Raw genomic sequence first — 115,343 nt, forward strand, 5'->3', positions numbered from 1 at the left:
GCCACGAAGGCACAGAAAGCGGTGCAGGATGCTCGTCAGGGCGTCAATGAGCTGCGTGAAGAAGGCATGCGTCAGGTTCAGCCTGTCACACAGTAACGCTTCGCAGTTCAAGCATTGGCCATTGAGTTAAAGGACGAAAATATTATGCGTAAACAAGTACTTATTCCTGCCCTGCTGGCTCTGAGCGTTGGTCTGGCGGCGTGCTCGTCGCAGCCGAACGTGAACCTGGAACAAGCCCGCACCAACTATTCCGCGCTGCAAAGCAACCCTAAAGCCACTGAACTGGCTGCGCTGGAAACCAAAGACGCCAGCGAGTGGCTGGACAAGGCAGACGCCGCGTACCGCAACAACGATGACCAGAAGAAGGTCGATCAGCTGGCCTATCTGACCAACCAGCGCGTGGAGCTGGCCAAGCAGACCATCAACCTGAAGACCGCTGAAAACGATCTGAAAGGTGCTGCAGCCCAACGTGCACAGGCGCGTCTGGATGCTCGTGATGCTCAGATCAAGGCCTTGCAGAACAGCCTGAACGCCAAGCAGACCGAGCGCGGTACGCTGGTAACGTTCGGCGACGTCCTGTTTGACCTGAACAAGGCTGAGCTCAAGTCGTCCGGCCTGGTCAACGTCAACAAGCTGGCCCAGTTCCTATCCGAAAACCCTGATCGCAAGGTCATCGTTGAGGGCTACACCGACAGCACCGGTTCCGCTGCTTACAACGACTCGCTGTCCGAGCGCCGCGCCCAATCCGTGCGCATGGCACTGATCAAGATGGGCGTAGGCCCGGAGCGTATCGTTGCTCAGGGTTACGGCAAGGAATACCCGGTTGCTGACAATGCCAGCGCCTCGGGCCGTGCCATGAACCGTCGCGTGGAAGTGACCATCTCCAACGACAACCAGCCAGTTGCACCGCGCTCTTCGATGAAGTGATGCGGTTGTAGCGGCACATAAAGAGCCCCGCCTGTTGCGACACAGGCGGGGCTTTTTTGTGGCCGGCGTTTTTCTCCGGATGGGGTTGGGATGAGGTGCTTTTAGGGAGAACTGGTTGAGCCCCGTTTTTGAGGACTGCGCAAGAAGTTGCGCACTCGTTTGTTGGAAACGGGGTGGTTGATGGGCTAGAGGCCACGTGGTTTGTGGCGTGTAGGCGAGTGCGCAAGACATTGCGCAGGGGGTGCGCAACTTCTTGCGCACTTTTTCTTTGTTATCGGGTTTGGCGTTCGCTCAAACCTGCTGTTTGTCCTCTTAAGCTATTGATTTTGCTTACTTAGTTTATAGCTGGCACAGCCCTTGATATCTCCGTCCCCCCGGTTCGGCATTCACGCCTTCTCGGATGGTTATTTGAGCACGGAGAGCATTCTTGGCGACCCCCCTAAATCCGCCCGTTGGTGGCGAGAAACGCGGACCCCAAGTGGCGGTTGTTCCGCTTGACCTGATTCAAGTTGAAGACGTTGGTCTTGGTGCGGCCAATGTCGATGCCTGGCTGCAGGAGATCAGCGGCGGGGTCGTCACGCTCGAACGAATCAAGGCCGAGGCGGGCGGACTGCCGGTGGTGGGCAACATCATGGCGCTCGTCGATGCGCTGAATGACATCGTCCGGCTTTCTACAAGCTCGGAGCGCGATCCGCTGGACTGGGTCAGTTTGGGCATCAACCTGATCGGAGTGCTGCCACGCCCGCCGAAAATGGCAGCCGCACGGATGAGCCTGCGGCCAATGCTGTTTCTGGTGCGCCAGGAGATACGTCGGACCGGGAAATTGGTGGTGAGTGACGTGCTGATCGAGATTTTGATCGGGCACCTCAACGCCACCATTGTCGGGACCCTTGATGACTTTGTGCCACAGGCGCAGGCCAGGCTCCCCGGGATTCTGGACGACGCGGGGAAGCTCGGTGAAGAAGTGCTTCTTCAGATCGCCGCTGGCCTGGAGAAGCTGGTCGAACCGAAGCTGGACGCCAACGCTGATTTGCTGGAAGCGGAGCAGTTGGTTCAGGCCGCTGGGGATCTTTGGGCCTACGATCATCAGGCGGCCATCGGCAACATTTTTGCGGCCGCTGCGGATGTTTGCATGGCTGCGGGCAAGGGCGCTGTTAACGGTGCTGCCGAATATTTCGTACCCGAAGCGCTGAAAGAGCAGGTGCTCCGACATGCAGGTTCGTTGCGCGCAATGGGCCCGGAGCTTCGGGATCAGATTAATCGTCTGGCGGATCCTGGGCTTCAGAACTCGATTGGGTCGTTGCTGGAGACATTGGCAGGTGCGGTAGTCACATGGCGCTCGCGCAATGGGCATGGCCAGTCGTTCAACATCAAGCCAGGGGTGGTTAATCAGGCTAAACGCCAAGCGGGTGAGGGCAAGCTGGAGGCTGTTCAGTTCGAGAAGCCTGCCAAGGCCCTGCCCAATGAGCAGAAAAACTGTGCCTGTGCTGCTACGGGTAACAGCATCAGTTTTGCGGTGGGCTCGGAGTCGTTCAGTCATACCGATTTCAGCCTGCCGGGGCCGTTTCCGATTGAGTGGACGCGGACTTATTGCTCGAGTCTGGATGCTTACGATCAGGACATCATCGGCGCGCGTTGGATAACGCCGTTTACCACTCGGTTTGACCGCGTTGATGAGGGCTTGGTGTTTCATGACGCCGATGGGCGCAGTCATGAATTCCCTCTGCCCAAGGTCAAGCTGTTCCACTTCAACGCCATTGAAAACCTGACCGTCGTTCGCCTCAGTAAAGATCGGTTAGTGCTGATGCGGGGCCTGGAGCACAGGGAAACCTATGTTCGGCGGGGCAAGCGCTTTGTTCTGATCAACAAGATGCTGCCCAACGGCGCCGGGGTCATGCTGCATCATGAGCATCGGCACTGTGATCAGATGGTGCTCTCCGAATTGGTGACTTACTCGGAGAAAGATCTAAACAAAGTCCATCTGCGCCTGGGTACGTTGATTGATGATCAGGGGCGGTTGACCGGCCTTTGGGAAATACGTGACGGCGACGTCAAACGCCAACTGTGTGCCTATCAGTACGACGATTTCGGTGACCTTATTCTGGCGCAGGACGAGAACGGTTCGGCCTGGCGCTACCAGTATCAAAACCACCTGATCACTCGCTACACCGATCGCACCAATCGCGGTTTGAATCTGCAATGGCAGGGAACAGGTTCCGACGCCAAGGCTATTCGCGAATGGGCCGACGACGGCAGTTTTGACACGCGACTGGCATGGGATGAAAACATCCGCCTGACCTACGTCACTGACGCTTTGGGCCACGAAACCCGGCATTACTACGATAGCTTGGGTTACACGTACCGCATCTGCCATGCGGACGGCCGTTCCGAATGGTTCTTCCGTGACGCCGCGAAGAACATCATTCGCCACGTTCACACCGACGGCAGCACCGACCGTTATCGCTACGACAAACTGAGCAATCTGACCGAGCACATCCGCGCTGATCACAGCGTCATCAATTACGCGTACGACGATAAAAGTCATCTGATCAAGATCAGCGATGGCGAGGGTGGGCTGTGGAAACGGGACTATGACCTTCGCGGAAACTTGGTTGAGGCGATCGATCCGCTAGAGAACGTTACCGAATACGCCTACAACTCGTTTGGTCTTCCTACTGCGATCAAGGACGCCAACGGCAATACAAAAGCGTTGGCCTATAACGACGCCGGACAACTCGTTAAGTACACCGACTGCTCGGGCAAGGTCAGCGCTTGGGAATACGACGAACGCGGCCAGATGATGCGCTTCACCGACCCGGCCGGGCATAGCACCGCTTACGAATACAAATCCGGTCAGTTGGTCCTGATCAAGCATCCGGACAAAACCGAAGAACGCTTCAGCCGCGATGCAGAAGGTCGTTTGCTGGCCCACTCCGATGGCCTTGAACGCTGCACCACCTGGCGCTACACCGCTGCGGGATTCATCGCCGAACGCGTTGATGCCGCCGAACAAACCCTGCGTTACCGCTGGGACAAGCTTGGCCGGCTGGTGGCGCTGGAAAACGAAAACGAACGCCGCGCGCATTTTCACTACGATCCCGTCGGCCGGCTTGTGGAAGAGCGCGGTTTCGACGGGCGCTCGACTCGCTATCAGTACGATCCGGAAACAGGACGGCTTGCGGGGACCATCAACGACCAGCGCACCATCGCACTGACCTTCGACCCGATGGGCCGCCTGACTGAACGCCGTGCCACGCTTGGAGAGAAATCCCAAAGCGAAACCTTCGCCTACGACGGCAATGGCCATCTGATCATGGCGACCAACGCCGTGAGTCGTTTGCAATGGTTCCACGATCCGGCTGGCAACTTGCTGCGCGAGCACGAGCACTACACAAGCCTGATAGAACCGCTGGTTGCCGTTTGGCAGCACGAGTACGACGCGCTGAACAACCGGGTTGCGACCATTCGCCCCGATGGCCATCGCGTTAGCTGGCTGACCTACGGCAGCGGCCATCTGCTCGGCCTCAAGCTCGACGAGCACGAACTGCTGAGCTACGAACGCGATGACCTCCACCGCGAAGTCGCCCGCCATCAGGGCAACCAACTCCTGCAAACCCAAAGCTGGGACCCGGCGGGACGCCTCCAAGAACAACTGCTAGGACGAGCAGACGACAAATCCACGCTCATAAAACGCGCCTACACCTACGACGCCGCCGGCCAACTCACCGACATCGACGACAGCCGCCGTGGGGAGTTGAGCTACCGATACGATCCCGTCAGCCGACTAATCAATGCCACCAGCCGCCTGGGCGTGGAAACCTTCGCTTTCGACCCGGCCAGCAACCTGCTCAACGACAGCGACGCGCCAGTCCGCCGACCTTTAGATCCCGAGCCAGTCCGCCACAAGCTGATCGACAACCTGCTGCGCGACTACGCCGGCAGCCACTACGAATACGACGAACGCGGCAACCAGACAGAGCGTTGGACCAATGGATTGCGAAGCGAGCTGCACTGGGACCTCTTTGATCGTCTGGTGCATTTTCAAGATCCGCGCCTCACTGTCGACTTCGGCTACGACCCACTCGGACGTCGCCTCTACAAACTCTCAAAGGCTCACTACCGACCACGGCCAGAAGCCGGCACCGGCTGGAACGAAAACGAACACGCGCGAAAAGAGCGCGAACTCGGCTGCGGCTTCACCCTGTACGGCTGGGACGGCGACAACCTCGCCTGGGAAAGCAGTCCGCCGCCCTATGCCGGCGCGCTAGGCCGCACCGTCCACTACATCCACGAACCCGGCACTTTTGTCCCGGTGGCCCAGGCCATCCGCCATGAAACCATCCGTCTCGTAAGCCAGCCTACGTACGAAGGTCGCTACAACTTCAAAGAAGACCCGCTTTGGAACTACAAACCCGTCGCGCTGCCGATTGACGCACTCGCCTGGTACCAATGCGACCACCTCGGCACGCCCCAGGAAATCACCGACCAGACCGGCAACACCGCCTGGAGCGCCCAATACAAAGCGTGGGGAGAGGCAACCGAACAGCGCTCTGAATTCGCCCAACAGACTGGCCTAACCAACCCGATCCGTTTCCAGGGCCAGTACCACGACCACGAAACCGGCCTGCACTACAACCGGCATCGGTACTATGATCCAAGGGTCGGGCGCTTCATCAGCGAAGACCCGATTGGGTATCTGGGTGGACTGAACATCTACCAATACGGGCCCAACTCAATCAGTTGGGTCGATCCGTTAGGCCTGGCAAGTTCGACCGTCGGGCCGGGGCGGAAGCCTAAGTCCGATAAGCCAAATCAAAACTGTAAACGCGCGTGCAGAAAAAAATGGGAGGTCAATCGGTATGACCGGGTTTGCGAGGGTAATGTCAGTGGCGTGGGTTATGCGAAATACTTTTATGATCCGAGATGGAGCCAATGGTGGTCGATCGATAAAACAGGTCATGGAGAAAGCGCTTGGAAAGTTTACGATAAAACTGGTACGTGGGTCGCTGACGCGGACATCTATGGTGACCATATGAGCAAGCACAAAAGTGGCATCGGAAAGAACATCGATTTCAGGTCTTTGAAATGCAAGGATAATAAATGATTAATTCTGCTGAAGAATTTATCGCATTACGAAGTAGCGATTTAAAAAACGAGTATGATCGAGCTGCGATGGAAGAAGCTCCAATATCTGTCTGGCGCGAGATCATCATCAAGTACCCAAACTATAGGCGATGGGTTTCGCACAACAAAACCGTACCTCTGGAAATACTTGAAGAACTTTGTATTTTTGACAGCACTATCAGGCAGTCTGTCGCGAGAAAACGGAAATTATCCCTAGCGATGTTTGAAATGCTATCTAAAGACGTTAGCGATGTTGTGAGGGTGGCGATAGCCGCGAATAGAAAGACACCAATCGCTATTTTAGAGCGATTGCTAACAGATAAGGACGAAGATGTCGCAAGCGTAGCTAGGCTTAATCTTGATGAGAGAAAAATAAAGACTATAGGGAACGGTCTCGTTTAATATCGTATAAGCCTAATAGTGCATGGCTGGCCGATGCTCATATCTATGGCGACCACACAAGGAACTACAAAACCCAGGACTAGTGGGGACGGACCCCTTTAGTTCCGGGGGTGGATTATGCGAAATACAATCTTGACCCAAAAAAAGTAAAAATAGTGGACAGTAAATAAAACAGGCCACGGGGAAAACGCTTGAAAGTCTACGATGAATCTAGCGCGTGGCTCGTGAATACTGATATTTACGGAGGCCGTAAGAGTGAGCATAAAAGCGGAGTCAGAAAGAATATAAATTCAGATTTTTAAGTGCAAGGTTAAAAATGTTTACATCTGCTGAGGAGTTTGTAGCGCTACGGAGTAGCTCCATCAAAAGTGAATACGATAGAGCTGCAACTGAGGAGGCCCCGATTTCGGTATGGCGCGATGTAATAAAAAACACCCGAACTCCAGGCGATGGGATTCGCATAATAAAAGTGTCCCATTAGAGATCTTAGAAGAACTATGCCAGTTTGATAGCACCGTCCGGCAGTTCATTGCAGCAAAAAGAAAGATGTCACCGGCGCTCTTCGAAATTCTATCTTGGGATGAGAGTTATGTTGTACGCATAGCAGTGGCCGCCAACAAAGAAGCACCAATTACAATATTGGAAAGACTACTTAATGATCAAAACAAGCATGTTGCTCGCGCGGCAGAATACAATCTTGAAGAAACAAAAAAATAAAAATAAAAATAAAAATAAGAATAGAATTAGGGAGTAACGCCCTTTGAGTTCTTTCGCGTTAAGGCGGACAGCCTACAGTAGCTTATTGGGACGACCCCCTTGAACTAGCGTGAGGATAAGTAGAAAGGCACTGCCTTTTGAACAGCTAGCTCAACTACCGGGGACAGATTAATTTACGGTCAAGCGTTGTAAATAAATCAGCCCCCTTATGCACCCTTATGCACTCGGAAATAAATCAGTCCCCTTATGCATTATGAAGTGATGCGGTTGTAGCGGCACATAAAGAGCCCCGCCTGTTGCGACACAGGCGGGGCTTTTTTGTGGCGAGTTGAAGGCATTCGCACGGCTGCCAACGGCGCTAGATCAAGCGGGAGATTACCTGTCGTCCAGCCGCCAAGCTGCTGTCAAGCAAACGCCGCCCATGTGGGGGTGAGCTTGCTCACGAAGACTGCATACCAGCCGCTGGAGATTTAGCCGATGTGATTGTCCCTTCGTGAGCAAGCTCACTCCCACATGCACTGATCGCGCGGATTGTCACGCGTGGCGCTGCTCTGCTCACGGTTGAGGCGACGGTGCCGCCTTGCCTGCTTGAGGATCAGGATAATTCGGAATTTCCCCCAGCCTGCGCAGGCCGTCGAAATGCTGAGGATCGTCCAGATAGCGGACCATCACCTCGCGCCAGGTGGGGTCGCCGAAGGTCTGCACGTGAGGCCCGCGCGTGAGTTGCAGCACGCGCGGCGGTGGCGCGGCCTGATACAGGCTGATGCCGTTGCGCAGCGGCACTTGCGTGTCGTCCAGGCTCTGGAACAGCAGCATCGGCGTGCCCTTGAGCTGCGGCATGCCGTTGATGGCGCTGTCGGCGTCCGGGATCACCCACGACAGCGGCCGCTTGATGGGCCACGTCAGCCACGACGTGCTGAGGGTATAGCGGGCGACCTCACGATAGCTCGCCGGCACCCCATCGAGGACCAGCGCCTTGACCCGCGCGCGCTGCTGCGGATGCTCGGACAGGTAATGCACCGCCAGTGCCCCGCCGATGCTTTGGCCAAGGACCACCAGCGGTTTGCTCTGCACTTCAGGCGCCGCGTTCAGCCAGTCAAACGCCGCGTCGATGTCTTGATAAATGGCCGGCAGACTCGGCTCGCCTTCGGACCGGCCATAGCCGCGATAATCCACCAGCAGCACTTGATAGCCCTGCTCCGGCAACCACCAGCTCCCCGCCAGATGCCACGCCATGTTGCCGCCGTTGCCATGCAGGTGCAGCACCGTGCCCTTTACCGGTACGCCGGGCTTGGCTGGCAGAAACCACGCGTTGAGTTTGGTGCCGTCGGCCGCTGTAAGGGTGACATCGCGCCAGGCGAGGTGGGCCTTGTCCGGCGTCAGCGGCAAACCGCGTTCCGGGTAGAACAGCAATTCGCTGCAGCCACTGAGGGAAATGACCAGGAGCAAGGTAAGAAGAAGCTTCAAGCGATGTCCTTCAATTCTGGATGGGCGGACGACGGGAAACCTGACAAAGGCGCCGATGTATCAGCGCCCACAGACTCACAGACTCACAGACTCACAGACTCACAGAATATTCGAATAGTCCGCTTCGATCCGGTCCAGGCTCAGGTGATTGAGGAAGTTGGAGAAACACATCCACGCCGATAGCGCATTCATGTCACGGAACTGATCGGGCAGGTATTTGGGCGGCACCACCAAGCCTTCGTCCACCAACTGGCGCAACGTGCGCATGTCTTCCAGCGTGGTCTTGCCGCAGAACAGCAGCGGCACCTGCTCCAGCTTGCCCTTTCTCACGGCCAACTGGATGTAGTTGTAGACCATGATGAAGCCCTTGAGGTAGGACAGATCCTTGGTGAAGGGCAGCCCATTCGGTACCGAGCCCCGGAATACCCGACTGGCGTTGCCGTAGCTTTCCGACATGCCGAAGCCTTGCTCGCGATAGAACTCGAACACCTGCAAAAAGTCGGCGCCCTCCTCGGCCATGTGAATGGCACGGGTGCGATTGGTCAGCTTGCGCAGGCGGCTCGGGTAGGACGCGAAGCCGATGATCTCCATCAGAATCGCCAGGCCTTCCTGGGTCACTGTCGACGAGGGCGGGCCTTTGGACAGGAAGGTGCAGATCGGCTGATTCTGCCCATTGAGCGTGGTGCCGACGTGCACCAGGCCTTCATGGACTTCCAGCGCGCGCACGTCGCGTTCGTTGAACATCGCGTCGCTGCGGATCTTGATGTAATCGGCCCCGGCTGCCGCGTCCGCCACGATGCCGTCGGATTCGAACACCCGGATCGTCTCTTCAGCCTCACCGAACGTGCGATTGAGCCGGGTTTGCAGCATGGCGACGGCGTCTTTGGCCGTCAGGATTTTCGGCTCGTCCTTGAGATCGCCGCGGCCGGCAATGTTGTTCAGGTAATCGGAGAGCATCATGCCGAGGTCGGACAGGGTCGGGTCGCCGGCGTGGAAAGCATCGGACGCCGCGCCGTACAGCTCCTGAGAGATCAGGCCGAAGTCGGGGGTGCCGCGTGCTTCGAGCATGCGGATGACCATCCGGTACTCTTTGCACATGCGGCGCATGATCTGCCCGACCGGGTTGAACTGGCCCAGCTGCCGGGTGATGTCCCGCTCGATGTTCTGGAACTCCAGCTTCACCGCGCCGGAATCAAAGCCCAGCGGGCGATTCTCGTAGTAGGCGCGATCCACCTCCGGCAGGTTTTTGCCTTTGCCGTCGAGGAAGGTCTTGCGGATGTTGTCATCCCACTTCACGGCATCAAGGACGCGGATCGGCGTCTGCGCCACCACGATACGATCGGACAACGTGCGAATAGTCTGCTGGTATTCGTCCACCCGGTACCCCTTATTGAACCGTTTGCGCTATTTGGTCATGCGCTGATATTGAGCTGCCTTGAGAAAGACGTCGGAATTGGCCGGGTCGTCGAGGTAGGCAAAGACCTTGTCCATGGAACTTGAGATCAACATGCCGTCGCCCTTGACCGTATCGACCCGCTCCCCGTCCAGAAGCTTCTGCTCGACCAACTGCTGAAACCGCTCCAGGTCCAGGTCATAGACCACCAGTTCGTCGGCGCCGTTCTCGTTATCCATCAGGTCGAAACCGGCGATGACGTAATTGCCGCCGTATTTGTCAGGCAGCGCGGCGGACACGTACCAGCGACTGCCGTGCCGCGACACGGTGAAGGCGTACTCGTCACGGTTCTTACGATCGCCTTTGCGGTAGCTGACCGCTTTGTAACGGTCGGGGCCGGCGCGGCTGATTTCCAGTTCGAGCGGCTCGCCCCAGGCATTTTTGCTGCTCCAGGTGCCGAGCAATCTGGGCGGGGCGGTGTTGCTGACCGGAATCGGGTCCTTGAACGTCACCAGGCATCCGCTCAACAGCGCGAACGACAGGGCGAGCAATACGCGCCAGACTTTCATCAGGTTCTCCTTGAGGTATCAGCCAGCCATCGGCTTGGCAGTGCCCAGTACCAGATGCATCTGGCGAGTAAGAATAGCGAGCATTTCTTCGTCTGCGCCGGGGCGGGGCCCGTTGAGCAGCCCCTGATATTCCATCCGGCAGATGAGCCCCGTCAACACTTGGGCATCCAGCTGCGGCTGAACCGAGCCCATGACCTCAAGAAACTGGGCGCTGCCCTGCAACAGAATCTGCTGGTGGGCACTCACCAATGGTGCCAGACGCGGGTTGATCAGCGCTTCGAGATGAAAGGCGTGCTCGGCAATGAGCTGGTCACGACGGGTCAGCAGTTGATGGCGCACGTACTCCATGGTCATTCGTGCGATCTCATCGGCCAGCCGGGCGCGGGCATCGGCGCTGCCGTCATTGCGTGCGACCATCTCGCGCAGCAGCGCCTCGGTGTTGGTCCACAGCTTGGCCATGTACGCCGCGCTGCGTTCGACGTATTGCGCGAAGGCATCGGTGAGCAGGTCATCGATGTCCTTGAAGTAGTAGGTGGTGGCGGAGAGCGGCACTTGCGCTTCGGCAGCGATTGCGCGATGACGCACGGCCCGAACGCCGTCACGAATGAGGACGCGCATGGCCGCATCGAGGATCTGTTGCCTACGCTGTTCACTTCCCTGTCGACTCGCCTTGCGGCCCTGGTACTGAACACTCTGTGCGACTGCCGTGGCCAGGCCAGCGGCTCCCTTTTGAGCGATCGTGCGGTTCACAACTGGATTTCCTTTTCATTGAGTAGCAGGCGCGGTGTCTGCAGCAGCGTGGCCTGCGTGACTTTACAGACAAAAAAAAGCCGCCCTGCGCAGGCGGCTTGTTTTGACGCTTAGGCTTGCGGCCGCATGTGCGGGAACAGGATGACGTCTCGTATGGACGGCGAGTTGGTCAGCAGCATGACCAGACGGTCGATGCCGATGCCCTCGCCCGCTGTTGGCGGCATGCCGTATTCCAGCGCCCGGACGAAGTCTGCGTCGTAGTGCATGGCTTCATCATCGCCCGCGTCCTTGTCCGCCACCTGCGCCATGAAGCGCTCGGCCTGGTCTTCCGCGTCGTTCAACTCGGAATAGGCGTTGGCGATTTCACGGCCGCCAATGAACAGCTCGAAGCGGTCGGTGACGTTGGGGTTGTCATCGTTGCGACGGGCCAGCGGCGACACTTCGAACGGGTACTGGGTGATGAAGTGCGGCTGCTCCAGCTTGTGCTCGACCAGCTCTTCGAAAATCATCACCTGCAGCTTGCCCAGACCTTCGAAACCCAGCACCTTGGCGCCGGCTTTCTTGGCGATGGCGCGGGCCTTGTCGATGTCGTTCAGGTCATCGGCGGTCAGCTCGGGGTTGTACTTGAGGATCGAGTCGAACACCGACAGACGCGCAAACGGCTCGCCGAAGTGGAACACCTTGTCGCCGTACGGCACGTCGGTGCTACCGAGCACCAGTTGGGCCAGCTCGCGGAACAGCTCCTCGGTCAGGTCCATGTTGTCTTCGTAGTCCGCGTACGCCTGATAGAACTCAAGCATCGTGAACTCGGGGTTGTGACGGGTCGAGACGCCTTCGTTACGGAAGTTGCGATTGATCTCAAACACCTTCTCGAACCCGCCAACCACCAGACGCTTGAGGTACAGCTCAGGCGCGATACGCAGGAACATTTCCAGGTCCAGCGCGTTGTGGTGCGTCTCGAACGGCTTGGCCGCAGCGCCACCGGGAATGGTCTGCAGCATCGGCGTTTCGACTTCGAGGAAGTCGCGCTGCATCAGGAAGCTGCGGATGTGGGCAATGACTTTCGAGCGAACGCGGAAGGTTTCACGCACGTCATCGTTAACGATCAGGTCGACGTAACGCTGGCGATAACGCTGCTCGGTATCGACCAGGCCATGGTGCTTGTCGGGCAGCGGACGCAAGGATTTGGTCAGCAGCCGCACGTTCGTCATTTCGACATACAGGTCGCCCTTGCCGGAACGGGCCAGGGTGCCTTCGGCTGCGATGATGTCGCCCATGTCCCAGGTTTTCACCGAGGCTAGGGTTTCTTCCGGCAGGGTCTTGCGGTTGACATAGACCTGGATGCGACCGGTCATGTCCTGAATCACCATGAACGAGCCACGGTTGAGCATGATGCGCCCGGCAACCTTGACCGGAATCGCCGCTTCAGCCAGCTCTTCCTTGGTCTTGTCCGCGTACTGTTTCTGCAGGTCGTTGCAGTAGTTTTCGCGACGGAAGTCGTTCGGGAAGGCATTGCCCTTGGCGCGCTCGGCCGCAAGTTTTTCCTTGCGCAGGGCGATCAGGCTGTTTTCTTCCTGTTGCTGGGCTTGCGGGTCGAGTTGTTGGTCGCTCATGTCTTGATTATCCATCACAGGTTCGTGGCCCTTCGTCTGGCCGGGAAGCGCGACGAAGGATCGCGGGCGGCGACGTCATGATGACGCGCCCTACCCGCAACAGTGGTGTGGCGATTACAGGCCCTGTTTGAGGCTCGCGATCAGGTATTCGTCGATGTCGCCATCGAGCACCTTGTCGCAATCGCTGCGTTCGACGCTGGTGCGCAGGTCTTTGATGCGCGAGGCATCGAGTACGTACGAACGGATCTGGTGACCCCAGCCGATATCCGACTTGGTGTCTTCCAGCGCTTGCGAGGCCGCGTTGCGCTTCTGCACTTCCTGCTCGTACAAGCGCGCCCGCAGCATCTTCATCGCGGTGTCTTTGTTGGCATGCTGGGAACGTTCGTTCTGGCAACTGACCACGGTGTTGGTCGGCACGTGGGTAATCCGGACCGCCGAGTCGGTGGTGTTGACGTGCTGACCACCGGCGCCCGAGGAGCGGTAGGTGTCGATACGCAGGTCAGACGGGTTGATGTCGATTTCGATGTTGTCATCGATTTCCGGCGACACGAACACGGCCGAGAACGAGGTGTGACGGCGGTTGCCGGAATCGAACGGGCTTTTGCGGACCAGACGGTGGACGCCGATTTCGGTGCGCAGCCAGCCGAATGCGTACTCGCCCTTGATGTGCACCGTGGCGCCTTTGATACCGGCGACTTCACCGGCCGACAGCTCCATGATGGTCGCGTCGAAGCCGCGCTTGTCGGCCCAGCGCAGGTACATGCGCAACAGGATGTTCGCCCAGTCCTGGGCTTCGGTGCCGCCGGAACCGGCCTGGATGTCCAGGTAGGCGTTGTTCTGGTCCATCTCGCCGCTGAACATGCGACGGAATTCCAGTTTTTCCAGCGCCTCACGCAGGCGCTCGACTTCAGCGGCAACGTCGTCGACGGCGGCCTGGTCTTCTTCTTCGGCGGACATCAGCAACAGGTCCTTGGCGTCCACCAGGCCGGTGCTCATTTCGTCGAGGGTGTCGACGATCTGCGCCAGCAGCGAACGCTCGCGGCCCAGTTCCTGGGCGTACGACGGGTTGTTCCAGACGTTTGGATCTTCGAGCTCGCGGTTAACTTCGGTCAGACGATCATGTTTGTGATCGTAGTCAAAGATACCCCCGAATGGTTTCGGAGCGCTCGGACAGGTCCTTGATGCTGTTTAGGATCGGGTTGATTTCCATGGTAGGCAGCACTCGCAGGCGATTTTCACAAAGCCGGCGAGTATAACGCAGGCAAACCCGGGATGGCAGTCCGTTGGGCAGGGGTGCGCCGCGTTCGTTGTTGTTGCCAAGGACCCGACCCGGTTACGGCCAGAGCGCGCAGGAATGCGAATCCTCGCCCTACCCCACCGCCACCTGATTGCGACCATTGTGCTTAGCCGCATACAGCCCCTGATCCGCACTTTGAATCAACTGGCGACTGTGGCTGCCCACTTGCGGGACGACAGTGGCCAGACCAATGCTGACCGTCAGGCTGGAGCCCTGGGTCGGGGCGACGTGGGGGATGTTCATGCCGGCGATGGTCTGACGCAGTTTTTCAGCCAGCAAACGCGCGCCGCCCGGGGAGGTGCTGGGCAGCACCAGCGCAAATTCTTCGCCACCGTAACGCGCCGGCAGGTCGGAAGGACGGCTGGAGTTGGCGCGGATGGCTTTGGCGACCTGACGCAATGCCTCGTCACCTTCGAGATGGCCGAAGGCGTCGTTGTAAGCCTTGAAGTAATCGACGTCGATCATCAACAGCGAGATCTGGGTCTGCTCCCGGGTGGAACGGCGCCATTCCAGTTCCAGGTACTCGTCGAAGTGGCGCCGATTGGACAGGCCGGTCAAGCCGTCGGAGTTCATCAGCCGTTGCAGCACCAGGTTGGTGTCCAGCAGCTGTTGCTGACTGACCCGCAACGCACGATAGGCTTCGTCGCGCTGCAGCAGCGTCATGTAGGAGCGCGAGTGGTAGCGAATGCGCGCCACCAGTTCGATGTTGTCCGGCAGTTTGACGAGATAATCGTTGGCGCCAGCGGCAAAGGCGGCGCTTTTGATCAGCGGGTCTTCCTTGGTCGAGAGCACAATGATCGGAATGTCACGGGTCTTCGGATTGGCGCGGTACTCACGCACCAGTGTCAGGCCGTCCAGGCCGGGCATGACCAGGTCCTGAAGAATCACGGTCGGCTTGATGAGGATCGCTTGGGCTATCGCCTGATGCGGGTCTGCGCAGAAATGGAAGTCGATATTGTCTTCGTGCGCCAGCCCGCGGCGGACAGCCTCGCCGATCATGGCCTGATCGTCGACCAGCAGCACCATCGCAGCGTTTTCATCCGTGGCGTTCAGATCGTCCAGTTGCAAATCATGCATGCGGGGTCTCCTGGTCACAGGCGGGCTGTGAAATCACCTGGAAATTCATTGGGTGAATACCTCCTTCAAGCGAGGTGCGATCGAGTCCAGTGAGCGAATTTCCATGGCGGCGTCGATCGCCGCAGCCGCTTTAGGCATGCCGTACACCGCACAGCTTTCCTGATTCTGGGCGATGGTGAGAAAGCCTCGCTGACGCATCAGCTTGAGTCCCTGCGCACCATCACGGCCCATGCCGGTCAACAAAACACCCACTGCGTCACCATTCCAATAGCTGGCCACACTTTCGAAAAACACGTCGATGGAGGGCCTGTAAATTTCGTTAACCGGCTCTGCGGTGTACGCCAGCGTGCCGTTCCTGAGCAGACGAATATGGTGGTTGGTGCCCGCCAGCAGCACCGTGCCCACTTGCGGCGGCTCGCCATCGCGCGCCAGCCTGACCTCAAGCCCCGAAGAGCCGCTCAGCCATTGCGCCATCCCTTCGGCGAATACCTGATCCACGTGCTGCACCAGCACGATGGCGGCCGGAAAGTCATTCGGCAGCGCCTTGAGCAGTATTTCCAGCGCGGCGGGCCCGCCAGCCGATGAGCCGATCGCGATCAACCGCTGACGCTGTGCCGACTCGCGCAGCGGGGGCGGCACGGGGCGCACCCGCGTGTCCCGCTCGCCAATGAGCCAGCCTATATTAAGTATCTTGCGCAACAAAGGCGCGGCGGCATCCCTGGGGTTGCCGGCCCCCAGCGCAGGCGTGTCGACCACGTCCAGCGCGCCATGGCCCATGGCTTCGAACACCCGATGCACATTCTGCTCGCGATCCACGGTGACGATGACGATGGCACACGGCGTCGCCGCCATAATACGTCGAGTCGCCTCCACGCCGTCCATCACCGGCATGATCAGGTCCATCAGTATCAGATCGGGCTTTTGCTGGACGCAACGCTCGACAGCCTCGGCGCCGTTACTGGCCACCCAGACAATCTGGTGCGCCGGCTCGAAAGCCAGCGCGCGACGCAGCGCCTCCACCGCCATGGGCATGTCGTTGACGATGGCGATCTTCATCCCTGCGCATCTCCTATCAACTCAACGACCGCATCGAGCAACGCGTCGTCGTGGAAACTGGCCTTGGCCAGATAGTAATCGGCGCCGGCGTCCAGGCCGCGACGGCGATCTTCTTCACGGTCCTTGTACGACACCACCATCACCGGCAGCGATTGCAGGCGGCTGTCGCGACGCACCAGCGTCACCAGCTCGATGCCGTCCATACGCGGCATGTCAATGTCGGTGATGAGGAGGTCGAAATCCTCACCGCGCAGGGCGTTCCAGCCGTCCATGCCGTCCACGGCCACCGCCACTTCATAGCCACGACTGAGCAACAGTTTGCGTTCCAGTTCGCGCACGGTCAGGGAGTCATCGACCACCAGCACGCGCTTGCGCACCCGTGCGTCAGCCTGACGACTGCGCCGGTCGATGCGTTCCAGGCGTCCGGTATTGAGCAGTTTCTCCACCGAACGCAGCATGTCTTCAACGTCGATGATCAGCACCGCCGAGCCGTCGTCGAGCAACGCGCCGGCGGAGATGTCCTGAACCTTGCCCAGGCGCGGATCCAGCGGCAACACCACCAGGGTGCGTTCGCCGATGAAACGCTCCACGGCAACCCCATACACCGCATCGCGCTCGCGAATCACCACCACTTTGAGCACGTCTTCACTGTGCTGGCTGGCCGGACGGTTGAGCAGCTGAGTGGCGGCTACCAGCCCTACGTGGCGCTCTTCATGCCAGAAATGCTGACGCCCTTCCAGCTGCACGATTTCGTCGGCGCGCACGTCACGCATGCGCTCGATGTGCGCCAGCGGAAAGGCATACGCTTCGCCGCCGACGTCCACCACCAGACTGCGCACCACCGACAGGGTCAGCGGCACTTCGAGATGGAAACGGCTGCCCTTCCCCGCGCGCTGGTCCAGTTCGACGCCGCCACGCAGCTGCCGGACCATGTGCTGAACCGCATCCAGACCGACGCCTCGACCGGACACTTCAGTGACTTTGTCGCGCATGCTGAACCCGGGCAGGAACAGGAAGCTCAGCAGTTCCTCCTCGCTCAACTGCGCAGCGGTTTCGGCGGGCGAGAGTTTGCGATCGATGATGCTTTGGCGCAGACGCTCAAGATCCACCCCGGCGCCGTCGTCGATCAGCTCGACCACCAGCAAACCGGCCTGGTGAGAGGCCTTCAGCTTAATCAGCCCCTCGGCTGGCTTACCGATGGCGACGCGCTGCTCGGGCAGCTCGATGCCATGGTCGACGGCGTTGCGCAGCAAGTGGGTCAATGGCGCTTCAAGTTTTTCCAGCACGTCGCGATCGACCTGAGTCTTTTCGCCGTCGATCTCAAGCCGCACCTGCTTGCCCAGCGAGCGGCCCAGATCACGGACCATGCGCGCCTGCCCCGCCAGCACGTCGGCAAACGGTCGCATGCGGCAGGCCAGCGCCGTGTCGTAGAGCAGTTGCGCGCGTTGCGAGGCCTGCCAGCCGAACTCGTCGAGGTCCGCCGTTTGTTGAATCAGCAAATGCTGCGCTTCGCCGAGCAGCCGCCGCGCTTCGTCCAGCGCCTTCTGCGCGTCGGGATCGGTGTTGGCGCCGAGCAAGGCTTCGAGACTGTCCAGCGCTCGGGTCGCACCGGTCTGGGTGCGTTTGACCCGTTGCATCGCGGCCAGATACGGCTTCAGCCGTTGGGTCTCGACCAGCGACTTGCTCGACAGGTCCAGCAGGTTGTTCAAGCGTTCGGCGGTGACGCGCAGGACCCGTTCGCCGGTCTCGACCACACGTCGTTCACCGGGACCCTCCGTTTTGAGCGCAGGGTCCGGAACGGGTTCGACAGTGGAAGCTGCCAGCTCTTCAGCCGCCGAATCCTGCGCCGACTGAAGCGAGGTGACCAGCGACTGCGCGTTGGCCAGCAGGATGTCTTCGAGGGAAGGCAGCGCGGTCGGCACCAGCATGGCTTTCATCGCCGGATCGTCGCTGACCATGTTGTTCATCAGCGCCACATAGCCGTCGACATCTGCCTGAGGCACGGTGGCGCCAGGCGTGGCGATGCGCATCAGCAAATCGGTGCCCATCAGCAGAGCGTCGATGTGCTCGGGCAGTAGGTGCAATCGCCCTTCCTGGGCACTGACCAGGCAATCTTCCATGACGTGGGAAACGCTGACGCCGGCGTTGACCCCGACAATACGCGCCGCGCCTTTCAGCGAATGGGCCGCGCGCATGCACGCTTCCAGTTGATCGGCCTGGGTCGGATTGCGCTCAAGGGCCAACAGGCCTGCGCTCAACACGTGGGTCTGCGCTTCCGCCTCCAGGGTGAAGAGTTCGAACAGCGACGCATCGCGCATTTGATCGGGCGTCATGTCAGGCTCCGGTTCACAGCCGACAACAGGTGGTCTTCATCGAGCAGGCGCAAGCTGCGGTTTTTCCATTGCACGACCCCTCGGGTGAAGCGCGCGTTGCTGTTCTGCGTCGACGCCGAGGCACTGTCCAGCAGACGCGCCTCAATGGCATGAATGCCGTCGACTTCGTCCACCGGCACCACCACCGGACCGCCGTCTGCCGAAACGATCAGCATGCGCGGCAATGTTCGGGCGTCACCCACCGGCGCGACTGAAGGGTCCAGCCCGAGCAGTTCGACGAACGACAGGCACGCCACCAGGGCGCCGCGCACATTGGCAACCCCCAGCAAGGCGCGGGAACGCTGGTGCGGAAGGGAATGAATGGCTTGCACCGGCGACACTTCCACCAGACACCGGGTCGGCAGACCGAGCCACTCTTCGCCCAGACGAAACACCACGGTCGAGCGGGTTTCGACGTCGACGGCCAGCGCATCGGTGTGCATCGACACGCGCTGCTCCTGCGCCAGCGAATAGCGGTCGAGCAAGCGCGTGGCTGCGGCCGAGTAGACGGAGCAGTTACGGCAATGAATATGATCGGCAAGCAGCGGACAGGAGCGGTCGCCATGGATGCCAATGCGGTTCCAGCAGTCGTCGATCGCCTCGGCGTCGTCGCTGACCAGCTCTGTGTGTACGCGACTCATCCACTGTGTCCTTCTTTAGTGACACCCCGTGCCGCGCGCTCCTGCAGCCGCCGGGCCCCTGCGCTGTCGCCCTGGGCGGCGAGGAGCGCGGCCAGTTGCGCCAGGGTTTCCGGATGCTGTGGTTGCAGATACAACGCCTTGCGATAAAACCCTTGTGCCGCGCTCGTCTCCCCCGCCACTTCGCTGAGCAGGCCCAGCCAGTAAAACACCGGCGCCACGGGGTCGAAGCGCTTGAGGTACTGCTCGCACGCCACCTTCGCCTCGCCACTGCGGCCTTCGTTGGCAAGGACGGCGATGCTGCGCAGCAACTCGGCTGCTTCGCCGCTGCCAGCGCCCGGCGCCGCAGGCTTGATGTCCGGTCTGAGCGCAGCCCTGCGTTCTTCAGCCAGCGCAGGATCACCCAACAACCTCGGCGCAAAGGCCTGGGGTTTAAGGGTGCCGCGCGACGGGGCCGAGGCTGAGCGAGCAGACGTTGAGTAAGCAGGCAAAGCATCGTTTCGCGACGGCGGCATGGCTGGGGCAGTCAGCCCGCCGTGGGGTTCGGAAACGGCCTCGTCACGCCGACGAAAGGCAAAGGATTGGGGAATGCCGATCGACACCATGCCCATGCGCCCGAGCAGGCTGCCCTCGGCGGGGCCGATAAACAGCACGCCGTCGTCGCGGGTCATGCGTTTGAGCGCCTCGAAGCCCTGACGCTGAGTCTCGACGTCGAAGTAGATCAGCAGGTTGCGGCAGAACACGAAATCGTAGGCCGACTGCGCCACCGGCATGGCGGGATCGAGAAGGTTGCCGGACTGAAAGCGGACCTGATCACGTACGCGCATCTCCAGACGATAGCCCTCTTCGGCCGCGTTGAAGAAACGCTCCCGAAAACCCAGTTGATCCCCACGAAAGGAGTTCTTGCCATACACGCCCTGGCGCGCGCGCTGGATCGAAAGCGGGCTGATGTCCACCGCCTCGACGCTGAACTGCGGGCCTCGCAAACCGGCGTCGAACAGCGCCATGGCGATGGAATAAGGCTCCTCGCCGGTGGAGCACGGCAGGCTGAGAATCCGCAGCGGACGCACGCCATTGAGCTGCGCCAGTCGGGCATTGGCCAGCTTGCCGAGGGTGACGAAGGATTCCGGGTAACGGAAAAACCACGTTTCGGGGACGATCACCGCTTCGATCAGCGCCTGTTGCTCGTCCGCCGAAACCAGCAGCGTCTGCCAGTAATCGTCGTGGTCCCGCGCCTTGGACAGCGTGCAGCGCTGACGCACGGCGCGCTCGATGATCGCCTCGCCCACCGACGCGACGTCCAGCCCGATGCGGTCCTTTAGGAAAGCGAAGAAACGCGCATCGCTGCTCATGGCGTGGCCTCGAAGGCATCCAGGCTCATGGGCTGTTCGGGAAACAACAGTTCGCGCACAGCGTCGCTGAGCAAGTCTTCCACGCGTATCCACTGCAGCAGGCCGTGTTCGTCTTCGCGCACCGGCCCCAGATACGGCGCCTGGGCGTTGTCCAGGCCGTAGGCTTTGAATTCATGGGGCGAGCAGCGCAGCGTGTCGGTTGCCTGTTCGAGGATCAACCCCAGCTCACGCGGGGGACGATCACCGCCCAGGCGATAGTGCACCAGCACCAGCCGCGTGCTGGTGCGCAGCTGGGAGGGATGGCCGAAGGTCAGCGCGCTGAGGTCGATGACAGGGACGATTGCACCCCGGTGGGCGAATACACCGGCGACCCAGTGCGGCGCTTGCGCGATGGGCTTGAGCACCAGCCGTGGCAGCACTTCGGCGACTTCTGTCGCTTGCAGCGCATAACGTTCCGCACCGATACGGAACAGCAGAAACAGCTTGCTCTTCGGCAATACCGCAGCGCTGCGCTTGGCTGAATGCTCGATCATGGGCCTGACTCAGACCTTGAAACGCGAAACGCCGCTACGCAGCCCCACCGCCACCTGGCTCAGCTCATCGATGGCAAAGCTGGCCTGACGCAGGGATTCAACGGTCTGGCTGCTGGCATCACCCAACTGCACCAGCGCCTGGTTGATCTGTTCGGCGCCAGTGGCCTGGGCCTGCATGCCTTCGTTAACCATTAAGACACGCGGCGCGAGGGCCTGCACCTGATGAATGATCTGCGAAAGCTGCTCGCCGACCTGAGTCACTTCGTACATGCCGCGACGCACTTCTTCGGAGAATTTGTCCATGCCCATGACGCCCGCCGACACCGCCGACTGGATCTCCCGAACCATCTGCTCGATGTCGTAGGTGGCCACGGCGGTCTGGTCGGCCAGACGCCGGACCTCGGTCGCCACCACGGCGAAACCACGGCCATATTCGCCGGCTTTTTCGGCTTCGATGGCGGCGTTGAGCGACAGCAGGTTGGTCTGGTCGGCGACTTTGACGATGGTCACCACCACCTGATTGATGTTGCCGGCCTTCTCATTGAGGATCGCCAGCTTGGAGTTGACCAGATCGGCCGCGCCCATGACCGAGTGCATGGTTTCTTCCATGCGTGCCAGGCCTTGCTGACCGGAGCCCGCCAGGACCGAAGCCTGATCCGCAGCCGAGGTCACTTCCGTCATGGTGCGCACCAGATCCCGGGACGTCGCGGCAATCTCGCGGGACGTGGCGCCGATTTCCGTAGTGGTAGCGGCGGTCTCGGTGGCCGTGGCTTGTTGCTGTTTGGAGGTCGCGGCGATCTCGGTCACCGAGGTGGTCACTTGAATCGACGAGCGCTGGGCCTGGGACACCAGTGCGGCGAGCTCGGCGACCATGTCGTTAAAGCCGGTTTGCACCGATCCGAACTCATCGTTGCGGTCCAGTGCCAGCCGCGTGCTCAGGTCGCCAGTGCGCATGATGTCGAGGATCTGCACGATGCGGTTCATCGGCGCCAGAATTGCGCGCATCAGCAACAGGCCGCACGCAGCTGCTGCCAGCAGAGCGATGATCAGCGAGATGCCGAGGGTGATCTTGGCGCTGGAAACCGCGGCCTGGATGGCGTCGGACGCCTTGTCGGCGACCACCTTGTTCTTGGCGCCGAGTGCATTGAGTTCCTTGCGACCCTCAAACCAGGCGGGCGTGAGTTGCTCGGCAAACATCCGTTGGGACAGCGCATAGTTATCGCCCTGATAGGCCGCTAGCACACCGTTGAGCACTAGCTGATAGCGCTCGCGCAACTGCAGAAACTGGGCGAAGTCATTGCGATCGGATTCGTCGAAGATGCTTTTCTGGTAATTGACGATCTGCGCCTGCAGGCGGTCTTCGAAGTCTTTGTACTGGTCTTCTTCAGCGCTGGTGAGGTCGCGTCCGGCGCCCTCACTGAGTAAATGCTGAGTGGCTACATAGCTTTCAACCCAGGCGCCGCGCACGGTGCTGCTGTAAAAAACGCCGGGCAGCGCGTCCAGCCGTACGGCATCGCCACTGCTCTCGATCACCAGCAAGCGATTGAATGCCGCAACCACCATCAACAGCATGATGGCGATGATGACAGCGAAGCTCGCCAAAATCCGTTGACGCAACGTCCAGTTCTTCACAGTCAGCCCTCAAGGGTTCAACGCCGGCATGACCGGGTTAAGAAGCGGACCGACAGACGGTCCAAAGCGAGCGGGAGTATAGCCTAGTGCCTTACCGACACTCGGGGTGTTTCTGACGAGGAAAACGCCATAACACACAGCCATATCGGAAATGTCTTACACGCTATCGGCTTGATGTGGCGTTGCTTGATGGTACGAATGCGCCGCGGGCGGATGTCTGGGTGGGACTTTCGTAGCGAGGAATAAGAATGCGGGTCAGGCCCCAGTGATTGTGGGGCCTGACCCAACAGGTTTGCGGCTATTGGCCGTCGTATCCGTGCCGGATCGCAGGGCGGACAGACGGTTTACGGCTGGGCCTGACGCACCTGCTGCTCAAGCTCGGTCTTCAACGCCGGGTCGAGTTTCAGTTGCTTGGCGAGTTCGTCCAGGTAAGCGCGCTCCATGAAGTGCTCTTCGTCGACCATCATTACGCTGGCCAGGTACATCTCGGCAGCGATTTCCGGGGTTTGCGCCGCACGGGCGACATCGACAGGGTCCAGTGGTTTGTTCAGCTCGGCGTGGAGCCACTGCTGCAGTTCATTGTCGCCGGTGATGCGGGTGAACTCGCCTTCGATGAGTTCGCGTTCACGGTCGTCGACGTGGCCGTCAGCCTTGGCCGCGGCCACCAGCGCCCGCAGGATGGCCTCGCTGTGCTGTTCAACCTGGGCCGGTGGCACGCGGTCAACGGTTTGCGGCTCAACCGGTTGCGCCACCCCCTGACTCGCCTGCCAGTTGCCATAGGCCTTGTACGCCAGCACGCCCAACGCTGCGAGCCCGCCGTAGGTCAGCGCTTTGCCGCCCATTTTGCGTGCGCCTTTGTTGCCCATCAGCAAGCCCATCGCGCCCGCCGCCAACGCACCGCCGCCAGCACCGGAGAGCAGCCCGCCAAGGCTGCCGCCCAGCTTGCCTCCCAGACCGCTGCCGCCGACCTTGCCAAGCAGATCGCCAAGCCCGCCCTGCCCGTTTTGCCCGCTTTTGCCGCTCTTGTCGTGAGCGCCGGCCTTGTTTTGCAGCAGGTCCTGACCGGATTTCAACAATTGATCAAGTAAACCGCGCGTGTTCATGACTTCACCTTCAGAAATGGGGACAGACGATTCGACCCGCAGGTTAAGGCGAAGGCACCGACGCACGTCGGGCGGGTTTGCTTCTGAATGTTGCGGCGACTGAGCGTCCAGAGTCCGGACGGGTTTTCACTCAATCGCATCCGCCTGCAGGAATGGGCTCGGTATTTGCTGCGTGAAGTTTGTCGGGGATCGAACGGGGCACTACGCTCTGCACCACCGATCTCTGCCCAAACCACCACCATGAGGCAAACCCACCATGTCCGTGCACAAGACCGCGATTCTGAGCGCCGTGATTACCGCACTATTCACCAGCGGCGCGGTGCAGGCCGCTGAAGCACTCACGGCGGTGGGCGATGGCGAGGGGCAGCTGGATATGGTGGCGTGGCCGGGTTACATCGAGCGAGGCGAAAGCGACAAGGCCTACGACTGGGTGACCGGCTTCGAGCAGGAGACCGGCTGCAAGGTCAACGTCAAGACCGCTGCAACCTCCGACGAGATGGTCAGCCTGATGAACAAGGGCGGCTATGACCTGGTCACCGCGTCGGGCGACGCGTCGTTGCGGCTGATCGCCGGCAAGCGCGTGCAGCCCATCGATCCCACGCTGATCCCGAACTGGAAAACCCTCGACCCGCGCCTGAAAGATGGTCCGTGGTACACGGTTGAAAACAAAACGTACGGCACGCCGTACCAGTGGGGCCCGAACGTGCTGATGTACAACACCAACGTGTTCAAGACGCCGCCGGTGAGCTGGAGCGTGGTGTTCGAGCCGCAGGATTTGCCCGACGGCAAACCGAACAAGGGCCGGGTCCAGGCCTACGACGGGCCGATCTACATCGCCGACGCCGCGCTGTATTTGAAGACGGCCAAGCCGGAACTGAACATCGTCGATCCCTATCAGCTCACCGAGACCCAGTACAAGGCCGTGCTCGATCTGCTACGCGCCCAGCAGCCGCTGGTTCATCGCTACTGGCATGACGCGACGGTGCAGATGAGCGACGTGAAAAACGAAGGCGTGGCGGCGTCGAGTTCGTGGGGCTACATGGTCAACGGGCTGGTTGCCGACAAACAACCCGTGGCCTCGACCATCCCCCAGGAAGGCGCCACTGGCTGGGCCGACACGACGATGTTGCACGCCGAAGCCAAACACCCGAACTGCGCCTACAAATGGATGAACTGGTCGCTGCAACCGAAAGTTCAGGGTGACGTTGCCGCCTGGTTCGGCTCCCTGCCGGTGGTGCCGGACGCCTGCAAGGGCAACGCACTGCTCGGCGCCGAGGGCTGCGAAACCAACGGATTTGACCTGTTCGAGAAAATCGCCTTCTGGAAAACCCCACAGGCTGAGGGCGGCAAGTACGTGCCGTACAGCCGCTGGACGCAGGATTACATTGCGATCATGGGTGGGCGTTAGACGCCTGTATCGCCCGCTCCGGGTTCATTCAAATGCATCCAGCCCCGTTGCTGTGACGGCAGGGGCTGTCAATCGACCTGATTTCCGGAATCAAACGCCATGACCCACGCCGTCCAGTTCACCCAGGTCTCGCGGCTGTTCGGCGAGGTGAAAGCCGTGGACCGGGTGTCCATCGACATCCAGGAAGGCGAGTTCTTTTCCATGCTGGGCCCTTCGGGTTCCGGCAAAACCACCTGCCTGCGCCTGATCGCAGGCTTCGAGCAACCCAGCGCCGGCTCGATCCGCATTCATGGTCAGGAAGCCGCCGGCCTGCCGCCCTACCAGCGCGACGTCAACACCGTGTTTCAGGACTACGCGCTGTTCCCGCACATGAACGTGCAGGACAACGTCGCCTACGGCCTGAAAGTCAAAGGCGTCGGCAAGGCCGAACGGATCAAGCGGGCCGACGAGGCCCTGAACATGGTCGCCCTTGATGGCTACGGCGCGCGCAAACCCGCGCAACTGTCCGGCGGCCAGCGCCAGCGTGTAGCCCTGGCGCGGGCACTGGTCAATCGCCCGCGGGTGTTGCTGCTCGACGAACCCCTCGGCGCCCTCGACCTGAAGCTGCGCGAACAGATGCAGAGCGAACTGAAAAAACTGCAGCGCCAACTGGGCATCACCTTCATCTTCGTCACCCACGACCAGACTGAAGCGCTGTCGATGTCGGACCGGGTCGCAGTGTTTAACAAAGGCCGCATCGAGCAGGTCGATACGCCACGCAATCTGTACATGAAACCGGCCACGACCTTCGTGGCAGAGTTCGTGGGCACCTCCAACGTCGTGCATGGTGAACTGGCGCAGATGTTGAGCGGCAATCCGGGCGCGTTTTCGATTCGACCGGAGCACATCCGTTTTGCCGAGGGCGGCACTGTGACGCACGACATTCAGCTCAGCGGCGTGCTGCACGACATTCAATACCAGGGCAGTGCCACCCGCTACGAGGTCAGACTGGACAACGGCCAGACGCTCACCGTCAGCCAGGCCAACGATCAGTGGCTGGACACCGGCGCGCATCATCGACCGGGGCAACCCGTCACCGTTCGCTGGGCGCGGGAAGCGATGATTACGTTGCATGACACGCCGGTTGAGGCGCCGTGAGATGGGTCAGACCTTCACAGGCTTGGCACCGACGCAACGGCCATCGCCACTCCGGCGCTTTTCCAACTTGCTGTATCGACGCCCGAATCTGTACCTGTCGCTGCTGCTGATCCCGCCGCTGCTGTGGTTCGGCGCGATTTACCTCGGCTCGCTGCTGGGCCTGTTGTGGCAGGGCTTCTATACCTTCGACGACTTCAGCATGACTGTGACGCCGGACCTGACCCTGGCGAACTTCGGCGCGCTGTTCAACCCGGCCAATTTCGACGTCATCCGGCGCACCCTGGTCATGGCGGTTGCAGTGTCCATCGCCAGCGCCATCGTCGCCTTCCCCATCGCCTATTACATGGCGCGCTACACCACCGGCAAAACCAAGGCGTTCTTCTACATTGCGGTGATGATGCCCATGTGGGCCAGCTACATCGTCAAGGCCTACGCGTGGACGCTGTTGCTGGCCAAGGGCGGCGTGGCGCAATGGTTCGTGCAGCATCTGGGGCTGGCGCCGGTGTTGGAGTGGCTGTTGAGCGTGCCCGGCATTGGTGGCAGCACATTGTCGACCTCGCACCTTGGGCGTTTCATGGTGTTCGTCTACATCTGGCTGCCGTTCATGATCCTGCCGATTCAGGCCTCCCTCGAACGCCTGCCGCCCTCTTTGCTGCACGCCTCCGCCGACCTCGGTGCCACGCCCCGGCAAACGTTCATGCAGGTGATTCTGCCGCTGTCGGTGCCAGGAATTGCGGCGGGCTCGATCTTCACGTTTTCGCTGACGCTGGGGGATTTCATCGTGCCGCAACTGATCGGCCCGCCGGGCTACTTCATTGGCAGCATGGTCTACGCGCAGCAAGGCGCCATCGGCAACATGCCCATGGCCGCGGCATTCACGCTGGTGCCAATCGTGCTGATCGCGGTTTATCTGGCTATTGTCAAACGACTGGGGGCTTTCGATGCACTCTGAAAGAGCGTCGTGGGGCCTGAAGATCGCCGCCTGGGGCGGGCTGGTATTCCTGCACTTTCCGATCCTGATCATCTTCGTCTACGCCTTCAACACCGAAGACGCCGCCTTCAGCTTCCCGCCGAAGGGTTTCACTCTGAAGTGGATCGGCGTGGCGTTCGCGCGGCCCGACGTCCTGGAGTCGATCAAGCTGTCGCTGCAAATCGCCTGCATTGCCACACTGATCGCCCTCGTGCTCGGGACGCTGGCCTCGGCGGCGCTGTACAGGCGGGACTTCTTCGGCAAGGACGGCATTTCGCTGATGCTGATTCTGCCCATCGCCCTGCCCGGCATCATCACCGGATTGGCCTTGTTGTCGGCGTTCAAGACCCTGGGGATCGAGCCAGGGATGTTCACCATCATTGTCGGCCACGCGACCTTCTGCGTGGTGATCGTCTACAACAACGTCATCGCCCGCCTGCGCCGCACCTCCCACAGCCTGATCGAAGCGTCGATGGACCTCGGTGCCGATGGCTGGCAGACCTTCCGCTACATCGTCATGCCCAACCTGGGCTCGGCGCTGCTGGCCGGCGGCATGCTGGCGTTTGCCCTGTCGTTCGACGAAATCATCGTCACCACCTTCACCGCCGGGCACGAACGCACCCTGCCCATCTGGCTGCTCAACGAACTCAGCCGCCCGCGGGACGTGCCGGTGACCAACGTCGTGGCGATGCTCGTGATGATGGTGACCCTGCTGCCGATCCTCGGCGCGTACTACCTGACTCGGGGCGGGGAAAGCGTGGCGGGGAGTGAGGGGAAGTGAAGGGCTATCTTCATTCCGGAGGCCGACGCAGGACAAATGTGGGAGTGACCGGGGTGGCGCTCCCACATGCATCTTCTCCAATATAACCAGCATCACAGAGCCAGAGATGCTGGAGCAGTGCAGATCAGCTATTCAGCGGTGTGATCAATCCCGCAAATCCGACTCATGAATCGGCTGATCGCGGTGCGTTGCTCGCTGGTATTGCGCAGGCCATGTGGCCTGGCGTCCACCGAGCGCCTCGTCGGCTTGCAGCGGCCAGTACGGATCGCGCAGCAGTTCGCGGGCGAGGAAAATCAGGTCTGCCTGGCCGGTACGCAGAATGGTGTCGGCCTGGGTGGGTTCGGTGATCATGCCCACGGTGCCGGTAGCAATGCCGGACTCGTTGCGCACGCGAGCGGCGAACTCGGTTTGATAGCCCGGGCCCACGGGGATCTCGGCTTTCGCCGCAGTGCCGCCGGAGGACACGTCAACAAGATCAACGTCCAACTCTTTCAAGCGCTTTGCCAGCTCAACGGTTTCGTCCGCAGTCCACCCGCCGTCCACCCAGTCGGTGGCCGAGACGCGCACGAACAACGGCAGGCCTGCAGGCCAGACGTCGCGCACGGCTTTGGTGATTTCAAGCGTCAGACGAATGCGGTTTTCGAACGAGCCACCGTATTGATCCTGACGCTGGTTGCTCAGCGGCGACAGGAACTGATGCAGCAGATAACCGTGGGCAGCGTGAATTTCGACGACTTCGAAACCTGCGGTCAAGGCACGTTTGGCGGCGTCGACGAACGCCTTGATCACGTCCTGAATCTGGGCTTCATCCAGCGGGGTGGGCACGGTGTAGGTCGGGTCGAATGGGATCTTCGAGGGCCCCCAGGTCGCCCAGCCACCCTGGTCGGCAGGGATGGCGCCACTCTGGCTCACCCATGGCCGCCATGTACTGGCCTTGCGTCCGGCATGGGACAGCTGAATGCCGGCAACCACGCCCTGTGCTTTGATGAATCGAGTGATGCGTTGCAGCGGCTCGATGTGCTCGTCGTTCCAGATGCCGAGGTCTTCCGGGGTAATGCGCCCATCCTGGGTCACCGCCGCCGCTTCAGTGAAAATCAGCCCTGCGCCGCCGACCGCGCGGCTGCCCAGATGGACCAAATGCCAGTCATTGGCCAGGCCGTCGGCGCAGCAGTACTGACACATTGGCGAAACCACGATGCGATTGCGCAGTGTCAGTTGGCGAAGGGTATAGGGTTCAAGCAGCAGGCTCATGGGGGACCTCTCAGATCGTGTGGCAGGTTCCTTACGTGCGAACCTTGAGCCTAGTCGACAACCCGAGCGAAGTGAGGGTTCAGTCATTTCCCGGCTGAAGCCGGTCCTACCGAGACACCGCGTACGTCCGTAGGACTGGCTTTAGCCGGGAAGGCGTCAGCAGGCACACCGCGAGATTGAGGGTGCCCACGCAGGCCGCTTCCCGGCTAAAGCCGGTCCTACCAGCGCGTACACCCGTAGGTTGGCTTTAGCCGAACCCAATGAATCAACGCGGTGAAAGATGAACCACCATCAGTTGCACGGTTTCGTTGCCGCGAAATTCGTTCAGGTCCAGCTTGTAGGCCAGCTCGACCCAGCGCACAGTCGGGTTGGGCCATACGTCGCGGTCGACGCTGAAGGCGATGCCGTCAAGCTTCACGCTGCCGCACTCGGTCTTGAGTACCATCTTCAGATGGCGCTCGCCGACCACCCGCTGCTCCACCAGCTGGAACACGCCATGGAACAACGGTTCGGGAAAGTGCTGCCCCCACGGGCCGGCATTGCGCAGGGCACGGGCCAGTTCCAAATGAAATTCTTCCACCGCCAAGGTGCCGTCGGACAACAGCCGGCCGGTCAGGTCTTCTTCCTTGAGCTGGCGGCGAACCTCGGTGTCGAAGGCCTCGGCGAATGCCGGGAAGTTGCCTTCCGGCAGCGACAGCCCGGCCGCCATCGCGTGGCCGCCGAACTTGCTGATCAGCTCGGGATGTTTCGCCGCCACGGCATCCAGTGCGTCGCGGATGTGAAAGCCGGGTACCGAACGCGCCGACCCCTTCAGCACACCCTCGCCGGCGCTGGCGAACGCGATAGTCGGGCGGTGATAACGCTCTTTCAGGCGCGAAGCCAGAATGCCGATCACGCCCTGGTGCCACTCGGGTTCGAACAGGCACAGCCCAAACGGCATCGACTCCAGCGGCAGGTCCTTGAGCTGGGCGAGCGCCTCGCGCTGCATGCCCTGCTCGATGGATTTGCGGTCCTGATTGAGCTCGTCCAGACGCACCGCCATTTCCCGCGCCTCGGTCTCGTCATCACACAGCAGGCATTCGATGCCCAGGCTCATGTCATCCAGACGCCCGGCCGCATTCAGGCGCGGGCCGATGATGAACCCCAGATCGGTGGAGGTGATGCGCGACGCCTCGCGACGGGCGACCTCCAGAATGGCGCGCAAACCCGGACGTGCACGCCCGGCGCGGATGCGCATCAGCCCCTGGTGCACCAGAATCCGGTTGTTGGCATCCAGCGGCACCACGTCAGCGACGCTGCCCAAGGCCACCAGATCCAGCAACTCGCCCAGGTTGGGTTGAGCGCGGCCCTCGAACCAGCCGATGTCCCGCAGTCGCGCGCGCAAGGCCATCAATACATAAAAGATCACGCCGACGCCGGCCAGCGACTTGCTCGGGAAGGTGCAGCCGGGCTGGTTCGGGTTAACGATGGCATCAGCCGCCGGCAATTCGTGGCCGGGCAGGTGGTGATCGGTGACCAACACCTGCAAGCCCGCCGCTTTCGCTGCCGCAACGCCTTCGACGCTGGAAATGCCGTTGTCCACGGTCATCAGCAAATCGGGCTGACGTTCAAGGGCGACCTGGACGATTTCAGGTGTCAGGCCGTAACCGAATTCGAAACGATTCGGCACTAGGTAGTCCACGTGCGCGGCACCGAGCAAGCGCAGGCCCATCACGCCGACGGTGCTGGCCGTCGCGCCGTCGGCATCGAAGTCGCCCACGATGAGAATGCGATGGCGCTGCTGCAACGCCGTCACCAGCAGCTCGACAGCGGCGTCGATGCCCTTGAGCTGTTGATACGGAATCAATCGGGCAAGGCCCTTGTCGAGTTCTGCCTCCGAGGCGACACCGCGGGCCGCGTACAGCCGGGTGAGCAAGGGTGGCAGGTCGCCAAGAAAAGGCAGGGTGTCAGGTAACTCGCGTGGTTCGATGCGCATTCAGGTTCCGCTGGGATTCTCGTTGGGACTGGCAGGAGGCAGCGATGACGTCGCGATGGCTTGGCAACAGCATCGCGAGGCCGTCGCGGTGCAGGCGTGAATCAGCCCCGCTCGCCTGCCAGCCACTGCAATTGCACTTCGTGCTGGCCGCGATCATCTGTGACGAAGATCGTGCCTTCGCTGATCATTACGTCCCACTTGATCACCCGTGGCATGTCCTTGGACAAGACTTCGAGCGCCTCTTGGGGGACCGAAGCGATGTTGACGTTCTTCAGCGTCTTGATCGCCGGTATGACCTTGCCTTCCCACACCCGCAGACTGCCGTAGGCCAGCAGGCTGGTGCGTTCGGTACGGCGCGAGCACCAGGTCAAACGGTCGGCGTCGGGCTGTCCGACTTCGATCCAGTGCAGGACGCGATCGTCCAGACTCTTTTCCCACAGCGCCGGTTCATCGACGTCTGACAGACCCCGGCCAAACGACAGGTGCTCGTTGTACCAGAAGGCGTAGGCCAGCAGGCGCACGGTCATGCGCTCTTCGGTTTCCGAAGGATGACGGGCGATGGTCTGCTTGACGGTTTCATAGACCCCGCGATCAAGGTCGGTGAGGTTGAGTTCGAACTTGTAGGTCGTGGACGGCTGGGCCATGAACGGGCTTCTAGAGAGACGGGAAAGGCGGCAAGTCTACCCGATGCAGCCCCGTTGAACGACCGAACTCGATGAGCGATGCGGATCGTCTCTCAAATGGGAGACGGGGCACAACGTTCGCGAGGCGTTACTCATGCCCCCATGACATGTGTTAAATAAATGAGGCACATCACCGATTCCTTGCTGCGAGACGCTGTCGATGAGGGTCAACGCTTCCATGCATGTCACCGGTTCCCGAATGCGCGCCTTGCTGATCGCAGGCCTGTTCGCCTGCCTGCCCGGTACGGCGTCGGCACGTGAAACGCTGATCTGGCTGCTGCGCGACTTCCCGCCCCTGACCATATTTTCCGGACCATTGGCGGGCCAGGGTGCCATCGACAAGCTGATGCCCGAGCTGACTGCCCGGATGCCGGAGTACGATCACCAGGTCATGCACGTCAACCGCGCGCGGGGAACCCAGATGCTCAATGACCCCGACGTGTTCGCCTGCGACCCGACCCTGCTGTGGACGCCCGAGCGCGACAAAACCATTCTGTTTTCCATCCCGTCCTACGCCACGCCCAGTAACGGCGTCACGATCGAGCGCAGACGCCACGCACTGTTCGCACCGTTCATCAACGCCGACGGCCGCCTCGACCTTGCCGCCTTACTGGCCAGCGACAGCGTCGATGTCGGCATCGTCGGCGAACGCAGCTACGGCCCCGTCATCGATAAAGTGTTGCGCGAGACCCCGCACCCCGAACGTCTGATCCTGCACTACGGCAATACAGCGGTGGGCAGCATGCTGGAAATGGAACGGCTGGATCGCTTCCAGGCGATCATCAGTTACTGGCCGGAAGCGCGCTTTCACGCGCAGGAACAGGGCATTCCGCTAACAGAGCTGGAGTTCTTGCCGGTCAAAGACGTGCCCAAATACCAGTTCGCTCACATTGCCTGTTCGAAGACCGAGAAGGGCCGTGCGGCGATGGAGATCATCAACCGGGAAATGCGTGTGCTGCGCGTGACGCGACTGATCGGGTTTTACGCGGAGTGGATGATGAAGAAGGAGGAATACCTGCGCGACGCCCAGACATTTTTCGATGAGGAAACGAACTGACGCCGGGTGAAATCCGCGCCTGGCGTTGAAGCCCTGAATGTCAGACAAAAGAAACCCCGAGCAGCGGGGAGACTACTCGGGGTCAACCGTGGTCCATCTTGGACCCGTACGGCAGGCAGCATGAACATCGGAGCACAATGCCTGCGCCTGCCGTAACTGATAGGAGCCTACCGAATGGAGAAGGTTCCCTGCGACTCAGACGAAAGGTCGGGAGGCAGCATAAGCGGCAGACTGGGACACATTGCGCATGGCAGCGATGACACAAGGCTCGATGCGCCCTTCTGCCACCATCAAATCACGGTGAAGACCATCTACCACGTCAGTCAGCTGACGCTTGTCGCCCAACTGCGATGCAGAAAAAACCCGTTCAGTCACCATCGCACCCGCTGGATTTTTCAGCGTCACCAGGCGTTCGCCCAGAATACCGGCCGGGCCGATAATCGCCTGATAAGGAGACAGCGCTTCGCTCAGTAGCAAGCTGATATTTTCCATCCGGATCACCACTCAACAGTTTGAATGCAAAGGTGCTAACCAATGACCATTGGCAGCAGCGGAAAGTTCTGAGCAGTGTGGCGCTTTGACACATGCGCACTGACTGCAACAGCTTGACTCCGGAGCATGCCTGCCGAATGTGACAGGCAAAATTACCCCCCTGATGCCTTCGCCCGCCCTAATTCGTCGAGCAGCGCCTTCAACTGCCCTGCCGCCCGCTCCGCGGCCTGACGAGCTTCGCGCAACTCGCTCTCCAGGCGCTTACGCTCGCTGATGTCCATCCAGCCGCCGAGCAATCCATGCATTTGACCGTCGGCGCGATGATAGGGCACCGCCCATTGCCAGGCGTAGACCCGTCGCCCGGCCAGCGTAAGGACGCGCTCGGCAAATACCGGCTCCTGCGTCTCCAGCAGCTTCATGTAATCGGCGTGCAGTTGCTCGGCCATATCGCGGTCAACGAGATCGACATCGGTCAGGCGTCGGCCTTGCATCCGTTCGTAACCGATCCCGAAGCTCTCCTCGTAACTGCGGTTGCAGGCGACGAGCCGGCCTTGCAGATCACGCACATAAACAGGGTTGGGGAACGCATCGAGCAATGTCCGTTTGAAGGCGAGCTGATCACCCAACTGTGCTTCGGCGCGCTGCCGTTGATGGATCTGATACCTCAGGCGGCTACTCCAGACCAGTGACACCAGACCCAGCAACAGTGAGGCGCCCGTAACCCCGTAGATCCAGTTGGGGATGCGGTTCCACACCGAAGGCGCAGCGGCTGCCGCGCCGAGCCATTTGAGGCGAATAGCGCGCATTTCCGTCACGGAAAATTCCTCAAGGGCCTTGTTCAGAATACCGAGCAATTCGGGATGGGCCTTGACCACGGAAAACCGGTCCGGAGACCACAACCCTTCGACGCTGCGGCCCACTTTCAGCCCGCCGGGCGGATACAGCCAGGCGCCCGCCTCGTTCTGAATAGTGGCGTCCGCCTCCCCCTCCTCGACGAGCTGGCGGGCTTCGGCGTAGGTGGGCACGAGCAGCAGGCGGATCTGCGGGTAGCGTGTCTGAATAAACTCCAGCAACGCATGTCGCGCGGGGAGTGCGAGCACCTTGCCGGTCATGTTCGCCAACTGAAGGGAGACATTGCTGTCGGCGCGTTCCAGAAATACCCAGCTGTTGCCTCCAAATGCATACGTGAAATACAGCATTTTCTTGCGCTCGGGGTTCTCCGCCAGGGTGGTATTCATGTGCGCGCCGCCGTCTGCCAGGGTCTCAAGCAGAGAATGGGTGGAAGGCGCTTCCTGATAGACAAACTGCAACCCGGTCAGGCGCGAAATGCGCGCCAGCACGTCGACATTCAGCCCCACCCATTGACCACGAGCGTCTTTGTAGATGTAGGGAGGGTGCTGAGTTGACGCCACCACCACCCGCGGATGTTTGCGGATCCACAACTGTTCAACGGGGTTGATACTGACTTGCCGACGCGCAGGGTCAGCGCCAAGCCCGACGGTCCATCGGCTCAGGATTTCCCGGCGCAAAGACTCGTCCATGTCTGCCAGCACGCGGTCGAACAGTGCGTGAAGTCTTGCGTCTTTATCGCGAAGGGCGAACGAAAAACCCATGGGGGGCAACAAGCTGTCGAACTTGCTGTGCAGCCCCAGGTACGGGCGCAAAAGGCTGTAGGACTGCACCACGAGCTCGTTGGCAATCAGCGCGTCGGCGTCGTCGTGGGCCAACGCCTCCATGGCGCTGTAGAGCGTGGGCGCAAGCACGATGTTGCTTTCGGGGTAGATGCGCTGCACAACCGCAGCGTCGGCATAGCCGTCCAGCAGCACCACGCGTTTGCCTTCCAGCGTAGGCTTGAGGCTGGTGTCGTTGGCCCGGCCGAACACCACCGCGCGGTCCGCCAAGTAGTCGCGCGTCATCGACAGTCCGGCTTTGTTTCGCTCAAATCCGCTGGCGCTGGTCAGCACGTCGATGTCACCGGCCAGGAGTGCCTCCACCGCCTTCTCTCGTTTAGCGAACCCTCGCACTTGAACGGGAATTGCCAACCGGGCGCTGACTACGCTGAGGTAATCCGCGCTGATGCCCTGATAGCGATTGCGGTCAGTGGTGATGTCGACGGGCTCGTGATCGGCGACGGAAATGCCAACCCGGAGCGTTTTTCGTGCGTCCAGCCACTGACGGTCCGCGTCATTGAGGGCGATGGGCTGTTGCGCAAGGAAAGGCGCACCCAGGGCGAACGGCAGGTTTTCACTGGAGTGACCCATGGGACTGTAGAGGCAGACGAGCAGCAGCAATGCCCATAGCGCCGGTCGGAGATCAAGGTGACGGCCATTGAATGCCGTTGAGTAAAAATGTTTAACAACCACAGGCTTATCCGAGAAATTAAGATTCTTCGGAAGTGTGGCACGCAGAAAAAACAAGGCCCGCTGCGAGGCGGGCCTTAGTTGTTACACGGCGATACGGTCAGAGAGGTTTGCCACGATTGCCATGCTGGCTGACAAAGGCCTGTACGGCCTTGAGGTCATTTGGCAGGACGGTGCAGCGTTCGTCTCGCTCAAACAAATCAGACAAATGTGCAGGCAGCTCGAGCGCTTTTCCTACACCGGCCTTCAGCACGGCATCCGGGAACTTGACCGGATGCGCCGTTCCCAGAATCACCATCGGCGTATCGAGGCTGCGGCGGCAGTCCCGTGCGGCTTTCACGCCGATCGCGGTGTGCGGATCGAGCAGCTCGCCAGTGCTGGCGAATACTTCGGCGATGGTTTTGCAGGTGTCTTCGTCACTGACCGCCAGCGAATCAAACAGCTTGCGGGTTTCGGTCCAGCGTTCTTCATCCACGCTGAAACCGCCGCCTTGCCTGAAGGTGTCCATCAGCTTGGCAATCGCGCCGCCGTTGCGACCGTGCATGTCGAACAGCAGACGCTCGAAGTTGGACGACACCATGATGTCCATCGAAGGGGTCAACGTCGCGTGCAGGGTTTCCTTGACGTACTGATTGCCGCTCATGAAGCGGTGCAGGATGTCGTTGCGGTTGGTCGCGACCACTAGTTGGCTGATCGGCAGGCCCATGTTGCGGGCCAGGTAACCGGCGAAGATGTCACCGAAATTGCCGGTCGGCACGGAGAACGCCACCGAACGTGCCGGGCCGCCCAACTGCAGCGACGCGTGAAAGTAGTAGACGATCTGGGCCATGATCCGCGCCCAGTTGATCGAGTTCACCGCCACCAGACGCGTGCCTTTGAGGAAGCTCTGGTCGGCGAAGCTGTTCTTGACCATTTCCTGGCAGTCGTCGAAGTTGCCTTCGATCGCGATGTTATGGATGTTCTCGCCGAAGATGGTGGTCATCTGGCGGCGCTGAACATCGGACACGCGATTGTTCGGGTGAAGGATGAAGATATCGACGTTGTCGCAACGACGGCAGCCTTCGATGGCGGCCGAGCCAGTGTCACCGGAGGTGGCGCCGATGATGACCACACGTTCGCCGCGCTTCTCGAGCACGTAGTCCAGCAGACGACCCAGCAGTTGCAGGGCGAAATCCTTGAACGCCAGGGTCGGGCCATGGAAAAGCTCCAGCACCCACTCGTTGCCGTTGAGCTGACGCAGGGGCGCAACCGCAGCGTGGGAGAACACGCCGTAGGTTTCTTCGAGGATCTTCTTGAAATCCGCGTCCGGGATGCTGCCCGTCACAAACGGACGCATCACACGAAAAGCCAACTCGTGGTAAGGCAGGCCGGCCCAAGACGCGATTTCTTCCTGGGTGAAACGCGGCAGGTTTTCCGGAACGTACAGACCGCCATCGCTCGCCAGACCGGTCAGCAGCACGTCTTCGAAATTCAGGGCCGGTGCCTGGCCGCGGGTACTGATATAGCGCATTGTTCAAACCTTCGGTTTGGGCGGCAAGCTTCGAGTGGCGGGCTGCAAGTCAAAGTGCTTAACCTTCAACTCCAGCCCGGGACCCAAGGCTCACCGCGGTATGATTTTGCTGTTACTTGCCGCTTAACGCTTGCGGCTGATCTCAGTTCAAATGCTCAACGCGGATGCGGACAACCGGCCCGGCGACATCTTCCAGCGCTTCCAGCGCTTTGATCGCATCGTTCATGCGTTTCTCGACCACGCGGTGGGTCAGCAGAATCATCGGCACCAGGCCGTCATGTTCTTCGACTTCTTTCTGCATGATCGATTCGATGTTGATGCCGCGCTCGGACAGGATGCTCGCCACCTGCGCCAGCACGCCGGGATGATCCTTGGCCTGGATGCGCAGGTAGTAGGCACTTTCGCACGCGTCGATCGGCAGGATCGGGTGGGCCGACAGCGAGTCGGGCTGAAAGGCCAGATGCGGGACACGGTTTTCCGGATCGGTGGTCAGGGCACGGACCACGTCGACCAGATCTGCGACGACGGACGAAGCGGTCGGCTCCATGCCGGCACCTGCGCCGTAGAACAGAGTCGATCCGGCTGCATCGCCGTTGACCATCACGGCGTTCATCACACCGTTGACGTTGGCGATCAGGCGATCGGCCGGGATCAGGGTCGGGTGGACGCGCAGCTCGATACCGCTCGGCGTGCTGCGGGCGACGCCCAGGTGCTTGATCCGGTAGCCCAGCGCTTCGGCGTAATTGACGTCGGCGGTGGTCAGCTTGGTGATGCCCTCGGTGTAGGCCTTGTCGAATTGCAGCGGGATGCCAAAAGCGATGGACGCCAGAATGGTCAGCTTGTGCGCCGCGTCGATGCCTTCGACGTCGAAGGTCGGATCGGCTTCTGCGTAACCAAGCGCCTGCGCTTCAGCGAGGACGTCCGGGAAGGTACGGCCTTTCTCGCGCATCTCGGTGAGGATGAAGTTGCCGGTGCCGTTGATGATGCCGGCCACCCAGTTGATGCGGTTGGCCGACAGGCCTTCACGAATGGCCTTGATCACCGGAATGCCGCCCGCCACTGCCGCTTCGAAGGCGACGATGACGCCCTTCTCCCGGGCCTTGGCGAAAATTTCGTTGCCGTGCACGGCGATCAGCGCCTTGTTGGCGGTGACCACGTGCTTGCCGTTTTCGATGGCCTTGAGCACCAGTTCACGGGCGATGTTGTAGCCACCGATCAGCTCGATGACGATGTCGATTTCAGGGTTGCTCGCCACGTCGAACACGTCGGTCGTGGTCGGGGTACCGGTAATCTGGCAATTGGGGTTTGGTGTACGCATGGCAATCTGCGCCACTTCGATTCCACGCCCGGCACGGCGGGCAATTTCCTCGGCGTTACGCTTTAGCACATTGAAGGTACCGCCACCGACAGTACCCAGCCCACAGATGCCTACTTTGACCGGTTTCACTATGAACTCCCCATAAAACGGCCGACGCGAGGCCGGCCGTGGAATCAGCCGCATTCAACACGGCTCGCTATTGATGAAGCGCTGCACACAGGCCGCTTCAATGTTTACCGCAGGAGGCTGCGATAAACGAAATTACTTGGCGCCCAGCGCCAGTTTGGCCACTTGCGGCGCCGGCTGGTAGCCCGGAATCAGCTGACCGTCGGCCAACACGATGGCCGGTGTGCCGTTCACGCCGATGGACTGGCCGATCTCGAACTGTTTGGTGACCGGGTTATCGCACTTGGGCGCCTGAATATTCTTGCCGTCGACCATGCGGTCCATTGCACCGCGGCGGTCCTTGGAGCACCACACTGCCTGGAGTTGCTCGTCACCCGGCGAACCGAGGCCCTGACGCGGGAACGCTACATAGCGCACTTCGATGCCGCGCTTGTTCAGCTCCGGCACTTCGGCGTGCAGCTTGTGGCAGTACGGGCAGGTGGTGTCGGTGAATACCGTGATGTGGGATTTGGTCTCGCCCACGGCTGGGTAGACGACCATCTCAGCGGCAGGGATGCCGTTGATGGTCTTGGAAATCGCCTGACGCTCGACTTTCTCGGTCAGGTTGACCGGCTTGCCGGCCTGCATCTGATACAGGTTGCCCTGCATCACGAACTGGCCGTCCGCACTGGCGTACAGCACGCGACCGCCTTTCAGATTGACCTCATAGAGGCCGTTCAACGGGCTGCTGGAAATGCTCTCGATGGGGATTTCCAGATTGAGCGATTCCAGGGTCTTGCGAATGGCTTTGTCGGACGCCTCATCGGCGTGGGCAAACAGGCTGAAAGAGCTGGCCAGCGCTACAACGGCAGCACCGAGAAAACGAGTGACGCGCATGAAAACTCCTCGAGCGGTGAGCAGACGGGCCGGGCTGAAAACGGGTGGCGAAACCGCACCAGGATGTTTTCAGGGCCTTGATCTGCGAAACCGGCAAAGCCTATCACATAAGGCTCGCAAGGCCGACGCCCGCCGATGTAAGACAGGTCGCAAATTACTGAAGTCATCTACCCCCTCGGGTGGTGCTTCGCATGCATTTCCTGCAACCGCGCGCGGGCGACGTGGGTGTAGATTTGCGTCGTCGACAGATCACTGTGACCGAGGAGCATCTGCACGACGCGAAGATCGGCGCCGTGGTTGAGCAAGTGCGTGGCAAAGGCGTGACGCAGGGTGTGTGGCGAGAGGGACTTGCCGATGCCGGCGACTTTGGCCTGGTGCTTGATGCGGTGCCAGAAGGTCTGGCGGGTCATCTGCTCGCCGCGCTGGCTGGGAAACAGCACGTCGCTGGGGCGGCCGTTGAGCAATTCGTGGCGGGCGTCGCGCATGTAGCGCTCGACCCAGACGATGGCTTCCTCCCCCATCGGCACCAGCCGCTCTTTGCTGCCCTTGCCCATGATGCGCAGCACGCCCTGGCGCAAGTTGACCTGTTCAAGCGTCAGGCTGATCAGCTCAGTCACCCGCAGTCCGCAGGCGTAGAGCACTTCAAGCATCGCCCGGTCACGCTGGCCGATGGCGTCGCTCAGGTCGGGCGCAGCCAGCAACGCTTCGACGTCGGCTTCGGACAAGGATTTGGGAAGTGGCTTACCCAACTGTGGCATGTCGACCTGCAACGTAGGGTCGACCGCGATCAGCTTTTCTCTGAGCAGGTAGCGATAGAAGCCACGCACGCCGGAAAGCAGTCGCGCTGTCGAGCGAGGCTTGTAGCCGTTGTCGACCCGCCATCCGAGGTGATCGAGAATCGCCTCCCGACTGACACTCATCAGGTCCACGCCCTGCTCCTGCAACCAGCCGTTGAACAGTGCGAGGTCGCTGCGATAGGCATGGCGCGTGTTGTCCGACAGCCCTTTCTCCAGCCACAGAGCGTCAAGGAAGCGGTCGATCATGGGATGGTCAATGGCGGGCATGGGTTCTGACTTGGGGGGTGGAAACCGGTGGCAGTTTTTCATACTTGCGAAGGCGGGACAAAACCGAATGCCAGAAAGCAAAAAAGCAGCCCGTAGGCTGCTTTTTCATTCGCATGGGAAGACTGAGATTAAACCAGTTTTTCCTTGATGCGAGCTGCTTTACCGGACAGGTCACGCAGGTAGTACAGCTTGGCCTTGCGAACGTCGCCGCGACGTTTCACAGCCATGCTGTCGATTTGCGGGCTGTAGGTCTGGAAAGTACGTTCAACGCCAACACCGTTGGAGATTTTACGAACAGTGAAAGCACTGTTCACACCACGGTTACGCTTGGCGATAACAACGCCTTCGAACGCCTGCAGACGAGCGCGGTCGCCTTCCTTCACTTTCACCTGAACGACAATGGTGTCGCCCGGGGCAAAGGGAGGGATCTCTTTGGTCATCTGCTCTGCTTCGAGTGCAAGGATGATTTTGTTAGTCATGCTGTGCTCCTAAGGTAAATCGGTTCGATCTACCATCGATACGTTAACTATCGTCCCGCTCGCGGAGGTATTCCGCCAGCAGCTTCTTCTCTTCTCCAGAAAGCGAGCGGCTTTCCAGAAGATCGGCGCGTCGTTCATAGGTCCGCCCAAGGGACTGCTGTAAACGCCAACGCCGGATGTGTGCGTGATTGCCACTAAGCAATACGTCGGGAACACGCTGATCCGCATACACCTCCGGTCGGGTGTAGTGCGGGCAATCCAGCAGACCATCCGTGAAGGAATCTTCCTCAGCGGAATCTACATGCCCTAAAGCTCCAGGCAGCAGTCGCGTAACCGCATCTATCAGGACCATGGCCGGCAGCTCACCGCCAGATAACACATAGTCGCCAATCGACCACTCTTCATCGACATGAGCTTCAATGAAACGCTCGTCGACGCCTTCATAACGACCGGCAATCAGGATAAGTGCTTCTTCCTGCGCCAGTTCGCGTACCGCAGACTGATCCAGCTTGCGGCCTTGTGGCGACAGGTAAATCACCTTCGCCGCATCCCCCGCCGCCTGCCTGGCCTGAGCCAGAGCATCTTCGAGGGGCTTGATCTTCATCACCATGCCAGGGCCACCGCCAAACGGGCGATCGTCCACAGTGTGATGTCGATCAGTGGTGTAATCCCGCGGATTCCAACAGGTCAGCTGCAACAGCTCCTGTTTCACCGCACGGCTGGTGATGCCGTATTCGCTGATGGCGGAAAACATCTCGGGAAACAGCGTGATGACTTCTATGCGCAGGCTGGCCATTGCTTAGAAATCCGCGTCCCATTCCACCTTCATCTCGCCTGCAACCAGATCAACTGCCAACACGCATTGCTCCGTATAGGGCAAAAGGCGTTCGCGATCATCCAGACTGCCTGCGCAGGGTTTGACCACCATTACATCGTTTGCGCCGGTTTCCAGAAGATGATCGACCTTCCCGAGCAATTGCCCAAGACCGTCAATGACCTTCAGACCTTCAAGCTGGTACCAGTAGTACTCGCCGTCGGTCAATTCAGGGAACAGGTTGCGCGGCACGCAAATCTCATAACCGGCCAGAAGACGAGCTTCTTCACGATCATCAAGACCCTTGAGCTTGGCGACCAGGAACTTGTCGTTCCCGCGTCCACTGACCAGCTCGACCTGTTTCACATTGCCTTCGCGCTTGAGCGTCCAGGTTCTGTACTGCAACAGGTTTTCAGTCGGATCAGTAAAGGAATACACCTTCACTTCGCCGCGAACGCCGTGTACCGAGTAAATCTTGCCGATGACGATCAGATCGTCGGCGGAAGCTGGCGTCGCGTTCATATTGCTCAGGCCGCAGCCTTGGCAGATTCCTTCAACAGCGAAGCAACACGCTCAGAAGGTTGTGCACCAACGCTCAGCCAGTAGGCCAGACGCTCTTGGTTCACGGACAGACGGATTTCCTGACCACGGGCAACCGGGTTGAAGAAACCGATTTGTTCCTTGTGGGAACCGTCACGTGGGTTGCGGCTGTCGGTGACAGTCAGGTGGTAGAACGGGCGCTTTTTAGAGCCGCCAAGGGCAAGACGGATTGTTAGCATTGAACAATTTTCCTGTAGTCGGTGCTGCAAATCTAAGATGCACAGCGGGCATGGGTGCCCGAAAGGCCGCATATTCTAAGGAATATCCGGATTTTTGCAAATGACTTTTTCCGGCGTACGCCGTCAGGCCACTTAGATCTGCCGTGGAGCCGTCAGCGAGGACGGCGGTGAGCGCCTGCCTGAGCAGGCCATCGGGACGGTTGCCCCCATGAATGACGCGCGGGAATCACTCCCGCGCGATGCAATTTACATTTTGGGCATACCGCCGCCGGGCAACATTCCGCCCATGCCGCGCATCATTTTTGCCATGCCGCCCTTGGTCGAAAACTTTTTCATCATCTTCTGCATCTGTTTGTGCTGCTTGATCAGACGACCGATGTCCTGCACCTGGGTGCCCGAACCCATGGCGATACGGCGTTTGCGTGAACCGCTGATCAGCTCAGGGTCGCGACGCTCGGCCGGGGTCATCGAATTGATGATGGCTTCCATTTGCTTGAACTGCTTTTCGGCGGCGCCTTGTGCGTTACCCATCTGCGACAGGTTCACGCCACCGATGCTTGGCAGCTTGTCCATGAGCCCGCCCAGGCCGCCCATGTTCTTCATTTGTTGCAGCTGATCGCGGAAGTCTTCGAGGTCGAAGCCCTTGCCCTTCTTCAGCTTCTTGGCCAGCTTGTCGGCCTTGTCCTTGTCGAGGGTCTGTTCGGCCTGCTCGATCAGGCTGAGCACATCACCCATACCGAGGATGCGCGATGCGATACGGTCCGGATGGAAAGGCTCCAGCGCCTCGCTCTTCTCGCCCATGCCGATGAACTTGATCGGCTTGCCCGTAATGGCGCGCACCGACAGTGCAGCACCGCCACGGGCATCGCCGTCGACCTTGGTCAGGATCACACCGGTCAGCGGCAGCGCATCACCAAACGCCTTGGCGGTGTTCGCAGCATCCTGGCCGGTCATCGCGTCGACGACGAACAGCGTCTCGGCCGGCTTGACCGCCGCGTGCAGCGCCTGGATCTCGCCCATCATCTCGGCGTCGATGTGCAGACGACCGGCGGTGTCGAGGATCACGACATCAATGAACTTGAGCTTGGCTTCTTTAATAGCCGCTTCGGCAATGTCGACCGGCTTCTGGCTGATGTCGGACGGGAAGAACGTCACGCCGATGTCGTTGGCCAGGGTTTCCAGTTGCTTGATCGCGGCCGGACGATAGACGTCCGCCGACACCAGCATCACGGTTTTCTTTTTGCGTTCTTTCAGGAATCGGGCGAGCTTGCCGGCAGTGGTGGTCTTGCCCGCACCTTGCAGACCCGCCATCAGGATGACCGCCGGCGGCGTGACGTTGAGTGTCAGCTCTTCGTTGGCCGCCCCCATCATCTCTTCCAGCTCGGCCTGGACAATCTTCACGAACGCCTGGCCCGGCGTCAGGCTGCGCGACACCTCGGTGCCGACGGCGCGCTCCTTGATGCGATTGACGAAGTCTTTGACAACCGGCAAGGCGACGTCGGCTTCAAGCAGCGCCATACGCACTTCACGCAGTGTGTCCTTGATGTTGTCCTCGGTCAGCTTGGCTTTACCAGTGACCTGGCGCAGCGTCTGCGAGAGACGATCTGTCAGATTTTCAAACATGCGTGATCCTTTGGGTTCGTGCTGAACCCCGATTGATGCGGCCAGGCCCGTAGCGGCCTTTTTCAGTCGGCTGGCGAGATCGCGACGCCCGCTCTTCAGAGAGTCGCTATTGAAATAGGGACGCTATAAAGGCGGCTGAAACAGCGATCGGCTAGCCTGTGGCTTGAGCAGGTCGCGGATTATAGCGAAGACTCCAGCGCACGGACACCACGGCGTCTCCTTCTGTAGTCTTTCGTGAAATGCGCGTTTTATGCCAAACTCACCGGCTTTCGAGCACGCCCAACAGGATCTATGTCCCCCTTGTCACCGAGTTTGCTCTTCAGCCTCGCCGCCGCCGTGTTTTATGCCGCTGCGACTGTCTACCAGGGTATGCGCCTGCGTCAGGGCCAAAAGGCCGACAAATGGCTGCTGTGCCTGATCGGCACCCTTGCCGTCGCTTGCCAGGCCAGTGCGCTGTTCGGCCAACTGGTGCGCCCTATCGGCCTGGGTCTGGACTTTTTCAGTGCCGCCAGCCTGATTGCTGTTGCCGTCATCATCGTGACCATGCTCGCGTGCATTCGCCTCCCGGTCGAAATCCTGCTGATCCTCCTGTTCCCGCTGGGGCTGCTGACGAGCCTGATGGCGCAGTTCGCGCCTTCCGGCACCCAGCAACCGATCATCGAAGAACACGGCATCATCAGCCATATCCTGCTGTCGATCCTCGCCTACGGCATGTTCACCATCGCGGTGTTCCAGTCCCTGCTCCTGCTGCTGCAAGACCACCAGCTGAAGAACAAGCACCGCCTTGGCCTGATCAGAAGCTTCCCCCCGTTGCAGACCATGGAAAGCCTGCTCTTCGGCTTCCTCTGGGCCGGGTGGGTCTTGCTGTCGATGTCGCTGATCTCCGGCTGGCTGTTCGTCGAAAACCTGTTTGCCCAGCATCTGGTACACAAAACCCTGCTGTCGATCCTCGCGTGGATCGTCTTCAGTGTGCTGCTGTGGGGACGCCACCATCTGGGCTGGCGCGGCCACAAGGCGATCCGCTGGACGCTGGGCGGATTCCTGCTCCTGATGCTGGCCTACTTCGGCAGCAAGCTCGTTCGTGAATACATCCTGCACATCTGACGGGCGTTGATCATGGATAATCTGCCGGTCGGCACAATGCTCACGCTGCTTGCCCTGCTCACCTTGTGGTCCGGGCTATTCAGCGCGGTCGAGGCGGCGCACCATAATCTGCGGGCGATGCCGGTCAATCACCGTTCCAACGAGCCACCGAAGCCGGTTCTGGCGTTCAACCTCAACAGCCTTATCCTCGGCAACACGCTGCTCAAGGCGCTGATCACCGTGCTCGCCACGTTGCTGGCCATCGGGCACTGGAATTTCCACGGTCCGCTGATTGCCTGGCTAGGCGTCGCCAGCGTGCTGGTGGTGGTGACCGAGTTCATTCCGCGAAAGCTGGCGGCGCGTCGTCCCGAGTCAATCCTGCTGCTGGGCAACAACGTGCTGCGCATCCCGGTTCGGCTGCTGCAGCCGCTGACCTGGCTCTACAAGAACATCGCCAAAACGCTGTTGCGCCCTTTTCTGTCGAAGCGCCGGCCAGACACCATCGATGACGAAGACGACACGCGCCCGACGGTCTATCAGGACAACGAGAGCCAATATGGCCGTGCCCACGTCATCTCCGGGATTTACGCGCTGGACCGCATGACCGTGAATGACATTCTGGTGCCGCGCAGCGAAGTCGACGGCATCAACCTCGACGACACCATCGAGGAGATCATCGACAAGCTGATCATCTCTCGCCACACCCGCCTGCCGGTCTACTACAACGACATCAATCAGGTGGAAGGCGTGCTCAACACGCGGATGATCAGCCACCTGCTGCCGCGCAACGAGCTGACCAAAGAGGCGCTGCGGGCCGCCTGCTACGAACCCTACTTCGTGCCGGAAAGCACGCCGCTGCAGATGCAACTGCTCAACTTCCACAAACAGCAGCGGCGCATGGGCGTGGTGGTCGATGAATACGGCGAGGTGCTGGGCATCGTCAGCCTCGAGGACATTCTGGAAGAGATCGTCGGCGAATTCGAAAGCGAGCAAGCCCTCGACAATCCGCATATTCAGCCGCAGCCTGACGGGCGCCTGGTGATTGACGGTGCGGCGTCGATTCGTGATTTGAATAAAAGCCTCGGCTGGCACCTCCCTTCCGACGGGCCCAAAACCCTCAACGGTCTGATCACCGAAGCGCTGGAGACCATTCCCAACAGCGCGGTCTGCCTGAAGATCGGCCCTTACCGCCTGGAAATCCTCGAGACCGAAGACAACCGCGTCAGCCGCGTGCTGATGTGGTTGAACACCCGCACCAAAGACGTGATCTGAAAAGTCGGGCGGCGCCCTGAGACACTTGTTTCCGCGCCGATCCCCTTCCTATAATCGATCCGCTTACCCAGCCCCGCCGATCCGCGTGCTACCCGCACGATGCGCGATCTGGCCAGTCACACAGCCTGACTGCTCACGCGACACCCTGGCCTTCGCTCCCATCCCGAGCACGCCACGCATCTTTGCCCGCATCCGGGCTAGTCTGTTCAGCGCTGGACCAAAAAAACAATTAACGATTGCCGCAGCGCGCGTACGAATTTTCGTCACCTGCTGACAGGCGATACGACTGCCAGGGATTCCCCATGACCACGACTTCTGCCTTTCCGAGCAGCGACGAGAGCGAGGCCCGCCCCGCCAATTCCGCGGCCCGCGTCGCCACCGCCAGCTTCATCGGCACCGCCATCGAGTTCTACGATTTCTACGTGTACGCCACCGCCGCCGCGCTGGTGATCGGGCCGGTGTTCTTTCCGCAAACCTCCAGCACCGCACAGATGCTGTCGGCGTTTCTGACGTTCGGGATCGCCTTTCTCGCACGTCCGCTGGGCTCGGCGCTGTTCGGTCACTTCGGTGATCGTGTGGGGCGCAAATCGACACTGGTGGCCTCGCTGCTGCTCATGGGGGTCTGCACCACGCTCATCGGCGTGTTGCCGGGTTACGACGCCATCGGATCATGGGCGCCGATCCTGCTCTGCGTGCTGCGCTTCGGCCAAGGCCTCGGATTGGGCGGCGAATGGGGCGGCGCGGCGTTGCTGGCGACCGAAAATGCGCCCAAGGGCAAGCGTGCGTGGTTTGGCATGTTTCCGCAGTTGGGCCCATCCATCGGCTTCCTCGCGGCAAACGGGCTGTTTCTGACGCTGGCGATGACGCTGGATGACGAGCAATTCCGCTCCTGGGGCTGGCGCGTGCCGTTTCTGCTCAGTGCCGTGCTGGTCATCATCGGGCTGTATGTGCGCCTCAAGCTTGAGGAAACGCCCGTGTTCGCCAAGGCCATCGCCCGCCATGAGCGTGTGAAACTGCCGATTGCCGAGCTGTTCGGTCAGTACTGGAAGCCAATGCTGCTAGGGGCCGCGTCGATGGTGGTGTGCTACGCGCTGTTCTATATCTCCACCGTCTTCTCGCTGAGCTATGGCGTGAAAACCCTGGGTTACAGCCGCGAATCGTTCCTCGCGATGCTGTGCTTTGCGGTGCTGTTCATGGCCATGGCGACACCGCTTTCCGCGTTGGCGAGCGATCGATTTGGTCGCAAGCCGGTGCTGGTGATCGGCGGCGTGCTGGCGATCCTGTCGGGGTTTCTGATGGAGCCCTTGCTGACCCACGGCACGACCTGGGCGGTGACGCTGTTCCTGTCGATCGAGCTGTTTCTGATGGGCGTTACGTTCGCGCCGATGGGGGCGATGTTGCCGGAGCTGTTTCCTACGCGGGTGCGATATACCGGCGCGTCGGCGGCCTACAACATCGGCGGCATTGTTGGTGCCTCGGTGGCGCCTTTCTTCGCGCAGAAGCTGGTGGAAATGGGTGGTTTGAGCTGGGTCGGAGGTTATGTCTCGGCGGCGGCGTTGATCAGCGTGATCGCTGTGCTATGCCTGAAAGAAACCCGGCACGCGGACCTGGATACGATTGCCTGAGCAAACCGGGTATCGACGGTGCGTGATCGCCAAACAAAAACGGCGCCCCTGAGGGCGCCGTTTTTCATTCAGCGTGATGCTTACAGCTGAACCTTCACCGCCATCGACGCGCGGGTGGCTTTGCGACGGGCTGCTTCGATCGACTCGTCGCGCGCCAGTGCCACGCCCATCCGGCGCTGACCATTGACCTCAGGCTTGCCGAACAGGCGCAGCGCGGTGTCCGGTTCGCTCAGGGCTTGCTCCAGGTTGGCGAACGCCGTCTGGGTCGACTGGCCTTCAACCAGAATCACGGCCGATGCTGATGGGCCGAACTGGCGAATCAACGGGATCGGCAGACCGAGAATGGCCCGCGCGTGAAGCGCGAACTGCGAAAGGTCCTGGGAGATCAGCGTGACCAGACCTGTGTCGTGGGGGCGCGGCGAGACTTCGCTGAACCAGACCTGATCGCCCTTGATGAACAACTCGACGCCAAACAGACCACGGCCACCCAGCGCCTCGGTTACCGCTTTGGCGACGCGCTCGGACTCGGCCAATGCCACCGGGCTCATGGCCTGGGGCTGCCACGATTCCTGATAGTCGCCCCTCTCCTGACGATGACCGACCGGCGAACAGAAGGTCGTGCCGCCGACGTGACGCACGGTCAGCAAGGTGATTTCGTAATCGAAATCGATGAAGCCTTCGATGATCACACGGCCTTTGCCGGCACGACCGCCTTCTTGCGCATAGTCCCAGGCCTTTTGGATGTCCGCGTCGGTTTTCAGCAAGCTTTGACCCTTGCCCGACGAGCTCATCACCGGCTTGACCACACACGGGAAGCCCAGGTCTTCGACGGCTTTTTTGTAGTCTTCGAAGGTGTCGGCAAAGTGATATGGCGAGGTGGGGAGGTCCAGCTCTTCAGCGGCCAGACGACGAATACCTTCGCGGTTCATGGTCAGCTGCGCAGCGCGGGCCGTCGGAATGACCGTGAAGCCTTCGGACTCCAGCTCCACCAGGGTCGCGGTGGCGATGGCTTCGATTTCCGGGACGATGTAATGCGGTTTCTCGGACTCGATCACCGCACGCAAGGCGGCGCCATCGAGCATATTGATCACGTGGCTGCGGTGTGCGACCTGCATCGCCGGAGCATTGGCGTAGCGGTCGACGGCGATCACTTCAACGCCCAGGCGTTGCAGCTCGATCACTACTTCCTTGCCAAGCTCGCCGCAACCGCAGAGCAAAACGCGGGTCGCGGTCGGCGACAGTGGAGTTCCGATTTGAGTCATCTCAGGTCCTCATGGAGCAGGTCGAGGGTCGCTCGCCGTGTGCAAGCAACCGCAGGTAGAAAGGCGCGCAATTTAACATGAAGGCCGGGGAATGGGATGCAGCGGCGCAGGGTTGATTCAACCTTGAGGGTTGTTGCCACCCAGTAGAAACATCATCCCGCTGGCTCTCGCCCGCTCCTCGCAGGCGATCAACACCGCGCGACGTGCCTGGTTGTCCATGCGGCTCCAGCCGGTGATCTCGGCCACGGTGCGCTGGCAACCGGTGCAGATGTCGGCGTCGTCCAGGGCACAAATGCTCACGCAGGGCGAGCGGACGGGCTTTTCATGAATCGGCTTGTCATGAACGGTTGCTTCATGGATCGGGGGTATGGCGCTGGACATCAATCTTCCTGCGGGGCCAGGTCACGCGCGTAGCGGTGAGCGTTGTGGACGTAATGGGCGGCGCTGGCGTCGAGCATCTGCTTCTGTGCGTCAGTCAGCTCGCGGACGATCTTGCCGGGCGAGCCCATGACCAGCGAACCGTCAGGAATGACTTTGCCTTCGCCGATCAACGAGTTCGCGCCGATGATGCAATGCTTGCCAATCTTCGCGCCATTGAGAATGACCGCGTTGATGCCGATCAGCGTGCTGTCACCCACGCTGCAACCGTGCAGCATCGCGTTGTGGCCGATGGTCACGTTCCGTCCGATGGTCAGCGGCGAGCCCATGTCGGTGTGCATCACGGTGCCGTCCTGCACGTTGCTGTTCTCGCCGATGTCGATGAGCTCGTTGTCGCCACGCAACACCGCGCCGAACCAGACGCTGGCGTTGGCCTGCAAACGCACGTTGCCGATGACGGTGGCTGTCGGCGCGATCCAGCTGCTGGCGTGCGCATCGACGCGGGCATCGCCCAAGCGGTATTTCATGGCGTATTCCTCATGACGTATTCCTCACGGCTCGGCCCTCATGGCTCATTCCTGATGCAAGGCGCGGCGGCCGCGAGTCAGGATTTCAGCGTGTGGATGATGGATCGCTTTGGCGGCTCGTTGAGGTCGATGGCGCTGTCGAACAACAGGTTCATCAACTCGACGATCATGATCGCGGTCAGGCCCCAGATCTTGTACTCGCCGAAGCGGTAACTCGGCACGTACCAGCTGCGCCCTTGATAGTCGATGCGGTGGGTGTGTTCGCGGGCATCCTGACGGAAGAAGTCCAGCGGCACGCTGAAGACGGCTGCGATTTCGCCATCATTGGGTGTGTACTCGACGAAATCCGGAATGATGCCGACGTAGGGCGTCACTCTTATGCCGTGCTTGGAGATCAACGGACTCAGCGGGCCGATGACTTCAACGAGACCCGGTGGCAAACCGATCTCCTCCTGGGCTTCGCGCAGCGCCGTGAAGATGAGGTCCGGATCCTCCGGGTCACGCCGTCCGCCCGGGAAGGCCACTTCGCCGCCGTGGGTCGACAGGCCGCTGGCGCGCAGGGTCAGCACCAGTTCGGGCTCTGCATTGCGGGTAATGGGGAGAAGCACGGCGGCCTCGGGAAAGCGCGCGTCCGTTTTCAGCATCACCGGCGTGTGGCTGCTCATACGGTGAAGTAGCTCATCCAGCATGGGAATTCTCGATCGGTTGCCTGCCCGGCATCATGCACCAAAGCGGCGACGCGCCCAAGTCTTGTAGGACAACCCGCGCGTGCAAGACGCCTCTTGCCGTCCACCCGCGCTACGGCTCAAGATAGCCGCTGCCAACAGGAACCCGATTCGATCATGAAATTCTGCAGCAACTGCGGCGAACAGGTCATCCAGCGTATTCCCGAGGGCGACAGCCGCCCGCGTTACGTGTGTGAACATTGCGACACCATTCACTACCAGAACCCCAACATCGTGGCCGGCGTCGTGCCGGTGTGGGGCGACAAGGTCTTGCTGTGCCGTCGGGCCATCGAGCCGCGACTGGGCTACTGGACGCTGCCCGCCGGGTTCATGGAAAACGGCGAAAGCGTCGAGCAGGCGGCCCGCCGCGAAACGCTGGAAGAAGCCTGCGCGGAGGTCGAGGACCTGCAGTTGTACTCGATGATCGATGTGCCGCACATCAATCAGGTGCATATCTTCTACCGCTCGAATCTGGTCAAACCGGAGTTCGCAGCCGGTATCGAAAGCCTTGAAGTGAAGCTCTTCGACGAAGCGGATATTCCGTGGTCAGAGCTGGCGTTCAATACGGTCAGGCGTACCCTGGAGTGTTTTTTCCGCGACCGGCGGCATCAAGATTTCCAGGTACGCACCGATTGTCTGTCTGTCACACCGCCGCTCAAGACCACTTGATCGAAACGATGATGCGCGATTGCCGCGCAGGCTTCAGGGATACCCTTTTCATGCGTTGGTTGCTTGCCGTTTTATGCCTGTCGGTTGTGCCGCTGTCCCAGGCTGCGTTCACCCAGACCATCGTGCCCAAAGGCAGCGAACAGAAGTTCGTTGGCGGAAAGGTCGTCGACACTCAGAACATCGCGGACCGGACTGTCGATAAAGTGCTGGTGCTCAAATCCGCGCATCAGTTGCAATTGATCAGCCGTGGCGAGGCGCTGAAGACGTACCGGATCTCACTGGGCAAAGCGCCCACCGGACCTAAACTGCAAGAGGGAGACCAGCGCACGCCGGAGGGTTTCTACTGGCTCGACTGGCGCAAGACCAGCGCCGCCTACAACCTGTCGATGCACATTTCCTACCCCAACATTTCCGATGCCGCACGCGCCCGCCGCGAAGGCGTTAAACCCGGCAGCATGATCATGATTCATGGCACGCCGATCAACGACGATTACCCGGAGTGGTATTTCCACACGCTGGACTGGACGAACGGCTGCATCGCCATGCGCAACAGCGATATTCGTGAGGTGTGGGATCTGGTGAAAGACGGGACGATGATAGAAATTCGGCCGTAAGATTCAGCGGGTGTGATGCGGATTGCTTCAATCTCGAGCCATGCTGCAGGGAAGCTAGATATCTTCCAGCTTCCACACGTCATAAGCCGGTACTTCGTAGGGATGGCTATCCTTCAGCGCAGCAACCGCCTGCCTGATCAGCTCATCTGACACGACAAGCTCGACCTTCCATTCCTGAACCTGCTCGACCTCGCCGGCTTGCCCAATGAACGGCTGACTGCCATCCAGCGGGCGAAACTGGCCGTGGCCAAGCACTTGCCATGAGCAGCGGTCATACGCGCCGATTCGCCCCGCACCGGCGGCGAACAACGCGCTCTTGACCTGTTCCACATGGCTCTGCGGCACAAAGAAGGCCAGCTTGTACATCAGCGATCAGTCAACCCAGGCGCGGGCGTTGCGGAACATGCGCATCCACGCGCCGTCTTCGGCCCACTCATCCGGACGCCACGAGTTGGTCACGGCGCGGAACACGCGCTCAGGGTGCGGCATCATGATGGTGACGCGACCGTCGAGGGTGGTGAGACCCGCGATACCGCGGGGCGAACCGTTCGGGTTGGCTGGATAGGTTTCAGTGACCTTGCCGTGATTGTCGACGAAACGCACGGCAACGGTGCCGGACAGATCGGTTTCGATCAGCGACTCAGGGGTCTTAAACTCGGCGTGACCTTCACCGTGGGCGATGGCGATCGGCATGTGAGAGCCGGCCATGCCTTGCAGGAAGATCGACGCCGACTTCTGGATTTCGACCATCGCCACGCGCGCTTCGAACTGCTCCGAGCGGTTGCGCACGAAGTGCGGCCAGAATTCGCTGCCCGGGATCAGCTCGCTGAGGTTGGACATCATCTGGCAACCGTTGCAAACGCCCAGCGCGAAGCTGTCGCTGCGGGCGAAGAAGCCCTGGAACGCATCCCGTGCACGGCTGTTGAACAGCGCGGACTTGGCCCAGCCTTCGCCGGCACCCAACACGTCGCCGTAGGAGAAACCACCGCACGCCACCAGACCCTTGAAGTCGTTGAGGTCGACGCGACCGGCGAGGATGTCGCTCATGTGCACGTCAACCGAGGCGAAACCGGCGCGATCGAACGCAGCCGCCATTTCAACCTGACCGTTGACGCCCTGCTCACGCAGTACCGCTACTTGTGGGCGAACGCCCTTCTTGATGTAAGGCGCAGCGATGTCGTCGTTGACGTCATAGCCCAGCTTCACGTTCAGGCCCGGGTTGTCTTCTTCCAGCAGCGCGTCGAATTCCTGATCGGCGCAATCGGCGTTATCGCGCAGGCGCTGGATCTGATAGCTGGTTTCGCTCCACTGACGCTGCAGCAGGCGGCGATCGCCTTTGAACACGGTGTCGCCGCTCAGGCAGATGATCACGTCGCTGTTGTTGATCGGTTTGCCGATCACGGCGACGCAATCCTCGCCCAGGCCGGCAGCGCTGAACTGCGCGAGCACGAGCGGCGTGGCGTCCTGACGAACCTGGATCACTGCACCCAGCTCTTCGTTGAACAGAATGGCCGCGACTTTTTCGCGGGTGCCGGTCAGCGTGTCGAGTTCGAGGTTCAGACCACAGTGCCCAGCGAACGCCATTTCCAGCACGGTCGCCATCAAGCCACCGTCGGAACGGTCGTGATAGGCCAGCAGGTGGTCGTCGGCGTTGAGGCCCTGGATGACGGCAAAGAAGGCTTTCAGGTCTTCAGCGTCATCGACGTCCGGCGCAACGCTGCCGAGCTTGCCGTGGGTCTGGGCGAGGATCGATGCGCCCATGCGGTTCTGACCACGACCGAGGTCGATCAGGATCAGATCGGTCAGGCCCTTGTCCATGCGCAATTGCGGGGTCAAGGTCTTGCGGATGTCGGTGACCGGGGCGAAACCGGTGACGATCAGCGACAGCGGCGAGGTCACGGTTTTTTCGGTGCCCTCTTCGCTCCAGCGGGTCTTCATGGACATCGAGTCCTTGCCCACTGGGATGGTAATGCCCAGCTCGGGGCACAGCTCCATGCCGACGGCTTTCACGGTGTCGTACAGGCGCGCGTCTTCGCCCGGGTGACCGGCTGCGGACATCCAGTTGGCGGACAGTTTGATGTCGGAAAGCTTGCCGATGCTCGAAGCAGCGATGTTGGTCAGGGTCTCGCCAATCGCCATGCGGCCGGAAGCCGGGGCATCCAGCAAGGCCAGCGGCGTGCGCTCGCCCATCGCCATGGCTTCGCCGGTGTACACGTCAAAGCTGGTTGCGGTGACGGCGACGTCCGCCACCGGCACTTGCCACGGGCCGACCATCTGGTCGCGATTGACCATACCGGTGATGCTGCGGTCGCCAATGGTAATAAGGAAGCTCTTGCTTGCCACGGCCGGGTGATGCAGCACGCGCTGCACGCTTTCTTCGATGTCGAGCGCGCTCGGGTCGAAGTCGTCACCCAGCTCTGTCTCACGCTCGGCCGAACGGTGCATGCGCGGGGCTTTGCCCAGCAGCACTTCCAGCGGCATGTCGACAGGGTTGTTGCCGAAATGGCTGTCAGTGACGGTCAGTTGCGGCTCTTCAGTAGCCTCACCGACCACCGCGAACGGGCAACGCTCACGTTCGCAGATGGCTTTGAAGCGTTCGAAATCAGGAGCGCTGACCGCCAGAACGTAACGCTCCTGGGACTCGTTGCTCCAGATTTCCAGCGGAGCCATGCCTGGCTCGTCGTTTGGCACGTTGCGCAGTTCGAAGCGGCCGCCGCGACCGCCGTCGTTGACCAGTTCAGGGAAGGCGTTGGACAGACCACCCGCGCCGACGTCATGGATGAACGCGATCGGATTGGCTTCACCCAGCTGCCAGCAGCGGTCGATGACCTCTTGGCAACGGCGTTCCATTTCCGGGTTTTCACGCTGCACCGAGGCGAAATCCAGGTCAGCCGAGCTGGTGCCGGTGGCCATGGATGAAGCCGCGCCGCCACCCAGACCAATCAGCATCGCGGGGCCGCCGAGCACGATCAGCTTGGCGCCCACGGTGATTTCGGCTTTCTGCACGTGCTCTTCGCGGATGTTGCCCATGCCGCCTGCGAGCATGATCGGCTTGTGGTAGCCGCGAACTTCGTCGCCATGTGGCGTGCTGATCGACTGCTCGAAGGTACGGAAATAACCGGTCAGCGCCGGGCGACCGAACTCATTGTTGAACGCCGCGCCACCCAGCGGGCCTTCGATCATGATGTCCAGTGGTGTCACGATGCGCTCGGGTTTGCCGTACGGCTTTTCCCAGGGCTGCTCGAAACCCGGAATGTTCAGGTTGGACACCGTGAAACCGGTCAGGCCGGCTTTCGGCTTGGCGCCACGTCCGGTCGCGCCCTCGTCACGAATCTCGCCGCCGGAACCGGTGGCTGCGCCAGGGAACGGGGCAATTGCCGTCGGGTGGTTGTGGGTTTCGACCTTCATCAAAATGTGCACCGGCTCCTGAACCGCACCGTACTCGCGGCTTTCAGGATTCGGGAAGAAGCGGCCGGCCACGCTGCCGACGATCACCGAGGCATTGTCCTTGTAAGCGGACAGCACGCCTTCGTTGTGCATCTGATAGGTGTTCTTGATCATGCCGAACAGGCTTTTGTCCTGGCTCTGGCCGTCGATGTCCCAACTGGCGTTGAAGATCTTGTGACGGCAGTGCTCGGAGTTGGCCTGCGCGAACATCATCAGCTCGATGTCGTGTGGGTTGCGCTTGAGGCCGGTAAACGCGTTCACCAGGTAGTCGATTTCGTCTTCGGCCAGGGCCAGACCCAGTTCGACGTTGGCTTTTTCCAGCGCCGCACGGCCGCCGCCCAGCACGTCGATGGCGATCAGCGGCTTGGGCTCGGCGTGGCTGAACAGGCTGGCGGCCTCTTCCAGCGCGCCCAGTACGATCTGGGTCATGCGGTCATGCAGCGTGTCGGCGATCAGTTGCGCATCAGCGTCGCTGAACTGGCCTTCTACATAAAACGCGATGCCGCGCTCAAGGCGCTGGATCTTGGTCAGGCTGCAATTGCGCGCGATGTCGGTGGCCTTGCTCGACCATGGCGAAATGGTGCCGAAACGCGGGAGTACCAGGAACAAGCGGCCCGCCGGCTCCTGAACCGGCACGCTCGGACCGTATTTCAGCAGGCGGGCAAGGACTTGCTGCTCGTCTTCGGTCAGGACGCCATTGACCTCAGCGAAGTGGGCGAATTCAGCGTACAGGCCACTGACAGCCGGAACTTTATCGTTCAGCTGCGCAAGTAATTTCTTGTGGCGGAAGGCGGAAAGGGCGGGAGCACCACGCAGGATCAACATCGTCGGGACAGCCTCGGGAAGGGGGTGTGCTTTGAGGCCGTGCATTCTAGCCTAATCAGTCTGCGTCGGCACCCGAAACCACGGCATGGGATGCACCCGAATGTCGGCTCCGGGCGCTTGCCTGCGCAGGAAGGTAAAAATTCCTCGGCTCTATCAGACGGGACCTGCGCTGTCGAGATATGGCGGTATGGCTCCTTTGCGTATACTGCACCGATGTTTTCCCTATCAGATTTCCGCCCACGCTGTGCCAAGTGGCTCATCGCAACCGGAATCTTCCTGCTGCTCGGCGCGTGTGTGGAGAAACCCAACACGCTGGAACGAGTCAAGGAGGATGGCGTTCTGCGCGTCGTCACCCGCAATAGCCCGGCAACCTATTTTCAGGACCGCAACGGTGAAACCGGTTTCGAGTACGAACTGGTGAAGCGTTTCGCCGACGATTTGGGCGTTGAACTGAAAATCGAAGCCGCCGACAACCTAGACGACCTGTTCGATCAGATGGGCAAGCCCGGCGGGCCGGTGCTGGCAGCAGCGGGCCTGGTGAGCAGCGAAAACCGCGCGAAACAGGTGCGTTTTTCTCACTCCTATCTTGAAGTCACCCCGCAGGTCGTTTACCGCAACGGCCAGTCGCGCCCCACCGATCCGGGCGATCTGGTCGGCAAGCGTATCCTCGTCCTTAAAGGCAGCAGCCACGCCGAGCAGCTGGCGGCGCTGAAGGTCAAGTACCCCGGCATCAACTATGAAGAATCCGATCAGGTCGAAGTCGTTGACCTGCTGCGCATGGTGGACGAGGGTCAGATCGACCTGACCCTGGTGGATTCCAACGAACTGGCGATGAATCAGGTGTATTTCCCCAACGTGCGCGTCGGCTTCGACCTCGGCGATGGCCGCGATCAGCGTTGGGCCGTGGCGCTGGGGGATGACAACAGCCTGCTCAACGAGATCAACGCCTATCTCGACAAGATGCAGAAGAACGGCATGCTGCAGCGACTCAAAGACCGCTACTACGGGCATGTCGACGTCCTCGGTTATGTCGGCGCCTACACCTTCGCCCAGCATTTGCAGGAGCGCCTGCCCAAGTACGAGAAGCACTTCCAGACCGCCGCCAAAGCAGAACAGGTGGACTGGCGCCTGCTCGCGGCGATCGGTTATCAGGAATCGTTGTGGCAGCCGGGCGTGACGTCGAAGACCGGCGTGCGCGGCTTGATGATGCTCACCCAGAGCACGGCCCAGGCCATGGGTGTGTCCAATCGGCTCGACGCCAAACAGAGTATTCAGGGCGGCGCCAAGTATTTCGCCTACGTCAAAGAACAGCTCGACGACTCGATTCAGGAGCCGGATCGCACCTGGCTGGCGCTGGCGTCCTACAACATCGGCAGCGGCCACCTGGATGACGCGCGCAAGCTGGCCGAAAGCGAAGGGCTTAATCCGAACAAGTGGCTGGACGTGAAGAAGATGCTGCCGCGTCTGTCGCAGAAGAAGTGGTACAGCAAGACCCGCTACGGCTACGCCCGTGGCGGCGAACCGGTCAGTTTCGTCGCCAACATCCGCCGTTACTACGACATTCTGACGTGGGTGACGCAGCCGCAGATGGAAGGCGGCCAGGTGGCGGAAGGCTCGTTGCATGTGCCTGGGGTCGACAAGACCAAGCCTTCAGAAGAGAAAGCGCCGCTTTAGTCAGTGCCAGAATCCGCTCGCCGCCGCACTGAACTAACCCTTCGCCCGCCTCATCCTGAAAAACTCGCTCAGCATCGTCCCGCATTCCTCCCCCAGCACCCCGCCTTCGAACAGCACGCGATGATTGAGAAACGGCTGCATGAAGAACTGCCCCTGACTCTGCACCACCCCCGCTTTGGGCTCGGTCGCGCCATACACCACGCGGCTGATGCGCGAATGAACGATCAACCCCGCGCACATGCTGCAGGGTTCCAGCGTCACGTACAGCGTGCTGCCGGGCAGGCGATAATTGCTGAGTGACTGCGCCGCCGCGCGAATGGCGACCATCTCGGCGTGGGCACTGGGATCGCTGCCGCTGATGGGGCAGTTGAAACCGCGGCCCACGATTTCGCCGTTCTGCACCACCACCGCGCCGACCGGCACCTCGCCCAGCAACGCACCCTCCGCCGCCAGCGCCAGGGCTTCGCGCATGAAATGCTGATCGCGACTGCGATCGATGATGGGCGGCTGACGCATCAGGAGACCTCGATAGCGGCCATGAGGCCGGTTTCCATGTGATCGATCACATGGCAGTGAAACATCCACACGCCGGGATTATCCGCGACCAGCGCGACGCGCGCGCGCTCGTTGCGCCCCAGCAGATAGGTGTCCGTAAAATACGGAACCACCTTCTTTCGATTGGAAGCGATGACTTTGAAACTCATCCCATGCAAGTGAATGGGGTGCTGATACTGCGTCATGTTCTTCAGCTCGAAGATGTAACTCTTGCCGCGTTCAAGCTTGGCGATCGGCCGGTCCGCGCAGGTCTTGTCGGTGATGTCCCACGCCTGGCCATTGATCTGCCACAAGCTCGGCGGTTTGCCGTTGTCGACATTCACAGACACCGACCCGACCCACTCGAAGTTGAAATTGAGCTTCTCGGCGTTGGCCAGATCGGGCTCGGCGACCGGATTCGCCGGCAGCTCAGGGGGCCACTCGCCCGGCGTATCGGTGCTGGCGACCGAACGGAAGGTGCCCAGCCGCACCGGGCCGTTGCGCAGGGAAATCTCTTCACCGACCGCAGGCGCCTTGATCGCCAGACAGATGCGCATGCCCGGCCCCAGCCAGTAATCCTTGCCCAAGGGGCGCGGTTTGACCGGGTTGCCGTCGAGGGCGTAGATCATCGCCTCGGCGCCTGGCAGATTCAGGCGGTAGGTCACCGTGTTGTCGAGATTGAGAATGCGCACCCGGGTGATTTGCCCGGCAGGCAGCTCGACGACGCCCTGTGGCACGCCATTGATCGTCGACAATCGCCCGGCCGTGCCCTCGCGGGCGGCCTCGCGAATGACGCTGAAATCAGTGAAAGCGCCCTCTTCGTCCACGTGCCAGCTCTTGAGGCTGACGACGCGTTCGTGGGCAAACCCGGTCGGCTCGCGCTCCTCGACGATCAGCGGGCCAACCAGCCCGCGGCCCAGCTCCTCACTGCTGCTCACATGGGGGTGATACCAATAGCTGCCGGCGTCCGGCACTCGGAATTTATAGTCGAAGTACTCGCCCGGCTTGACCGGCAATTGCGAGACGTAAGGCACGCCGTCCATCTCCAGCGGGAGCCGAATGCCGTGCCAATGAATCGTGGTTTCCACGGGCAGATGATTGATGAAGCGCACCCGTAGCCACTCGCCCTGCCTGACGCGCAATTCAGTGCCCGGAGCCGACCCGCCGAATGCCCAGGCGGGCGTCTGGTGCCCGGCCACCAGTTCAACGTCCAGCGGCGCGGCGATCAATTCATAATCGTGCCCTTCTCCCGGCCCGCGTCTGCCCAGCCAATACCTTGAGGCGCCGCCCGCGCCAAGCCCGACCACCGCAAGACCGGCCAGACCTCCGAGTATCTGTCGACGGGTAAAAGACATGTACGAAAAAACCTCAAACGACGGGTCGCATCCGTGAACGATGCGAGGGGCGGACACGATACACCTGCCCTTACAGAAATTTAAGGCGACGGCGTACGCAATACATATTTAGTGCCAAATGAATCAGCAATCAGGCCAAGCTTGTCTTCCCATTCATCAAGGAAGACGAATATGACCGTTGCACCCGCTCACCCGCCCGCTGCATCCCTGAGCCAGGACCGAAACGCCCTCATCACCATGAGTGAGCGCATGGTCGAGGCCTGCCCGGACATGCGCGAAATGGCCCGCAGCATCGCCCGAGAAGTCCTCCTGCGCCAGACCGGTCGCGACATCGAGCCAGATACCGTTTACTGGCACCGCTTCCACACGGCAGTCAGCAGTCCGCGGTCATTCAATGGCTGGGAGCACCGCGACGCGCCCTATCAATCGATGACCCTCCCGCAACTGGTCATGCACCGCTTCAATCCCCACGATCAGGACAACGCCGACACCCTGCAGATGCTTAGCGGGTTCTACACCGCAGGCCCTGATGCAGAAGCGTTCGATGAACGAAACGAGGTCAGGGTGTTGCCCGCCCAGGTCATGACTGAGTTTTGGTCAGTGGACTTCAAATCGCGCTATCAGGAAAAGCTGAAGGCGTTCTGGCGCGACTTCGCCGACGATTTTCGCACCATGGCCAAAGCCAACTTCATCGCCAGCGCCTTCGAAGACCAACAGGCCGGCTGGCTCAGTGAAGAAGATCTGCGAATCGTCTTGCGTGCGGCGAACGTAGAACCGTCCGAGGCACCGAGCCTGCAAACTCTGCGAACCAGCGCTCCGGCCAGCGCTGACGCGAAAGTCTGGACCTTCGACGTGATCGGCTACGAAGCCAGCGACGTCTTGCGCATCGTGACCGCCGAAGGCCGGCAAATTCTCTACACCCCCGGCGAAGTGCAGGCGTTTCATGCCTTCGCCACGCCCGAAGAGCTGCATGGGTGGCTGCTGTCGCAGAACAACCGCCCAGAACGCCGCGCGCGTTTCATGGGCCATTTCCCGTTGTCGGCACACGGAGCGGCTGACAACAACATCGGGCTGTTCCATGGCCTGGATGTGCTCTACACCTCATGGGGATCCGCTCATCCCGGTCTGATCAATCAACACAGTCGGCCCGTGTCGGGAGACCCGTTCAGCCATTTGCGCGACGCGATCCGAGCTCGGATGTTTGCCGACGCAGACCTGGCGCTGCATTCCAACGGCGACCTGCGCAAACAGATGTGGATCGGCTATCTGCGGTCGTTCTCGCAGCTTTCCGGTGCGCTGGCGGCGATTGACTGGCCGATTGCGCTGGCAGCCGTGGGTGCCGGCATCGCCGACATGGGCCTCAACATTGATCAGGCCGTGAACGGCGCGAGCACGGCGCAGCGCAAGGCAGGGGTCATCGGGGCTGTGACGGCCAGCATCGACGTCTTGTTCAACAGCGCCTTTCTTATCGGCGGGGAGGCGATGCCGGAAGGCGAGTTGCTGCAGCCTGAACCCGAGGGAGAGCTGGCACCGGAAGTCGATGAGCCCACCGATGGGTTAGTTCAGATGCCGGGCCTGAAACCAGAATCCGTTTACCCCTTTGAGCGCGACGATGCCTTGGCCTACTTCGAGACCAACATGCTGCTGGATGCCTTCGAACCCGTGCGTGAAGAAGGTCGCATGAAGGGCATCTACCTGACCGATCAGGGCGAAACCTTCATCGAGATCGATGGCTTCGCCTACGCCGTTCGCTACATCAACGAGCTGAAATGCTGGGCCATCATCGACCCTGCAAATCCTTACTCGTTTTACCGAAACATGCCTGTGCGCCTTAACGCTGCTGGCACCTGGGAGCCCGTCACTCCCTTGAACCTGTCAGGCGGCGGAAAGGTGCTCGGCAAGATGGGGCCCGGTCGTGGGGTCGGCGTTTCTCCCCAGACGACCACCCTCCCCAGCCCATACGAAGTGCCAGCGGCGCTGAGGACTGAAGTCATGGAGGGCGCGCAATATGGCGGCCGCTTTGTCGACGATCGCTATCACAGCCCCGATTTTGACAAACCCGATCCCTATGACGACTTCAAGCGCATCCGTCGCAATCTGCGCGATGACGCCAACGCCTTCTTCAACACGCTCGAACTGCCAAAGCGTCCAGACATGCCAGAGCTGAGTGCCAACGCGCCGCTCAAACGTGCGCTCAAGATCGTATTCAAACGTTCATCGGGCCTGGTCATCGGCGAGAGCCATGCAGGGATCGGCAGCAAACAGTTTCTGATCGAACAGATGCCGCTGCTCACCAAGCTCAAGGTGAAAACCCTGTACATGGAGCACGTGCTCACCGACTTCCATCAGGTGGATCTCGATACGTTTTCGAGAACGGGCACTCTGTCGCCTCAGCTTGAGGACTACATCAAGGCGCTGGACAAAGGCCATCGAACTGATCCAAACGGCAAATACACCTTCATGGCCGTTTTCAAAGCCGCGCAAGAAAACCGCGTGCGCATCCGCGCCATCGACTGCATGGCGAGTTACCGCGTCGACGGCATGGACGGCGCGGAGCAAGGGCTGCGGCAGAAGGTGATGAATTACTACGCCAAGGGCGTGATCGACGCAGACCAAGGGGCGAGAAGCGGCGGCCACTGGGTAGCACTGGTGGGTAATTCCCACGCCAATACGTATCAGGGCGTCCCCGGTCTCGCGGAACTGGAAGGTGCGGTAGGGCTGCGCATTGAAGACGTTCGTGTGGCTGAATCGGCTGGAATAACGCCAGACCCCGGCGTTGAAATGACCGACACGGTGGGCCGTCGTGCGGGACGCGTACAGAGTGATCTGCGTCTGCAAGTGCTCGTCGCCCCGCCCCGGATTGAGCTCAGCCTGGAGAACAAACTGCTACGAGCGGGCATGTTCACCCTCAATGACAGTGATGGTCACCTCGCCATCGTCCACCGCAGCAACGAAGGCACTGCGGTTCGTACCGAGATCAAACGCGAGGGCAAGCACCTTTATATCGATCGGCCTAAATGGCAGCGGGTGAGCGGACGTCGGTTTGAGACGTTGGCGGATCTGACGACGGCGCTGGAGCTGATGGGGATGACGTGGGTGCGTTGAGGCGTCATATTTAAAAAAGCCGAGTGGCGCGCTAAGGGATCCACTCGGCTGTTTTCTGCCCAATACGCTGGCCGACGCTTCGATCAAATACGGCGGCCAACGGTTACCTTCCGTGCGTGCATAGACGCGAACATGACGCCCTTCTAAGGTCTCGCCCTCTTGGGTTCACGTCTTGGCCGGTAGCGTGACCTTCCCGTGTTCAGTCTCGTATAAGTTTCAGCAGTCCGCCGTCATACCAGGAAAGAGCTAACGTCCCATCTTGCGCCAGGAAAAATGCAGGGCTTTCTTTATCAAGAGGCCCCCAGCTTCCAGTTTTGCATTCAACGCCGTAGGGTACGGCTTTTTCGATGCCCAGCTTATGGAGTTGTGGCTTCAGTTCAGCTCCACTCATCGCTGGAAGCTTATGAAAAACAGGCCCGTTGCACACGTCTTCCGTTGAGTCTGCTGACGCTTTCCATGCAAGTTGATCGTGATTGAAACTGAGACGTCGGCCCATGAAGCTTGGGTCATTATCTTCCAGTGCTTGCACGCCCGAGTCTGATACCGCTACACCTGCTACGTGCCAACTGCCGTAAAGCGCGTTTTCTCGAAGCTGATCGTGCTTTGCAGCATCCATAGTCGCTGCGCATCCTGTCAGCGACAACATAATCAGAAAGGATGAATTGAAAGAAAATCGGGATTTCATGAACGGGTTCCTTGATTATGGCGGATGCGAGCATCGCATCCATTTGCTGATATCGAGGCTTAAGGCGCCCACCAAAGACTTCTTCGTAACGATTTTCCTCGAACTTCAAGCCATTTTCAAATGAGGTCATTTACGGTGGGCGAAGGACGGCGTCGTTCGTTACAGCGGCAGCCTCTTACACGGAAGCGCTTGGCGGGACTTATGAAGCACAGGCCTCATAACCAGCCATTCAGCTTAAACCATGGGAATTAAACAGGGAGCTCTGTGCGGGAAAACACAAGCCTAAAGGCCATGCTCTGCACAGAGCTCAGCAGCCAGTTGCTCTACTTCGTAATCTTCGACGTTCGATAAAATAGCAAGCGTATAGCCCTTCTCCAGCGAGCGTTCGAAATAGCTGCTGAAGCCTGCCGTAACACCCTCATGGCAGAACTTCACCCCCTTGCCATCTTTCTCCATGGATACCCCGAAGCAATAACTCGAATGCTCAATGATCGCTTCTCCCCTGTGGTTTACTGGCGCCAGCGGCGTCAACATTTTTCCTATAACAGCATGTCCTCCCACCTTGGCGGTGAGAAAATTCTCGCCCCACTTCATGAGATCTGCAGCGGAAGAATGTACCAGGCTCGCCCCCAAGGAATTCCAGGGGCTACGCGAAAGAGCATAAGTCTGCCCGTTACTTCTTGCATAGCCGCTGGCAACTCGATCATCCCGGTTCAATCCATCTAGAATAAAAGTGTGCTCCATAGCCAAGGGCGCAAAAATATGGGTTTGGGCGTAGTCGGATAAGCAGAGCCCACTCACACGTTCTATAACGATCCCCAGCAAAAAATAACCTGTATTACTGTACTCAAATCGCTCTCCTGTCGGAAAATCAGGACGGGTCTGCTCTCTTAAAAGAGCAAGGATATCGGCAGCACCGAGCTCATCGCCAAAATCGATGCCTTGCGACAATGCAATCTCTATGAAATCAGTCATTCCACCAATGTGATAAACAAGATCCTGCAAGCTGATTTGAGATGAGTAGCCACTGATCTCTGGTACGAAGCGGCCTATCGGATCGCTTAAAGCCAAAAGCCCCCCCTGCTCCAGCAGCAGCAAACAAAACGCAGTGAATTGTTTGGAAACGGAGGCCAGGTCAAAGACAGTATCGCGGTTCAGCGGTCGCTGGGTATCGATGCTTTCCACACCAATACTCCGCTCGTGGCACCCGCCCTGGTCGAAGCAAAGCAATGAGACAAATCCAGGGTTTTGGTGTTTGGATTCAAAAAAGGGCATGCCCGGATTCACTTATAAAAGCTGTCTGGTGTTATGTCATCGAGTTCAAGCCAGTGGCGGTAATGAGATCTAACACCATGCCCTTCCCCGTCAAGGCGGCAGTTACCTCAGCCAGTACCCCCAAATGCCGCACAAGCACCTTGGCTGGCGATGCACAAACCTGCCAGAACTTGCCTGACCCAAAAACCCAAAAGCCCGCAATTACGCGGGCTCCAGGGCATTTCTTGCTAGATCGTGCCGGACAATCCCGGCCACCCCATCACTCCCACTCAATCGTCGCAGGCGGCTTGCTCGACACGTCATACGTCACGCGCGAAATGCCTTCGATCTCATTGATGATTCGGCCACTGACCGTTTCCAGCAGTTCGTAAGGCAGGTGTGCCCAACGTGCGGTCATGAAGTCGATGGTTTCCACGGCACGCAGGGCGACGACCCAGGCGTAACGACGGCCGTCGCCGACCACGCCAACCGATTTCACCGGCTGGAATACGACGAAGGCCTGGCTGACTTTGTGGTACCAGTCGGCTTTGCGCAGTTCTTCGATGAAGATGTGGTCGGCGCGACGCAGCAAGTCGGCGTATTCCTTCTTCACTTCACCGAGGATGCGCACGCCCAGGCCCGGGCCCGGGAATGGGTGGCGGTAGACCATGTCGTACGGCAGGCCCAGTTCCAGGCCCAGACGACGGACTTCGTCCTTGAACAGTTCGCGCAGCGGCTCGACCAGTTTCAGGTTCATCTCTTCCGGCAGGCCGCCCACGTTGTGGTGCGACTTGATGACGTGCGCCTTGCCGCTTTTGGCGCCAGCGGACTCGATCACGTCAGGGTAGATGGTGCCCTGGGCCAGGAACTTGATGTTGTCGAGCTTGGTCGACTCGGCGTCGAACACGTCGATGAAGGTGCGCCCGATGATCTTGCGCTTCTTCTCTGGATCGCTCTCGCCGGCCAGGTTGTTGAGGAACTGGTCTTCGGCGTTGGCGCGAATGACCTTCACGCCCATGTTCTCGGCGAACATGGCCATGACTTGCTCGCCTTCGTGCAGGCGCAGCAGGCCGTTGTCGACGAAGACGCAGGTCAGTTGGTCGCCGATGGCTTTGTGCAGCAGCGCTGCGACCACCGAGGAGTCAACACCGCCGGACAGGCCCAGCAGCACGTTGTCGGTACCGACTTGGGCGCGAACCTGGGCGATGGCGTCTTCAGCGATCTTCGACGGGGTCCACAATGCTTCGCAGCCGCAGATGTCGAGGATGAAGCGCGACAGGATGCGACCGCCCTGCTTGGTGTGGGTCACTTCCGGGTGGAACTGCACGCCGTAGTAGCCGCGGGTGTCGTCGGCCATGCCGGCGATCGGACAGCTTGGGGTGCTGGCCAGTACGTGGAAGCCTTCCGGGATCTCGGTAACCTTGTCGCCGTGGCTCATCCACACGTCAAGGCCGAAAACGCCATCGGCGTCGACGTGGTCTTCGATGCCATCCAGCACGCGGCTCTTGCCAACGATATCGACGCGGGCGTAACCGAACTCACGCATTTCGGAGCCGGCCACGCGGCCACCGAGCTGCTCGGCCATGGTCTGCATGCCGTAGCAGATACCGAAGATCGGCACATTCAGGTCGAACACGGCCTGCGGCGCGCGCGGGCTGTCAGCGACGTGGACGGACTCGGGGCCGCCGGCGAGGATGATGCCTTTCGGGGCGAATTCGCGGATCGCTTCGTCCGACATGTCGAACGGGTGCAGTTCGCAGTACACGCCGATTTCGCGAACGCGACGGGCGATCAGCTGGGTGTACTGGGAACCGAAGTCCAGGATCAGGATGCGGTGGGCGTGAATGTCGAGGGCCATGAGAGGACTCTAGATAGAGCAGCTTCAAGCCTCAAGCTTCAAGCTGCAAGGTGTCGGGGGCCGCAGATCCGTAGCGACAGGCCTAGAGGCGGTGCCGCTACAGATCGCTTGTAGCTAGTAACTATCAACTTGTGGCTGGAGGCGTCAGCCGACCCGGTAGTTCGGCGCTTCCTTGGTGATCTGCACGTCGTGAACGTGGGACTCAGCCATGCCGGCACCGGTGATGCGCACGAATTCAGGCTTGGTGCGCATTTCGTGGATGTCGGCGCTGCCGGTGTAACCCATCGAAGAGCGCAGGCCGCCCATCAACTGGTGAACGATGGCAGTCAGCGAACCCTTGTACGCAACGCGGCCTTCGATACCTTCCGGTACGAGTTTTTCCGCGCCGTCGGACGAGTCCTGGAAGTAACGGTCCGACGAGCCTTGAGCCTGGGACATTGCGCCCAGCGAACCCATGCCGCGATAGGCCTTGTACGAACGGCCCTGGAACAGCTCGATCTCGCCCGGTGCTTCTTCAGTACCGGCAAACATCGAACCCATCATCACGCAGTAGGCACCGGCAACGATGGCCTTGGACAGGTCACCCGAGAAACGGATGCCGCCGTCGGCGATCAGCGGAACGTCGGTGCCTTCCAGTGCCGAAGCCACGTTGGCGATGGCGCTGATTTGCGGGACGCCCACGCCAGCGACGATACGGGTGGTGCAGATGGAGCCAGGACCGATGCCGACCTTGACGCCGTCAGCGCCAGCTTCGACCAGTGCGAGTGCAGCGGCGCCGGTGGCGATGTTGCCGCCGATGACCTGCACGTCAGGGAAGTTCTGTTTCACCCAGCGAACGCGGTCGATCACGCCTTTGGAATGGCCGTGGGCGGTGTCGACAACGATGACGTCCACGCCCGCAGCAACCAGTGCGCTGACACGTTCGCCGGTGTCTTTACCGGTGCCGACCGCAGCGCCGACACGCAGGCGACCCTGGTCGTCTTTGCTCGCCAGCGGCCAGGCTTTGGATTTCTCGATGTCCTTGACGGTCATCATGCCCTTGAGCGCGAACTTGTCGTCGACGATCAGGACTTTTTCCAGACGGTGCTTGTGCAGCAGATCGCGCACTTCGTACTTGTCGGCGCCTTCGCGGACGGTGACCAGACGCTCTTTCGGCGTCATCACTTCGCGAACAGGCACATCAAGGCGGGTTTCAAAACGGACGTCGCGGGAGGTCACGATGCCGACGAGCTCGCCGTCATGCAGGACCGGAACGCCGGAGATGTTGTGTTGACGGGTCAGTTCGAACAGATCGCGAACGGTGGCGTCAGCCTCGATGGTGATCGGATCCTTGACCACACCCGCTTCGAACTTCTTGACCTTGCGCACTTCGGCAGCTTGCTGCTCGACGGTCATGTTCTTGTGGATGATGCCGATGCCGCCTTCCTGAGCCATGGCGATTGCCAGACGGGCTTCAGTGACGGTGTCCATAGCGGCGGAAACGAGGGGGATGTTGAGTTCGATGCCACGGGTCAGGCGTGTTTTAAGACTGACTTCGTTGGGAAGCACCTCGGAATAACCGGGCACAAGGAGAATGTCGTCGAATGTAAGGGCTTCTTGGCTGATACGCAGCATCGCTGGGCTCCCGAGCGGGAAAATGGAAGCGCGCCATTGTACCCAGACACCTGCACTATCTCAATGTAAAGATCAGGCTATTTACGCATGAGCCGGATTACGGCGCCCAATGAGAGCAGCGAAGATCTACATCCTGACGTTGACATGGGACACCGGCCGGTCCATTCGCTCGGCAAACGCCTCGACAAAACTGCTTTTGAAGCCGGCATCCAGCCAATTGTTGAAGATGAACCCCAGATTCGAGAACCCGCACGGCTCAAGAAACAGAAACCCGTTGATGTCGTCTTCGTGGCGGCATTCGGGGCACATGAAGTTGTCGGTGTGGCCCGGCATCCAGTCTTCCAGGCTGTCGAACAGGGCTTCGCCGATCTCGCGCCGGCATTCCGGGCAACCGGCCTCCTCCTTGAAGCCCTGCTGCGGCGTATAGATGCAGCGCTTGAGGACGATTTCCAGACCGTTGACCGGTTGACCGAATGGCAAGGCGTCCGGGTTTTCGACGAAGCGTCGCGCGCCCGGGGCAACCGCGTAGGCCATGCGGTTGAAGCTGCGCCCACAGGTGGTCAGCGATTCTTCGACGACGTTCAGCTTCACCAGCCAGCGCAGGATCGCCCGCGCCTTCGCTTCGTGCGCAGGAAAGCTGGAGATTTGCGGGACGATGATGCTTTGGGTGTCCATGACGGGCCTGTCTGACGAGTAATCGGGGGCGGCAGCTTAATCGCGCTGTCGGTGACGTCAAGTATGGCCGTCGGGGCGCGCGCCGTCAGCGATCTCATCTGGTGACCCGTGCCCCAATGCCTTTATGATGCCCCCATGATCAAAGACCCCTTCGCAAGACTCGGCCTTGACCGGGACGTCCTCACTGTCAGCCAGCTCAACGGCCGCGCACGCGTGCTGCTGGAAGATGTGTTTTCCAGCATCTGGGTCGAGGGCGAGATTTCCAACCTCTCGCGTCCGGCCTCCGGGCACGTTTACTTCACGCTGAAGGACTCCGGCGCCCAGGTGCGTTGCGCGTTGTTTCGCAGCAACGCGGCGCGGGTGCGTCAGGCGCTGAAAGATGGCCTGGCGGTCAAGGTACGCGGCAAGGTCTCGCTGTTTGAGGGTCGCGGCGACTATCAGCTGATTCTCGACACCGTAGAGCCTGCTGGCGATGGCGCACTGCGTCTGGCCTTCGACGCACTGAAGGAAAAGCTCAGCGCCGAAGGGATGTTCAGCGCCGAGCGCAAGGTCGCCCTGCCCCTGCACCCCAAGCGCATCGGCATCATCAGCTCCCCGACCGGCGCTGTGATTCGCGACATCATCAGCGTGTTTCGCCGTCGCGCCCCCCAGGTAGAACTCACCCTGATCCCCACCGCTGTGCAGGGCCGCGAGGCCATCGGCCAGATCGTGCGCGCCCTGAAACTTGCTGACGATCGCGGCTTCGATGCGTTGATCCTCGCCCGGGGCGGCGGCTCGCTGGAGGACCTCTGGTGCTTCAACGAAGAGGCCGTGGCCCGGGCCATCGACGCATGCGTGACGCCGATTGTCAGCGCGGTCGGTCACGAAACCGACGTCTCGATCAGTGACTTCGTGGCCGACGTGCGCGCCCCGACGCCCTCCGCCGCCGCAGAACTGCTGGCGCCGGACTCTAGCGATCTGCAACGCCGAGTCGACAGCCTGGAACGCCGACTGATCAGCCGCATGCAGGACCGGCTGATGCGCGAGCAGTTGCGTCTCGACGGTATTTCCCGCCGCCTACGTCACCCCGGCGAGCGCCTGCGCCAGCGCGCCCAGCGCCTCGACGATCTGGACATGCGCATGCGTCGTGCCTTTGAGCAGCAGATGCACAAGCGCCAGGTGCGCATGAGCCATCTGGAAAGCCGCCTGGCCGCGCAACATCCGGGACGCACGCTGATGTTTCTGCGTCAGCGCCTGGCAGTACTGGCCGAGCGCCTGCCCCGCGCGATCAAGGAAAACCTCAAGAGCCGTCGCCTGCAGCTACAAAGTCAGGTGCAGACGCTCAACGTGGTCAGCCCGCTGGCGACCCTGGGCCGTGGTTACAGTATTTTGCTGGATGAACGCGGCAGGGCCATCCGCGCTGCCGAGCAGACGCAACAGGGTCAGCGCCTGACGGCAAAGCTGGCGGATGGCGAGCTGCAAGTGCGCGTTGAAGACAACCATCTGACGCCTGTCACCCTTTCACTTCTGGATTGATCAATGCTCCCTCTTCTATCCCGCTCGTTGGCCACTGCCGCCTTGGTCTTTTGCGCTGCCCTGCCCGCCTACGCTGACAGCTACATTTCCCGTTTGCTCAACAAGCCGGTGCCGGGCGGCGTGGCGGTGGTCGATCTTGGCCCCGCCGCGCAAGCACCCAAGGCCACGTGGCAGGGCAAGCCGGTGCTGGTGGTCAAGGATCAGGACGCCCGCTGGCTGGCCATTGTCGGCATTCCGCTGAGCGTCAAGCCAGGCACGTCGCAGCAGGTCAGCAGCGGCGGCCGTAACCTGCCTTTCGTGGTGGGCAACAAGCAGTACCCGGAGCAGCGGATTACCCTGAAAAACCAGCGCCAGGTCAATCCCAACCCGGACGACCTAAAGCGCATTGAGCAGGAACTCGATGTGCAGGTCCGCGCCTACCGTACGTTCAGTCCCGTGACCCCGAGCAACCTTCTGCTGGACAAACCGGTGGACGGGCCGCTCTCGAGCAAATTCGGCGTGCGACGTTTCTTCAACGGCGAGGAGCGTAATCCTCACGCCGGACTGGACTTCGCGGTTCCGGCCGGTACGCCTATCAAGTCGCCGGCGGCGGGCAAGGTGATTTTGATCGGTAACTACTTCTTCAACGGCAATACGGTGTTCGTCGATCATGGGCAGGGCTTTATCAGCATGTTCTGCCATATGTCGAAGATCGACGTAAAAGTCGGCGATGCCGTGCCGCGTGGTGGCGTGGTCGGGCGTGTGGGTTCGACCGGTCGCGCGACGGGACCGCACATGCACTGGAACGTCAGCCTGAATGACGCGCGGGTGGATCCGGCCATTTTCATCAATGCGTTTCAGCCGTAACGATTTAGAGGGATGAGTAGCTCTGTAGGACCCCTGTAGGACCCGCTTTAGCCGGGAAGGCGTCAGGCGCTGCACTGCAAATCTGATGGCATGCGATCTGGCCCCTTCCCGGCTGAAGCCGGTCCTACCATTGGAACGGCCGGTACGTTCAGACCGAATCGCACCAGCAATTAAATCGCGCACAGCATCAAAATCTCGCAATAGAATCTCAACCTGAAGTTTTTACCGGTTACTTCTCTCAATTTTTCCCAACCGCTTGCCAGCTTTCACCCCATTGGTTACGTTTGGCGACATGAAAACCTCTCACACCCTCATTCTGATGCGTCAACATCGCTGCCTCTGCCTCGTCAGTGCACGACTGCAAAGCTGAACGCGGTGCCTCGACGCTCACCCGCAGTGCTACTCTCGCATCAACCGGCTGGCCGCCTTCTTTCGGCCCTGAGTACAACAAGGATTATTCACATGACCATGCTCAAAGATCCCTCGACCAAGTACCGCGCCTTTCCTGTCATCGACCTGCCTGACCGCACCTGGCCTTCCAAGACCATCACTGCGGCGCCGATCTGGTGCAGTTCCGACTTGCGTGACGGTAACCAGTCGCTGATCGAGCCCATGGATGCGGTCAAAAAGCTGCGTTTCTGGAAGACCCTCGTTCAAGTCGGCGTGAAGGAAATCGAAGCCTCCTTCCCTTCCGCGTCGCAAACCGATTTCGACTTTGTGCGCACGCTCATCGAAGACGGCCACATCCCCGACGACACCACGATTCAGGTGCTGACCCAGGCCCGCGAAGACCTCATCGCACGGACGTTCGAATCCCTGCGCGGCGCCAAAAAAGCCATCGTCCACCTGTACAACGCCACCTGCCCGTCTTTCCGCCGCATCGTCTTCAACCAAGACAAAGCCGGCGTTAAAGCCATCGCCGTGAATGCCGCTCAGCTGTTCGTCAAATACGCCGCCCTGCAGCCAGAAACCCAATGGCAGTTCGAGTACTCGCCTGAAACCTTCAGCGCCACCGAGCTGGAGTTCGCCAAGGAAGTCTGCGACGCCGTGATCGAAGTGTGGAACGCGACGCCGCAGAACAAGGTGATCCTCAATCTGCCGGCAACCGTCGAAGTCGCCACCCCGAACATCTACGCCGACCAGATCGAATGGTTCTGCCGCAACATTTCACGCCGTGACAGCGTGATCATCAGCCTGCATACCCACAACGACCGAGGCACCGGCGTGGCGGCGACCGAGCTGGGCCTGATGGCCGGCGCGGATCGCGTTGAAGGCTGCCTGTTCGGCAACGGCGAGCGCACCGGCAACGTCGACCTGGTGACGGTCGCGCTGAACATGTACACCCAGGGCCTGAATCCACAGTTGGACTTTTCCGACATCGACGGCGTGCGCAAGGTCGTCGAGGAGTGCAACCAGATTCCCGTGCACCCGCGTCACCCGTATGTCGGCGACCTGGTGCATACCGCGTTCTCCGGCTCCCACCAGGATGCGATCCGCAAGGGCCTCACCCAGCAGAAAGAACGCACGATGTGGGAAGTGCCGTACTTGCCAATCGACCCGGCCGACATTGGCCGCAGCTACGAGGCGGTGATCCGCGTCAACAGCCAGTCGGGCAAGGGCGGGATCACTTACCTGCTGGAACAGGAATACGGTATTTCCCTGCCGCGTCGCATGCAGATCGAGTTCAGCCAAGTGGTTCAGGGCGAGACCGATCGACTGGGCCTTGAGATGACCGCTCAGCAGATCTACTCGCTGTTCAAGCGTGAATACCTGCAGGCCAACAAGCCGTACGCGCTGGTCAGCCATCGTCTGCAAGAAGAAAACGGCAACAGCGCAGTCGAAGTGGTCGTGACCGGAATGAGCGACAGCGAAAGCAATCTGCGCTGGAAAGGCACCGGCAACGGCGCCCTGGAAGCGCTGGTTGCTGGTCTCCCGGTGTCAGCCGAGATCATGGACTACAACGAACACGCCATCGGCGCAGGCACCACGGCCAAGGCCGCCGCTTACATCGAGTTGCGTGTGAACGGTGACCGGGCGGTGCATGGCGTCGGCATCGACGAAAACATCACCACGGCCAGCTTCAAGGCGCTGTTTAGCGCTCTCAATCGTGGCTTGCTGCAGGCTGAAGCGACAAAAGCGGCATAACTGCCGGCAATCATTCCTACGATAAAAAAGGCCCTGAAGTGCAAGCTTCAGGGCCTTTTGTTTGAGCGCCGGATTATCAGGCCGTGGTGTCGACTTTGACTTTCATCAAGTTCAACAGGGACGCCTGCAATGCGCCCAGCTGCGCCATGGTCCCGGAAATCTGCTGCTGGATCGCCATGACCTGCGTGGCCTTCAATTCATCGGGTGTCTTGCTGCCCTGGATCGCGGCCAACTGAGCCTGCTGCTGCTGGAGCATTTTCTGGGTTTGCTGAATCTGCTCCTGCAACTGCTTGATCATCTCCTCCTTCATGCTCGGCGCGTCGCCTGACTCACTGGCGCCGGCCGCCTTGGAGTCGCCATACACATTGCCACGCAGCTCGACGCTGGCGGTCTTGGCATCGCTCTTGGTGGAGTCGTCAGTTTTGACGGCAGCCGTGAACACGCTGGAGTAAGCGCCCAACGAACTGGTGTTGATGGTGGTCATGATGAACTCCTTATGAGGTGCACTTTGTATCGGCCAGCGTACAAACATCTGAAGTCGGATTTATTGCAGACGCAAATACGCCCCACGACCGAGGTCATGGAGCGGTTTATGTTTGAATCAGTGAATCAGGCGGTGGTGTTGATGCTGCCGGAATTCTGCAGTTGTAGAAGCGCCGCCTGCTCCGTGGACAGGCTGGCCGTCGTCGACGAGATCTGCCCTTGAATGGCCATCACCCTTGCCGATTTCTCCTCATCGGAACCCGAACTTGCCTGAGCGGCAGCGAGTTGCTGTTGCTGCTCCTGCAGGCGCTTCTGGGTTTCCTTGATCTGCTCTTCCAGCTTCTCGATGGCCTGCTCGCTGGTGCTGGAAGAATCAGACGCGCCGCCTGCCCCACCGGCACCGCCAGCGCCACCCGCTGCAGTCGTTGTCGTCGATGCAGACACCGAAGTGGCATCTGTCGTGGTGGAGGTGTCGCTGTCTGCCGCCGTCGTCGTGGCGTCTTTCTTGACCGCCACGGTGAAGCTGGTGGAATACGAACTCAATGAGGATGTGCTGATGGTGGTCATACCGATCTCCTGTCTGGGTACAACCGCTATCGACCACTCGCCCACTAACTCTATGACGTTACTGTATCTCGAATGTATCAGCGTCGAGACAGGCCGGGAATTTCTCGCGGTAGGCCGCCAGGCTCTGCGCTGACAGGCTGACCTGAAACACCCCGTCCGCCTCGCCGATGTTGAGCAGGCTCTCGCCCTGAAAATCCAGCACCTGGCTGTCGCCCGTGTAGGCGAAGCCCTTGCCATCAATCCCCACACGATTCACCGCAGCGACGTAACACAGGTTCTCGATGGCGCGCGCCGGCAGCAAGCGGTTCCAGTGCAGACGGCGAGCACCCGGCCAGTTGGCGGTATAGAGCAGCAGATCGGTGTTGTGGGCGTCACGGCTCCACACCGGAAAACGCAGGTCGTAGCAGATCAGCGGACGAATCCGCCAGCCCTTGAGCTCGAACTGCACCTGGCGCTCGCCCGGACTGTAATGCTCGTGCTCGCCGGCCATCCGGAACAGATGGCGCTTGTCGTAATGCAGCAGCTCGCCGTCCGGCCGCGCCCACAGCAAGCGATTGCGATGGCTGCCGTCAGCAGCGCGAATGATCACGCTGCCGGTCACCACGGCATCCAGTTGCCTGGCCTGCGCCAGTATCCACTGGGCAGTCGGGCCGTCTTCAGGTTCGGCCTGAGTTTCGGACGCCATGGTAAAGCCAGTGGTGAACATCTCCGGCAGGATCACCAGATCCGCGCCTTTGGCCTGGGCCAGCAGCTCTTCGAAGTGGGCGTGGTTCGCCGGGGCGTCGTGCCAGACCAACGTGGTCTGAACCAACGCGATATTCAGATTGGGCAGCGTACTCAGATCGCGCATAGCTTCTCCGCCGCCAGACGCAGCGTCTCCTCACGCTTGGGGAAGCACAGCCGGATCAGGCGTTGGCCTTCGGGCGGATTCTGATAGAAAACCGAAATCGGAATGCTCGCCACGCCATGCTCGCGTGTCATCCACAGCGACATGTCGACGTCATTGAGGTCCGGGCGGATCTGCGAATAATCGACGAGCTGAAAGTACGTGCCGCTGGCGCGCGTGAAGGTGAAACGCGAGGCTTCCAGGCGATCACAGAAATAGTCGCGTTTGGCCTGATAGAACGCCGGCAGTTCCTCGACGTGTTCGGGGTGCGCTGCCATGAAATCGGCCAGCGCCCATTGAAGCGGTGTGACGCCGCAGAACGCAACGAACTGATGGATTTTCCGTGCCTCGGCGGTCAGTGCCGGGGGCGCAACGAGATAGCCTGTTTTCCAGCCCGTGACGTGGTAGGTCTTGCCGAACGAACTGACCACAAAGGCGCGCTGGTAGAGTTCGTCATGGGCCAGCACGCTGGCGTGCTGCAGGCCGTCAAACACCAGATGCTCGTAGACCTCGTCGCTGAGCACGTAAATGTCCCGGTCTCGGATCAACGCCGCCAGGCGATCCAGTTCGTCGCGGGTGATCAACGCGCCGCTCGGGTTGTGCGGCGTGTTGATGACGATCATTCGGGTGCGAGGGCTCAACGCGGCGCTGAGTTTTTCCCAGTCGATGGCGAAGTCGCCATCCTTGAGCTGCACATGCACTGTGCGCCCGCCGGCCAGTTCTACCGAAGGGGCATAACTGTCGTAGCACGGGTCGAAGACGATGACTTCATCGCCGGCGCTCACAACAGTTTGGATGGCGCAGAAAATGGCATGGGTGGCGCCGGGGGTGATGGTGATTTCGCTGTCGACGCCGACCTGACGGCCGTAGCACCGCGCAATCTTCGCGGCGACTTGCTCGCGCAGCGCCGGCAGGCCGGCCATCGGCGCGTATTGATTGTTGCCGTCCATGACGCGGCGGCAAAGGGCTTCACGCAATGCGTCGGGCCCATCGAAATCGGGAAAACCCTGAGACAGATTGATCGCCCCGGTTTCGGCGGCAAGCTGAGACATCACAGTAAAAATGGTGGTGCCAACGTTCGGCAGTTTGCTGGTGATCATGGGGGTTTTCCTGCTCCACTCCCGACACCTGAAGGGCGCGGGGACCCGCAGGATAGCCCAGATGTCGCGCACAAAAAAAGGCGCCACTGGCGCCTTTTCCGAGAAAGACCTCTACACGATCAGCGCTTGTCGCGGCGCTTCTTGTCGGCCTTCTTGTGGTGCGACATCATCCGACGCTTCTTGTTGACCTGGCGGTCGGTCAGCGTGTTCTTGTTGCCTTCATACGGGTTCTCGCCGCCCTTGAACTCGATGCGGATCGGCGTACCGACCAGCTTGAGCACGCGGCGATAGGTGTTCTCGAGATACCGGACGTACGACTTCGGCACTTTCTCGACCTGGTTGCCGTGGATCACGATCAACGGCGGGTTTGCGCCACCCAAGTGAGCGTAACGCAGCTTGATGCGGCGGCTGCCCACCATCGGCGGTGCGTGCTCGCTGACTGCGTCTTCCAGAATCTGGGTCAAACGGCTGGTCGGCCAACGGGTCACAGCGGATTTGAACGAGTTCTGCACCGACTGATACAGGTTACCCACGCCGGTGCCGTGCAGCGCCGAGATGAAGTGGATGTCGGCGAAGTCGACGAAGAACAACCGGCGCTCCAGCTCAACCTTCACGTAGTCGCGCTCGCTCGGCACCATGCCATCCCACTTGTTCAGCGCGATGACCAGGGCCCGACCGGATTCAAGGGCAAAGCCCAGCAGGTTGAGGTCGTGGTCGACGACGCCTTCGCGGGCGTCCATCACGAAGATCACCACGTTGGCGTCTTTGATTGCCTGCAGGGTTTTCACCACGGAGAACTTTTCGACTTCTTCGTGGATCTTGCCGCGCTTGCGGACACCGGCGGTGTCGATCAGCGTGTACTTTTCTTCGTTGCGTTCGAACGGGATGTAAATGCTGTCGCGGGTAGTGCCCGGCTCGTCGTAGACGATGACCCGGTCTTCACCGAGCATCCGGTTGACCAGCGTCGACTTGCCGACGTTAGGGCGGCCGATGATCGCGATCTTGATGCCGTCCTTCTCACTCGGGCCGGGAATGCGCTTGGCTTCCTGACCTTCGGCGACGACTTCCTCTTCTTCGCCTTCTTCGACTTCGTCAGCGTCTTTCGGGAAATCGCGCAGGGCGATCTCGAGCATCTGCGTGATGCCTCGACCGTGAGCGCCGGCGACCGGAATCGCGTCACCCATGCCCAGCGGTGCGAACTCGGCGCGGGCCATGTCAGGGTCGATGTTGTCGACCTTGTTGGCGACGACGTAGGACGTCTTGTTGCGCTTGCGCAGGTGCTCGCCAATCATCTGGTCGGCGGCCGTGAAGCCTGCTTTGGCGTCAACGAGGAACAACACGACATCGGCCTCTTCGATGGCCAGCAGCGACTGCTCGGCCATTTTTTCGTCCATGCCGTGTTCGTCACCGGAGATACCGCCGGTGTCGATCAGGATGTAGGAGCGCCCTTGCCACTTGGCCTCACCGTATTGGCGATCACGGGTCAGACCGGACAAGTCGCCGACGATGGCGTCACGAGTCCTGGTCAGGCGGTTGAACAAGGTGGACTTGCCGACGTTCGGTCGACCCACCAGGGCGATTACGGGAACCATGCGGCTCTCCACTTCGTTATTTCAGAAAATACAAAAGCCGCTGCAAGGCAGCGGCCGGAGTTCGGAGCGACGCCGAAGCGCCGCAGGCCCCATGGAAGCGGGGCCGCCTGAAGAAGCCGATACTCGACCGCCTCAAGCATAGACAGCCACTACTTGATCGTCAGCGCTTCCAGCTTGCCGCTGTTGCCGAAGACGTAAATGGTGCTGCCGGAGACCAGCGGGCGAGCACGCAGGCCATCGCTGTCGATCTTTTCACGGGCGACGAAATGGCCATCGACCTGGCTCAGCAGGTGCAGATAGCCTTCCATGTCACCGACCGCGACGTAGCTGGAGAACACTTCCGGCGCGCCGAGTTGGCGACGGGCCAGCGAGTCGTTGCTCCACAGACCGGTGGAAGAGCGCTCATCGATGCCTTCCACGGTGCCGTTGGCAAGCGAAACGTAAACGCTGCCGAAGCCCTGCGCCACACCCGAATAACTCGAGGCATCACGCTGCCACAGCACACGACCGCTCTGCAGTTCCAGGCCGGCTACGCGGCCCTGATAGGTCGCGACATACAGCGTGTTGCCGGAAAGCAGCAAACCGCCGTCGATGTCGACCACGCGATCCAGCTCGGAACGACCTGTCGGAACGGCAACGCGCTGCTCCCAGGCCGGGACGCCGTTGTTGATGTCCAGCGCCACAACCTTGCCGGTCGACAGCCCAGCGATGGCCAACGAACTGGTGGCAATCGGTGCGCCGGTGCCCCGCAATGTCAGAACCGCAGGACTGCTCTCGTAGATCCAGCGCTGATCACCAGTGATGGCGTCATAACCGATAACCCGGTCATCCTGAGTCTGGGCAACCACGACACTGCCGTTGGTGGCCGGAGCGGACAGCACTTCGCTGGTCGCCTTGGCTTTCCACTTCTGCTCGCCAGTGGCTTCGTCGAGGACGATGACTTCGCCGCGCAACGTGCCCAGCATGACCAGACCGAAACCTACGCCGACGGCGCCGGATACCGGTTGCTCAAGCTCTTTTTTCCAGACCACGTCGCCGTTGCTGCGGTTGATCGCCATGACCAGGCCGTTCGCATCGGCAGCGTAGATGTTCTCGCCGTCGATGGCCGGAACCAGCATGTTGTAGATGTCGCCCTGACCGTCACCGACGGAACGGCTCCACAACTTCTGCAGGGTCACTTCTTGCTTGAAGTCGACGAGTTCTGCCGGTGGCAGCTCTTTTTTGCTGTTGCTGCTGCAACCCGCGGCCAGAATGGCCAGAGCCAGCAATGCTGCATGTTTCCAACGAATCACGTCACGCATCCCCTTTCGCCAGATCGTCGAGCTTCATTTGCAGACCGCCAACAGCCGCTTCTTCGGAAAGCGCCGCCTTGGCCTTTTTGTATGCAGCATAAGCGTCATCGGTGCGACCCAGCTGAACCAGCAGGTCGCCACGCAGCTCTTCACGGCTGGCCGCGAAAGACTGGTCGGCCTGACCGTCGAGCAGCTTCAGCGCGTCTTCGGCCTTGTTCTGTGCAGCGAGGACACGAGCCAGACGCTGACGGGCGATTTCACCCAGGGTCGCGTTGGCCGGCTTGTCGGTCACGGATTTCAGCTCGTTCGCAGCGTCATCCAGCTTGCCGGTGTCCACAGCCACTTTGGCCACGAACAGGCTGCCGTACTGAGCGTATGCAGTGCCGCCAAATTCGCTCTTCAGCTTGCCGGCGATCTCGGCAACACGGCCTGCATCAGCCTGGCCGCTTGGCGTCAGTGCGGTTTCCAGCAATTGCTGGTACAGCGCCGAACCACCCTGCGCCTGGTTGTTCTGATAGCGCTGCCAGCCTTGCCAGCCCAACACCACGATCACCGCGAGCAGGCCGCCGGTCAGCAGAGGCTTGCCGTTACGCTGCCACCAGTCCTTTACGGCAACCAGCTCATCATCATCGGTACTCGACACCCCAATACTCCTATTCGCTAAATCGGCTTTTATCTGCTTCAACCCTGCGAAATGCAGGTGGCCAGGTGCTCGGACAGAGCATCCCAGGCAATATTTTGTTGTTCGCCCTGACCACGCAGCGGCTTGACGCCCACTTCCTTGCGCGCCAGCTCTTCGTCGCCAAGGATCAGCGCGTACAGCGCACCGCTCTTGTCGGCCTTCTTGAACTGGCTCTTGAAGCTGCCAGCCCCGGCATTGACTTGCAGACGCAGATTTGGCGCCTGATCGCGCAAGCGCTCGGACAGGGTCAGCGCTGCCAGCTCGCCGGCCTCGCCGAATGCGCAAACGTAAACGTCGACCGTACGGGCGATCTCTTCGGGAATCTGCTCGAGGGTTTCCAGCAGCAGCACCAGACGTTCGATGCCCATGGCAAAGCCTACGCCTGACGTCGGTTTGCCGCCCATCTGCTCGACCAGACCGTCGTAACGGCCACCCGCGCAGACAGTCCCCTGAGCGCCGAGCTGGTCAGTGACCCACTCGAATACGGTTTTGCTGTAGTAATCCAGGCCACGGACCAGCTTCGGGTTGATCACGTACGGAATGCCCGCCGCGTCGAGACGCGCCTTCAGGCCTTCGAAGTGAACCCGGGATTCGTCGTCCAGGTAATCTGCCAGCTTGGGTGCATCAACCAGCACCGCCTGGGTTTCAGGGTGTTTGGTATCAAGCACGCGCAGCGGATTGCTCTTCAGACGGCGCTGACTGTCTTCGTCCAGTTGCTCGTGACGCGCCGAGAGATACTCGACCAGCGCTTCACGATAACGGCCGCGGGCTTCACTGGTGCCCAGGCTGTTGAGTTCCAGTTTGACGGCATTGCGAATACCCAGCAGGCCCCACAGACGCCAGGTCAGGACGATCAGCTCGGCGTCGATGTCCGGACCATCAAGGTTGAACACCTCGACACCGATCTGGTGAAACTGACGATAACGGCCTTTTTGCGGACGCTCGTGGCGAAACATCGGGCCGATGTACCAGAGTTTCTGCACCTGACCGCCACCGGTGATGCCGTGCTCGAGAACCGCGCGTACGCAGGCCGCCGTGCCTTCAGGGCGCAGGGTCAGCGAATCGCCATTGCGGTCAGCGAAGGTGTACATCTCTTTCTCGACGATGTCCGTGACTTCGCCGATGGAGCGTTTGAACAGGTCGGTGAACTCGACGATCGGCATGCGGATCTGGCGATAACCGTAGTTATCCAGCAAACGCGAGACCGTGCCCTCGAAGTAGCGCCACAGCGGCGTCTGATCCGGCAGGATGTCGTTCATGCCACGAATGGCTTGCAGAGACTTACTCACAAATATTCCTTGGAAACTGGGTTAGCCGCGCGCGATCAGCGCTGCGTCGGCCTCGACCTTTTCGGCCGCTCTCTGACGGATCAAGCGTTCAAGCTGTTCCACCAGATTGTCATTTGTCAGCTTTTGCGCAGGCTTGCCATCGATGTAGATCAGGTTCGGCGTGCCTCCGGTCAGACCGACATGGGCTTCTTTCGCCTCGCCGGGACCGTTCACCACGCAACCGATTACCGCGACGTCCAGCGGGACCAGCAAATCTTCAAGGCGCCCTTCCAGCTCGTTCATGGTTTTAACCACATCGAAATTCTGCCGCGAGCAACTCGGGCAGGCGATGAAGTTGATGCCACGGGAACGCAGGCGCAGCGACTTGAGGATGTCGTAACCGACCTTCACTTCTTCAACAGGATCGGCAGCCAGGGAAATCCGAATGGTATCGCCGATCCCTTCGGCGAGCAGCATACCTAGGCCGACGGCCGATTTCACTGTGCCTGAGCGCAAACCGCCCGCTTCAGTGATGCCCAGGTGCAACGGCTGGATGATTTGTTTGGCAAGGAGGCGATACGCCTCGACCGCCATGAACACATCTGAGGCCTTGACGCTGACCTTGAAGTCCTGGAAATCCAGACGGTCCAGATGCTCGACGTGCCGCAGCGCGGACTCGACCAGGGCAGCGGGCGTTGGCTCGCCGTACTTCTTCTGCAGGTCTTTTTCCAGCGAACCGGCATTGACGCCGATGCGGATCGGAATGCCGCGATCACGGGCCGCCTCGACCACCGCGCGGACGCGGTCTTCACGGCCGATGTTGCCCGGGTTGATCCGCAGGCAATCGACGCCCAACTCGGCCACGCGCAGGGCGATTCGATAATCGAAATGAATGTCAGCGACCAGCGGGACCTTGACCAACTGCTTGATGCGGCCGAAGGCCTCGGCAGCGTCCATGTCCGGCACCGAGACGCGAACGATGTCCACGCCGGCGGCTTCCAGACGGTTGATCTGTGCCACGGTAGCCGCGACGTCATTGGTGTCGCTGTTGGTCATGCTCTGCACTGCGATCGGGGCATCGCCACCGACCGGCACCGAGCCGACCCAGATTTTACGAGATTCGCGACGTTTGATCGGAGATTCGCCGTGCATGACTTATTGCCCTAGCTTCAGGCGAGCAGTTTCGCCACTGGTGAAAGGTGCCACATCAACCGGCTGACCGTTGTAGCTCACTTGCGCGCCGCGAGCAAAGCCCAGGCGCAGGGTCAGCGGCGGCTTGCCATTGACGTCGAGGCTGTCGCCTTTTTTCTTGAGTCCGCTCATCAGCACTTTGCCGTTGCCATCGGTGACCTGGGTCCAGCAATCGTTGACAAACTGAACCTGAACGCGGCCGGCACCTGCCGGTACGGGCGCTGCGTCAGCCGCTGCACTCGTTGCGGTATTGACGGGTGCGGTGGTCGAAGGCGTTGGCGCCACGGTGGTGACCGGCGCGGTTGGGGTCGACGTGGTATGTGCAGGTGCTACCGGCGCGGTAGTCGATGTGCTGTGTGGAACAGCAGCGCCTGTGACCGTGCCCGTGTTGGTGGATGCACTGCTGGATGCAGCAGGGGCTTCAGGCGCGGACGCAGGCTCGGCGTTGTTCAACGGCAACGCGGTCTGGCCTTGAGCGACAGCTTGATCTTCCGGCTCGTCGAGCGGATGGATCTGGGTGGTGCCGTCGGCGCTTTCGACTTCGACATGCTCCATGCCCAGATTGGTCGGTTCCTTGCCGCGCAGCGTCGCTTGATCCTGCCACCACACGAAGCCGCCGCCGATCAATGCGATGAGCAGCAAAAGGCTGACGATGCGCAGAATATTGTGAGACAGGCGTACGGGCTCTTCGATTCGGCCCAGCGCATGAACGCTGCTGCCCTTGCCGTCGGTGCCCGTGTACTGATCGAACGCATTGACCAATGCAGCTTGATCAAGGTCAAGCAGCTTGGCGTACGCGCGGACATAGCCGCGGGCGAAGGTATGGCCGGGGAGCTTGTCGAAATCGCCCGCTTCCAGATGAGTCAGGGAAGTCACGGTGAGGTTGAGCCTCAACGCCACATCTGGCAGCGACCAGTTCTTGCTCTCGCGGGCCTGTCGCAATGTTTCGCCTGGGTTCGTGCGAGTGGCTGCTACAACTTCGGGATGCGCCGCTTTCATCATTGCTCCGACAGGTATTGCTGATATTCCGGCGTACCGGGATAGAGTCTTTTTAGAAGCAGCCCATAGCTGGCTGCCTTGTTGCGATCATCAAACACCTTCGCCAGCCGCGTGCCGAGCAACAGGCTCCGCGCATTCTGCTCGCTCAACTGGCTGAAACGCTCGTAGTAATCGCGTGCCGGCACATAATGCCTGTCTTCGTACGACAACTCAGCCATTTCCAGCAACGCGCGTGGCTGCTGACGATCGAGGCGCAGGGCTTTGTCGAAATGCTCACGGGCGGTGTCGCGATCCCCAAGCATCACAGCCGTCATGCCGAGGTTTTCGAACACTCGGGCGCGCTCGGCGTAGAGATTATCCTCGGCGGCCTGCTCGAAGCGCTCGTAGGCTTCCTTGTAACGTTTCTGCTGGTAAAGAAAGCTGCCGTAATTGTTGAGGATTCGCGCGTCTTTGGAACGTGCCGACAACGCTTTTTCGTAATACTGGTTCGCCAGTTCCGGTTCCATCTCGGCCTGGAACACCAGCGCCAGCGCAGCATTGGCATCCGCATCAGAGCCGTTCAGCTCAAGCGCTTTTTTCAGAGGCGCCTTCGCACGCTCCATCTGGCCTTGCTGAAGATAGCCCAAACCCAATTGCACGTAAGCCTGACGAGCTTCCTCACGCCCCTTGCTGGTACTCAGCGGATCGACGTTGCCGGTAGACACACAACCGACCAGCAGCGTGGCAAAACAGAGCAGCAGCGCAACGCGCAGGGACATAGAGATCCTCTCAGTCAAATTCGCATTCAATTGCGAGCGGAAGCGACCTGCACCACGTCGGCATCGGCACTGAGCTCCCGCACAGCGATATAGCGCTCGCTGCGACGGGTGCGGTCCATGACCTGCCCGACCAACTGGCCGCAGGCAGCATCGATGTCCTCACCGCGCGTGGTACGCACGGTGACGTTGAAGCCGGCTTGATGCAGCAGATCCTGGAAACGACGGATTGCGTTGTTGCTGGGGCGTTCGTAGCCCGAATGCGGAAACGGGTTGAACGGGATCAGGTTGACCTTGCACGGCGTGTCCTTGAGCAGCTCGATCATCTCGATCGCGTGCTCAGGCCTGTCGTTGATGTCCTTGAGCAGCGTGTACTCGATGGTCAGCACGCGCTTTTCGCCCAGCGCAGCCATGTAGTTGCGGCAGGACTCGAGGAGCATCTTCAGAGGGTATTTTTTATTGATCGGCACCAGCTGGTTTCGCAGCGCGTCATTGGGCGCGTGCAACGAAAGGGCCAGCGAAACGTCGATGTGCTTGGACAGCTCATCGATCATTGGCACCACGCCGGAGGTGGACAGCGTCACGCGGCGCTTGGAAATGCCATACCCCAGGTCATCCATCATCAGATGCATGGCGGCAATGACATTGTCGAAGTTCAGCAATGGCTCGCCCATCCCCATCATCACCACGTTGGTGATGGCGCGGTCGACGGTAGCCGGGACACTGCCGAAAGATTTGTTGGCAATCCACACCTGGCCAATGACTTCGGCGGCGGTGAGGTTGCTGTTGAAGCCTTGTTTGCCGGTGGAGCAGAAACTGCAGTCCAGCGCACAGCCCGCCTGCGACGAGACACACAGCGTGCCGCGTTTGCCTTGCGGAATATAGACGGTCTCGACGCAGCTGCCGGACTCGACACGGACGACCCATTTACGGGTGCCGTCGGTGGAGATGTCCTCGCTGACGACTTCAGGACCGCGAATTTCGGCACGGCTCTGCAGCTTTTCGCGCAGGGCCTTGCCGACATTCGTCATGGCGTCGAAGTTATCGACGCCAAAGTGGTGAATCCACTTCATGACCTGACCGGCACGGAAGCGTTTCTCCCCGATAGACTCGAAGAATTTTTCCATTTCCAGCCGGGTCAGACCCAACAGGTTGATTTTGCCAGTTGATTCAGTCATGGATTCACCCTCACTCGCAGCAATAGCTTAGCGAGTGGTTACCTCGGTAGCAGCGAAGAAGTACGAGATTTCACGAGCAGCAGCGGCTTCGGAGTCGGAGCCGTGAACAGCGTTGGCGTCGATGGAATCAGCGAAGTCAGCGCGGATGGTGCCGGAAGCAGCTTCTTTAGGGTTGGTAGCGCCCATCAGCTCGCGGTTCAGAGCGATAGCGTTTTCGCCTTCCAGAACCTGCACGACAACCGGTCCGGAGATCATGAATGCAACCAGATCACCGAAGAAACCACGGGCGCTGTGCTCAGCGTAGAAACCTTCTGCTTCGGTCTTGGACAGTTGCTTCAGTTTCGAAGCGACAACGCGCAGACCGGCTTTTTCGAAACGGGTGGTGATTTCGCCGATGACGTTTTTGGCAACAGCATCAGGCTTGATGATCGAGAAAGTACGTTGAACAGCCATGGTGTAACTCCAGAAGCAGTGATTATTGCGAAAAATTAAACCCGCGAATTATACGCGGGTTTGATGTTATTGCCTAACGTGCAAATCTGATCAGTCGATTTCGCCGGCCCAGAGCGTCTGGACCGCCTCGAGCACTTTCTCGCCGACGCGGCCAGAGGTGTCGTCGAAATTCGGGAGCTGCTTGATCATCAGTTGCAGCTTGGTGAACCCTACCGAATAAGGGTCAACGCCGGGGTGAGCCTCGGCGAGTTCTTCAGCGATGCGTTGTACGTCATTCCAACCGTAACTCATGACAGCTTCTCGATCAGTGCGGCGCTTCGGCAGCGTGGTTAAGCGAATATTTCGGAATCTCGACGGTCAGGTCTTCGGTGCCGACCTTAGCCTGGCAGGCCAGACGGGACTGCGCTTCCAGCCCCCACGCACGGTCAAGATAGTCCTCTTCCAGCTCGTCCGCTTCTTCGAGGGAGTTGAAGCCCGCACGAATGATGCAGTGGCAGGTGGTGCAAGCGCAGACGCCACCGCATGCGCTTTCGATCTCGATGTGGTGGTCGTGGGCGAGTTCCAGAATCGACTTGCCGACTTCGGCCTCGACAACCATCCCGTCCGGGCAATGCTCGGCGTGTGGCAGAAATGTAACCTGCGGCATCAGTTATTCCTCAATCTCATTCAGGTTGCGCCCTGACAGCGCGGCTTTCACCGTCGAGTCCAGGCGGCGGGCGGCGAACGCATCGGTCACCTGCGACAGACGCTTGGTCTGCTGCTCGATGGCCGGACCGTCATCGCCCTTCATCAATTCACGAAGTTCTTCCATCTGCATGTCGATCACCATGCGCTCTTCGGCATCGAGCAAGCGTTCGCCATCGGCCTGCAACGCACCTTCGACCGCTTCGAGCAAACGCTGCGCGTCGACCTGCTGCTCTCGCAGCGCGCGAGCCACCATGTCGTCACTGGCGTACTGGAACGAATCCTTCAGCATGCGGGTGATTTCACCGTCAGTCAGGCCATAAGAAGGCTTGACCTGAATGCTCGACTCAACGCCCGACGCCAGCTCGCGGGCGGACACGCTGAGCAGGCCGTCGGCGTCGACCTGGAAGGTCACTCGGATTTTCGCAGCGCCGGCGACCATCGCGGGAATGCCGCGCAGGTCGAAACGCGCCAGAGAACGGCAGTCGCTGATCAGCTCACGCTCGCCTTGCAGCACGTGGATCATCATGGCCGACTGGCCGTCTTTGTAAGTGGTGAATTCCTGGGCGCGGGCCACCGGGATCGTGGTGTTGCGCGGAATGACCTTCTCCATCAGTCCGCCCATGGTCTCCAGCCCCAGGGACAACGGGATCACGTCGAGCAGCAACAGCTCGCCGCCATCGCGCTTGTTACCTGCCAGGATATCGGCCTGAATCGCAGCGCCGATGGCGACTACCTGATCGGGGTCGATCTCGGTCAACGGCTGGCGGCCGAACAGTTCGGCCACCGCTTCGCGCACTCGCGGGACGCGGGTGGAACCACCCACCATGACCACGGCTTCGACTTCATCCAGCTCAATGCCGCAATCACGAACGGCACGACGGCAAGCTTTGAGACTGCGGGCGATCATCGGCTCAATGAGGGCATCGAATGCGGCGCGGGTCAGAACGCCCTGCCATTCGCCATGGACGACTTCCACCGAATCGGCGTCAGTCAGGGATTCCTTCGCCGCACATGCCGCCTGCATCAAGCGGCGCTGGGCAGCAGGATCGAGGTCGTCGGACAGGCCGGCTTCAGCAATGATCCAGGTTGCGATGGCGTGATCGAAATCATCACCTCCCAGCGCGCTGTCGCCACCGGTGGCCATGACTTCAAACACGCCGCCGGTGAGGCGCAGGATCGAGATGTCGAAGGTGCCGCCGCCCAGATCGTAAATCGCGACCACGCCCTCTGCGTTCTGGTCCAGCCCGTATGCCACGGCAGCCGCAGTGGGCTCGTTGAGCAGGCGCAGGACGGTGAGACCCGCCAGCTTCGCGGCGTCTTTGGTGGCCTGACGCTGAGCGTCATCGAAATAGGCGGGAACGGTGATGACCGCACCGACCAGTTCGCCACCCAGTGTTTCTTCGGCGCGCTGGCGCAGCACCTTGAGAATGTCGGCCGACACTTCGACCGGGCTCTTAGGGCCCTGCACGGTTTCAATGAACGGCATGTGGGATTCCCCACCGGTGAAGCGGTAAGGCAACTGCCCACCCAAATGCTTCACGTCGGAGATCCCGCGCCCCATGAGGCGCTTGACGGAAATAATGGTATTCAGAGGATCTGTCGCGGCCGCACCCTTGGCAGACTGGCCTACTTCGACACGATCGGCGTGATAGCGAACGGCGGACGGCAGGATGACCTGACCGTTGGCGTCGGGGAGCGGCTCACTGATGCCGCTGCGCAGGGCAGCCACCAGCGAATTGGTGGTGCCGAGGTCAATCCCGACAGCCAGGCGACGCTGATGAGGTTTTGGAGCTTGGCCGGGTTCGGCGATCTGCAGTAGAGCCATTGCTTTTCTGATATCACTGGCGAGCCGCCCCAGAAGGACGGCGCGGGGTTAATCGTCGAGGCGCTCTTCGAGCTGGCGCACTTCGTAGGAGAGCTTGTCGAGGAACTGCATGCGGCGCATCAGCCGTTCAGCCTGATCACGCTGTGCAGCATCGTCCCAACAGGCCGCGAAGCTTTCGTTCAGTTCTTCCTGGGCAACCTTCAGCCGGCGTTTGAATACCGCAACACCCGCCAGATCCGCGTCGTCCTGCAAATCTTCGAGTTCTTCGCGCCACTGCATCTGCTGCATCAGAAACTCGGGATCCTGCACAGTGACTTCCAGCGGAACTTCGCCCTTTAGCGCCAACAGGTAACGCGCCCTTTTCGGCGCATTCTTGAGCGTTTGGTAGGCGTCGTTCAGACTGGCGGAGCGCTCCAGCGCAACCCGTTGCTCAGCCTCAGGGGCATCGGCAAAACGGTCGGGGTGCACGCTCCGGGCAAGCTCACGGTAACGCGTTGCCAACAGGTCGAGGTCCAGATTGAAGCCCGGCTGCAGGTCGAATAAAGCAAAGTGACAAGGAGTACCCACAATAAGCCTCAGACGTTGAAGCTTTCGCCGCAGCCACATTCACCGCGCGAGTTGGGATTGTTGAACTTGAAGCCTTCGTTCAACCCTTCCTTGACGAAATCGAGCTCGGTGCCGTCAAGGTAGACCAGGCTCTTGGGATCGATGATCACCTTGACGCCGTGATACTCGAACACCGTGTCTTCGCTTTCCGGCTCATCGACGAACTCGAGCACGTAGGCAAGCCCGGAACAACCGGTCGTGCGAACGCCCAGACGAATGCCGTCACCCTTGCCGCGCCCATCGAGGGAGCGGCGTACATGGTTGGCGGCCGCTTCGGTCATGCTGATAGCCATCGGAACTCCTTACCTCACGCAAGTTGCTTAACGCAGCGGAACAGACTCTGCTCAGAGCAGGCCTTTCTTCTGCTTGTAGTCGCGAACGGCCGCCTTAATGGCGTCTTCAGCGAGCACGGAGCAGTGGATTTTCACTGGCGGCAGGGCCAGTTCTTCAGCCAGTTGAGTATTTTTGATGGTCTCTGCTTCATCCAGAGTCTTGCCCTTCATCCACTCGGTGGCCAGGGAGCTCGACGCGATGGCAGAGCCGCAGCCGTAGGTTTTGAACTTGGCGTCTTCAATGATGCCCTGCTCGTTCACCTTGATCTGCAGACGCATAACGTCGCCGCAAGCCGGCGCGCCGACCATGCCGGTGCCGACATCAGGGTCTTCCGCGTTCATCTTGCCGACGTTGCGGGGATTCTCGTAGTGGTCAATGACCTTTTCGCTGTAAGCCATGGTGCAATTCCTCATCAGTTACAACACGTCGCTCTCGCGGCACTCGGAAGCTGTTTTCAAAGTGCCGCAGGTGTGGCGACTTTGAATTAATGCGCCGCCCACTCGATCTTGGAGATGTCGACGCCGTCTTTGAACATGTCCCACAGCGGCGACAAGGCGCGCAGCTTGGTCACTGCCTCGCAGACTTTCTGCGCGGCGTAGTCAATTTCTTCTTCAGTCGTGAAGCGACCGAAGGTGAAACGGATCGAGCTGTGTGCCAGCTCGTCGTTACGGCCCAGGGCGCGCAGCACGTAGGAAGGCTCCAGGGAAGCCGAGGTGCACGCGGAGCCGGACGAAACCGCCAGGTCCTTGAGCGCCATGATCAGCGACTCGCCCTCTACATAGTTGAAGCTCAGGTTGAGGTTGTGCGGCACACGGGCAGTCATGCTGCCGTTGATGTACAACTCTTCCAGGTGCGCAACCTGCTGATAGAAGCGATCGCTCAAGGCTTTGATGCGAACGTTCTCTGCAGCCATGTCTTCTTTGGCCACACGGAACGCTTCGCCCATGCCGACGATCTGGTGCGTCGCCAGCGTACCGGAACGCATGCCACGCTCGTGACCGCCACCGTGCATTTCGGCTTCGATGCGGACACGTGGCTTGCGGCTGACCCACAATGCGCCAATACCCTTCGGACCGTAGGTCTTGTGGGCCGAGAACGACATCAGATCAACTTTGAGGTTGGCCAGGTTGATTTCAACCTTGCCGGTGGCCTGCGCTGCATCGACGTGGAAGAGCACACCGCGGGAGCGGGTCATCTCGCCGATGGCAGCGATGTCGTTGACCGTACCAATCTCGTTGTTGACGTGCATGATCGAGACCAGAACAGTGTCGTCGCGCATGACCGCTTCGATCATGGCCGGCGTGATCAGGCCATCTTCGGTCGGTTCGAGGTAGGTGACTTCAAAGCCTTCACGCTCAAGCTGACGCATGGTGTCGAGCACGGCTTTGTGTTCGATTTTGCTGGTGATCAGGTGCTTGCCTTTGGAGGCATAGAAATGCGCAGCGCCTTTGATCGCGAGGTTGTTGGACTCGGTAGCACCGGAAGTCCAGACGATTTCGCGTGGGTCGGCATTGACCAGATCGGCAACCTGACGGCGGGCGTTCTCGACCGCTTCTTCGGCCTTCCAGCCAAACACGTGGGAGCGCGACGCCGGGTTACCGAAGTTGCCATCAACCAGAAGGCAGTCGCTCATTTTCTGCGCAACACGCGGGTCGACCGGGGTCGTCGCGGAATAATCGAGGTAAATTGGCAATTTCATTGAATATCTCCTATCGGGCAGGCGCGCCGCGCGTTCATCTGCGTTCACTCAACGGCGGATGTTTCAATCTTGTCCAGTGGCTGCGTCTTGCTACCGCAACGGCGCAGATCCTGACGTTGGGCGACTTCTTGCACTTCACGGCGAGTGACGAGGTCGGCCAAGCTGATACCGCTTAGAAACTCGTGAATTTGCTGACTGAGGTCACACCACAAGTGGTGGGTCAGACAGGTGTCACCGGCATGGCAATCACCGAGCCCCTGGCAGCGCGTCGCGTCAACCGATTCGTTGACCGCGTCGATCACCTGCGCCACCTGAATGCCCTGCATTTGACGGGCCAGCTGATAACCGCCGCCGGGCCCACGCACGCTGGAGACCAGATTGCCGCGGCGCAGCTTGGCGAACAGTTGCTCGAGGTAGGAAAGGGAAATCCCTTGCCGCTCGGAGATATCGGCCAGGGACACTGGCCCATGCTGCGCATGCAATGCCAGGTCGAGCATGGCAGTGACAGCGTATCGGCCTTTTGTAGTCAGTCGCATGACGTGTACCGCGGAGGTTCGGAATGAAGGCGAGTATGCTATTCCCGAGTATTTAAGTCAACTATAAGACCTAGCGGAACAGTCGGGATTACCCGCAAAAGCGCGGCGGCATCATAGCAAAACACGCCGGGATTGGCACATGCTCGACCTGAGGGCGCGCGCTGACTTATTCCCGGGGCGCATTAACCTCGCAACGCTCTTTCATGCAGTCGAAAACTTCGTGACGCAGCTCGGGCAGTTCTTTTTCGCGATACTCGCCGCCCAGGCTTTTCAATGCCTTGCCCATGTCCTCCACGCGCACGTCCATCGCTTGCAGGTGATCGAGCAACTGGCCGATCGCGCGTGCCACCGGATCAGGCATGTCCTCACCAACGCCATACGCATCGAAGCCGAGCTTTTCGGCGATCGCCTTGCGCTTCGCTTCGGCTTCGTCGTCAGACTTGACGATGATACGCCCCGGAATGCCCACCACCGTTGCACCCGCCGGCACAGGCTTGGTCACCACCGCATTAGAGCCGACCTTTGCCCCGGCGCCCACGGTGAACGGTCCGAGCACCTTGGCGCCCGCGCCGACAACCACGCCGGACTCCAAAGTAGGATGGCGCTTGCCCTTGCTCCAGCTGGTGCCGCCCAGGGTCACGCCCTGATAGAGCGTCACGTCATCGCCAATCTCGGCGGTCTCGCCGATCACAATGCCCATGCCGTGATCGATGAAAAAGCGCCGACCGACTTTCGCACCCGGGTGAATCTCTATCCCGGTGAGCCAGCGACCGAAGTTGGAGACCATGCGCGCCGGCCATTTCAGTTCGTTGCGCCACAACCAGCCAGACAGCCGATGCAGCCAGATCGCGTGCATGCCGGGGTAGCAGGTCAGCACTTCAAAGGCATTTCGAGCCGCCGGGTCACGATGAAACACGCTTTGAATGTCTTCCCGCAAACGCTCGAACATTACTGATCCTTCCGCTTATAGGGTTCACCGGTGGCCGCTTTCTGGGTCTCGGTGAGGATGCCGCGCAAGATGCTCATCTCGGATCGATTGACCGCAGAGCGGCCGTACAGACGACGTAACCGCGCCATCAGGTGACGAGGCTTCTCGGGATCAAGGAAGCCAATGGCAACCAGCGTGGACTGGAGATGCTCATAGAATTTTTCCATCTCATCCATGGTCGCCAGCTCGGTACTTCGCACCGAATTGACTTCGAACTTCTCCACCTTACTCGCTTGACCGTCGGCCGCGAGCCAGGCCATGCGGGTTTCGTAACTCAACACCTGCACAGCGGCGGCCAGATTCAACGAGCTGAATTCCGGGTCCGATGGGATGTGTACGTGGTAATGGCAGCGCTGCAACTCTTCATTGGTGAGGCCGGCGTATTCACGACCGAACACCAGTGCGATCTCCTCGCCCAGCGCGGCGTGCTCAACGGTTTTGACGCCCGCTTCACGAGGGTCGAGCAGCGGCCAGGGAATGCGGCGGTCCCGGGCGCTGGTGCCCAACACCAGGTTGCAGCCTACCAGCGCATCTTCCAGCGTCGCCACGACCTGCGCACCTTCCAGAATATCGCCCGCGCCAGACGCCCGTGCATCGGCCTCATGGTGGGGAAACATGGCGGGATCAACCAGCACCAGACGTGAAAGGCCCATGTTTTTCATGGCACGTGCGGCGCCACCGATATTTCCGGGATGGCTGGTACCGACCAGGACGACACGAATTTTTTGCAGCACTGGTGAAGTCTCGCTAGCAGGTGAAAAGGGGGACGAATGTTACAGAAGCACTTGCTGCAACGCCACGAACCTTGCGCCTCACGCGCCGGATACGCCACTAAAAGGAGACAGGGCACCCCCGACCTCGTCGCGCCAAGCCGACCGGCCGCGCGGCAAAGTCTGCACTCGCGCTGGAAATCATCCAAGAGAACCAATAGAATGGCCGGCTCTCTTTAACGACCTAGGTGATCCATCCATGCAGCCCATGCTGAATATCGCGCTGCGCGCCGCCCGCAGCGCCAGCGAATTGATTTTCCGCTCCATCGAGCGCCTGGATACCATCAAGGTCGACGAAAAAGACGCGAAAGATTACGTGACCGAAATCGATCGCGCTGCCGAGCAGAGCATCATTACCGCACTGCGCAAGGCGTATCCAACCCACGGCATCCTTGGCGAGGAAAGCGGCCTGCATGAAGGCAGCGGCGAAGGTACCGACTACCTCTGGATCATCGATCCACTCGACGGCACCACCAACTTCGTGCGTGGCGTTCCTCACTTCGCCGTCAGCATCGCGTGCAAATACCGCGGTCGCCTGGAACACGCCGTTGTTCTGGACCCGGTCCGTCAGGAAGAATTCACCGCCAGCCGTGGTCGTGGCGCTGCCCTGAACGGCCGCCGTCTGCGCGTTAGCCCGCGCAAGAGCCTTGAAGGCGCACTGCTCGGCACCGGTTTTCCGTTCCGCGAAAACCAGCTCGATAACCTCGATAACTACATGAACATGTTCCGTTCGCTGGTGGGCCAGACGGCCGGTATCCGTCGCGCCGGCGCCGCAAGCCTGGACCTGGCTTACGTGGCTGCGGGCCGTTTCGACGCGTTCTGGGAATCGGGCCTGTCGGAATGGGACATGGCCGCAGGCGCCCTGCTCATTCAGGAAGCAGGCGGACTGGTCAGCGATTTCAACGGCGGTCACGACTTCCTTGAAAAAGGTCACATCGTTGCTGGCAACACCAAATGCTTCAAAGCAGTGCTGACGTCGATCGCTCCATTTGTGCCGACTTCGCTGAAGCGTTAAGCCTAGCACGCTGTACAAGAGAACCGGCCATGTGCCGGTTTTTTTGTACCCTTGAGTCTCATGACACCGGCAACAAAAAAGCACCCGAAGGTGCTTTTTTGAGGAACGGTTAGTGCTATCACTGGCCCGCTTGGCTCAACTCCAGCTGACCTTCCTTGTTGACGGGGATCTGACTGCCCGGATCGCGATCCATACGCACCTGCCCGACTTTGTCGTTGAGCTTGTACTTCACGTTGTAGCCGACGACTTTATCGCTGATGTCATTGACGGTATTGCAGCGCGACTCGGTGGTGGTGTAAGTGTCGCGGTTCTGCATGCCTTCCTGAACCTTGTTACCGGCGTAACCCCCGCCGACCGCACCGGCGACCGTGGCAATCTTCTTGCCATTACCGCCACCCACCTGGTTGCCGAGCAGGCCACCGGCTACGGCACCGATGACACTCCCCACGATCTGATGCTCGTCCTTCACCGGCGCTCGGTGAGTGACTGCAACGTCTTTGCAGACTTGCCGCGGGGTTTTGATTTGTTCTTTAACAGGCTCGACGGCAAGTACGTCTGCGTACTCTGGGCCGCTTTGTTTTACGAGGCTATAGGTGGCCAAAGCACCACCGGCGGTAACACCGACGGCACCCAATACTGCACCAATAAGCAACGACTTGTTCACGTGAACCTCCTGACGATATTCAGCGCGATTGCTCGCGCTACTCCCAGCCTTGGAGCACAAAAAAAGGCGCGAGTTCACACTCGCGCCTTTTCAGGTGATGGCCGGTTACCATTACTGGTTACGGACGGTCATCCACCTTGTCGACCGTGACCGGTGGCAGCAAGTCTTCGCTGCGCAGGTTCAGCCAGATCAGCACCACGTTGGCGATGTAGATCGACGAGTACGTACCTGCCAGAACACCGATGAACAGTGCCACCGAGAACCCGTGCAGGCTATCGCCGCCAAAGATCCACAGCGCGACGATCGCCAGCAATGTGGAGATCGAGGTGGCCATGGTCCGCAGCAAGGTCTGCGTGGTGGAGATGTTGATATTCTCGATCAGCGAAGCCTTGCGCAGCAGACGGAAGTTCTCGCGAACCCGGTCGAATACCACAATGGTGTCGTTGAGCGAGTAACCAATGATCGCCAATACAGCGGCCAGAACGGTCAGGTCGAAGGTCACCTGGAAGAACGACAGAATGCCCATCGTCACCACCACGTCGTGGATCAGCGAGATGATCGCCCCCACCGCGAACTTCCACTGGAAACGGAAGGCCAAGTAGACGAGAACGCCCCCCAGTGCCAACAGCATGCCGAGGCCACCCTGGTCGCGCAGCTCTTCACCCACCTGCGGACCGACGAACTCGACGCGCTTGACGGTCACCGGGTTATCGACGCCTGTCTTGCGCAGCGCTTCAGCAACCTGAGTGCCCAGCTGCGGGTCTTCACCCGGCATACGAACGAGCAGATCGGTGGTCGCACCGAAGCTTTGCACGACCGCTTCGGTATAACCCGACGTAACCAGCTCTTCGCGCACTTTGTGCAGATCGGCAGGGCGCTCGTAGGTTAGCTCGATCAGCGTACCGCCGGTGAAATCCAGACCGAAGTTCAGCCCTTTATAGAACCAGCTGAACAACGCCAGAACGGTAAGGAGCATGGTAATGGCGAACGCAATGTTGCGAACGCCCATGAAGTTGATCGTACGTTTCATGGCAGCCCCTTAAATCCACAACTTCTTGAAGTCACGACCGCCAAAGATCAGGTTGACCATTGCGCGGGTCACCATGATGGCTGTGAACATCGAGGTAAAGATCCCGAGGGACATGGTGACCGCAAAACCCTTCACCGGGCCGGTGCCCATCGCGAAGAGAATGCCGCCGACCAGCAGCGTCGTCAGGTTGGCGTCGAGGATCGCGGTATACGCGCGGTCGAAGCCCTCGTTGATTGCACGCTGAACCGTCATGCCATTGGCGATCTCTTCACGAATCCGCGAGAAGATCAGCACGTTGGCATCGACCGCCATACCCATCGTCAAGACGATACCGGCGATGCCTGGCAGGGTCAGCGTTGCACCTAGCAGCGACATCAGCGCCAGCAGCATGACCATGTTGAAGGCCAGTGCCACGGTCGCGATCAGACCGAAGAAACGGTAGATGGCGAGGATGAACAGCGAGACGAACAGCATGCCCCAGAGGGATGCATCGATACCCTTGGTGATGTTGTCGGCACCCAGGCTCGGGCCGATGGTGCGCTCTTCAGCGAAGTACATGGGTGCAGCCAGACCACCGGCACGCAGCAGCAGCGCCAGCTCGGACGACTCACCTGCGCCGTTCAGGCCGGTGATGCGGAATTGAGCACCCAGCGGCGACTGAATGGTCGCCAGGCTGATGATCTTCTTCTCTTCCTTGAACGTCTGGACCGGCACGTCTTTTTCGACGCCGTTGACCATTTGCTTGGTGTAGGTGGTGGTCGGCTTCTGCTCGATGAAGATCACCGCCATGCTGCGACCGACGTTCGCGCGGGTTGCGCGGCTCATCAGATCGCCACCATGGCCGTCCAGCTTGATGTTCACCTGAGGACGGCCGTGCTCGTCAAAGCCAGCCTTGGCGTCGGTTACCTGGTCACCGGTGATGATCAGACCACGCTCGACCGGCGCCGCAGGACGACCGCCTTCGCGGAATTCGAACATCTCGGTGGTGGCTTTGCTGTCGTCGGGGCCTGCGCCCAGACGGAACTCAAGGTTGGCCGTCTTGCCGAGGATACGCTTGGCTTCGGCGGTGTCCTGAACACCTGGCAGCTCGACCACGATGCGGTTGGCGCCCTGACGCTGAACCAGCGGCTCGGCGACGCCCAGCTCGTTGACCCGGTTACGCACGGTGGTCAGGTTTTGCTTGATCGAGTATTCGCGGATTTCAGCGATCTTGGCTGGCGTCATGGCCAGACGCAGGATCGGCATCTCGCCGCGATCGCTCGTGGTGATATCGAAATCGGTGTAGTCCTTGCGGATCAGCGCACGGGCCTGTTCGCGGGTATCAGCATCGCTGAAGCCCAGCTGGATGGCGCCGTTGTCCTGCGGCAGGCTGCGATAACGCACTTTTTCCTTGCGCAGCAGGCTCTTCACTTCGCCTTCGTAGACATTCAGACGCGCACTGAGCGCTTTGTCCATGTCGACTTCAAGCAGGAAGTGCACGCCGCCGGACAGGTCGAGACCCAGCTTCATCGGCGTAGCGCCAATGCTGCGCAGCCATTTTGGCGTGGTCTGAGCCAGGTTGAGCGCGACAACGTAATCGTCGCCCAGCGCCTTGCGTGCGACATCTTTGGCTGGCAGCTGGTCTTCCTGTTTGGTCAGACGCAACAAACCGCCCTTGCCATTCTCGGCCAGAGAAGCGCCCTTGACCGCGATACCAGCATCGGTAAGCGCCTTGCTTACGCGATCCAGATCAGCCTGATTGACCTGCAGCGCAGTGCTTGCGCCCGTGACTTGGATAGCCGGGTCATCAGGGTAGAGATTGGGTGCGGAATAAATAAAACCGATCACCAGCACTGCCAGGATCAGGATGTATTTCCACAGAGGGTATTTGTTCAACATCACGCCGCCTGCTTATAACGCGGGGCGCCTTGCGCGCCCCGTCGATTGGTAAAAGACTGGAATCAGATGGCTTTCAGAGTGCCCTTGGGCAGGGTGGCAGCGATTGCGCCCTTCTGGATTTTCAGCTCTACGGTGTCGGACACTTCGATAACAACGAAGTCATCAGTCACTTTGTTGATCTTGCCTGCGATACCGCCGGTAGTGACGACTTCATCACCCTTCTGCAAGTTGCCCAGCAAGTTCTTTTGCTCTTTGGCGCGCTTGGCCTGTGGACGCCAGATCATCAGATAGAAGATGACCAGAAAGCCGACCAGGAAAATCCACTCGAAACCGCCGCCCATAGGGCCTGCAGCAGCAGGGGCAGCCGCATCCGCGAAAGCGGAAGAGATGAAAAAGCTCATTTAACACTCCAGTTGCATATTTTAATAATAGGAAGCGAAAGACCGGATGTCGCTCAGTCCAGTAACGGCGTCACAAGCCCGCGTTTGGCATAGAACGTGTCGACAAAGGCGGCCAATGTACCTTGTTGAATAGCCTCGCGCAAACCAGCCATAAGCAGCTGGTAATGGCGCAAATTATGGATCGTATTGAGCATGCTACCCAGCATTTCGCCGCACTTGTCCAGGTGGTGCAGATAGGCGCGGGAGAAGTTTTTGCAGGTGTAGCAATCGCAGGTCGGATCCAGCGGCGACTCATCGTAACGATGAAACGCATTACGGATTTTCAGAACACCGGTGTCGATGAACAGATGACCGTTGCGCGCATTGCGCGTAGGCATCACGCAGTCGAACATGTCGACGCCGCGGCGGACACCTTCAACCAGGTCCTCGGGCTTGCCTACACCCATAAGGTAACGAGGTTTGTCAGCCGGCATGCGGCCCGGCAGGTAGTCCAGGACCTTGATCATCTCGTCCTTGGGCTCGCCGACCGACAGGCCGCCAATCGCCAGGCCGTCAAAGTCGAGCTCACTCAAGCCTTCGAGGGAGCGCATGCGCAGGTTCTCGTGCATGCCGCCCTGAACGATGCCGAACAGCGCCGCGGTGTTTTCGCCGTGGGCGATCTTGGACCGCTTGGCCCAGCGCAGCGACAGCTCCATGGAGGTGCGCGCAACTTCTTCGTCCGCAGGATACGGCGTGCATTCGTCAAAGATCATCACGACGTCGGAACCGAGGTCGCGCTGAACCTGCATCGATTCTTCAGGCCCCATGAACACTTTTGCGCCGTCAACCGGAGAGGCGAAGGTCACGCCCTCCTCCTTGATCTTACGCATCGCGCCCAGGCTGAACACCTGAAAACCGCCGGAGTCGGTCAGAATCGGTCCTTTCCACTGCATGAAATCGTGAAGGTCGCCGTGGCCCTTGATGACTTCAGTACCCGGACGCAGCCACAGGTGGAAAGTGTTGCCGAGGATCATCTGAGCGCCGGTGGCCTCGATGTCTCGAGGCAGCATCCCCTTGACCGTGCCGTAGGTGCCGACCGGCATGAACGCAGGCGTTTCGACAACGCCGCGAGGAAAGGTCAGGCGACCGCGACGCGCTTTGCCATCGGTGGCCAGCAGCTCGAAAGACATACGACAGGTGCGACTCATGCGTGATCCTCTGGGGCCGAGTCCGTCGGGGTTGATTCCCCGGGAGCGGTCGGCGCGGGATTGCGGGTGATGAACATGGCATCCCCGTAACTGAAGAAGCGGTAACCGTGCTCCACCGCAGCCGCGTAGGCCGCCATGGTTTCGGGATAACCGGCGAATGCCGAGACCAGCATCAACAGCGTCGATTCCGGCAAATGGAAATTGGTGACCAGTGCATCGACCACATGGAACGGTCGGCCCGGGTAAATAAAGATATCGGTGTCGCCGCTGAAGGGCTTGAGCACGCCATCGCGCGCGGCACTTTCCAGCGAACGCACGCTGGTCGTGCCCACGGCGATCACCCGACCACCGCGTGCGCGGCAAGCGGCCACGGCGTCGACCACGTCCTGAGTGACTTCAAGCCACTCGTTGTGCATGTGGTGATCTTCAATGCGCTCAACGCGCACCGGCTGGAATGTCCCGGCGCCGACGTGCAGCGTCACGAATGCGGTCTCGACGCCCTTCTCGGCAATCGCGGCCATCATGGTCTGATCGAAATGCAGACCTGCCGTCGGCGCCGCGACAGCACCGGCGCGCTGGGCGTACACGGTCTGATAGCGCTCGCGATCGGCATCGTCGTCCGGGCGGTCTATATAAGGAGGCAACGGCATGTGCCCGACGCGCTCGAGCAGAGGCAGCACCGGCTCGGCGAAGCGCAGCTCGAACAACGCATCGTGGCGAGCGACCATTTCGGCCTCGCCACCGCCATCGATGAGAATCGTCGAACCCGGCTTGGGCGACTTGCTGGAGCGCACATGGGCCAGCACACGGTGCTGATCGAGAACGCGCTCAACGAGGATTTCCAGCTTGCCGCCCGAGGCTTTTTGCCCGAACAGCCGCGCCGGAATCACCCGGGTATTATTGAAGACCATCAGATCGCCAGGGCGCAAATGCTCCAGCAAATCAGTGAATTGGCGGTGTGCCAGCGCGCCGCTTGGCCCGTCGAGGGTCAGCAAACGGCTGCTGCGTCGCTCCGCCAAAGGATGGCGAGCGATCAATGAATCCGGGAGCTCGAAGGTAAAGTCAGCGACACGCATGATGGGGTTCGTCTAGCAGGGCCGGGAAGTTTAGCGGAATAAGTGAAAATTGACCATGAAACATGATTGACCAACGGTAGGCTCGTCTCTATACTTCGCCGCCATTGAGCCCTGATGGCGGAATTGGTAGACGCGGCGGATTCAAAATCCGTTTTCGAAAGAAGTGGGAGTTCGATTCTCCCTCGGGGCACCAAACAGCAGCACCTTCAAGTGGTTACGTGACTTGAAGCACAGAAAAACCGGCCAGATTTGAGCCGGTTTTTTTGTGGGCGGCATTTACTAAACGGTTAAGCATCAGCATCAATCACCCCCGTCCTCAGCACATCGCCAGCCTAAGCTGATCCCCTCAGCAAAAATTCCCAAAACCAAACGGGAATGGCCCTTTGACATTGAATCCCCTGCCCCGCTGTGGTGAAATCCACCGCCTGAGAAATCGGATCCATTGAAGGCTTTTCATCACGGACGAAGACAGGCGATTGCGCCCGGTCATCACGTCCGTGCGCCTTTCGCAGTATCACAAGGAGCGTACGCATTGAAGTCTTTTCATCCCGGCAAGCTGACGGTGCTGGCACTGGCAGTGACGCTGAGCAGTTGCGCCACGTTCGATCAGGCCGGCCGTGATTACGGCACGGCGATAGGGTGCGCAGGTGGGGCATTGCTCGGCGCGGGTTTGATCTACGCCGCCACGGGTAATGCTGGCAAAGCCGTCGCAGGCGGTGTGGTCGGCGGTGCAGCGGGTTGCGCAGTGGGCCATGTCTGGCAGAACCGTCAGCAGGAACTGCAGCGCATCGCGCAGGAAGAACACCTGAAAATGCAGATCGACACGCTGCAGGCACAGGCCCCCGCGCAGAATGGCAAACCTGCCGTGATGGCGGACGCGGGCATTGTTGCCCAGGTCGAAGATCAGGGCATGTTTCCCACGGGCAGCGACCAACTGACAGCCGATGGCCTGCGTCAGGTGCGCAAGCTCGCCAACGCGTTCAAGCCGGCGCAAGGCCAGTCCAACGCTCAGCCGCAAGCGGTTTTGGTGGTGGGGCATACCGACGCGACCGGCTCCGCAGACTTCAATCAGCAACTGTCCGAGCGTCGTGCGCGCAGTGTCGGCAAAGTCCTGGCGGAGGCCGGTATTTCCGCTCAGAGTCTGTACTTCCAGGGTGTAGGCGCAGCCCGTCCCTTGGCCGATAACACCACCACCGAAGGGCGCGCCCAGAATCGCCGTGTCGAAATCGTCCAACTGGAGTCCACGGCGCTGCTCGAACAACGCGTCAAACAGGAGCGCAGCAACCCGCGCTATCTGGCCCATGGGACGCGCAACCAGTCCACGCCGAAAGCCAAAGTCGCTGCGTCTGCACCTCAAGCTGAGGCGCCGAAAAAATCTACCGAGCAGCCGGTTGCCGCGCTGGCCCCAAACTTCATCGATTTCGGCGGAAGCCCCGCCAGCTCGGATGTCAATCAACTGGCCCGCCTGGTCAAACCCATGGAGTCCACGGGCTTCACGCTGATCAGCAAAGCCAACGCAAGCGTGCCGGTCGCGAGCTGTGAAGCCGATCGCCCACGGGTTGCCGGCGCGGTGAAAAATCTTGCGAGCGGACAAGAACTGGCCGAGCACGAGACCACCGATTACCTGCCGGGTTACAACGGTAGAGTCTGGGCCAACAACGTCAACGGCAATCTGGTGACCATCACGCCAATCGCCGTGCTGCGCAACAACGCAGAGATTGCCAAGCAGCCTCGTATCCAACTGGTTAAAGGCTACGAACAGAACAAGAAAGGCAAAGCGACCACCCTCGCTGCTGTTGCCAACACTTTCGAAGGCCAGGACACCGTGCTCTATCGCGTGTTCATCGACGACGCTCAGGCGCCGGTGAACTGCATGGACATTGTTCTGGACAAGAACGGCGGCAAGGCAGTGGACGGCAAGTTGTTCTATGACAAAACCGGCGAGAGCTACGTCGCTAAATTCGTCCCTATTCGCACCTGAAGTCCGTAACGCTCGAGGAACAACATGGAACAGTTTTCAATGGACGCCCTGACCGCTTTTCTTGTAATGCACCGCGTGGCAGTGGGTTTGATCCTGAGCACGCTGGTGCTTCTGGTCGCCATCAGGATCTGGTGGTCGAAAGTCAGCTACTTCTATATGAACGTGGCGTACGCCCTGCCGCTCGTGGGTCGAATCAGCAGCTTGAGCAGAAAGCCGCCTATCACTGAAGCAGATGGTTGGATGGACAGCGAATCACGCCTGTGTGCCGACTATTACTCGTACTACCGAGGTTTCAACAAAAGCCCGGACTATTATGACAAGTGCCGTGATTACCTGAACAAGGTTCACGAGACCGGTCGACGGGAGAAAGGCTTCTTCATGTGGATGCTGATCATCGGCCTGATCTTCTTCGAAGCCGTTGGTTTTGCCTACGTCCTTGCGCCGTTCATGGTGCAGAACATATCCGCCAATGTCGCTGGCATGCTGGCATGGTTCACTGCCTTTCTGCTCTCTGTCGCCGCGGTATTCTTCACCGAGATGGCAGGCCGTGAGATGCACCACAGCAGCCTGATTACCAAGATTCGCACTTGGTATGAACAGTCGCGCACGCCGAGGGATCTGGAGGCGGACACCAAAGTCGATATCGACAATACCTACCGCGACGACGACGAACCCAATTACCTTAAAGTGCTTAACCGCACTGACCACAACGCACGGGTCACGCCTAAATACACGTGGACCACGGTCTGCCTGATTTATGTGCTGGCGATTGCGATTGGTGCCTTTGTCATCCGTAACTACAGCCTCAAATCGATGGAAGTTGATTTGGTCAGCAACCCGGATGCCTTCAGCCAGACTCAGTCGGGCAACACCAAACTGCCGGATTCGCCATTCGAGTTGCCGGCTGAAAGCGCGCAGGAAAACCAGACTGCCGATCAGACCTCGGCGCACGACAAAATGGAGGCCATCCGCGCTGCGTCGCTGACGACTTACATTATTCTTTCGGTCATATTCCTGGGCATTCAGGGCGTGGGCATCGTGCTGTCCAATCGATTCTCCTTCGCGGGGAAACAATCGGGGCAAGCGTGGCAATACACGCGTGGGTTCAATAACGCCGAAGAGTTTGCTGCTCACTATCAGAATCTTCGCGAACATGTCGCCCGTGATGCGCAGGCCAAACTGACAGCCTTACAAAGTCGACTGGCCAACCGCATTACCACCTCAGGCCATGAGCGAGAGCATTTGCTCAAAGGATTTGGTCACCGTAACTTCGATACATATGTCACCAAGCGCCACGAAGGTTTCCGCAAGAGCGATGACAGCCGCCTGGAGCAAGACCGTCTCAGCCGGGAGCAACGGAGTGCAGACCAGGCTCACGAGCGTGCGAGGGCAAAATCGGCTGTCACTCAACCGGCGGCGGCCGAGTTGGCAATTGCTACGCCTGCTGCCGCTCCAGAAGCGACCCCGACTGCGCTCAAGCCTACAGTCGCACTCGACCCGGACAACTTCGACGACCTGAATGACTTCGACGATGACGAACTGGCATTTCTTGCCGGCAAGTACGAAGTCACTGTCGAACAGTTGAAGAAAGTCCAGAAGCTGCAACGCATGGCTGCAAAAGCCACTCAAACACGTCAGGAGCAGTGATATGAAACGGCGCGCCTTGCTGGCAAGCACTCTCCTGTTACTGGGCACGCCGTTACTGCACGCGGCTGAGCGTAATGACCTGCCCAGTTGCTATGACTTCGCAAAACTGTCCGAATACCGACCCGCCTCCTCCGGGCGCGAGCTGATTATCATCGTCGACCAGACGGTTCAGTTGCCAAAGGACCTGAAGGAGTCGACTTACAGTCACGCGCTGCGGTACGTCAAACCGGGCGACAGCGTCCGGCTGTACCAGTTTTCCGCTTACTTGCCGGGTAATTACATGAAGCTTATGTATACCGGGCAACTTGAAGACAAGCTGGATGATAAGAAACGCGACGACATCGGCATGAACAGCCTGCGTCAGCTGGACAACTGCCTGGCCAAACAGGTCGATTTCTTTCGCAAAACATTGGGCCAAAAACTGGTAGAAAGTTTCGCGAAGCCGGGCGAGGACATCGCAAAGAGCGAGATCTTTTTTAGCCTCAAGCAGATAGGCGAAGACATCGCACAGCGGCCTGCACAGGAGAAGGTGGTGTTGCTGGTCTCCGACATGCTGGAAAACAGCGACTTCGGCAGTTTTTACGCCAGCAACCAAATCCGCGCCATTGACCCGGCTGCAGAGTTGAAAAAGGTCGAGCAGAAGAAACTGTTTGCAGACCTGGGCGGCGCCAAAGTCTATGTACTGGGCGCAGGTCTGGTACCTGGGACCGCCAAGAATGGCTATCGATCGGGCAATACGGTGCAGAAGCTGGAGACCTTCTGGAGCGGATATTTGAGCCAGTCCAATGCTCGACTGGTGAGCTTCGGGGCGCCGTCGCTGACAGTTGATTTGCAGTAGGGCGCAGACTTTCGCGTCTACCAAGACGGGATTTGGCCGGAAAACCGCCAGATACGACGCCGCAAATCTGGCGGCGTCAACACCGGTCGCTTCCCGACTGAAGCCGGTCCCACTGACACAACGCGCGCCTTCGTAGGACTGGCTTTAGCCGGGAAGGCGCCATGTGCCATGCCGCATATCTGGTGGAGTTCATACCACCTCTTTTCAGTGCTACCCGTAACCGCTTCCGCACTTAGCCGTTTTCTCTGTAGGCAACATCCGACAAACGACTCAGAACCCTCTCTACTAGCATCACCCCGCATAGTGAGTATGATCGAACAAGGACGGCACTGAGCCAGTTTTCAACCCTCGGCTGCGCTTAAGGATAAGAGATGCAATCAGTCATTTACCGCGTGGACCTGAGCCCATGCTCGCTGGCCGAGTTCCAGCAGGATGTAGAAAAATACGCGGGCAATATCAGATGTGTCGAGTGCGAGGCAGGCGCTTGGTTTGTCAGCGGATCACTGGTGGGCTGCGCGAGAGAGCTGCATGTTTCGCAGCGCATCACAAAGAAGGCTGCCAAATCAAAACGGTGGTGCTCGTCGTCGATGGCGAAGAGCCAGGCATTGTCGATGGTGAAGACACTGCGCACATCGTTGTGGATCTCGACAAGCGAAAACCCCAAACCATTCTGACACCGGCCCCACCCGCGACACCCCCCGTGGGATCACCTTGGGGCAGCATCCAAAAGCAATACGCAAACGCGGCCGACTATCCAGTCAATAAGTCGCTGAGACAAATCCTGTCGAAGCTGATGGGTAATCCTGACTATCCCGAAGATGAAACCAACATCAGGATAACCGCCGACAATGGGCGGGTAGTCCTTGAAGGAAGCATTCGCCGCTTGCTGTTCTCCCAATATCAACTTTCAGATATTGAGCTGGGCTCGGTGCGGCTGTTCTGGGGACAGATCAACAACGTCAACAGAAAGGAGGGTTCAGCCTGGCTCAACTGCGGCGACTATCTCAGTGAGCCAAGTATCCTGATTCGAGATAAGGATCTGGAAGATGAGATGCTTTCGGCATTTAAGCTCAGTGGCCTTAACGATCTCGCAGGTGCATGATTCATCATGGTGGGCCACCTGTCGGGATCTCCTAAAAAGAAAATCCTGAACTTCGGCTTCGCCAAATATATCGCCTTCGTAAAATACCGGATCAAAGACGAGAATTGACTATGGTGACCTGCACACCGCTTGAAGAAGTCCGGCGGCACATCGACCACATTGACCGCGACCTTGTGTCATTGCTCGCCCGTCGTGGGAATCTGGTTAACCAAGCCGCAGCGTTTAAAAAGACGACTGCAGAGGTCAACGCGCCCTCGCGGGTTGAGGACGTAATTGCGAAAGTGCGCGCGGTCGCTGAGGAGTGCGGAGCCTCAGCAGAGGTGGTGGAGAAGGTAAACCGAGCGATGATTGCAGCGTTCATCGAAGAAGAGTTGTCGGCTCATGCTGCATTGAAAATGCGGTATTGCGATCTAACCACCCCAGCCGCAATACCCGCCCCATCAAAAATTCCGCGACGTCGGCCGAAGCAAGATCCCGTTAACATCAATACTTCCGGTGGTTCGGCGCACTGGCCTTGTTGCGTAAGGAGCTACTCACATCAACGATTTTCTCACTTCTTGCCGGTACGTTAGGCAAGATGATACATTGTTTAATGTGAAAGTTGGTTTTTAGCTAAAGCAACTTATCAACATTAAAGCGCTCTGACTAAACGTTATTACTGGCAAAGGGAATTCTGCAATGGCATTTGACGCATATGTAAAAATTGAAGGTATTCCAGGTGAAGCACTAGACGACAAGTACAAAGACTGCATAGAGATAACTGGATATGGTTTTGGGATGCACCAAAGCACTTCAGCTACTGCCAGTTCTTCTGGAGGCGCATCTTCAGGGCGGACTTCACTAAGCGATTTTACATTTACAAAATCCTTAGACAAGGCTAGTTGCAAAATAATCGAAGCCGTATGCTCGGGAAAACACTTGAGTCAAGTTGTTCTGATGTTGCATCGAGCAGGAGGTGACAAGCTCAAATACTTTGAAATTACATTGGAAGAGGTAATTATTTCTAATTACTCGCAAAATGCTAATGACGGTGTTCCGAGTGAAACTATTAGCCTGAACTACGGCAGGATAAAAACCACTTATACACAGCAAAGCCGCGTCGATGGTAGTGGAGCGGGCAATGTCTCAGGCGGATGGGATCGCATCAACAACAAGATCTATTCTTGACACCAGCATTTTAAATAGATATTCCATCAGTAGCTTATATTATTAAGGATGAATAATGGCTAGGCCTTTTTTTGCAGCGGCTTGGGCTGCATCGCAACAAATTTACGATCCGATCAACTCGGGACAACGGGTTGCGACATTGGTAGGGGGATATGTTGAAAAAAATATCAACAATTCAGAACCTTCCCAAAAATGGACCAACACCTGCGCTGTGCGCATGAGCTACATTTTAAATCATGCAGGCTTTATTATTCCAAAAATCCCAGGGCAGACTGTATCGGGCGGAGATCAGCGGCAATATTTTTTTCGGGTGAAGAACCTGATCACTTTCTTAGAGGCTAAGTGGGGTAAGCCGGATGTAGTTAAATACCCTCCCTCTGGCGGCGGCGCACTGGCCGGAAAAAAGGGCGTTATACTTTTTGAGGTGTCCGGCTGGGATGATGCGCAAGGTCATGCGACTTTGTTTGATGGCAATACCTGCTACGATCACTGTTACTTTAATGAGCCAGGTGTTAATTACCATACAGATCAGGCGAACTTCTGGAGCTTGAGCTGATGAGACATTTCCTGGTTTTTTTAGCTTTTATACTCACAGCGCCTCTGGCCTCCGCAACTGATCGTTCCTCGTCTCCACAAAGCATCGAGCAAAGCTACGGACGAAACTACAAGGATATGGTGCTCGCAACGTGTGTGGCGAACGCATACAAAGGTGACGAGAACGCAGCGAAAGATGCCGGCAGTAGTGCGAGCGCGTTGCGCGACTGGACGTATTACGACTTGGAAAAAAGTCCAGATGAAGTCAAAGCCTTGGTAAACAGTTATCTGGGCAGGAGTTATAAAAACCCATTAGTTGAGGCTGAGGTTAAAGGTGTCAGGTTCGACTTTTTGAAATGCCTGGATCTGTATCACAGTAAAGAACTAGACTCCCTCGCAAAGAAAATAGTGATCAATCCCAATCACACCTACAAGCAAGATAACCCTTAATTCTTGGATTGATCATGGCTTGAAGCACAAAAAACCGGCTATCTTTGAGCCGGTTTTTTTTGGGCGCGATTTGGGTCCCAGAACAATCGAAGAGCCAGGATCCAGATTTCGAGACGCGGCGCCGGAAGATTCGACTCAAAGCAAGCGAACCGATGACGACCCGCTTCGGTCGAACGCCGTGCAATACCCCCCGAGGCGTGCACGCTGCTGGACGTTTTAGCAGGCACTCATTCACCGAAAACCACCGGCCTTCCATGTTCGAACACATCGACTTCAACTATCTGCTTTCAAACTACGGGTACTGGGCCGTGTTCATCGGCTGCCTGCTGGAGGGGGAAACCATCCTGATCCTCGGCGGGCTGGCGGCACACCAGCATGTCCTGCAATGGCAGCAAGTGCTCATCTACGCCACATTGGGCGGGATGCTCGGCGATCAGATACTGTTCTGGACCGGGCGCTACTTCGGGCCACGCCTGCTGCCTCGCTTGCACCGTCAGCAGGCGACCATCGATCGCGTGTCGGACCTGATCAAGCGCTACCCCACGGCGTCCATTTTCTCGGTCCGTTTTCTCTACGGCATGCGCCTGATCGGGCCTCTAGTGATCGGCGCGAGTCGCTTGTCGCCCATCCGCTTCGCGATCATCAACCTGATTGGCGCGGCGGTCTGGGCGAGTCTGTTCCTGGCTGCGGGTTACTGGGCGGGCGGCTTCCTGGAGAACATGCTCGGCAACCTGAAACCTTATAAAATGCCGATCTTCTTGGGCGTGGTCGTGGTGGGCGCGGCCGTAGCGCTGTATCGGCATCGTCGCGCGAAAACCCGGCCTGCGCGGCAAGCAGCCAAGCAAGCGAAAGACGTCCCGCCCTCCTCCGCTGGATAACGCTTCCCATCTGCGGCGACCGCCTCTATAACGGCAGACAGGCATTAGACGCAGAGGGATCGACTCGATGAACACACGCATCACCGCCGGTTTGCTGTTGAGCATGGTCAGCATCGCACAGGCTCAGGCCGCTGAGACGCCGTCGCACCTGGACACCGTCATGCAGAAGGGTCAACTGGCCGTTTGCACGACTGGGGATTACAAGCCGTACACCTTTCTCAAGCCTGACGGCCAGTACGAAGGCATCGACATCGAGCTGGCTCAGTCGCTGGCGCAGAGCCTGGGCGTGAAGATCGAGTGGGTCCCGACCACCTGGAAAACCCTGATGCCCGACTTCACGGCCGGCAAATGCGACATCGCCGTCGGTGGCATCTCGGTCACCCTGGAGCGACAGAGGAAGGCGGCGTTCAGCAGCACGCTGGACATCGACGGCAAGGTCCCGCTGGTGCGCTGCGAAGACGAGTCCAAGTACCAGACCCTCGAGCAGATCAATCAGCCCGGCGTTCGCTTGATCGAACCTCAGGGCGGCACCAACGAAGCGTTTGCCCACGCCTACCTGCCCAACGCCAGTCTGGCCTTCCACGACAACAAAACCATTTTTCAGCAGTTGCTCGACAAGCAGGCCGACGTGATGATCACCGACGCGTCCGAAGCGCTGTACCAGCAGAAACGCATGCCCGGCTTGTGCACGGTCAATCCGTCGAATTACATGCAGTACGGCGAAAAGGCCTACCTGCTGCCGCGGGATGACGCTGCCTGGAAGGCCTATGTTGATCAGTGGCTGCATCTCACCAAAGCCACCGGCGCCTACAAGAAAGTGGTTGGCGAATGGCTGGCGATGCCTACAGAGTGATGGTGCGCAGCATGCCCGCAAGACTTCGGCACAGGACCCCGCCGTATCCATGAAAACCAACAGAACCATTACCCGCGCGTTTTGCGTCGAGCTGCAGCAAGAGCTTTCCATCGTAGCGGCGCGACGTGAGTACTTTTCTCAAGAGCCGCCTCGGGCGCGCTTCAGCTTTTTGTGCTCGTCCGAGCCGTGCCGTGCCCTGGGTGTCAAAATCACCGGGGTTCGCTATGACGTGAAGCCCCAGGAGCACCCGACCTTCGTCGCCGCGCACTACCGGGCCAACCCGAACTACGAACATCATGCCGATTGCGAATGGGTGGATGAAGCCGTCGAAACGCCGGTTGTGCAGGAAGCCGAAACTGAGGCCGAAAGCGAGCTGCGCAAGGTCAAGCGCAAGCTGGATGACTACATAGATGTCTTCGATCCGACCCCGAAGGAACGCGCAAAACCCACACCGCCGACAGGTAAGCCTGACGCCGATCCGCTCGAGAGGCCCGAAGACGCCACGCCTCCCGCCGACGCGCTCAAGGCCAGACAGGACAAGCAGAACCGCACCAGCAATCTGGAGCGTTTGGTCGACAGCTTTCGTCAGGCCCAAGCCTCGTTGACCAAGGAAGAGCTTGCACTGCTGACCCTGCGCATTCCGGGTCAGGGTGAAGTGTCATTGCGCGCTTATTTCCGCCATATCAAGTTCGCTCAGCTTAATGATGAGCGTCGGGTGCTGTATGGCGGCGGGCTGGTCGAGCGCTACGGGACAGGCTTCAAATTCAAGTTCTTCGATCGCCTGCAAGGCAGTTTGGTGACCTTGTACGTGTCACCCGCGCAGATGCAGGCCTACCGCTCAAGCCGCTACCTCAGCGAGTTGCTGAGCCACGCCGATGAGGTGCGCTTCTTCACGGTCTTTGCCTTGGGCACACTGGTCGCCAGCCCTTCCGGGAAAAGCGTCAGTGTGGAGATCGAAGACTTGCGCCATCTGGCCATCGTGCTTGGGCCGGCCAAGGACGCTGATGAAGCACCTGTAAAAGGCCCGGCCAGCTAAGACCCTGAGTGTCTTCAGCCCAGAAAAAACCCGGTTACTCTCACGAGAAACCGGGTTTTTTTGTTTCATTCAAGCAACTAAGGCGCTGCGTATGTCACCAACAGTTCCTTAGTTACCTGAAAATCCAGCGACATGGCCACGCTCAAGGCTGTGATCGTGAAGATGGAGAACACGAACAGCTTACGTGCCCAAACCGTGTCGTCTTTGGCTTTGTAGCCGGTCCAGGCCATGTACAACCAGTACATGCCCATGGCCGCTGCAACGGCCAGATAATTGAGCCCGGCGTAACCGCCGAAGGTCAGCATCAAGGTCGCCAGCAGGAAAGCCAGGATGTAGATCAGGATGTGCCGCTTGGCGACCCGGATACCACGCTTGACCGGCAAGACCGGAATCGAGGCAGCCCGATAGTCATTGAAGCGGAAAATCGCGATGGCGTACGAGTGAGGCATCTGCCACAAGCTGAACATCACCAGCAAGGTCAACGCCGCGAGGTCGAAGGTGTTGCTGACCGCGACGTAACCGATCACCGGCGGCATCGCACCCGACAGGCTACCTACCAACGTGCCATGAACCGACCTGCGCTTCAGGTACAGGCTGTAGAAGCCGACGTAGATCACGAAGCCGATCACGGCAAACAGCGCCGCCAGTGCGTTGGCCTTGGTGTACAGCAGGCCGACGCCGACGACGCCGAGTACGGCGGCGTAGATCAGTGCCAGTTGCACTGACACCAACCCTTGCACCAGCACCCGATTCTTGGTGCGCTCCATCTTCACATCGATATCGCGATCGATGCAGTTGTTGAACACGCAGCCAGAAGCCACCACCAGTGAAGTCCCGATCACCGCTGCCAGGAACAGGCCGATGTCGACATGTCCCTTGGACGCCAGAAAAAAGCCACCTGCCACCGAAAGCACGTTACCGAAAATGATCCCCGGTTTGGTGATTTGGATAAAGTGCTTCAGTGACATCAGGTTTTCCTCACTTCGCCATCATGGCGGTGTGAATGCTGAACATGATCCAGGTGCTCAAGCCAACGAGCAGCACGATCACCAGGCCAGCGAAGGCAAACGCGATGACGTTGTTGCGCTGTGCTGCGGAGCGGTCAAGGTGCAGGAAGTACACCAGGTGAACGATAACCTGCACGACTGCGAAGATCAGAACGACCCACAGCGTGGCCACTTTCGAAATCGTCGGGAACATCACCAGACCGAAAGGAATCGCGGTCAGGATGATCGACAGTACGAAACCGACCATGTACGACTTGAAGCTGCCGTGGGCGGCAGGTTCATGGCTGGCAGCGTCATTTGAGTGATGTGAATTCGCCATTTAAATGGTCCCCATCAGATAGACAACGGTGAACACGCAGATCCAGACAACGTCCAGGAAGTGCCAGAACAGGCTGAGCATGCTCAGGCGAGTCTGGTTGGTCCCGGTCAGACCGTGCTTGGAGACCTGATACATCATGATCGCCATCCAGATCAGGCCGCTGGTCACGTGCAGACCGTGGGTGCCGACCAGCGTGAAGAACGCCGACAGGAAACCGCTGCGGTTAGGGCCGTAGCCTTCGGAGATCAGCAGGTGGAACTCGTTGATCTCCATGCCGATGAAGCCCAGGCCGAACAGGAAGGTCACGAACAACCAGCCCAGAACGCCCGACTTGTTGCCCTTGTGCATCGCCAGCATGGCGAAGCCGTAGGTGATCGAGCTGAGCAACAGGCAGGCGGTTTCGCCGAGCACGTATGGCAGCTCGAAGATATCGTGGCCCGCAGGGCCACCCGCTACGTTGTTAACCAGTACCGCGTAAATGGCGAAGATCGACGCAAACAGAATGCAGTCGGTCATCAGGTAGATCCAGAAACCGTAGATCTTCATCTCGCCGGCGTCATGGTGACCATGGTCGTGCTCGTGGTCATGACCGTGGTCGTGACCGTGGTCGTGACCGTGGTCGTGACCCTTCGCACCATCTAATACTAAGTTCGACATTGTTTATGCCTGCTCCAGCTTGTTGACAGGAGTGTTTGTCTGACCGTTGCGGACCCGAGCCAGGATCGCATGCTGTTCGCCTTCGATGCGTGCCACTTCGGATGCAGGAACCATGTAGCCCTGATCGTCACGTGCAGCGTGAATCACGAAGTACACGATGGTACCGATCAAGCTGACGGCAGCCAGCCAGAAGATGTGCCAGATCATCGCGAAACCGAAGACGGTCAGCAGGAGGCCCATCACCATGCCCGTCGCCGTGTTGTTCGGCATGTGGATGTCGGAGTACTTGGCCGGAACCTTGTACGCCTCGCCATCACGCTTGGCGGCGTAGAACGGATCGATCTCGTTGGCTTTCGGCATTTCTGCAAAGTTGTAGAAAGGCGGTGGCGACGAAGTGGACCATTCCAGGGTGTGGCCATTCCATGGGTCACCGGTCAGGTCGCGGTTCTGCTCGCGATCACGGATAGACACGTAGATCTGGATCAGCTGGCAGGCGATACCGACGGCAATCAGTGCAGCACCCACGAACGCGACGTGCAGGTACGGCGTCCAGTCCGGGTTGTCAGTGGTGTTCAGACGACGGGTCATGCCCATGAAGCCCAGTGCGTACAGCGGCATGAAGGCGACGTAGAAACCAGAGATCCAGAACCAGAACGCTGCCTTGCCCCACTTCTCGTTCAGCTTGAAGCCGAACGCTTTAGGGAACCAGAACGCGAAGCCGGCGATGTAACCGAACACAGCACCACCGATGATCACGTTATGGAAGTGCGCGATCACGAACAGGCTGTTGTGCAGAACGAAGTCGGCACCCGGGATAGCCAGCAGTACGCCGGTCATACCACCGATGGAGAAGGTCACCATGAAGCCCAGGGTCCACATGACTGGCGCGGTGAAGCGCAGACGGCCCTGGTAAATCGTAAACAGCCAGTTGAACAGCTTCACACCCGTCGGGATGGAAATCAGCATCGTCGCCAGACCGAAGAAGGCGTTGACGCTTGCACCCGAACCCATGGTGAAGAAGTGGTGCAGCCAGACCATGAAGCCCAGAATCGAGATCGCACCGGAGGCGTAGATCATCGAGTGGTGGCCGAACAGACGCTTGCCGGTGAAGGTCGAGATGACTTCGGAGAAGACCCCGAACGCCGGCAGAATCAGGATGTAGACCTCAGGGTGACCCCACGCCCAGAACAGGTTCACGTACATCATCGGGTTACCACCCAACTCGTTCGTGAAGATGTGGAAGTCCAGGTAACGGTCGAGGGTCAGGAACGCCAGGGTGCCGGTCAGGATCGGGAACGAAGCCACGATCAGGACGTTGGCC

At 59.8% G+C, this 115,343-nt stretch carries 104 protein-coding genes, 1 tRNA gene and 1 pseudogene (2 of these 106 cut by a window edge); 32 read left to right on the forward strand and 74 right to left on the reverse strand.

The window, feature by feature from the left end; translation table 11 throughout:
• The 4 genes from BBI10_RS15765 to BBI10_RS15780 form a co-directional block, all read left to right on the forward strand.
• A protein-coding gene (locus BBI10_RS15765; protein ID WP_065989902.1) for a DUF4398 domain-containing protein crosses the window boundary here: on the forward strand, positions 1–96 show its end. It extends 330 nt beyond the left edge of the window; only the last 96 of its 426 coding nucleotides appear in the window; its start codon lies beyond the left edge, outside the window; the stop codon is at positions 94–96.
• 48 nt (positions 97–144) lie between these two features.
• Positions 145–927, forward strand: a complete 783-nt coding sequence (locus BBI10_RS15770; protein WP_065989904.1) for an OmpA family protein — start codon at positions 145–147, stop codon at positions 925–927.
• A gap of 427 nt (positions 928–1,354) precedes the next feature.
• Positions 1,355–6,031, forward strand: coding sequence for an RHS repeat-associated core domain-containing protein (locus BBI10_RS15775; RefSeq protein WP_083233137.1), 4,677 nt, complete (start codon positions 1,355–1,357; stop codon positions 6,029–6,031).
• Complete coding sequence (locus BBI10_RS15780) at positions 6,028–6,453, forward strand: hypothetical protein (protein WP_065989906.1); 426 nt, start codon at positions 6,028–6,030, stop codon at positions 6,451–6,453. The genes BBI10_RS15775 and BBI10_RS15780 overlap by 4 nt, the downstream gene beginning before the upstream one ends.
• Positions 6,454–7,725: 1,272 nt before the next feature.
• Here the strand turns inward: BBI10_RS15780 and BBI10_RS15785 are convergent.
• From BBI10_RS15785 to BBI10_RS15850, 14 genes are all read right to left on the reverse strand, one after another.
• Complete coding sequence (locus tag BBI10_RS15785) at positions 7,726–8,637, reverse strand: alpha/beta hydrolase (protein WP_065989908.1); 912 nt, start codon at positions 8,635–8,637, stop codon at positions 7,726–7,728.
• Positions 8,638–8,736: 99 nt separating this feature from the next.
• Positions 8,737–10,014, reverse strand: coding sequence for a flavohemoglobin expression-modulating QEGLA motif protein (locus BBI10_RS15790; RefSeq protein ID WP_065989910.1), 1,278 nt, complete (start codon positions 10,012–10,014; stop codon positions 8,737–8,739).
• A gap of 27 nt (positions 10,015–10,041) precedes the next feature.
• Positions 10,042–10,599: a cache domain-containing protein gene (locus BBI10_RS15795; protein WP_065989912.1), complete on the reverse strand. Its 558-nt coding sequence runs from the start codon at positions 10,597–10,599 to the stop codon at positions 10,042–10,044.
• Between the two features lie 18 nt (positions 10,600–10,617).
• Entirely contained in the window at positions 10,618–11,349 is a 732-nt protein-coding gene (locus tag BBI10_RS15800; protein WP_065989914.1) for a TetR/AcrR family transcriptional regulator, read from the reverse strand.
• A 110-nt stretch (positions 11,350–11,459) separates the two neighbouring features.
• The gene (gene lysS, locus BBI10_RS15805) at positions 11,460–12,962 is read right to left on the reverse strand and encodes a lysine--tRNA ligase (RefSeq protein ID WP_065990265.1); all 1,503 of its coding nucleotides are present in this window, start codon (positions 12,960–12,962) and stop codon (positions 11,460–11,462) included.
• Positions 12,963–13,076: 114 nt separating this feature from the next.
• A protein-coding gene (gene prfB, locus BBI10_RS15810; protein ID WP_108120905.1) for a peptide chain release factor 2 occupies positions 13,077–14,172 on the reverse strand; the annotation gives its coding sequence in 2 pieces (ribosomal slippage) (positions 13,077–14,099 and positions 14,101–14,172; 1,095 coding nt in all).
• 159 nt (positions 14,173–14,331) lie between these two features.
• Positions 14,332–15,336 (reverse strand): response regulator, encoded by a 1,005-nt coding sequence (locus BBI10_RS15815; RefSeq protein ID WP_065989920.1) that lies wholly within the window; start codon positions 15,334–15,336, stop codon positions 14,332–14,334.
• A 45-nt stretch (positions 15,337–15,381) separates the two neighbouring features.
• Complete coding sequence (locus BBI10_RS15820; protein WP_065989922.1) at positions 15,382–16,392, reverse strand: chemotaxis response regulator protein-glutamate methylesterase; 1,011 nt, start codon at positions 16,390–16,392, stop codon at positions 15,382–15,384.
• Positions 16,389–18,725 (reverse strand): hybrid sensor histidine kinase/response regulator, encoded by a 2,337-nt coding sequence (locus tag BBI10_RS15825; RefSeq protein WP_065989924.1) that lies wholly within the window; start codon positions 18,723–18,725, stop codon positions 16,389–16,391. The genes BBI10_RS15820 and BBI10_RS15825 overlap by 4 nt, the downstream gene beginning before the upstream one ends.
• Positions 18,722–19,405 (reverse strand): chemotaxis protein CheW, encoded by a 684-nt coding sequence (locus tag BBI10_RS15830; protein WP_065989925.1) that lies wholly within the window; start codon positions 19,403–19,405, stop codon positions 18,722–18,724. The genes BBI10_RS15825 and BBI10_RS15830 overlap by 4 nt, the downstream gene beginning before the upstream one ends.
• The gene (locus BBI10_RS15835; protein ID WP_065989926.1) at positions 19,402–20,754 is read right to left on the reverse strand and encodes a CheR family methyltransferase; all 1,353 of its coding nucleotides are present in this window, start codon (positions 20,752–20,754) and stop codon (positions 19,402–19,404) included. Before BBI10_RS15835 ends, BBI10_RS15830 begins: the two co-directional genes overlap by 4 nt.
• On the reverse strand, positions 20,751–21,287 hold the full coding sequence (locus BBI10_RS15840; protein ID WP_065989927.1) for a chemotaxis protein CheW: 537 nt from the start codon (positions 21,285–21,287) through the stop codon (positions 20,751–20,753). The genes BBI10_RS15835 and BBI10_RS15840 overlap by 4 nt, the downstream gene beginning before the upstream one ends.
• Positions 21,288–21,296: 9 nt before the next feature.
• On the reverse strand, positions 21,297–22,859 hold the full coding sequence (locus BBI10_RS15845) for a methyl-accepting chemotaxis protein (RefSeq protein WP_432213752.1): 1,563 nt from the start codon (positions 22,857–22,859) through the stop codon (positions 21,297–21,299).
• 404 nt (positions 22,860–23,263) lie between these two features.
• Complete coding sequence (locus tag BBI10_RS15850) at positions 23,264–24,022, reverse strand: tellurite resistance TerB family protein (RefSeq protein ID WP_065989930.1); 759 nt, start codon at positions 24,020–24,022, stop codon at positions 23,264–23,266.
• Positions 24,023–24,278: 256 nt separating this feature from the next.
• Here BBI10_RS15850 and ydcS point away from each other — a divergent pair, with 256 nt between their 5' ends.
• The 4 genes from ydcS to BBI10_RS15870 all read left to right on the forward strand — a co-directional run bounded on the left by ydcS (position 24,279) and on the right by BBI10_RS15870 (position 28,318).
• Complete coding sequence (gene ydcS, locus BBI10_RS15855; RefSeq protein ID WP_065989932.1) at positions 24,279–25,430, forward strand: putative ABC transporter substrate-binding protein YdcS; 1,152 nt, start codon at positions 24,279–24,281, stop codon at positions 25,428–25,430.
• Between the two features lie 99 nt (positions 25,431–25,529).
• Positions 25,530–26,567 (forward strand): ABC transporter ATP-binding protein, encoded by a 1,038-nt coding sequence (locus BBI10_RS15860; RefSeq protein ID WP_065989934.1) that lies wholly within the window; start codon positions 25,530–25,532, stop codon positions 26,565–26,567.
• Position 26,568: 1 nt separating this feature from the next.
• The gene (locus tag BBI10_RS15865) at positions 26,569–27,519 is read left to right on the forward strand and encodes an ABC transporter permease (RefSeq protein ID WP_065989938.1); all 951 of its coding nucleotides are present in this window, start codon (positions 26,569–26,571) and stop codon (positions 27,517–27,519) included.
• Complete coding sequence (locus BBI10_RS15870; RefSeq protein ID WP_065989939.1) at positions 27,509–28,318, forward strand: ABC transporter permease; 810 nt, start codon at positions 27,509–27,511, stop codon at positions 28,316–28,318. Before BBI10_RS15865 ends, BBI10_RS15870 begins: the two co-directional genes overlap by 11 nt.
• A gap of 144 nt (positions 28,319–28,462) precedes the next feature.
• Here BBI10_RS15870 and BBI10_RS15875 read toward each other — a convergent pair whose 3' ends face one another.
• The 3 genes from BBI10_RS15875 to BBI10_RS15885 form a co-directional block, all read right to left on the reverse strand.
• Entirely contained in the window at positions 28,463–29,569 is a 1,107-nt protein-coding gene (locus BBI10_RS15875) for an NADH:flavin oxidoreductase/NADH oxidase (RefSeq protein ID WP_065989940.1), read from the reverse strand.
• Positions 29,570–29,834: 265 nt separating this feature from the next.
• A complete protein-coding gene (gene recJ / locus BBI10_RS15880) occupies positions 29,835–31,544 on the reverse strand; it encodes a single-stranded-DNA-specific exonuclease RecJ (protein ID WP_065989941.1) in 1,710 nt (569 codons plus the stop codon).
• A 101-nt stretch (positions 31,545–31,645) separates the two neighbouring features.
• Positions 31,646–32,188, reverse strand: coding sequence for a YaeQ family protein (locus tag BBI10_RS15885; RefSeq protein WP_065989944.1), 543 nt, complete (start codon positions 32,186–32,188; stop codon positions 31,646–31,648).
• A 250-nt stretch (positions 32,189–32,438) separates the two neighbouring features.
• On the opposite strand from BBI10_RS15885, the gene BBI10_RS15890 reads away from it, so the two are divergent.
• On the forward strand, positions 32,439–33,284 hold the full coding sequence (locus BBI10_RS15890; RefSeq protein ID WP_432213753.1) for a TIGR02285 family protein: 846 nt from the start codon (positions 32,439–32,441) through the stop codon (positions 33,282–33,284).
• A 195-nt stretch (positions 33,285–33,479) separates the two neighbouring features.
• On the opposite strand, the gene BBI10_RS15895 is transcribed toward BBI10_RS15890, so the two are convergent.
• From BBI10_RS15895 to ffh, 11 genes are all read right to left on the reverse strand, one after another.
• A complete protein-coding gene (locus BBI10_RS15895; RefSeq protein ID WP_065989948.1) occupies positions 33,480–33,776 on the reverse strand; it encodes a DUF3509 domain-containing protein in 297 nt (98 codons plus the stop codon).
• A gap of 152 nt (positions 33,777–33,928) precedes the next feature.
• A complete protein-coding gene (locus tag BBI10_RS15900) occupies positions 33,929–36,037 on the reverse strand; it encodes a transporter substrate-binding domain-containing protein (protein ID WP_083233148.1) in 2,109 nt (702 codons plus the stop codon).
• A 199-nt stretch (positions 36,038–36,236) separates the two neighbouring features.
• Positions 36,237–37,646: a threonine synthase gene (gene thrC / locus BBI10_RS15905; RefSeq protein WP_065989950.1), complete on the reverse strand. Its 1,410-nt coding sequence runs from the start codon at positions 37,644–37,646 to the stop codon at positions 36,237–36,239.
• A 142-nt stretch (positions 37,647–37,788) separates the two neighbouring features.
• Complete coding sequence (locus BBI10_RS15910) at positions 37,789–39,093, reverse strand: homoserine dehydrogenase (protein ID WP_065989951.1); 1,305 nt, start codon at positions 39,091–39,093, stop codon at positions 37,789–37,791.
• Positions 39,094–39,225: 132 nt separating this feature from the next.
• Positions 39,226–39,966 carry a bifunctional protein-disulfide isomerase/oxidoreductase DsbC gene (gene dsbC, locus BBI10_RS15915; protein WP_065989952.1) on the reverse strand — a complete coding sequence of 247 codons (741 nt, stop codon included), beginning with the start codon at positions 39,964–39,966 and terminating at the stop codon, positions 39,226–39,228.
• A 167-nt stretch (positions 39,967–40,133) separates the two neighbouring features.
• Entirely contained in the window at positions 40,134–41,030 is an 897-nt protein-coding gene (xerD, locus tag BBI10_RS15920) for a site-specific tyrosine recombinase XerD (RefSeq protein WP_065989954.1), read from the reverse strand.
• Between the two features lie 128 nt (positions 41,031–41,158).
• Positions 41,159–41,509, reverse strand: coding sequence for a 50S ribosomal protein L19 (rplS, locus tag BBI10_RS15925; protein WP_037012438.1), 351 nt, complete (start codon positions 41,507–41,509; stop codon positions 41,159–41,161).
• Between the two features lie 43 nt (positions 41,510–41,552).
• Entirely contained in the window at positions 41,553–42,305 is a 753-nt protein-coding gene (trmD, locus tag BBI10_RS15930; protein ID WP_065989956.1) for a tRNA (guanosine(37)-N1)-methyltransferase TrmD, read from the reverse strand.
• Between the two features lie 3 nt (positions 42,306–42,308).
• Complete coding sequence (rimM, locus tag BBI10_RS15935) at positions 42,309–42,845, reverse strand: ribosome maturation factor RimM (protein ID WP_065989958.1); 537 nt, start codon at positions 42,843–42,845, stop codon at positions 42,309–42,311.
• A 5-nt stretch (positions 42,846–42,850) separates the two neighbouring features.
• The gene (rpsP, locus tag BBI10_RS15940) at positions 42,851–43,102 is read right to left on the reverse strand and encodes a 30S ribosomal protein S16 (RefSeq protein ID WP_037012442.1); all 252 of its coding nucleotides are present in this window, start codon (positions 43,100–43,102) and stop codon (positions 42,851–42,853) included.
• 246 nt (positions 43,103–43,348) lie between these two features.
• Positions 43,349–44,725, reverse strand: coding sequence for a signal recognition particle protein (gene ffh, locus BBI10_RS15945; protein ID WP_065989960.1), 1,377 nt, complete (start codon positions 44,723–44,725; stop codon positions 43,349–43,351).
• Positions 44,726–45,016: 291 nt separating this feature from the next.
• Here ffh and BBI10_RS15950 point away from each other — a divergent pair, with 291 nt between their 5' ends.
• The 3 genes from BBI10_RS15950 (at position 45,017) to BBI10_RS15960 (ending at position 48,705) form a co-directional block, all read left to right on the forward strand.
• On the forward strand, positions 45,017–45,829 hold the full coding sequence (locus tag BBI10_RS15950; protein ID WP_065989961.1) for a cytochrome C assembly family protein: 813 nt from the start codon (positions 45,017–45,019) through the stop codon (positions 45,827–45,829).
• A gap of 12 nt (positions 45,830–45,841) precedes the next feature.
• The gene (locus BBI10_RS15955; RefSeq protein WP_065989962.1) at positions 45,842–47,080 is read left to right on the forward strand and encodes a CNNM domain-containing protein; all 1,239 of its coding nucleotides are present in this window, start codon (positions 45,842–45,844) and stop codon (positions 47,078–47,080) included.
• Between the two features lie 302 nt (positions 47,081–47,382).
• Positions 47,383–48,705, forward strand: coding sequence for an MFS transporter (locus tag BBI10_RS15960; protein ID WP_065989963.1), 1,323 nt, complete (start codon positions 47,383–47,385; stop codon positions 48,703–48,705).
• Between the two features lie 80 nt (positions 48,706–48,785).
• Here the strand turns inward: BBI10_RS15960 and purT are convergent, their stop codons facing one another.
• The 4 genes from purT to BBI10_RS15980 all read right to left on the reverse strand — a co-directional run bounded on the left by purT (position 48,786) and on the right by BBI10_RS15980 (position 51,561).
• Positions 48,786–49,967: a formate-dependent phosphoribosylglycinamide formyltransferase gene (purT, locus tag BBI10_RS15965; RefSeq protein WP_065989964.1), complete on the reverse strand. Its 1,182-nt coding sequence runs from the start codon at positions 49,965–49,967 to the stop codon at positions 48,786–48,788.
• A gap of 117 nt (positions 49,968–50,084) precedes the next feature.
• Complete coding sequence (locus BBI10_RS15970; RefSeq protein ID WP_065989966.1) at positions 50,085–50,348, reverse strand: DUF1289 domain-containing protein; 264 nt, start codon at positions 50,346–50,348, stop codon at positions 50,085–50,087.
• Complete coding sequence (locus BBI10_RS15975) at positions 50,348–50,872, reverse strand: gamma carbonic anhydrase family protein (RefSeq protein WP_065989968.1); 525 nt, start codon at positions 50,870–50,872, stop codon at positions 50,348–50,350. The genes BBI10_RS15970 and BBI10_RS15975 overlap by 1 nt, the downstream gene beginning before the upstream one ends.
• A gap of 77 nt (positions 50,873–50,949) precedes the next feature.
• Positions 50,950–51,561, reverse strand: a complete 612-nt coding sequence (locus BBI10_RS15980; protein WP_065989970.1) for a CoA pyrophosphatase — start codon at positions 51,559–51,561, stop codon at positions 50,950–50,952.
• 153 nt (positions 51,562–51,714) lie between these two features.
• Between BBI10_RS15980 and BBI10_RS15985 the strand changes: the two genes are divergently transcribed.
• Both BBI10_RS15985 and BBI10_RS15990 read left to right on the forward strand, forming a co-directional pair.
• Positions 51,715–52,266, forward strand: coding sequence for an NUDIX hydrolase (locus tag BBI10_RS15985; protein WP_065989972.1), 552 nt, complete (start codon positions 51,715–51,717; stop codon positions 52,264–52,266).
• 50 nt (positions 52,267–52,316) lie between these two features.
• Positions 52,317–52,880 (forward strand): L,D-transpeptidase family protein, encoded by a 564-nt coding sequence (locus BBI10_RS15990; RefSeq protein ID WP_065990266.1) that lies wholly within the window; start codon positions 52,317–52,319, stop codon positions 52,878–52,880.
• A 54-nt stretch (positions 52,881–52,934) separates the two neighbouring features.
• Here the strand turns inward: BBI10_RS15990 and BBI10_RS15995 are convergent, their stop codons facing one another.
• Entirely contained in the window at positions 52,935–53,246 is a 312-nt protein-coding gene (locus tag BBI10_RS15995) for a YqfO family protein (protein ID WP_065989974.1), read from the reverse strand.
• Between the two features lie 6 nt (positions 53,247–53,252).
• Positions 53,253–57,152: a phosphoribosylformylglycinamidine synthase gene (gene purL / locus BBI10_RS16000; RefSeq protein WP_065989975.1), complete on the reverse strand. Its 3,900-nt coding sequence runs from the start codon at positions 57,150–57,152 to the stop codon at positions 53,253–53,255.
• Between the two features lie 213 nt (positions 57,153–57,365).
• On the opposite strand from purL, the gene mltF reads away from it, so the two are divergent.
• Positions 57,366–58,826 (forward strand): membrane-bound lytic murein transglycosylase MltF, encoded by a 1,461-nt coding sequence (gene mltF, locus BBI10_RS16005; RefSeq protein ID WP_065989976.1) that lies wholly within the window; start codon positions 57,366–57,368, stop codon positions 58,824–58,826.
• 33 nt (positions 58,827–58,859) lie between these two features.
• Here the strand turns inward: mltF and tadA are convergent, their stop codons facing one another.
• Positions 58,860–59,342, reverse strand: a complete 483-nt coding sequence (gene tadA / locus BBI10_RS16010; RefSeq protein WP_065989978.1) for a tRNA adenosine(34) deaminase TadA — start codon at positions 59,340–59,342, stop codon at positions 58,860–58,862.
• A complete protein-coding gene (locus BBI10_RS16015; RefSeq protein ID WP_065989980.1) occupies positions 59,342–60,715 on the reverse strand; it encodes a multicopper oxidase family protein in 1,374 nt (457 codons plus the stop codon). Before BBI10_RS16015 ends, tadA begins: the two co-directional genes overlap by 1 nt.
• A gap of 171 nt (positions 60,716–60,886) precedes the next feature.
• On the opposite strand from BBI10_RS16015, the gene BBI10_RS16020 reads away from it, so the two are divergent.
• Positions 60,887–63,820, forward strand: a complete 2,934-nt coding sequence (locus BBI10_RS16020; protein ID WP_065989982.1) for a membrane-targeted effector domain-containing toxin — start codon at positions 60,887–60,889, stop codon at positions 63,818–63,820.
• A 199-nt stretch (positions 63,821–64,019) separates the two neighbouring features.
• Here BBI10_RS16020 and BBI10_RS16025 read toward each other — a convergent pair whose 3' ends face one another.
• From BBI10_RS16025 to BBI10_RS16045, 5 genes are all read right to left on the reverse strand, one after another.
• Positions 64,020–64,505 (reverse strand): hypothetical protein, encoded by a 486-nt coding sequence (locus BBI10_RS16025; protein WP_065989984.1) that lies wholly within the window; start codon positions 64,503–64,505, stop codon positions 64,020–64,022.
• Between the two features lie 282 nt (positions 64,506–64,787).
• Complete coding sequence (locus tag BBI10_RS16030; protein WP_065989986.1) at positions 64,788–65,780, reverse strand: serine hydrolase domain-containing protein; 993 nt, start codon at positions 65,778–65,780, stop codon at positions 64,788–64,790.
• Positions 65,781–66,039: 259 nt separating this feature from the next.
• Entirely contained in the window at positions 66,040–67,617 is a 1,578-nt protein-coding gene (guaA, locus tag BBI10_RS16035) for a glutamine-hydrolyzing GMP synthase (protein WP_065989987.1), read from the reverse strand.
• A 144-nt stretch (positions 67,618–67,761) separates the two neighbouring features.
• Positions 67,762–69,231: an IMP dehydrogenase gene (guaB, locus tag BBI10_RS16040; RefSeq protein WP_065989989.1), complete on the reverse strand. Its 1,470-nt coding sequence runs from the start codon at positions 69,229–69,231 to the stop codon at positions 67,762–67,764.
• Positions 69,232–69,357: 126 nt separating this feature from the next.
• Complete coding sequence (locus tag BBI10_RS16045; protein WP_065989993.1) at positions 69,358–69,906, reverse strand: sugar ABC transporter ATPase; 549 nt, start codon at positions 69,904–69,906, stop codon at positions 69,358–69,360.
• Between the two features lie 135 nt (positions 69,907–70,041).
• On the opposite strand from BBI10_RS16045, the gene xseA reads away from it, so the two are divergent.
• The 3 genes from xseA to leuA all read left to right on the forward strand — a co-directional run bounded on the left by xseA (position 70,042) and on the right by leuA (position 74,412).
• Positions 70,042–71,421, forward strand: a complete 1,380-nt coding sequence (gene xseA, locus BBI10_RS16050; protein ID WP_065989994.1) for an exodeoxyribonuclease VII large subunit — start codon at positions 70,042–70,044, stop codon at positions 71,419–71,421.
• A gap of 3 nt (positions 71,422–71,424) precedes the next feature.
• Complete coding sequence (locus BBI10_RS16055) at positions 71,425–72,267, forward strand: peptidoglycan DD-metalloendopeptidase family protein (RefSeq protein WP_065989996.1); 843 nt, start codon at positions 71,425–71,427, stop codon at positions 72,265–72,267.
• Positions 72,268–72,729: 462 nt separating this feature from the next.
• Complete coding sequence (leuA, locus tag BBI10_RS16060; RefSeq protein ID WP_065989997.1) at positions 72,730–74,412, forward strand: 2-isopropylmalate synthase; 1,683 nt, start codon at positions 72,730–72,732, stop codon at positions 74,410–74,412.
• Positions 74,413–74,488: 76 nt separating this feature from the next.
• On the opposite strand, the gene BBI10_RS16065 is transcribed toward leuA, so the two are convergent.
• From BBI10_RS16065 to trmJ, 23 genes are all read right to left on the reverse strand, one after another.
• Positions 74,489–74,896 carry a hypothetical protein gene (locus BBI10_RS16065; RefSeq protein WP_065989998.1) on the reverse strand — a complete coding sequence of 136 codons (408 nt, stop codon included), beginning with the start codon at positions 74,894–74,896 and terminating at the stop codon, positions 74,489–74,491.
• Between the two features lie 125 nt (positions 74,897–75,021).
• Positions 75,022–75,462, reverse strand: a complete 441-nt coding sequence (locus tag BBI10_RS16070; protein ID WP_065989999.1) for a hypothetical protein — start codon at positions 75,460–75,462, stop codon at positions 75,022–75,024.
• Positions 75,463–75,520: 58 nt separating this feature from the next.
• Positions 75,521–76,312 carry an amidohydrolase gene (locus BBI10_RS16075; RefSeq protein WP_065990001.1) on the reverse strand — a complete coding sequence of 264 codons (792 nt, stop codon included), beginning with the start codon at positions 76,310–76,312 and terminating at the stop codon, positions 75,521–75,523.
• Entirely contained in the window at positions 76,300–77,448 is a 1,149-nt protein-coding gene (locus BBI10_RS16080) for a pyridoxal phosphate-dependent aminotransferase (protein WP_065990002.1), read from the reverse strand. The genes BBI10_RS16075 and BBI10_RS16080 overlap by 13 nt, the downstream gene beginning before the upstream one ends.
• A 119-nt stretch (positions 77,449–77,567) precedes the next feature.
• Complete coding sequence (der, locus tag BBI10_RS16085; protein ID WP_065990003.1) at positions 77,568–79,040, reverse strand: ribosome biogenesis GTPase Der; 1,473 nt, start codon at positions 79,038–79,040, stop codon at positions 77,568–77,570.
• 149 nt (positions 79,041–79,189) lie between these two features.
• Positions 79,190–80,341, reverse strand: a complete 1,152-nt coding sequence (gene bamB, locus BBI10_RS16090) for an outer membrane protein assembly factor BamB (RefSeq protein ID WP_065990004.1) — start codon at positions 80,339–80,341, stop codon at positions 79,190–79,192.
• A complete protein-coding gene (locus tag BBI10_RS16095) occupies positions 80,334–80,975 on the reverse strand; it encodes a tetratricopeptide repeat protein (protein WP_065990005.1) in 642 nt (213 codons plus the stop codon). The genes bamB and BBI10_RS16095 overlap by 8 nt, the downstream gene beginning before the upstream one ends.
• A gap of 38 nt (positions 80,976–81,013) precedes the next feature.
• Positions 81,014–82,303, reverse strand: a complete 1,290-nt coding sequence (hisS, locus tag BBI10_RS16100; RefSeq protein ID WP_065990006.1) for a histidine--tRNA ligase — start codon at positions 82,301–82,303, stop codon at positions 81,014–81,016.
• A gap of 21 nt (positions 82,304–82,324) precedes the next feature.
• The gene (gene ispG, locus BBI10_RS16105; protein WP_065990008.1) at positions 82,325–83,434 is read right to left on the reverse strand and encodes a flavodoxin-dependent (E)-4-hydroxy-3-methylbut-2-enyl-diphosphate synthase; all 1,110 of its coding nucleotides are present in this window, start codon (positions 83,432–83,434) and stop codon (positions 82,325–82,327) included.
• Between the two features lie 3 nt (positions 83,435–83,437).
• Positions 83,438–84,472, reverse strand: coding sequence for a RodZ domain-containing protein (locus BBI10_RS16110; RefSeq protein ID WP_065990010.1), 1,035 nt, complete (start codon positions 84,470–84,472; stop codon positions 83,438–83,440).
• Entirely contained in the window at positions 84,472–85,230 is a 759-nt protein-coding gene (gene pilW / locus BBI10_RS16115; RefSeq protein WP_065990012.1) for a type IV pilus biogenesis/stability protein PilW, read from the reverse strand. Before pilW ends, BBI10_RS16110 begins: the two co-directional genes overlap by 1 nt.
• Positions 85,231–85,256: 26 nt before the next feature.
• Positions 85,257–86,405 carry a 23S rRNA (adenine(2503)-C(2))-methyltransferase RlmN gene (gene rlmN, locus BBI10_RS16120; protein ID WP_065990013.1) on the reverse strand — a complete coding sequence of 383 codons (1,149 nt, stop codon included), beginning with the start codon at positions 86,403–86,405 and terminating at the stop codon, positions 85,257–85,259.
• Positions 86,406–86,432: 27 nt separating this feature from the next.
• Positions 86,433–86,858 (reverse strand): nucleoside-diphosphate kinase, encoded by a 426-nt coding sequence (gene ndk, locus BBI10_RS16125; RefSeq protein ID WP_065990015.1) that lies wholly within the window; start codon positions 86,856–86,858, stop codon positions 86,433–86,435.
• A gap of 90 nt (positions 86,859–86,948) precedes the next feature.
• Positions 86,949–87,149, reverse strand: a complete 201-nt coding sequence (gene iscX, locus BBI10_RS16130) for a Fe-S cluster assembly protein IscX (protein WP_065990017.1) — start codon at positions 87,147–87,149, stop codon at positions 86,949–86,951.
• A gap of 13 nt (positions 87,150–87,162) precedes the next feature.
• Positions 87,163–87,504: an ISC system 2Fe-2S type ferredoxin gene (gene fdx / locus BBI10_RS16135; RefSeq protein ID WP_065990018.1), complete on the reverse strand. Its 342-nt coding sequence runs from the start codon at positions 87,502–87,504 to the stop codon at positions 87,163–87,165.
• Between the two features lie 3 nt (positions 87,505–87,507).
• Positions 87,508–89,370, reverse strand: coding sequence for a Fe-S protein assembly chaperone HscA (hscA, locus tag BBI10_RS16140; protein ID WP_065990019.1), 1,863 nt, complete (start codon positions 89,368–89,370; stop codon positions 87,508–87,510).
• A gap of 48 nt (positions 89,371–89,418) precedes the next feature.
• Entirely contained in the window at positions 89,419–89,937 is a 519-nt protein-coding gene (hscB, locus tag BBI10_RS16145; RefSeq protein ID WP_065990020.1) for a co-chaperone HscB, read from the reverse strand.
• Between the two features lie 8 nt (positions 89,938–89,945).
• On the reverse strand, positions 89,946–90,269 hold the full coding sequence (iscA, locus tag BBI10_RS16150; protein WP_065990022.1) for an iron-sulfur cluster assembly protein IscA: 324 nt from the start codon (positions 90,267–90,269) through the stop codon (positions 89,946–89,948).
• Between the two features lie 51 nt (positions 90,270–90,320).
• Positions 90,321–90,707 (reverse strand): Fe-S cluster assembly scaffold IscU, encoded by a 387-nt coding sequence (gene iscU / locus BBI10_RS16155; protein WP_062383507.1) that lies wholly within the window; start codon positions 90,705–90,707, stop codon positions 90,321–90,323.
• A gap of 86 nt (positions 90,708–90,793) precedes the next feature.
• Positions 90,794–92,008, reverse strand: a complete 1,215-nt coding sequence (locus BBI10_RS16160; protein WP_065990024.1) for an IscS subfamily cysteine desulfurase — start codon at positions 92,006–92,008, stop codon at positions 90,794–90,796.
• 44 nt (positions 92,009–92,052) lie between these two features.
• Complete coding sequence (iscR, locus tag BBI10_RS16165) at positions 92,053–92,544, reverse strand: Fe-S cluster assembly transcriptional regulator IscR (RefSeq protein ID WP_065990026.1); 492 nt, start codon at positions 92,542–92,544, stop codon at positions 92,053–92,055.
• Positions 92,545–92,710: 166 nt separating this feature from the next.
• Entirely contained in the window at positions 92,711–93,493 is a 783-nt protein-coding gene (cysE, locus tag BBI10_RS16170; RefSeq protein ID WP_065990028.1) for a serine O-acetyltransferase, read from the reverse strand.
• Entirely contained in the window at positions 93,493–94,266 is a 774-nt protein-coding gene (gene trmJ / locus BBI10_RS16175) for a tRNA (cytosine(32)/uridine(32)-2'-O)-methyltransferase TrmJ (RefSeq protein ID WP_065990030.1), read from the reverse strand. The genes cysE and trmJ overlap by 1 nt, the downstream gene beginning before the upstream one ends.
• Before the next feature lie 235 nt (positions 94,267–94,501).
• On the opposite strand from trmJ, the gene suhB reads away from it, so the two are divergent.
• Positions 94,502–95,317: a type III secretion system regulator SuhB gene (gene suhB, locus BBI10_RS16180; RefSeq protein ID WP_065990032.1), complete on the forward strand. Its 816-nt coding sequence runs from the start codon at positions 94,502–94,504 to the stop codon at positions 95,315–95,317.
• 118 nt (positions 95,318–95,435) lie between these two features.
• On the opposite strand, the gene BBI10_RS16185 is transcribed toward suhB, so the two are convergent.
• The 6 genes from BBI10_RS16185 to queA form a co-directional block, all read right to left on the reverse strand.
• Entirely contained in the window at positions 95,436–95,981 is a 546-nt protein-coding gene (locus tag BBI10_RS16185; protein WP_065990034.1) for a glycine zipper 2TM domain-containing protein, read from the reverse strand.
• Between the two features lie 118 nt (positions 95,982–96,099).
• Positions 96,100–97,011 (reverse strand): protein translocase subunit SecF, encoded by a 912-nt coding sequence (gene secF / locus BBI10_RS16190; RefSeq protein ID WP_065990036.1) that lies wholly within the window; start codon positions 97,009–97,011, stop codon positions 96,100–96,102.
• A gap of 9 nt (positions 97,012–97,020) precedes the next feature.
• Positions 97,021–98,889 (reverse strand): protein translocase subunit SecD, encoded by a 1,869-nt coding sequence (gene secD, locus BBI10_RS16195; protein WP_065990037.1) that lies wholly within the window; start codon positions 98,887–98,889, stop codon positions 97,021–97,023.
• 62 nt (positions 98,890–98,951) lie between these two features.
• On the reverse strand, positions 98,952–99,290 hold the full coding sequence (yajC, locus tag BBI10_RS16200) for a preprotein translocase subunit YajC (protein WP_037012510.1): 339 nt from the start codon (positions 99,288–99,290) through the stop codon (positions 98,952–98,954).
• A 53-nt stretch (positions 99,291–99,343) separates the two neighbouring features.
• On the reverse strand, positions 99,344–100,459 hold the full coding sequence (gene tgt, locus BBI10_RS16205; protein ID WP_167355804.1) for a tRNA guanosine(34) transglycosylase Tgt: 1,116 nt from the start codon (positions 100,457–100,459) through the stop codon (positions 99,344–99,346).
• Positions 100,460–100,473: 14 nt separating this feature from the next.
• Entirely contained in the window at positions 100,474–101,553 is a 1,080-nt protein-coding gene (gene queA, locus BBI10_RS16210; RefSeq protein WP_065990039.1) for a tRNA preQ1(34) S-adenosylmethionine ribosyltransferase-isomerase QueA, read from the reverse strand.
• Between the two features lie 108 nt (positions 101,554–101,661).
• On the opposite strand from queA, the gene BBI10_RS16215 reads away from it, so the two are divergent.
• The 12 genes and pseudogenes from BBI10_RS16215 to BBI10_RS16260 all read left to right on the forward strand — a co-directional run bounded on the left by BBI10_RS16215 (position 101,662) and on the right by BBI10_RS16260 (position 112,039).
• Positions 101,662–101,746, forward strand: a tRNA-Leu gene (locus tag BBI10_RS16215).
• Between the two features lie 339 nt (positions 101,747–102,085).
• Positions 102,086–103,534: an OmpA family protein gene (locus tag BBI10_RS16220; RefSeq protein ID WP_065990041.1), complete on the forward strand. Its 1,449-nt coding sequence runs from the start codon at positions 102,086–102,088 to the stop codon at positions 103,532–103,534.
• Positions 103,535–103,573: 39 nt separating this feature from the next.
• Entirely contained in the window at positions 103,574–105,181 is a 1,608-nt protein-coding gene (locus BBI10_RS16225) for a hypothetical protein (protein WP_065990046.1), read from the forward strand.
• 1 nt (position 105,182) lies between these two features.
• Positions 105,183–106,019: a hypothetical protein gene (locus BBI10_RS16230; RefSeq protein ID WP_065990047.1), complete on the forward strand. Its 837-nt coding sequence runs from the start codon at positions 105,183–105,185 to the stop codon at positions 106,017–106,019.
• Positions 106,020–106,425: 406 nt separating this feature from the next.
• Complete coding sequence (locus BBI10_RS16235; protein WP_208600756.1) at positions 106,426–107,121, forward strand: hypothetical protein; 696 nt, start codon at positions 106,426–106,428, stop codon at positions 107,119–107,121.
• Positions 107,122–107,231: 110 nt separating this feature from the next.
• A pseudogene (locus tag BBI10_RS28025) lies at positions 107,232–107,513 on the forward strand (chorismate mutase); the annotation flags it as partial.
• A gap of 286 nt (positions 107,514–107,799) precedes the next feature.
• A complete protein-coding gene (locus tag BBI10_RS26670; RefSeq protein ID WP_083233142.1) occupies positions 107,800–108,288 on the forward strand; it encodes an Hcp family type VI secretion system effector in 489 nt (162 codons plus the stop codon).
• A gap of 55 nt (positions 108,289–108,343) precedes the next feature.
• Entirely contained in the window at positions 108,344–108,844 is a 501-nt protein-coding gene (locus BBI10_RS16240; protein WP_065990048.1) for a type VI secretion system amidase effector protein Tae4, read from the forward strand.
• Positions 108,844–109,272: a type VI secretion system amidase immunity protein Tai4 gene (locus tag BBI10_RS16245; protein ID WP_065990050.1), complete on the forward strand. Its 429-nt coding sequence runs from the start codon at positions 108,844–108,846 to the stop codon at positions 109,270–109,272. Before BBI10_RS16240 ends, BBI10_RS16245 begins: the two co-directional genes overlap by 1 nt.
• A gap of 254 nt (positions 109,273–109,526) precedes the next feature.
• On the forward strand, positions 109,527–110,150 hold the full coding sequence (locus tag BBI10_RS16250) for a DedA family protein (protein WP_065990051.1): 624 nt from the start codon (positions 109,527–109,529) through the stop codon (positions 110,148–110,150).
• 67 nt (positions 110,151–110,217) lie between these two features.
• The gene (locus tag BBI10_RS16255) at positions 110,218–111,003 is read left to right on the forward strand and encodes a transporter substrate-binding domain-containing protein (protein ID WP_065990052.1); all 786 of its coding nucleotides are present in this window, start codon (positions 110,218–110,220) and stop codon (positions 111,001–111,003) included.
• Positions 111,004–111,052: 49 nt separating this feature from the next.
• Positions 111,053–112,039 (forward strand): ATPase, encoded by a 987-nt coding sequence (locus BBI10_RS16260; RefSeq protein ID WP_065990053.1) that lies wholly within the window; start codon positions 111,053–111,055, stop codon positions 112,037–112,039.
• A 77-nt stretch (positions 112,040–112,116) separates the two neighbouring features.
• Here BBI10_RS16260 and cyoE read toward each other — a convergent pair whose 3' ends face one another.
• The 4 genes in view from cyoE to cyoB are tightly spaced (at most 10 nt apart) and all read right to left on the reverse strand, a layout consistent with a single transcriptional unit that may run on beyond the window.
• A complete protein-coding gene (cyoE, locus tag BBI10_RS16265) occupies positions 112,117–113,007 on the reverse strand; it encodes a heme o synthase (RefSeq protein WP_065990054.1) in 891 nt (296 codons plus the stop codon).
• Between the two features lie 10 nt (positions 113,008–113,017).
• On the reverse strand, positions 113,018–113,365 hold the full coding sequence (gene cyoD, locus BBI10_RS16270; RefSeq protein WP_065990055.1) for a cytochrome o ubiquinol oxidase subunit IV: 348 nt from the start codon (positions 113,363–113,365) through the stop codon (positions 113,018–113,020).
• Positions 113,366–114,022 (reverse strand): cytochrome o ubiquinol oxidase subunit III, encoded by a 657-nt coding sequence (locus tag BBI10_RS16275; RefSeq protein ID WP_065990057.1) that lies wholly within the window; start codon positions 114,020–114,022, stop codon positions 113,366–113,368. It abuts the gene before it with no gap.
• A gap of 3 nt (positions 114,023–114,025) precedes the next feature.
• Positions 114,026–115,343, reverse strand: partial view of a cytochrome o ubiquinol oxidase subunit I gene (cyoB, locus tag BBI10_RS16280; protein WP_065990059.1) — the 3' portion only. Its footprint extends 701 nt past the window's final position; 1,318 of the gene's 2,019 nt are visible here — the last part of the coding sequence; its start codon lies beyond the right edge, outside the window; the stop codon is at positions 114,026–114,028.

Origin of the sequence: Pseudomonas graminis (assembly GCF_001705435.1) — a bacterium.
GTDB classification, from domain to species: domain Bacteria; phylum Pseudomonadota; class Gammaproteobacteria; order Pseudomonadales; family Pseudomonadaceae; genus Aquipseudomonas; species Aquipseudomonas graminis_B.

Excerpts from the sequence above, each read along its gene's own strand:
- BBI10_RS15770 (WP_065989904.1), top strand. The coding sequence starts at position 145 with ATGCGTAAACAAGTACTTATTCCTGCCCTGCTGGCTCTGAGCGTTGGT.
- BBI10_RS15780 (WP_065989906.1), top strand. The coding sequence starts at position 6,028 with ATGATTAATTCTGCTGAAGAATTTATCGCATTACGAAGTAGCGATTTA.
- BBI10_RS15795 (WP_065989912.1), bottom strand. The coding sequence starts at position 10,599 with ATGAAAGTCTGGCGCGTATTGCTCGCCCTGTCGTTCGCGCTGTTGAGC.
- lysS (WP_065990265.1), bottom strand. The coding sequence starts at position 12,962 with ATGAGCGACCAACAACTCGACCCGCAAGCCCAGCAACAGGAAGAAAAC.
- BBI10_RS15815 (WP_065989920.1), bottom strand. The coding sequence starts at position 15,336 with ATGCATGATTTGCAACTGGACGATCTGAACGCCACGGATGAAAACGCT.
- BBI10_RS15820 (WP_065989922.1), bottom strand. The coding sequence starts at position 16,392 with ATGAAGATCGCCATCGTCAACGACATGCCCATGGCGGTGGAGGCGCTG.
- BBI10_RS15825 (WP_065989924.1), bottom strand. The coding sequence starts at position 18,725 with ATGACGCCCGATCAAATGCGCGATGCGTCGCTGTTCGAACTCTTCACC.
- BBI10_RS15830 (WP_065989925.1), bottom strand. The coding sequence starts at position 19,405 with ATGAGTCGCGTACACACAGAGCTGGTCAGCGACGACGCCGAGGCGATC.
- BBI10_RS15835 (WP_065989926.1), bottom strand. The coding sequence starts at position 20,754 with ATGAGCAGCGATGCGCGTTTCTTCGCTTTCCTAAAGGACCGCATCGGG.
- BBI10_RS15840 (WP_065989927.1), bottom strand. The coding sequence starts at position 21,287 with ATGATCGAGCATTCAGCCAAGCGCAGCGCTGCGGTATTGCCGAAGAGC.
- BBI10_RS15845 (WP_432213752.1), bottom strand. The coding sequence starts at position 22,859 with ATGCTGTTGATGGTGGTTGCGGCATTCAATCGCTTGCTGGTGATCGAG.
- BBI10_RS15850 (WP_065989930.1), bottom strand. The coding sequence starts at position 24,022 with ATGAACACGCGCGGTTTACTTGATCAATTGTTGAAATCCGGTCAGGAC.
- ydcS (WP_065989932.1), top strand. The coding sequence starts at position 24,279 with ATGTCCGTGCACAAGACCGCGATTCTGAGCGCCGTGATTACCGCACTA.
- BBI10_RS15860 (WP_065989934.1), top strand. The coding sequence starts at position 25,530 with ATGACCCACGCCGTCCAGTTCACCCAGGTCTCGCGGCTGTTCGGCGAG.
- BBI10_RS15865 (WP_065989938.1), top strand. The coding sequence starts at position 26,569 with ATGGGTCAGACCTTCACAGGCTTGGCACCGACGCAACGGCCATCGCCA.
- BBI10_RS15870 (WP_065989939.1), top strand. The coding sequence starts at position 27,509 with ATGCACTCTGAAAGAGCGTCGTGGGGCCTGAAGATCGCCGCCTGGGGC.
- BBI10_RS15875 (WP_065989940.1), bottom strand. The coding sequence starts at position 29,569 with ATGAGCCTGCTGCTTGAACCCTATACCCTTCGCCAACTGACACTGCGC.
- recJ (WP_065989941.1), bottom strand. The coding sequence starts at position 31,544 with ATGCGCATCGAACCACGCGAGTTACCTGACACCCTGCCTTTTCTTGGC.
- BBI10_RS15885 (WP_065989944.1), bottom strand. The coding sequence starts at position 32,188 with ATGGCCCAGCCGTCCACGACCTACAAGTTCGAACTCAACCTCACCGAC.
- BBI10_RS15895 (WP_065989948.1), bottom strand. The coding sequence starts at position 33,776 with ATGGAAAATATCAGCTTGCTACTGAGCGAAGCGCTGTCTCCTTATCAG.
- BBI10_RS15900 (WP_083233148.1), bottom strand. The coding sequence starts at position 36,037 with ATGGGTCACTCCAGTGAAAACCTGCCGTTCGCCCTGGGTGCGCCTTTC.
- thrC (WP_065989950.1), bottom strand. The coding sequence starts at position 37,646 with ATGCGCTATATCAGTACCCGCGGCCAGGCACCGGCCCTGAATTTCGAA.
- dsbC (WP_065989952.1), bottom strand. The coding sequence starts at position 39,966 with ATGCGCGTCACTCGTTTTCTCGGTGCTGCCGTTGTAGCGCTGGCCAGC.
- xerD (WP_065989954.1), bottom strand. The coding sequence starts at position 41,030 with ATGCCCGCCATTGACCATCCCATGATCGACCGCTTCCTTGACGCTCTG.
- rplS (WP_037012438.1), bottom strand. The coding sequence starts at position 41,509 with ATGACTAACAAAATCATCCTTGCACTCGAAGCAGAGCAGATGACCAAA.
- trmD (WP_065989956.1), bottom strand. The coding sequence starts at position 42,305 with ATGGCCAGCCTGCGCATAGAAGTCATCACGCTGTTTCCCGAGATGTTT.
- rimM (WP_065989958.1), bottom strand. The coding sequence starts at position 42,845 with ATGAACGCGACGCCAGCTTCCGCCGACGATCTGATCGTCATCGGCAAG.
- rpsP (WP_037012442.1), bottom strand. The coding sequence starts at position 43,102 with ATGCTAACAATCCGTCTTGCCCTTGGCGGCTCTAAAAAGCGCCCGTTC.
- ffh (WP_065989960.1), bottom strand. The coding sequence starts at position 44,725 with ATGTTTGAAAATCTGACAGATCGTCTCTCGCAGACGCTGCGCCAGGTC.
- BBI10_RS15950 (WP_065989961.1), top strand. The coding sequence starts at position 45,017 with ATGTCCCCCTTGTCACCGAGTTTGCTCTTCAGCCTCGCCGCCGCCGTG.
- BBI10_RS15955 (WP_065989962.1), top strand. The coding sequence starts at position 45,842 with ATGGATAATCTGCCGGTCGGCACAATGCTCACGCTGCTTGCCCTGCTC.
- BBI10_RS15960 (WP_065989963.1), top strand. The coding sequence starts at position 47,383 with ATGACCACGACTTCTGCCTTTCCGAGCAGCGACGAGAGCGAGGCCCGC.
- purT (WP_065989964.1), bottom strand. The coding sequence starts at position 49,967 with ATGACTCAAATCGGAACTCCACTGTCGCCGACCGCGACCCGCGTTTTG.
- BBI10_RS15970 (WP_065989966.1), bottom strand. The coding sequence starts at position 50,348 with ATGTCCAGCGCCATACCCCCGATCCATGAAGCAACCGTTCATGACAAG.
- BBI10_RS15975 (WP_065989968.1), bottom strand. The coding sequence starts at position 50,872 with ATGAAATACCGCTTGGGCGATGCCCGCGTCGATGCGCACGCCAGCAGC.
- BBI10_RS15980 (WP_065989970.1), bottom strand. The coding sequence starts at position 51,561 with ATGCTGGATGAGCTACTTCACCGTATGAGCAGCCACACGCCGGTGATG.
- BBI10_RS15985 (WP_065989972.1), top strand. The coding sequence starts at position 51,715 with ATGAAATTCTGCAGCAACTGCGGCGAACAGGTCATCCAGCGTATTCCC.
- BBI10_RS15990 (WP_065990266.1), top strand. The coding sequence starts at position 52,317 with ATGCGTTGGTTGCTTGCCGTTTTATGCCTGTCGGTTGTGCCGCTGTCC.
- BBI10_RS15995 (WP_065989974.1), bottom strand. The coding sequence starts at position 53,246 with ATGTACAAGCTGGCCTTCTTTGTGCCGCAGAGCCATGTGGAACAGGTC.
- purL (WP_065989975.1), bottom strand. The coding sequence starts at position 57,152 with ATGTTGATCCTGCGTGGTGCTCCCGCCCTTTCCGCCTTCCGCCACAAG.
- mltF (WP_065989976.1), top strand. The coding sequence starts at position 57,366 with ATGTTTTCCCTATCAGATTTCCGCCCACGCTGTGCCAAGTGGCTCATC.
- tadA (WP_065989978.1), bottom strand. The coding sequence starts at position 59,342 with ATGCGTCAGCCGCCCATCATCGATCGCAGTCGCGATCAGCATTTCATG.
- BBI10_RS16015 (WP_065989980.1), bottom strand. The coding sequence starts at position 60,715 with ATGTCTTTTACCCGTCGACAGATACTCGGAGGTCTGGCCGGTCTTGCG.
- BBI10_RS16020 (WP_065989982.1), top strand. The coding sequence starts at position 60,887 with ATGACCGTTGCACCCGCTCACCCGCCCGCTGCATCCCTGAGCCAGGAC.
- BBI10_RS16025 (WP_065989984.1), bottom strand. The coding sequence starts at position 64,505 with ATGAAATCCCGATTTTCTTTCAATTCATCCTTTCTGATTATGTTGTCG.
- BBI10_RS16030 (WP_065989986.1), bottom strand. The coding sequence starts at position 65,780 with ATGCCCTTTTTTGAATCCAAACACCAAAACCCTGGATTTGTCTCATTG.
- guaA (WP_065989987.1), bottom strand. The coding sequence starts at position 67,617 with ATGGCCCTCGACATTCACGCCCACCGCATCCTGATCCTGGACTTCGGT.
- guaB (WP_065989989.1), bottom strand. The coding sequence starts at position 69,231 with ATGCTGCGTATCAGCCAAGAAGCCCTTACATTCGACGACATTCTCCTT.
- BBI10_RS16045 (WP_065989993.1), bottom strand. The coding sequence starts at position 69,906 with ATGGACACCCAAAGCATCATCGTCCCGCAAATCTCCAGCTTTCCTGCG.
- xseA (WP_065989994.1), top strand. The coding sequence starts at position 70,042 with ATGATCAAAGACCCCTTCGCAAGACTCGGCCTTGACCGGGACGTCCTC.
- BBI10_RS16055 (WP_065989996.1), top strand. The coding sequence starts at position 71,425 with ATGCTCCCTCTTCTATCCCGCTCGTTGGCCACTGCCGCCTTGGTCTTT.
- leuA (WP_065989997.1), top strand. The coding sequence starts at position 72,730 with ATGACCATGCTCAAAGATCCCTCGACCAAGTACCGCGCCTTTCCTGTC.
- BBI10_RS16065 (WP_065989998.1), bottom strand. The coding sequence starts at position 74,896 with ATGACCACCATCAACACCAGTTCGTTGGGCGCTTACTCCAGCGTGTTC.
- BBI10_RS16070 (WP_065989999.1), bottom strand. The coding sequence starts at position 75,462 with ATGACCACCATCAGCACATCCTCATTGAGTTCGTATTCCACCAGCTTC.
- BBI10_RS16075 (WP_065990001.1), bottom strand. The coding sequence starts at position 76,312 with ATGCGCGATCTGAGTACGCTGCCCAATCTGAATATCGCGTTGGTTCAG.
- BBI10_RS16080 (WP_065990002.1), bottom strand. The coding sequence starts at position 77,448 with ATGATCACCAGCAAACTGCCGAACGTTGGCACCACCATTTTTACTGTG.
- der (WP_065990003.1), bottom strand. The coding sequence starts at position 79,040 with ATGGTTCCCGTAATCGCCCTGGTGGGTCGACCGAACGTCGGCAAGTCC.
- bamB (WP_065990004.1), bottom strand. The coding sequence starts at position 80,341 with ATGCGTGACGTGATTCGTTGGAAACATGCAGCATTGCTGGCTCTGGCC.
- ispG (WP_065990008.1), bottom strand. The coding sequence starts at position 83,434 with ATGCACGGCGAATCTCCGATCAAACGTCGCGAATCTCGTAAAATCTGG.
- BBI10_RS16110 (WP_065990010.1), bottom strand. The coding sequence starts at position 84,472 with ATGAAAGCGGCGCATCCCGAAGTTGTAGCAGCCACTCGCACGAACCCA.
- pilW (WP_065990012.1), bottom strand. The coding sequence starts at position 85,230 with ATGTCCCTGCGCGTTGCGCTGCTGCTCTGTTTTGCCACGCTGCTGGTC.
- rlmN (WP_065990013.1), bottom strand. The coding sequence starts at position 86,405 with ATGACTGAATCAACTGGCAAAATCAACCTGTTGGGTCTGACCCGGCTG.
- ndk (WP_065990015.1), bottom strand. The coding sequence starts at position 86,858 with ATGGCTGTTCAACGTACTTTCTCGATCATCAAGCCTGATGCTGTTGCC.
- iscX (WP_065990017.1), bottom strand. The coding sequence starts at position 87,149 with ATGAGTTACGGTTGGAATGACGTACAACGCATCGCTGAAGAACTCGCC.
- fdx (WP_065990018.1), bottom strand. The coding sequence starts at position 87,504 with ATGCCGCAGGTTACATTTCTGCCACACGCCGAGCATTGCCCGGACGGG.
- hscA (WP_065990019.1), bottom strand. The coding sequence starts at position 89,370 with ATGGCTCTACTGCAGATCGCCGAACCCGGCCAAGCTCCAAAACCTCAT.
- iscA (WP_065990022.1), bottom strand. The coding sequence starts at position 90,269 with ATGGCTATCAGCATGACCGAAGCGGCCGCCAACCATGTACGCCGCTCC.
- iscU (WP_062383507.1), bottom strand. The coding sequence starts at position 90,707 with ATGGCTTACAGCGAAAAGGTCATTGACCACTACGAGAATCCCCGCAAC.
- BBI10_RS16160 (WP_065990024.1), bottom strand. The coding sequence starts at position 92,008 with ATGAAATTGCCAATTTACCTCGATTATTCCGCGACGACCCCGGTCGAC.
- iscR (WP_065990026.1), bottom strand. The coding sequence starts at position 92,544 with ATGCGACTGACTACAAAAGGCCGATACGCTGTCACTGCCATGCTCGAC.
- cysE (WP_065990028.1), bottom strand. The coding sequence starts at position 93,493 with ATGTTCGAGCGTTTGCGGGAAGACATTCAAAGCGTGTTTCATCGTGAC.
- suhB (WP_065990032.1), top strand. The coding sequence starts at position 94,502 with ATGCAGCCCATGCTGAATATCGCGCTGCGCGCCGCCCGCAGCGCCAGC.
- secF (WP_065990036.1), bottom strand. The coding sequence starts at position 97,011 with ATGAAACGTACGATCAACTTCATGGGCGTTCGCAACATTGCGTTCGCC.
- secD (WP_065990037.1), bottom strand. The coding sequence starts at position 98,889 with ATGTTGAACAAATACCCTCTGTGGAAATACATCCTGATCCTGGCAGTG.
- yajC (WP_037012510.1), bottom strand. The coding sequence starts at position 99,290 with ATGAGCTTTTTCATCTCTTCCGCTTTCGCGGATGCGGCTGCCCCTGCT.
- tgt (WP_167355804.1), bottom strand. The coding sequence starts at position 100,459 with ATGTCTTTCGAGCTGCTGGCCACCGATGGCAAAGCGCGTCGCGGTCGC.
- queA (WP_065990039.1), bottom strand. The coding sequence starts at position 101,553 with ATGCGTGTCGCTGACTTTACCTTCGAGCTCCCGGATTCATTGATCGCT.
- BBI10_RS16225 (WP_065990046.1), top strand. The coding sequence starts at position 103,574 with ATGGACGCCCTGACCGCTTTTCTTGTAATGCACCGCGTGGCAGTGGGT.
- BBI10_RS16230 (WP_065990047.1), top strand. The coding sequence starts at position 105,183 with ATGAAACGGCGCGCCTTGCTGGCAAGCACTCTCCTGTTACTGGGCACG.
- BBI10_RS16235 (WP_208600756.1), top strand. The coding sequence starts at position 106,426 with ATGCTCGCTGGCCGAGTTCCAGCAGGATGTAGAAAAATACGCGGGCAA.
- BBI10_RS26670 (WP_083233142.1), top strand. The coding sequence starts at position 107,800 with ATGGCATTTGACGCATATGTAAAAATTGAAGGTATTCCAGGTGAAGCA.
- BBI10_RS16240 (WP_065990048.1), top strand. The coding sequence starts at position 108,344 with ATGGCTAGGCCTTTTTTTGCAGCGGCTTGGGCTGCATCGCAACAAATT.
- BBI10_RS16245 (WP_065990050.1), top strand. The coding sequence starts at position 108,844 with ATGAGACATTTCCTGGTTTTTTTAGCTTTTATACTCACAGCGCCTCTG.
- BBI10_RS16250 (WP_065990051.1), top strand. The coding sequence starts at position 109,527 with ATGTTCGAACACATCGACTTCAACTATCTGCTTTCAAACTACGGGTAC.
- BBI10_RS16255 (WP_065990052.1), top strand. The coding sequence starts at position 110,218 with ATGAACACACGCATCACCGCCGGTTTGCTGTTGAGCATGGTCAGCATC.
- BBI10_RS16260 (WP_065990053.1), top strand. The coding sequence starts at position 111,053 with ATGAAAACCAACAGAACCATTACCCGCGCGTTTTGCGTCGAGCTGCAG.
- cyoE (WP_065990054.1), bottom strand. The coding sequence starts at position 113,007 with ATGTCACTGAAGCACTTTATCCAAATCACCAAACCGGGGATCATTTTC.
- cyoD (WP_065990055.1), bottom strand. The coding sequence starts at position 113,365 with ATGGCGAATTCACATCACTCAAATGACGCTGCCAGCCATGAACCTGCC.
- BBI10_RS16275 (WP_065990057.1), bottom strand. The coding sequence starts at position 114,022 with ATGTCGAACTTAGTATTAGATGGTGCGAAGGGTCACGACCACGGTCAC.